The sequence below is a fragment of the Methylobacterium nodulans ORS 2060 genome, from assembly GCF_000022085.1.
Lineage (GTDB): Bacteria > Pseudomonadota > Alphaproteobacteria > Rhizobiales > Beijerinckiaceae > Methylobacterium > Methylobacterium nodulans.
The window spans coordinates 4,332,249-4,446,312 of record NC_011894.1 but is presented as its reverse complement, the minus strand read 5'-3'; the positions used below and the strand labels follow the sequence as shown (position 1 = coordinate 4,446,312).

Here is a 114,064-nt window from a genome sequence, read left to right as displayed (position 1 = left end):
GCCGGTCCGCTGGCCCCGGTGCTGGCGGCAGGCGCCGCGCTGGCAGGCGCTGCGATCGCGGCGGCAGCCCTCGCCGCCCTGCGCGGCGGTGCTCAACCCACCCCCATTCCGATTCCCGTGCGCGCCCGTCGCCGGCGCGGCTAGCGCCGATCCAGACGGAGAAGCCTTACGCCAAGGCGGGCGGCAATGCGCCGGCCCGCGCGATCCACTCCGCCACGCGGCGGCGCGTGGGCGTCACGGCGCAGAACCCGCCCTCGGTATTCAGGGCCGTCAGGGTATCGACGAGGCTGTCCGCATTCTGCCTCGCGAGATCGGCGACCGTGCAGATGCCGGCCGCCTCGAGCAGTTCCGTCATCGGGCGCGCCAGGCCGTGGATGCGAAACAGGTCGCACCGCCCCACCCAGCGCAGGAGCAGCGCCGCGTCGATGCCCGTCGCCTGCGCCAGCTGCCGCCGACCGTCCGGATCGCCCGCCCGGGTGAGCAATGCCTCCGTGGTGGCGATCCCGGCCTCCCGCAGGCGGTCTGCGAGAAACGGGCCGATGCAGCCGACGGACTCGATCAGATAGGCCATGACGTTTTCCGCGGGGGAGGACGTCGGACGGCGGAACCTAGCGTGATCGCCGCGGGTGGTCCAGATCGCCGCATGGCGGGGCCGCTCGACAGGCACCCTGCCCGCCGCTAACCCGTGTCCCGGGATCGCGCGAGGAGGCATCCGGTTGAACCAGTCCGAAGAGCCGGTCTTCACCCGCGAGGCGCCCCAGAGCGGCCGGATCGAGGTGCTCTCCCCCCTGGTGCGGCGGCTCGTCTGCCCGAACGGAGGGCCCTTCACGCAGACCGGGACCTGCACCTACATCGTCGGGCGCGGCCACGTCGCGGTCATCGATCCGGGGCCGGATGATCCGGACCATGCGAAGGCGCTCCTCGCCGCGCTCGACGGGGAGACCGTGGCGGCGATCGTCATCACGCACACGCACCGCGATCACTCGCCCGGCGCCCGCGCCCTCAAGGCCGCAACGGGGGCTCCGATCGTCGGCTGCGGGCCTCATCGGCCCGCGCGGGCGCTGCGGGGCGGCGAGCTGAACCTTCTCGACGCGGCCGGTGATCGCGACCACCGCCCGGACCGGGAGATGCGCGACGGCGATGTGATCGACGGGCCGGGCTGGACGCTTCAGGCCCTCGAGACGCCCGGCCACACCATGAACCACCTCGCCTTCGCGCTGCCGGAGGAGGAGGCGCTGTTCTCCGGCGACCACGTGATGGCGTGGTCGACGAGCATCGTGGCGCCGCCGGACGGGGCGATGGGCGCCTACATGGCCTCCCTCGACCGGCTGAGGGGCCGCTCCGAGCAGGTCTATTGGCCGGGCCACGGCGGCCCGGTGCGCGAGCCGCAGCGCTTCGTGCGGGCCCTGTCCCATCACCGCCGCGCCCGCGAGGCGGCCATCCTCGAGCGGCTGGCGGCCGGAGACAGGACGATCCCGGCCCTGGTGGCGCAGATCTACCAGGGGCTCGATCCCCGTCTCACGGGTGCGGCGGCCCTGTCGGTCTTCGCCCATCTCGAGGATCTCGTCGGCCGCGGCCGGGCCGTCACCGACGGGGAGCCCACGCTGGAGGGCGAGTACCGGAGCGCGTGAGGCGGGCTCAATCGAAACTGGCGTGCGTGGAAGCCGCCCCGCTCCTCATGCTGAGGTGCTCCGAAGGAGCCTCGAAGCACGCCGGACCGGTGCTCCCATCCACCACAGCCTCGGACCAGCGGTCAGGCGTGCTTCGAGGCAGCCTTCGGCTGCACCTCAGCATGAGGGTCGGTGGGGCTGCCCCAGAAGGGAGCGCTCAGTCAGCCGGTTTCATCCGTCAGGGTCGGCCCGGCCGGTGGTGAATTCATACCAGCAGTCCGCTGCGTCGGCAGCCTGGACCGTCGGCATCATTTCACGGCGAGCGCGAGGTTCGACAGCTCATCCAGATAGGAGCGGATGTGGTCGGCGTTCTGGCCGAAATCACGGTCGCCGTAGCGTGAGGCGGCCCGCACGTCGATGCGGGAGCCGTCGGCCCGGGGCCTCACCCGCACGGTGACGTCGTAGGGCAGGCCGAGCAGGCGCGAACGCACCACAGCCTCGATGCGCCCGTTCCCGATCCGCCCCCCCGGACGGGAGGATTCGATCACCTGCCACTTGCGGTTCGCCGCCGCCTTGAGGGCGAGCTGGTATGCCTCGTCGGCGCTGAGGTCGAGCGTGAGCGGTGCGATCTGCGGATAGGCCTCCCGCTGCAGCGCGCGGGCGGCCGGCGAGACGTCGGGCGGCAGGCGACCGGCCCTCGCCGCATAGGCGGCGCGCGAGCGCGAGAAGGCGGGCGGGTCGGCGATATCCGTCGCGATGTCGGTGAGCCGCGGCAGCATCAGCCCCCGCGCCGCCATGTAGCCCGGATAGGCGAGGACGAGCGCGGCGAGGAAGAGGGCGCCGACGGCGGTGCGCAGTCCCCGTGCGCCCTCGTTCCAGATCCGCACGAAGGCGCCGAGCGCGAGGAGCACCGCTAGGATCGCCACGACGACGCCCGCGCCGAGCGCCGCGAGGGCCGCGCCAGTCTCGGCCCGGGGATCGCGCACCAGCAGCAGGGAGATCCCCACGACGGCGAGCGCGAACCACGCGAAGCGAAGCGACCACGGCGCGGCCCGGGTGACGGGCTCCTCGATGATCAGGCGGCGCATGCGGGACGGGGCGGGGTCTGTGCGGTCATGCTCCGGTTAGTAGAGGCCGGCCTGCGCACAGGAAACCCCTCCCGGCTCCGCGCTGGAAGACGGCCTCATGCCACTCTGGGCAGCCGATAATCGCGGAATCGCTCCCGCAGCGCCGTCTTCTGGATCTTGCCCGTCGCCGTATGGGGGATCTCCTCCACCAGCACCACGTCGTCGGGCAGCCACCATTTTGCAATGCGCGGGCGCATGAAGTCGAGGATGTCGGCCTTGTCCGGCGTGCGGCCAGCCTTCGGCACCACCACGAGGAGGGGCCGCTCGTCCCATTTCGGGTGCGCGATGCCGATCACCGCCGCCTCGGCCACGTCCGGATGGCCGATGGCGAGGTTTTCCAGCTCGATCGAGGAGATCCACTCGCCCCCCGACTTGATCACGTCCTTCGAGCGGTCCGTGACCATCATGTAGCCGTTCGGATCGATCGTCGCGATGTCGCCGGTATCGAAGAAGCCGCGATCGTCGAGGATGGGCGTGTCGTCGCGAAAATAGGCCCTGGCCACCGCCGGGCCCGCAACCTTGAGCCGCCCGAACGTGGTGCCGTCCCAGGGCAGGTCGCGGCCGTCGTCGCCGGTCAGCCGGAACTCGACCCCGAAGGGCGGATAGCCCTGCCTCATCTTCAGGTCGAGGCGCGCCTCGCCCTCGAGATTCTCGACCTCGGGCTTGAGCGAGCAGAAGGAGCCGATCGGGCTCATCTCGGTCATGCCCCAGGCATGCACGACGCTGACGCCGAATTCGCGCTCGAAGCGTTCGGTCATCGCCCGCGGGCAGGCGGAGCCGCCGATGACCACGCGCCGCAGGCGGGAGAGGCGGCCGCCCGTCGCGTCGAGGTGCTGGAGCAGGCCGAGCCACACCGTCGGAACCGCCGCCGTGACGGTGACGCCGGTCGATTCCAGCAGGTCGTGGATCGAGGCGCCGTCGAGCTTCGGCCCCGGCAGGACCAGCGAGGCGCCCGCCATCGGTCCCGCGAAGGCGAGCGACCAGCTGTTGGCGTGGAAGAGCGGCACCACCGGCATCGCGATGTCGCGGCTGGCGAGCCCGATATAGTCGGGGCCGTTATTCGCCAGCGCGTGCAGCAGGTTCGAGCGGTGGGAGTAGAGCACGCCCTTCGGGTTGCCGGTGGTGCCGGAGGTGTAGCAGAGGCCGGCCGCCGTGTTCTCGTCGAAGGAGGCCCAGGCGAAATCCGCATCCGCTTCGGCGATCCAATCCTCGTACGCGACGGCGTTGCGCAGGCTCGTCTGCGGCATGTGGGCGCCGTCCGTGAGCACGACGTAGCGCTCGATCGTCGGCAGCTGATCGGCGAGGCGCTCCACCAGCGGCACGAAGGTCAGGTCGAGGAGGAGGATCCGGTCCTCCGCGTGATTGATGATGTAGGCGATCTGCTCGGTGAACAGACGGGGGTTCACGGTGTGGTAGACGGCCCCGATTCCGGTGATGCCGTACCACGCTTCCAGGTGGCGCCAGGTGTTCCAGGCGAGCGTCGCGACGCGGTCGCCGAGCCGGATGCCGTCCCGCTCCAGCCGCTTGGCGAGGCGCAGCGCCCGCAGGCGCACCGCCCCGTAGGTCGTCCGATGCATCGGTCCCTCGACCGAGCGGGAGATCACCGCCCGGTCCCGGTGCTGGGAGGCCGCATAGTCGATGACACGGTGGATCAGCAGAGGCCAGTCCTGCATCAGGCCGAGCATGGCGTGTCGTTCCTTCCCTTTTGCGGCGCGCCCGGCGCCTTCTCGCGCCGGCCGTCGCGGCCGGCGGACGGGCGGCGAGGCCCGACGGGCCCCACTCTAGCGGATTTTCCGCCACGGCAGGACATGGGCGTCCGGACGGCCGCCGCACCCGCGAGCAGCGGCAGCATCGGGCCAACTCCGACGACGATGCGAGCCCGAGGGATCCCGGGCGCAGCACCCTCTCGGGCCGGCCCTTTCGGGCCGGCGCGGCTCATTCGATCGGAGGACGCCTGCCGCAACGGAATGCGCTTCAAGAATGCTCCACGCGGCGCATCGGGCGCTGCCCCGCGGAAAGGCCGGATGGCTGACGTATCGACCCTCCCCTCGCTGCTTGGATCCCTCGCCATCTCCTACGCGCTCGTCCTGGCCGTCCCCGGGCCGAACTTCCTCGTGGTGATGCGCGCAAGCCTGCTCGCCTCGGCGCGGGACACGGACCTGACAGCGCTCGGCATCGCCTGCGGCGCGGCCCCGGCGACGGCGCTTGCGGCCGGCTGCGCCTCCCTGCTGTCGGCGGGACCGCTCGGACGCATCCTCGGCACGGCCATCTTCGCCGTGCTGATGGCCCGCGCGGGGCTCCAGATGCTCTCCGGCGCCGCCGGCGCGGCGGTCGACCCGCGCCGAGCCGCGGCGCGGCGACCTTCGCCCTCGGTTTCGTCGCGGCGGCTTCGAACCCGGTGACGATTTCCTTCTTCGCCGGCTTCTTCGCGGGCGAGGCGCAGGAATTGCTGCCGGAAGCGGCGCCCCTCGCCTGCCTCATCGTCTTCGCGATGGCGGCGACGTGGTTCACCCTGGTCGGGTTCCTGGTCTCGCATCCGGCCTTTCGGCGACTCCTGTCGGCAGGCGGACGCTGGATCCGCTTCGGCGTCGCGGGCGGGCTCCTCGGCATGGCTGCGCTCGCGGTCTGGCGCGCCGCCGTCTGAGAAGCGACTTCGCAGAAGCGGCCTGGCAGAAGCGAGCTGGCGCGCTCCGCGCCCCGGCCGGTGCGCTCAACCGGAGGCCGCGCTCTCCGCAGCCCGCTCGGCAAGGTCGTCGAGGTTCCGCCGCATCTGGTCGAGCGAGAAGGCGATCCAGAAGATCCGCCCGACCACGTCGGAGGACAGCGTACGCGTGAGATGCTGGCGGCGCATGTCGTCGATGGCGGCCCGATAGGCGTCGATCGCCGCCGGGAAGACCGTGTCGTCCCCGGGCGGCGCAGTGCCCGCCTCGAGGCCGTCGGCGATGGCGCGCAGGCGCCGAGCCGCCGCCGCCGCGGCCTCGGCCCAGGGCGTGGCGAGGTCCGGGCCGAGATCCGCCTCCCGCGCCGCCCGCCGCAGCATGACCGCGTCATGGCGCAGGCGCATGAGCGTGCGGGCGAGCGGCTCGGCATCCGGTGCGGCGGCGAGCCGGCTGCGCCGCTCGCGGGCGGCCTCGGCCACCAGCGTCTCGAGCCGGTCGAGGCTGCGGCGCGTCGCGAGCGGCAGGCCCTGCGCGTCGATCGCCGCATCGTCGCGCCGCCCGAGCGCATCGAGCTGCTCGGCAAGCAGCCGGGCCGTGCGGGCCGCCTGCCCGCGCACCGCCCGCGAGGCATGGGCCGGCACCACGAGGAGCGACACCGCGAGCCCGACCGCGCAGCCGAGACCGACCTCCAGGATGCGGTCGAGGGCGAAGGCGACGGGCCCGAGCGTGCTGCCGGTGGTGCTGAGCAGCACGATGACGGCGGTGATCGGGGCGACGCGAAAGCCCGCCGACCGGGCTGCCGCCACCGAGAGGGGCGCGACGGCGACAACGAGGGCGATCGCGCTCGCCACGCCGCCCTGATGCGGGATCGCAAGCGCCACGGCCCCTCCGTACACGGCCCCGAGGACCGAGCCGAGGAAGCGGTCGAGCGCGGCCTTGAGCGAGGAGCCGAGGCTGCTCTGGGTGACGATGAGCGCCGTGATCACCGCCCAGAATGACTGCGGCAGGTTCATGCCGGCGGCGAGCGCGAAGGTGAGGAGGCTCGAGACCGTCATGCGGCCGGCCTGGATCAGCTTGGCGCGGTTCCGGGACAGCCAGGTGCTGAGGCGCGTGGCGACGTGGGAGCGGATGGTCATCGTGCGGCTTCTCCACGCCAGCGAAGCGGCCTCCTGTCAACCGCCGCAGCAACGCCGTGGACAGGCCGGACCGACATCCGCTAGCCAGAGCCTGGCACGACGGGGGTGAGCGATGGACGCATGCAGGTGGATCGGGATCGCCACGATGGCGGCCGGGATCCTGGCGGCTGGACCGGCGGCGGCCCGGCCGCTCGCCGCGATCAAGGAGAGCGGCACGCTCCGGGTGGGGCTGACCGGCGACTATGCCCCCTATTCGCTCAAGCGCGAGGACGGCACGCTGAAGGGCGCCGACGTCACCATGGCGGAGGATCTCGCCCGCACCCTCGGCGTCTCGCTCACCATCGTGCCGACGACCTGGAAGTCCCTCAAGGACGACCTGCTCGCCGACCGCTACGACATCGCCATGGGGGGCGTCAGCGTCACCGCGGATCGGGCCGCCGTGGCGGATTTCTCGGTGCCGGTGATGTCGGACGGCAAGCGTCCGATCGTGCGCTGCGCCGACGCCAGGACCTACACCTCGATCGGCGCCATCGACCGGCCGGAGGTGCGGGTCGTGGTCAATCCCGGCGGCACCAACGAGCGCTTCGCAGCTGCCCATTTCCCCCACGCGACCGTGCGGGTGCATCCCGACAACCGCACGATCTTCCGGGAGGTGGCGGAGGGCCGCGCGGACCTGATGGTCACGGACGGCGCCGAGGTGGATTACCAGTCCCGGCGCCACCGGGGCGTGCTCTGCCCCGCCGCGGTGCCGGATTCCTTCGACCACGCGGACAAGGGCTACTGGATGACCCGCGATCCCGCCTTCAAGGCCGCGGTGGATGCCTGGCTCCAAGCCGCCCTGAAGTCGGGCGCCTACGACAAGGCCCTGGAAGCGGCTGCGGAGTAGCGGTCATCCGACATCCGGCTGCTTGCTTCGCCGTGCGGATTTCGGCTGCGCTCAGGCCAGCGCGGAGCTCTGCTCCGCCCCTTACCGCCCCTTTCCCGGACGACTGCAGCGTCAGCGGAAGGAGATCCGGGAACCAGCCCAAGGACCTGCCGCGAAGCGGCTCAATGCCAGACGGATCTCGGCTTCGCTCCAGCGGGCGCGGATCAGAGCCGCGCCCTGGCCTCCCGCACCACCGCATCCGCAGTGATGCCGAAATGGCGGAAGAGTTCCTCGCCCGGGCCCGAGGCGCCGAAGCCCGTCATGCCGACGAAGCCGCCGTTCTCCCCGATCCAGCGGTCCCAGCCGAGACGCACCGCCGCCTCGACGGCGACCCGGACGGTGCCGGGCGGGATCACCTCCGCACGGTAGGAGTCGGGTTGCGCCGCGAAGGCGTCCCAGGACGGCATCGACACCACGGAAGTCGGGATGCCCTCCGCCTGGAGCTGCGCACGGGCATCGAGCGCCACCGCCACCTCCGATCCGGTACCGATCAGCGTGACCTTCTGGCGCCCGCCCGCGGCCTGGGCGAGCACGTAGGCGCCCCGCGCGCTGAGATTCTCCCCGCCCGGGCTGCGCCGCAGGGGCGGCAGCGGCTGGCGCGAGCAGATCAGCGAGGTCGGCCCGTGCCGGTTCGCGAGCGCCATCTCCCAGGCTTCGACGGTCTCGACCGCATCGGCCGGGCGCAGCACCAGCATGTTGGGAATCGCGCGCAGCGAGGCCAGGAACTCCACCGGCTGGTGGGTCGGGCCGTTGCGGCCGATGCCGATCGAATCGTGGCTGTAGACCGTGATGACCGGCAGCTCCATCAGCGCGGCCATGCGCAGGGCCGGGCGAAGATAATCGGAGAAGACCAGATAGGTGGCACCGACCGGGATCAGGCCGCGATGGGCGGCCATGCCGTTCATCATCGCCCCCATGGCGTGCTCGCGGATGCCGTAATGGAGGTAGCGCCCGCCGCGATTCTGCGCCGTGAAGGCGGGCAGCGCCTGCTTGTGCTTCGTCGGCCCCTCGAGGTCGGGGGCGCCGCTGAACAGGTCGGGGATCGTCTCGGTGAGCGCGGCCAGGATGTCGGCCGCCACCTCGATCGTCGGGCGCTCGGGCGCGGTCTCGGTCCAGTGGCGCTTGAGGCCGACGAGGGTCTCGCGCCACGCGTCGGGCAGGCGCCCCTCCGCGCGGCGGTCGAACTCCGTGCGGATCGCGGCAGGCGACGCCGCCCGGCGCTCCTGCCACGCCGCATAGGCGGCGCGGTTGCGCGCACCCGCGCCGTCGCGCCAGGCCGCGAGCACGTCCTCCGGCACCGTGAAGGCGGGATGGTCCCAGAAGCGGGCCGCCCGTGCCTCCGCGCAATCGCTGTCGAAGACCCGCCCGCCATGGGCGCCGCGCTGCCCTTCGAGACGCGGCAGGCCGCGCCCGATGATCGTGCGGCAGGCGATGAGGCTCGGGCGCGGGTCCCCCTTGGCGAGGAGGAGCGCCGCCGAGACCGCCTCCACGTCGTGGCCGTCGCAGTCGATCACCTGCCAATCGGCCGCCCGGAAGCGGGCGCGCACATCCTCCGAGATCGACAGGTCGGTGCTGCCGTCGTCGGTGATGCGGTTGTCGTCCCACAGGAAGGTGAGCTTGCCGAGCCGCAGGTGGCCGGCGAGCGAGATCACCTCGTGGGCGATGCCTTCCATCAGACAGCCGTCGCCGACGAGGGCGTAGGTGCGGTGGTCGACGAGGTCGGGACCGAACTCGGCGGCGAGCCTGGCTTCCGCCACCGCCATGCCGACCGCATTGGCGATGCCCTGGCCGAGGGGCCCGGTCGTCGCCTCGATGCCGTGATGCGGCGCGAATTCCGGGTGCCCGTGGCAGGGCGAGCCGAGTTCCCGAAAGGACTTGATGGCGTCGAGGGAGATGCCCGCATAGCCGGCGAGATGGAGCGCTGCGTAGAGCAGCATCGAGCCGTGGCCGTTCGAGAGCACGAAGCGGTCGCGGTTCGGCCATTCCGGATCGTCGGGGTTGCAGACGAGGTGGCGCGTGAACAGCGCGGTCGCGATCTCGGCGCAGCCGAGCGGGGCGCCTGGGTGGCCGTCGCCGGCGCGGGCAATGGCGTCGAGGGCGAGGAAGCGGATGGCATCGGCCATGCGGCGGGGGTCGGCGGCGGCCATGGCGGGGTCCTGCGGGCAAAAAGGGATCGTTCGGAGCCCAAGGCTCCGTTTCCCCTCTCCCGGAGGAGAGGGGACGGCGGGGGATGGGTTGAGGATCGGGCGGCGTGGAGCCGCCCGCGAACCCGCTACGGCGCGGTGAGGAAGCCGATCGAGATCCAGGGCACCAGGATGACGACCACGAGGCCGGCGAGCAGCGCCAGGATGTAGCCGATGATAGGCCGTATGCCGGCATCCGGATGGATCCGGCTGATGGCGCAGGCCGCGTAGTAGCCCACCCCGAAGGGCGGCGCGAACAGGCCGACGCCCATGGCGAGGATCACCACCATGGCGTAGTGCACCTCGTGCACGCCGACCTGACGAGCGATCGGGAACAGCAGCGGCCCGAACAGCACGATCGCCGGGATGCCCTCCAGCACCGAGCCCAGCACGATGAAGGCCAGCGCCGACACGATCAGGAAGCCGAGCGCCCCGCCGGGCAGGCCCTTCATGATGACGGCGAGGCTCTGCGAGAAGCCCGACTGGGTGAGCGCCCAGGCCATGCCGGTGGCCGCCCCGATGATCAGCAGGATCGCCCCCGACAGCGAGGCGGTCGAGACCAGCATCGGGTAGAGCCGCTTCCAGTCGAACTGGCGGTAGATCAGGAGGCCGGCCAGCACCGCGTAGACGATGCCGATGGTCGAGACCTCGGTCGCCGTCGCCACGCCCTCGACCACCGCCGCCCGGATCACGAAGGGCAGCGCCAGCGCCGGGATGGCGATCACGAAGGCACGGCCGATCTCGCCCCAGCTCGCGCGGCGCACATGGCTCAGGTCTTCGTTGCGATAGCGCCACCAGACGAGCAGGCAGAGCGTGACCCCGAGCACCAGCCCGGGCAGCAGGCCGCCGGTGAACAAGGCGGTGATCGACACGCCGGTCACCGAGCCGATGGTGATCAGCACCAGCGAGGGCGGGATGGTCTCGGTCTGCGCGCCGGTGGCGGCGAGCAGCGCCACCAGGTCGCCCTCCTTGGCGCCGCGCGCCTTCATCTCGGGGAAGAGCACCGGCGCCACCGCCGCCATGTCGGCGGCCTTCGAGCCGGAGATGCCCGAGACGAGGTACATGGCTCCGACCAGCACGTAGTGCAGGCCGCCGCGCACGTGGCCGAGCAGGGCGGCGAGGAAGCCCACCATGGCGCGGGCCATGCCGGTCATCTCGATGAGGAGCCCCAGGAAGACGAAGAGCGGCACCGCGAGCAGGATCAGGTGGCTCATGCCCTCGTCCATCCGCCCCACCACGACCATGGACGGCGCCCGCGTGGTGAAGGTGAGATAGCCGAAGGTGGCGAGCCCGAACGCGAAGGCGATCGGCACGCCCGAGAAGACCAGCGCCCCGACCCCGAGCACGAAGAAGATCAGCAGGTTCCAGTTGCCAAGCGTGCGCAGGGTCGGCTCGGCCAGCACGAGGCCGCCGACCACCAGGCCCGCGAGCAGCAGGGCGCCGAGCGACGCCTTCCAGTCGGCGCTCTCGACGAGGCGCAGCACCGCGATGGCGAGCATCAGCACGAAGCCGACCGGCAGGGCGGCGGCCCGCCAAGCATTGGTGATCTCGAGCGCCGGCGTCTGGACGAACAGCTCCTCGCTGGCGAACTCGTAGGCGGGTTCGAGCAGGAGACCGATGAAGACGAGGCCTGCGGCGAGCGAGACCGCGTCGAGGAAGGCGCGGGCCTTCGGCGAGGCGAGGCTGACCATGGCGGTCATGCGCATGTGCTCGGCGCGCCGGTAGGCGACGACGGCGCCGAGCATGGCGAGCCACAGGAACAGGATCGAGGCGAGTTCGTCCGCCCACACGATCGGCTGGTGGAAGACGTAGCGGCTCACCACGCCGGAGAGCAGCACCACGATCTCCAGCACCACGAGGAGCGCAGCCGGCACCTCGATCGCTACGCCCAACGCATCGTCGAGCCATTTCAACCGGGCCCGGCGGCCGGTGAGCGCCGGTGCAGCCGGCGTCTCGTCCGCGAGTTCGAGATGCATGCGGTCCTCCCTCAGGCCAGCTTACCGGACACGGCTTCCAGGTGGCCCCAGGCCGCGTCACCGAACTTGGCGCGCCAGTCCTTGTAAAAGGTCGTGCGGCCGAGCGCATCGCGGAAAGGATCGCGATTGACCTCGATGAAGGTGATCCCCTTGGCGGTCAGCTCCTGGCGCAGGGAGGCGCTCAGGCGGACGATATCGGCCCGCTGGTCGTCGGCCGAGCGGTCGAGCTCGCGGGTGACGAGCGCGCGCAGATCCTCCGGCAGGCGCTGGAAGGCGCGCTTGTTGCCGAGGATCCAGTAGCCGTCCCAGACATGGCCGGTGAGGCTGCAGGACTTCTGCACCTCGTAGAGCCGCGTCGTGGCCGTGATGGCGAGCGGATTCTCCTGGCCCTCGAAGATCTTGGTCTGCAGCGCGGAGTAGAGCTCGTTGAAGTTGAGCGGCGCCGCCCCGGCCTCGAGAGCCTTGAACAGGGAGGTCAGCATCGGGGCCGGAGGCACCCGGATCTTGAAGCCCTTGAGGTCCTCGGGCGTGCGGATCTCGCGGGTCGACGAGGTGATGTGGCGGAAACCGTTGTCCCAGGCCTTCGAGACGGTCTGGATGGGCGTCTTGGCGATCTGCTCGCGGATATAGTTGCCGAGCCCGCCGTCCATCGCCGCCCAGACGGCGTCGTAGTCCTTGAAGGCGAAGCCGGTATTGGGGAGGCTCGCGGCGGGAATGAAGGTCGCGAGGATCGAGGTCGAGAGGTTGAAGAACTCGACGCTGCCGTTGCGCACCTGCGAGAGCAGGTCGGTGTCGGAGCCGAGCTGGTTGGCCGGGAAGAGCTTGATGTCGAGCCGGCCGCCCGACGCCTCGCGGATGCGGTTGAGGGCTTCCTGGGCGCGGAGATTGACCGGGTGGGTCGGGTCCTGTCCGGTGGCGAGCTTGTACTCGAACTCGGCCGCGTTGGCGGGGCGGCGCAGGATGGTGACGAGGGGCAGGCTGGCCGCGCCGGCAAGGAGCGTGCGGCGGCTGAGGGTCGGTGTCGACATGGCGTTCTCCCTGGACTTCAGTTCGATTCGGCGGGCCGGTTGATCCGGCGATGACGGGTCCGCGCGGGATCCCCTCTCCCGAGTGGGAGACGGGACCAGCTTGCGGCTCATCCGTGTCCGTTGAGGACCCGGTAGGACCGGATCACCTGGCTGTCGTCGGCGGCGCCCTCCCCGCGGCCGGAGGCGGCGAGGAAGAGCTGGTGGGCGAGGCTCGCGAGCGGCAGGGCCGCCTTCTGGTCGCGCCCGGCCTCCAGCACGATGCCGAGATCCTTCACGAAGATGTCGACCGCGCTGGTGACGCGGGGCATCTCCTCCAGCATGCGGGGCCCGCGGTCACGCAGCATCCAGCTCGCGGCCGAGGATCCCGACAGGATCTCCAGCACCACGGCCAAGTCGACGCCGACCTTCTCCGCCAGCGACAGAGCCTCGGCGGCGGCCGCGATGTGCACGCCGCAGAGGAGCTGGTTGACCGCCTTCACGGTGGCGCCCTGCCCGGGCTTGGTGCCGACATGGAAGATGCGCTCCCCCACCGCATCGAGCAGCGGCCGCACCCGCGCAAAGGTCTCCGCGGGGGCGGCAGCCATCACCGTGAGCGTGCCGCCCTCGGCCCCGACCACGCCGCCCGAGACCGGCGCGTCGACGAAGACGCGTCCCGCCGCCTCCACCCGCTCGGCGATCCGCGCCACCGCCTCGGGCGGGCAGGTCGCCATCAGGATCACAGCGGCACCTGGCGCGAGCGCGTCGAGGGCGCCCTCCGCGAACAGCACGGTCTCGGCCTGGGCGGCGTTCACCACCATCAGGACGAGGGCACCGGCGCCGGAGGCCGCCTGCCGCAGGTCGTCCGCCGGGACGCCGCCCGCCTTCGCGAAGGCGGCGCGGCTCTCGGCCCGCACGTCGTAGCCGCGGACCTCGAAGCCCTTGGCGACGAGGTTCGACGCCATGGGCAGGCCCATGGAGCCGAGCCCCACGAAAACCAAGGGGGGCTGGGCCAAGGGGGGCTGGGCGACGGGCGTCACAGCCATTCGCGGATCCTCCGCACGACCGCCTGGGTCGAAAGGCCGTACCGGTCGTGGAGGGTCGGCAGCGCGCCCGCATCCAGGAACTCGTCGGGCAGGCCGATATGGCGAAAACCCTTCTCGGGGAGCGTGCCGCTGCGCATCAGCACACCCGCCACCGCCTCGCCGAGGCCGCCGATCACCGTATGGTTCTCGGCCACCACCACGAGCCGCCCGCCCCGGCGCGCCTCGCGCAGGATCGTCTCCTCGTCGAGGGGCTTGATCGTCGGGACGTGCAGCACGCCGACATCGATGCTGTCGTCGGCCAGAGCCTCGGCCGCTTCGAGCGCCCGCATGGTCATCAGGCCGGTCGAGACGATCAGCACGTCGCGCCCGTCGCGGATCGTCTTCGCCTTGCCGAGCTCGAACCGGTAGCCGTATTCGTCGAGGACGAGGGGCACGTTGCCGCGCAGCAGCCGCAGGTAGACCGGCCCCTGATGGGCCGCCATGGCGGGCACGATCTGCTCGATCTCGTGCGCGTCGCACGGATCGATGATGGTCAGGTTCGGCAGGCCGCGGAAGATCGCCAGATCCTCCGTGGCCTGGTGGCTCGGCCCGTAGCCGGTGGTCAGGCCCGGCAGCGCGCAGGCGATCTTGACGTTCAGGTTCTCCTCGGCGATCGCGAGGCAGATGAAGTCGTAGGCCCGCCGCGCGGCGAAGACCGCGTAGGTGGTGGCAAACGGCGTGAAGCCCTCGCGGGCCAGGCCCGCCGCCGCGCTGAACAGCAGCTGCTCGGCCATCCCCATCTGGTAGAAGCGGTCGGGATGGGCCTGCGCGAAGATGTGCAGGTCGGTGTACTTGCTCAGATCCGCGCTGAGACCCACGATGTCGGGGCGCTCGGCCGCGAGTTGCGCGAGCGCGTGGCCGAAGGGCGCCGCCTTGGTGCGCTGGCCGGGAGCGGCGAGCGAGGCGATCATCGCCGAGGTGGTGAGCCTCGTCCCGCCCTGCTGCAGCTGGGTCGGCCGTTCGTATTTCGAGCGCCTCATTCCGCCCTCCCCTCGGCCAGGACCGCCAGAGCCTGCTGCCATTCCGCCGGCTCGACGCGCAGGAAGTGGTTGCGCTCGCGCGCTTCCAGGAACGGCACGCCCTTGGCCATGGTCGTGTCGCAGATGATGATCCGGGGCTTGGGCTCCGGATGCGCCTTGGCGGCGTCGAAGGCCCGCACCAGCGCGTCGATGTCGTTGCCGTCGACCCGCTGCACGAACCAGCCGAAGGCCTCGAATTTCGGCGCCAGCGGCTCGAAGTTCAGGACGCCCCGCGACGGGCCGTCCGCCTGCATGCCGTTCACGTCGACGATGCCGATCAGGTTGTCGAGCCGGAAGGACGCGGCCGACATCGCCGCCTCCCAGGTCGAGCCCTCGTCGAGCTCGCCGTCCGAGAACAGGTTGTAGACGAAGGACTTGGAGCCCTTGCGCTTGAGCCCGAGGGCGAAGCCGACCGCTATTCCGAGCCCGTGGCCGAGCGACCCGCCGGTGATCTCCATGCCGGGCGTGTAGGCGGCCATGGCGGACATGGGCAGCCGGCTGTCGTCGCAGCCATAGGTCTCGAGTTCGTCCTCCGGCAGGATGCCGGCCTCGATCAGCGCCGCGTAGAGCGCGATGGCGTAATGGCCGATCGAGAGCAGGAAGCGGTCGCGGCCCTCCCATTCGGGATCCTCGGGCCGGTAGGTCATGGCGTGGAAATAGGCGACCGCGAGCACGTCCGCGATGCCGAGCGCCTGGGCGATGTAGCCCTGGCCCTGGACCTCGCCCATCCGCAGGGCGTTGCGGCGGATGCGGTAGGCCCGATCAGAGAGCGAGACGTTCGACCGCTCCCGGGTCTGGATGTCAGCCGGCGACATGGTCTCCTCCCCTAGTGGATCAGCATGCCGCCGTTGACGTCGATGACCGCGCCGGTGGTGTAGGCGGAGAGGTCGGAGGCCAGGAACAGGCAGGCCTTGGCGACGTCATCCGCGACGCCGAGGCGGCCGAGCGGGATGCCCTTGAGGATCTCGGCCTTGAGGTCGGCCGTGAGCTTGCCGCCGGTGATGTCGGTCTGGATCAGGCCCGGCGTCACCGCGTTGGCCCGGATGCCGTCCGGGCCGAGTTCGCGGGCCATGGCCTTGCAGAGGCCGAGCACGCCGCCCTTGGCGGCGCTGTAATGCGGCCCGCCGAAGATGCCGCCGCCGCGCTGCGCCGAGACCGACGACATGCAGACGATGGAGCCCGACTTCTGCGCCCGCATCTGCGGGATCACCGCCTGCGACATGTAGAGCGTGCCGCGCAGGTTCACGTCGGTGACCGCGTCGTAGTTCTCCGGCGCGATGTCCATGATCTTGAGCGGCTGGGTGATGCCGGCATTGTTCACGAGGACGTCGATGCGCCCGAAGCGCGCGAGCGTCTCGTCGGCCGCCGCCTGGCAGGCCGCCCGGTCGGTGACGTTGCAGGCAAGGCCGAGATGCCCGGCGCCGAGGTCGCTGGCCGCCGCCTCCGCCTGCCCGGCATCGAGGTCGAGGATGACGACGCGGCCGCCATGCTCGGCGAAGAGACGGGCCGTGGCGCGGCCGATGCCGCGCAGCGATGCGGCCCCGGTGATCAGGCACACTTTGTCGGACAGAAGCAAATTACCCTCCCTCATCGGCCATGCGGTCCTGGCGACCGGCGTTGCGGTCGCGCGACCATCCGGGCCATGCCTTCGGTCTCGATCCGCGAGAGGGAGCGGCGCGTCGCAACGCCGCCGGGCGGGATCCCATCCCGCCGGAGCACCGAAATCCGGGCGCTTCCTCTCGCTGTCGTTGGGCTTATCCCTGCCAGGAGGCCGGCCGGTGCACAAACGCACAGTTTGCAACGGGAGATGAATGCGATTCATCTGACCGGGCGGCTCTGCCTCTCGGTCGCCCCGGTTTGGTCTTGCCGCTGCCCCGCGCAGGGTCCAATGTCGCGCCCGATTGCGCGCCGCGGCCGCGGCCGGCGCGCCGATGGAGCCGTCGCTTGGTGCCCACGACCCGTATTCTCTCGTCCCGCCTGCGCGGCGGCGCCGCTCTCCTGGCGCTGCTCCTCGCGGCGCCGTCCCCCGTCCTCGCCGCCCGGCTGACGCCCCGCGAGGTGACCGCGCCCTCCGCCTACGAGCCGGCCGACTCCCTCGAAGGCAACTTCCTGGCGGCCTACATCGCGGGCGCCTCCCGCGACACGGCGGCGGCGGCCTCCTATTACCGGGAGGCGGTGAAGGGCGATCCACGCAATGCCGAACTCCTGGAGCGCTCCTTCGTCGCGCTCCTGGCCGACGGCGCCCTGCAGGAGGCGTTCCGGGCCGCCGAGAAGCTCACGGCCCGCGACACCTCGAACGGCCTCGCCCAGCTTGCTCTCGGCGTGCAGAAGCTGAAGGCCAGGCAATGGGGCGCCGCGCGCCAGAACCTGCAGCGCGGCGGCCGGGGGGCCGCCGCCGACCTGACCTCCACCCTTCTCACCGCATGGTCCTATGCGGGCGAGGGCCAGGGCCGGAAGGCTTTCGACACCGTCAACAAGCTCAAGGGCGAGCGCTACTACAACGTCTTCCGCGACTATCACGCGGGCCTCATCGCCGTGGTGGTGGGCGACAAGCTGGAGGCGGAGCGGCGCCTGAAGGCGGCCTACGATGCCGATCGCAATACGCTTCGCATCGTCGACGCCTATGCGCGGTTCGAGGCGGATTCCGGCCGGCCCGACCTTGCGGTCGCAGCCTATCAGGCGTTCGACGCCGTGCTGCCGCGCCATCCGATCGTGCGCGACGCCCTGGAGAAGCTGAAGGCCGGCAAGTCCCTCGGGCCGCTCATCGCCAATGCGCAGGAGGGCGCCGCCGAGGTGCTGTACGGCCTCGGCTCGGCCGGCACCTCCCAGGGCGACGAGCTTCCCGCCGTGGTCTATCTGCGGCTCGCCCTCTACCTCGCCCCCGAGCACCCGCTGGCGCTCCTGACGCTCGCGGACACGCTCGAGCGGATGAAGATGCTGGACCGCGCCAACGAGATCTTCGCGCGCATGCCGGCCGGCTCGCCCCTCAAGCTCAATGCCGACATCCAGATCGGCCTCAACCTGGAGCAGATGGGCAAGGGCGACGAGGCGCTGGCCCATCTCGATCAGGTCGCCAAGACCTATCCCAACGACGTCGACGTGATCTCGGCGCTCGGCAGCGTGCAGCGCTCACGCAAGAAATACGCCGAGGCGGCGGAGACCTACGGGAAGGCGATCGCGCTGATCGGCTCCGAGCCGGCGCAGAACTACTGGACGCTCTACTACTATCGCGGCACCGCCTACGAGCGGGCCAAGCAATGGCCGAAGGCCGAGGCCGACCTGAAGAGGGCGCTGGAGCTGGTGCCCCAGACGCAGCCGAACGGGCGGGCGCAGGTGCTCAACTACCTCGCCTATTCCTGGGTCGACCAGAACATGAACATCGACGAGGCCTTCCGCATGCTCAAGCAGGCGGTCGACCTGCAGCCCCGCGACGGGATGATCATCGACAGCCTCGGCTGGGCCTATTTCCGGCTCGGCCGCTGGGACGATGCGGTGCGGGAGCTGGAGAAGGCCGTCGACCTGAAGCCGGGTGACCCGACCATCAACGACCACCTGGGCGACGCCTATTGGCGCAGCGGCCGCCGGCTGGAGGCCAAGTTCCAGTGGCAGCACGCCAAGGACCTGAATCCCGAGCCCGAGGATCTCGTCAAGATCGACCAGAAGCTGAAGGAGGGCCTGCCCGAGCCGGACAAGCCCGCCGCCACCGCTGAGGGCCAACCGACCCCGGACCAGCCCGCGATGCCCAAGGGCGCGCCCGCGCCGAGCGATCCGCCCGCCATGGGCAGCGAGCCGAAGGGCGGGGGTTAGTCTCCCCTTCCGGCAATACTGGCTTCCACGACTGGCGCGGGATCCCCTCTCCCGGACGGGAGAGGGGGTTCTTCGTTGTGACTCAGGTGTTTTCGGTGTCTCCCCTCACCACCCGCGCTCCCGCCAAGATCAACCTGACCCTGCACGTGCTCGGCCGCCGGGCCGGGGACGGCTATCACGCCCTGGAGAGTCTCGTGGTGTTCGCGGGCGTCGGCGACACGCTGAGCCTGGAGCCCGGGCCCGACCTCGCGCTCGCCGTCTCGGGTCCGACGGCGGGACCGGCGGGGCCCACCGCCGACAACCTCGTGCTACGCGCAGCGACCCGGCTCGCGGGTCTCGTTCCGGGGCTTGCGGTCGGGCGGTTTTCGCTCGTGAAGCGTCTGCCGGTGGCGGCCGGCATCGGGGGCGGATCGTCGGATGCGGCGGCGGCTTTGCGCCTGCTCGCGCGCCTCAACGGGCTTTCCCTCGCTCATCCGGCGCTCGCCGAGGCGGCCCGCGCCACCGGGGCCGATGTCCCGGTCTGTCTCGAGCCGCGGGCCAGGATGATGCGCGGGGCGGGCGAGGCGATCGGGCCGGCGCTCTCCCTGCCGAGCCTGCCCGCGGTGCTGATCAACCCCGGCGTGCCGGTCGAGACCGCGCCGGTCTTCCGGGCGCTCGGCCTTGCGGTCGGCGAGGCGAATCCGGCGGCCGCGGTGCCGCATCCCGAGATTGCCGCGGGGCTCGCCCCCGAGGACCTCCTCTGCCGGATCGGTCCCGCCCGCAACGACCTCGAAGCCCCGGCGCTCACGGTGGCGCCCGTCATCGGCGACACGCTTAGCGCGCTGCGCGACCAGCCGGGCTGCCGGCTCGCCCGCATGTCGGGCTCCGGCGCCACCGTCTTCGGCCTGTTCACGCATCGCTGGCGGGCCGCACAGGCGGCCCGCGCCATCGCGGCCCGCCATCCGGGCTGGTGGGTGCGCGCGACGATGCTGCGCTGAGCAGACTGGCATCTGTCGGGCGCTTCTGGAAGCACCGACAACCCTAAATAGAACCTGACCTGCGTGGCAGCCACCCCGCTCCTCATGCTGAGGTGCTGGGCGATCGAAGATCGCGCAGCCTCGAAGCACGCCAGAGCGCTGGTCCGAGGCTCTGGTGGCTGGGAGCACCGGTCCGGGGTGCTTCGAGGCTCCTTCGGAGCACCTCAGCATGAGGAGCGGGGTGGCTGTCATCAGGGGCCTTGCGGCCGGATCTGCCCGATCACCGCGCCCGGGAGATGCAGAAATCCACCGCCTGGAGCAGCGCCCGCTTCATCGGCGCATCCGGGAAGAGCGCGAGGGCGTCGCGGGCGATCGCGCCGTAGTGGCGGGCGCGCTCGATCGTGTCCTCCAGCGCCCGGTGACGCCGCATGATGCCGATCGCCGTATCGAGGTCGCGGCTCTCGTCGATCTCGCCCTGCTCCAGGGTGCGGCGCCAGAAGGCCCGCTCCTCGGCATTCCCGCGGCGGAACGAGAGCACGATCGGCAGCGTGATCTTGCCCTCGCGAAAATCGTCGCCGACGTTCTTGCCCAGAGCCGCGCTGGTGCCGCCGTAATCGAGGGCGTCGTCCACGAGCTGGAAGGCGATGCCGAGATTCATGCCGTAGCTGCGGCACGCGGCGGCCTCGGATTTCGGGCGCTCGGCCAGGACCGGACCGACCTCGCAGGCGGCGGCGAAGAGCTCGGCCGTCTTGGCGCGGATCACCGCGAGATACTCGTCCTCGGTGGTCTCGGTGTTCTTGGCCGCGCCGAGCTGCATCACCTCGCCTTCCGCGATCACCGCGGCGGCGGAGGAGAGGATGTCGAGGGCGCGCAGGGAGCCCACCTCGACCATCATCTTGAAGGCCTGCCCGAGCAGGAAGTCGCCCACGAGGACGCTCGCCTGATTGCCCCACTTGATGCGGGCAGCGACCCGGCCGCGGCGCATGTCGCTCTCGTCCACCACGTCGTCGTGGAGGAGCGTCGCCGTGTGCATGAACTCGACGCTCGCCGCGAGCTTCACGTCGCCGTCGCGGCCGCCCTCGGCGGAGCGGTAGCCGCAGAGCTGGGCGGTGGCAAGCGTCAGGATCGGCCGCAGCCGCTTGCCGCCCGACGCGATGAGGTGATTGGCGACCTCGGGGATCATCGCGACGTCGGAGCCGGTGCGCGACAGGATCATCGCGTTCACCCGCTCCATGCCGGTTTCGACCAGCGCGACGAGATCGTTGAGGCTCGCCTCCGGATCGGAGGATTTCTCTTCGAAGGGGAGGACGACGCCCACGCGCGGAAGATCTCCGAGGTTCGAGAGGCCGCCCGGCGCGCCCGGCGCGCCCGAACAACCCGTAGGTCTTCATCGGCCGCGAGCCCCTTAAGCCGGACCCGCGCTCGCCGCGCCGCCTGACGGTCTCGCGGTCGGCGTCTCGCCCGCGGCGCATCAGCCCCTTTGCACGCGATCAGCCCCGGCGGCAACATGCAGCTTGCCGCAAGGCACAGCCGCTCTCAGCGCGCCCGCAGGCCCGCGAGCAGGAAGTCGAGCATCTCGTCGAGGGTCGGGCCGACCTCGTCGGCGCATTGCGCGATCAGCGCCGGATGGCAGAAGCGCACGAAGGCCGTGTGGACGCAGCGCGCCGCTGCCATCGGATCCGCGACGTCGAACTCGCCGGCCTTCGCACCCTCGGCCACGAGGCGGCAGAGCATCTCGTCGACGTGGGTAATATGGCAGTGGACCACGTCCCAGCTCTCCGCCATGGCCACCTCGACCATCTCGTGCATGCGCCGGTTCGCGGTGAATTGCCGGGTGCTGAGGCGGTGGAGGGTGGCCAGGAACTCGCGCAGGCGCTGCGGCGCCGGGACGCCTGCCTGCGTCGCGATGCGCTCCAGCTCCGCCTCGATATCGGCGAGCAGGCGCGCCGCCACGGCCTCGTTGAGCGCCTTCTTGGAAGGGAAGAAGCGATAGACGTTGCCCGGGCTCATGCGCAGAACCGCGGCGATGTCCGCCACCGTGGTCTTGCGATAGCCGAGATCGCGGAAGAGCCGCTCCGCGATCGAGAGGATCCGGCACCGGAGGTCGCCGGAACCCGGATTGTCCGGCTCCCGGATGAGGTTCTGTGTCGTCATGCGGGGCTACGCTCCGAGGCCGAAACGCGGCCCAGTTCGTCCGGGTCCTGTCATTCCGCGGCCATGGCCAGCGGAACGACAGTCTGCCGCACTTCGCCGGGTTGTCCACCCTCGTCGAGACGGCGGCGATACCAGAGCGCGTAGAGGGCGGGGAAGAAGAACAAAGTCAGGAAGGTCGCCACGAACAATCCGCCCATGATGGTGATCGCCATCGGCCCCCAGAAGGCGCTGCGCGAGAGCGGGATCATCGCCAGGATGGCGGCGAGCGCGGTCAGCACCACGGGCCGCGCCCGGCGCACCGTCGCCTCGACGATCGCCTCGCCGCGGCGGTGACGGCCCGCCGCCACATCCGCCTCGATCTGGTCGACCAGGATGACGGCGTTGCGCATGATCATCCCGGCGAGCGCGATCAGGCCGAGCAGAGCCACGAAGCCGAAGGGCTTGGCCGCGAGGTTGAGCCCCAGGGAGGCGCCGATCAGCCCGAGCGGCGCGGTGAGGAAGACGAGGATCAGCCGCGAGAAGCTCTGCAGCTGGATCATCAGCAGGGTCAGCATCGCCAGGATCATCACCGGGAAGAGGATGAACAGCGAGGCATTGGCCTTCGCGGATTCCTCGACGGCGCCGCCGATCTCCAGCCGGTAGCCCGGCTGCAGCGAATCGCGGATCGGCTTCAGGGTCGGCCAGATCGCGTTGGTCACGTCGGGCGGCTGCACGCCGTCGACCACGTCCGCCCGCACGGTGATCGCCATGTCGCGGTTGCGCCGCCACAGGATCGGCTCCTCGTGCGTGAAATCGAGCCGGGCCACCTGCGCCACCGGCACCGCCACCCCGTTGCGGGACACGACCGTGAGGTCGCCGATGCGGCCGAGATCGAGGCGCTCGGCCGGCACCGCGCGGGCGACGACCCCCACCTGCTCGATCCCTTCGCGTATCGTGGTGACGGTGAAGCCGGAGAGCAGCGTCTGGAGCGTCTGCGACACGTCCTGCACGTTGAGCCCGAGCGCACGGGCGCGCTCCTGGTCCACGACGAGGCGCAGCGACGGCGTCATCTCGTTCCAGTCGAGCTGGGGCTCCACGACCTTGTCGTTCCGGCGAACCGTGTCGCGGACCTGGGAGGCGATCTCGCGCACCGTCATGGGGTCCGGGCCGACCACCCGGAACTGCACGGGGAAACCGACCGGCGGACCGAAATTGAAGCGGTCGACCCGCACCCGCGCCCCTGCCAGCGCGCCCTCTGCCACCGCCTTCTCGATGCGCACCTTGATCCGCTCGCGCGCCGCGACCCCGCGGGCCACGATGACGATCTCCGCATAGGCCTCGTTCGGCAGTTCCGGGTTGAGGCCGAGCCAGAAGCGCGGGCTGCCCTGGCCCAGATAGGCCGTGTAGGTGGCGATGTCGGGGTCGTCCCGGCCGAGGAGCTTCTCCGCCTCCTGCACCGCGGCCGTGGTCGCGCCGATGGCGCTGCCCTGCGGCAGGCGCATCTGCAGGAAGAGCTCGGGCCGCTCCGACAGCGGGAAGAATTGCTGCTGCACGTGGCCGAACCCCACCAAAGCCGCCGCGAAGAGGCCGAGTGTCGCCGCGACCGTCGCGATGCGCCGGCGGGTGCAGGCCCGGATCGCCCCGCGCAGGGCTCGGTAGAGCCGGGTATCGTAGAGCGCGTCCGGATCGCCATGCGCCCGCCCCTTGCCGTGATGGGCCGGCAGCAGCAGCACGCCGAGATAGGGGGTGAACAGCACCGCCACGAACCAGGAGGCGACCAGGGCGATGGCGACCACCCAGAAGATGCCCCCCGCATATTCGCCCACCGAGGAATTGGCGAAGCCGACGGGCAGGAAGCCCGCCACCGTGACGAGGGTGCCGGTGAGCATCGGGAAGGCAGTCGAGTCCCAGGCGAAGGCCGCCGCACGCAGGCGGTCCCAGCCCTGCTCCATCTTCACCACCATCATCTCGACCGCGATGATGGCGTCGTCGACGAGAAGCCCGAGCGCGATGATGAGGGCGCCGAGCGTGATGCGATGCAGGTCGATGCCGAGCGCCTGCATCACCACGAAGGTCAGGGCCAGGACGAGCGGCACCGAGAGCGCCACCACGATGCCGGTGCGCCAGCCGAGCGACAGGAAGCTCACGGCGAGCACGATCACCAGCGCCTCCACGAAGGAGCGCTCGAACTCAGCGAGCGCCTCGTCGACCACCTTCGGCTGATCGGCCACCATGGCGAGATCGATGCCCTGCGGCACCGCCTCCATGAAGGACCGCGCGGCCGCCTCGACGCCCTCGCCGAAGGCCATGATGTTGGCCCCCCGCGCCATCACCACGCCGATGCCGAGGGCGGGCCGGCCCATCTGGCGCACGAGGTTGTCGGGCGGATCGACGAAGCCGCGCGTCACCGTCGCGACATCCCCGAGCCGGAAGGTCCGTCCCCCCGCCTCGACCGGGGTCTCGGCCACGGCGCGCACGCCGTCGAGCGCGCCCGTCACCCTGAGCGGGATGCGCTGCGCCGCGGTCTCGACCGTGCCGGCCGGCGTCACCGCGTTCTGGCGCCCGAGCGAATCGAACAGGGTCTGGGGCGTGATGCCGAGCGTCGCGAGCTTGGCATGGCTGAACTCGACGAAGATGCGCTCGTCCTGCACCCCGTAGAGGTTCACCTTCACGACGCTGTCGACCTTGAGCAGGCGCTGGCGCAGCCCCTCCGCCACCCTCTTGAGCTGCGCGTAATTGGCTCCGTCGCCGGTCAGCATGTAGAGGATCGAATCGACGTCGCCGTACTCGTCGTTGACGTTCGGGCCGATGATGCCGGCCGGGAGTTCGCCGCGGACGTCGTCCAGCTTCTTGCGGATCTGGTAGAACAGAGCCGGGACTTGGCCTGCGGGCGTGTTGTCCCGGAAGGTGACCTGCATCGCCGCGAAGGAGGGCTTCGAGAAGGTCACGACCTTCTCGAAATAGGGCAGCGTCTGCAGCTTCTTCTCGATACGGTCGGCAACCTGGTCCTGCATCTCGCGGGCGGTGGCGCCGGGCCAGAGGACCGTGACCACCGCGACCTTGATGGTGAAGTTCGGGTCCTCCGCTCGGCCGAGGCGCAGGAACGCGAAGCTGCCGCTCGCGGCGACCGCGAGGATCAGGAACAGCACCACCGCCCGGTGGTGAACCGCCCATGCGGAGAGGTTGAGGCGCTTCATCGGCTCTCCTCCCCGCTCAGAACCGGAGCGCGTCGACCACGCGCACGCGCAGCGCGGCATCGAGCTTCTGCACGCCGAGGCGGACGATGCGCTCGCCCTCGGCGAGGCCCGCGGTGACCAGGGCGTCCTGCGCCTCGTAGGCCGCGACCGTCACCGGCCTGAGACGCAGCCTGCCCTCGTCGTCGACGGCCCAGACGGAGGGTCCGGTGCCCTGATTGAACAGGGCGGCGAGCGGGATGCGCATGATCCGCTCCGCGGTGGCGCCCGTCAGGGTCACGGTCGCGGTCATGCCGAGTTGCACGCGCTCGTCCGCATCGGGCAGGGAGAAGCGCGCCAGATAGGTGCGGGTCGCGGCGTCGGCGGTGGGCGCGAGCTCGCGCAGCCTTGCCCGAAGCCGAGCCTTCGGGTCCGACCACAGGCCGACGGTCGCAGCACCCGCCCGCGCTTGCCCGACGAGGGATTCCGGAATGGCGATCACCGCCTCCTTCTCGGCGGTACGGGCGAGGCGGATCGCCGCCTGGCCGGGCGCCACGACCTGCCCGGGCTCGATCATCGTCGCCGTGACGACGCCGTCCGCATCGGCTGCGAGCACCGCGTAGGAGGCGGCATTCCGCGCGAGCATCAGGGCGCGCTCGGCCCGCAGCAGCCGGCCCCGCGCCTCCTCGGCGGCCGCCTTCTGCCGGTCGAGCGTCGAAGCGGCGGTCCAGCCCTGGCCGGCAAGGGTCGCGGCCCGCCTGAGGTCGGCCTCCGCCTGCGCGAGGGACGCGGTCGCGGCCGCGCGCTCCGCTTCGGCCTGCTCCGTCTGGAGCCTGAGGTCGATCTCGTCGAGGCTGGCGAGTGGCTGGCCGGCCTTCACGACGTCGCCGACATTGACGAGCCGCTTCTCGATCTTGCCCTGGACCCGAAAGCCGAGATCGCTCTCGATCCGCGGCCGGACGGTGCCCACGAAGGTGCGGCTCGGCACCCTTTCCTCGAAGGCGACGCGCTGGACGAGGACCGGCCGGGCGGCCGTGGCACCGGGCGCGGCGGGCGCGGCGGGCGCCGCCTCCTCGATGCAGCCTGCGGCGAGCAGCCCGGCCGTGGCGGCAACGACGAGTTCAACCGGCAACAAGGATTGGCGTGCCATCGTGGCGGCTCCGGCCGAGAAGAGTACCGCAGCCGGGCGGGTCACCCCGGACGAGGGGGCGGGGGCCCGGGGCAGAGACCCGGCCCGGCTGCAGCACCGGCACGCTATCCCAAAATTGACGATTGTCAACAATCGTCAATTTTGATGCCTCGCATCGGCCTTGCGGCACCTGTGCCCGTACCTGTCGCGGCCGCGATCAGGCACGGCTTGCCTGCACTCAAATCGCACCTGAACCTGCGTGGCAGCCGCCCCGCTCCTCATGCTGAGGTGCTCCGAAGGAGCCTCGAAGCACCCCGGACCGGTGCTCCCAGCCACCACAGCCTCGGACCAGCGTTCTGGTGTGCTTCGAGGCTGCTACGCAGCACCTCAGCATGAGGGCCGGGGTTGGCTGCCATGGGGGGCGCCCTTGCGGCCGGTTTCATCCGTCAGGGTCGCCCCAGCCGGTGGTGAACTCATGCACCGGTCGGGGACGGAGTCCGGGTCTCCAGCAGAGGCTGTGCGGCGACACCGGTGCACTGTCCGCCGTGAGGCTGGCGCCGGGGAGCCGGCCGGGGCAAGACAGGGGCATGGTCGAGATCCTGCGAACGAACGACATCGTGCTGATCGGCTTCGCGCAGTCGATCCTGGAGGGCGCCGCCATCCCGGTCCTCGTTGCCGACAGCCACATCAGCGCGCTCGAAGGCATGATCGGGGCCTTCCCGCGCCGGCTGCTCGTGCCCGCCGACCACGCGGCCCAGGCTCGGCGCCTCCTTACCGATGCGGGGCTTGCCCACGAACTGCGCGATGCCGCCGCCCGCTGATCCCCAGCCCTGGCTCGGCGGAAGGCTGCGCCTGCTGCAGCCGCCGCGCGGCGCTCATCGGGCCGGCACGGATGCGGTGCTGCTGGCCGCCGCCGCCGGAACGCCTGCCGGAACCGTCTATGACCTCGGTGCCGGCACGGGCGCGGCCGGCCTCGCGGTGGCTCTCCGCGCCCCCGCCTGCCGGGTCGTGCTGGTGGAGCGCGAGGCGGAGGCCGCTTCCCTGGCCCGGGCGAATATCGCGCTCAACGGGCTGTCGGAGCGCGCCACCCTTCTCGAAGCGGACGTCACCGCGCCGGCCTCTGTCCGCCGGGCGGCGGGGCTGCTGCCGGATTCGGGCGACCTCGTGCTGACGAATCCGCCCTTCTTCGCGGGCGGGCACCGCCCGTCCCCGGTTGCCGCGAAGGCGGTGGCGCACGCCATGCCGGAGGGCAGCCTCGATGCGTGGCTGCGCACCTGCGCCGACCTGCTGCGACCGGGCGGAAGACTCGTGCTGATCCACCGGGCCGATGCCCTGCCGGCCTGCCTGCGCGCCCTGGCCGGGCGGTTCGGCAGCCTCGCCGTGCGGCCCATCCAGGCGCGGGCGGAGGAACCGGCGATTCGCGTGCTGATCTCAGGGATCCGCGGCAGCCGCGCGGCTTTCGCGCTGCGGCCCGCGCTGATCCTGCACGGGCCGGACGGCCGCTTCACCCCGCAGGCCGAGGCGCTCCACCGCGGCGAGACCGTGCTGCCCTGATGCGGGTCAGGTCTTTGCGGCCGACATCCGCCTCCGGTGGAGGGATGCCGGCCGAGGCCGCTGTGCCGCATTGCAGCGACGGGCCGGGATTCACCCGGCCGGACGCGGCCCGAGAGGCATCGCCGACGCTCCCGCTGAGTCAGTAGCCGACATAAAACCGCGGCCGGTAGTAACGGCGATAGTACGGCCGGTAGTAGTAGCGCCGATACGGCCGATAATAGTAGTAGCGCCGATAGGGGCGGTAGTAGTAGCGGCGATAGGGCCGATAGCGGTAGTAGCGCCGGTAGTAGTACTGCGCCTTCTCGACAAGCGGCGCAGCCCGGGCGCTCTCCCCCGCCGCGATCGCTCCGGCCGTCGGCAGGGCCGCCGCCTCGCTCCGTCCGGCCGTGAGCCCCAGGCCCGCGACGATCATGGTGAGGACGACCGTCGCCCAACGAAGGACACGCATCCACGCTCTCCCTTTCATCATCCTGGCGGGCCGCCTGGCCTGCCGCAGGACGAGAGACCACGATTGAGGGCGCCCGCGCGGGAGCGCCCGACCCCATGCGCGGCCGCGGGCACCCGCGACGATGCGGTCGACCGGAGAGCCGCAGCCGCTGAACCTAAGGCTGTGGCGGAAAGGTTCAATCGAGAGATGCGACAAACCTGTGGCTCGACTGTCCGTACAGATCGCTGACGGGCGCCAGCTTGCGGGCGGACACGGCCGAGCCTACCTCCGGCCGGATTCATCGGAGTGACCAGGTCCCCATGCCGTTCGCGTTCTGGAGCGCACTGCGCGCCCTCCTTCCCGCGTCGCTGCGCCGCGATCGTCCGGTCGTGCCGGTGGTGCGCCTGAGCGGGCCGATCGGGGCGGTCTCCCCCCTTCGCCAGGGCCTCTCCCTCGGCGCCTGCGCGCCGGCGCTGGAGCGCGCCTTCGGCCTGCCCGACATCAAGGCGGTGGCCATCGTGGTCAACTCGCCCGGCGGTTCGGCGGCCCAGTCCCACCTCATCCATCGCCGCATCCGGGTGCTCGCGGCTGAGGCCAAGGTACCGGTACTGGCCTTCGTGGAGGATGTCGCGGCTTCGGGCGGCTACATGATCGCCTGCGCGGCCGACGAGATCATCGCGGATCCCTCCTCCCTGGTCGGGTCGATCGGCGTGGTCTCGGCAGGCTTCGGCTTCCAGGGCCTGCTCGAGCGGCTCGGCGTCGAGCGGCGCGTGCACACCACCGGCCCGTCGAAGGCGATGCTCGACCCCTTCCGGCCCGAGGACCCGGCCGACGTCGCCCGGCTCAAGGGCATCCAGGCGGACATTCAGGCGATGTTCACCGAGCTCGTGCGCAGCCGTCGGCCCCGGCTCTCGGGCGATCCGGACGAACTTTTTTCCGGCGCCGTCTGGAGCGGGCGGCAGGGGCTCGCGCTCGGCCTCGTCGATGCGCTCGGCGACGTGCGCACGGTGCTGCGCGAGCGCTACGGCGAGACGGTCCAGATCCGCCTCGTGGAGCAGGTGCGCGGCGGCCTTCTCGGCCGGCTGCTGCGCCGCCGCGAGCCGGGCACCGAGGCGCTCGCCGCATTCGAGGGGGCGCTGGCCCTGCTGGAGGAGCGGGCCGCCTATGCGCGGTTCGGATTGTGACGGAGCGCCCCCCGGGTTGACTTGAGGGGGCTCCCCCGTAAACGGGCCGAGCCTTTCCGCGAGACGCCCGATGAAAGCCACCGACGACGCCCTGAAACCGACGCGCTCGTTCCAGGGCCTGATCCTGACGCTGCAGCGCTTCTGGGCCGCGCAGGGCTGCGTGATCCTGCAGCCCTACGACATGGAGGTCGGAGCCGGCACCTTCCATCCGGCGACGACGCTGCGCGCGCTCGGCCCCCGGCCCTGGAAGGCGGCCTATGTGCAGCCCTCCCGCCGCCCGAAGGACGGGCGCTACGGCGAGAACCCGAACCGGCTCCAGCACTATTACCAGTTCCAGGTCGTCCTGAAGCCGAACCCGCCGAACCTGCAGGAGCTCTACCTCGCCTCCCTGCAGGCGATCGGCGTCGACCTCAAGCTGCACGACATCCGCTTCGTGGAGGACGATTGGGAAAGCCCGACCCTGGGCGCCTGGGGCCTCGGCTGGGAATGCTGGTGCGACGGGATGGAGGTGAGCCAGTTCACCTATTTCCAGCAGGTCGCGGGGTTCGAATGCGCGCCGGTCTCCGGCGAGCTGACCTATGGGCTCGAGCGCCTCGCCATGTATGTGCAGGGCGTGGAGAACGTCTACGACCTCAACTTCAACGGGCTCGACGGCCCCGACCGGGTCACCTACGGCGACGTTTTTCTGCAGGCCGAGCAGGAATACTCGCGGCACAATTTCGAGACGGCCGACACCGAGATGCTGTTCCGGCAGTTCCGCGACGCAGAGGCGGCCTGCCGCCAGTACCTGGAGGCGGGCGATGCCGGGCCCGAGGCCCAGCACCGGATGGCGCAGCCGGCTTACGACCAGTGCATCAAGGCGAGCCACGTCTTCAACCTGCTGGACGCGCGCGGCGTGATCTCGGTGACGGAGCGCCAGAGCTACATCCTGCGGGTGCGCGATCTCGCCAAGGCCTGCGGCGCCGCGTGGCTGCGGACCGAGGCCGGCGGCCTCGCCGTCCCGGCCGGCGGATAGGCGGGTCTCCTCGACACCGCCCCCTCCCCGCTCTACGCAAGCCCCGACCGCGAGGCCCCGCCTCCCCCGCCCCCCGGTGCCCGATGCCCGATCTCCTGCTCGAACTCTTCTCCGAGGAAATCCCGGCCCGCATGCAGCGGCGGGCCGCGGAGGACCTGCGCAAGCTCGTCACCGACGCACTCGTGGAGCGCGGCTTCCTGTACGAGGGCGCCAAGGCCTTCGCGACGCCGCGGCGCCTCGCGCTCCACATCGCCGGCCTGCCGACCCGCGGCAAGGACGTGCGCGAGGAGCGCAAAGGTCCCCGCGTCGGCGCGCCGGAGGCGGCGATCCAGGGCTTCCTCAAGAGCGCCGGCCTGACGAGCCTCGCCGACGCCACGGTCGTCGCCGACCCGAAGAAGGGCGAGTTCTACGTCGCGGTGATCGAGCGGCCCGGGCGCGACACCATCGACGTGCTGGCCGAGATCCTGCCGGCGGTGATCCGCAATTTCCCCTGGCCGAAATCCATGCGCTGGGGCGCGGCCTCGACCGAGCCCGGCTCGCTGCGCTGGGTGCGCCCGCTGCATTCCATCGTGGCGAGCTTCGGCCCCGAGACCGAGACGCCCGAGCGGGTGCCCTTCGCGATCGACGGGATCGAGGCGGGCTTCACCACCTATGGCCACCGCTTCCTGGCGCCCGGCCCGATCGAGGTGCGCCGCTTCGCGGATTACCTGCCGGCCCTGGAGCGGGCGCGCGTGGTGCTGGACGCGGACAGGCGCCGCGACATCATCCTGCACGACGCCCGCGACCTCGCCTTCGCACGCGGGCTCGACCTCGTCGAGGACGAGGGCCTGCTGGAGGAGGTGGCGGGGCTCGTCGAATGGCCCGTGACCCTGATGGGCTCCTTCGACGAGAGCTTCCTCGACATCCCGCCGGAGGTGATCCGCGCCACCATCCGGGCGAATCAGAAATGCTTCGTGCTGCGCGCGCCCTCGCAGGACGGCCGCGAGCGGCTCGCCAATGCCTTCATCCTGGTCTCGAACCTCGCCGCCTCGGACGGGGGCGCGGCGATCGTCGCGGGCAACGAGCGCGTGGTCCGCGCCCGGCTCTCCGACGCCAAGTTCTTCTGGGAGACGGACAAGAAGGTTCCGCTGGAAAGCCGGCTGCCGAAGCTTAAGGACATCGTGTTCCACGAGAAGCTCGGCACGCAGGGAGCGCGGGTGGAGCGCATCGCGGCGCTGGCGCGGAATCTTGCGCCGCTCGTGGGTGCCGATGCAGGCTTGGCCGGGCGCGCCGCGCGCCTCGCCAAGGCCGACCTCGTCACCGAGATGGTGGGCGAGTTTCCGGAGCTGCAGGGCCTGATGGGCCGCTACTACGCGGAGCTCCAGGGCGAGCCGGCCGCAATCGCGACCGCCATCGAGGAGCACTACAAGCCGCTCGGCCCGAGCGACCGCGTGCCGACCGAGCCGGTCTCGGTGGCGGTGGCGCTCGCCGACAAGCTCGACACGCTGGTCGGCTTCTGGGCCATCGACGAGAAGCCGACCGGAAGCAAGGACCCGTTCGCACTGCGCCGTGCGGCGCTCGGCGTGATCCGCCTCGTCCTGGCGGGCGACGTGCGCCTGCCGCTTCTGGGAGCCTTCGCGCAGGCGGTCGCGGGACACGCGGCGGTGGGACCTGAGAGCTTCGCCGCCGATCTCCTCGGCTTCTTCGCCGACCGCCTGAAGGTGCATCTGCGCGACCAGGGCGCCCGGCACGACCTGATCGATGCCGTCTTCGCCATCCCCGGCCAGGACGACCTCCTGATGATCGTGCGCCGGGTCGAGGCGCTGGGCCGCTTCCTCGACACGGAGGATGGCCGGAATCTGCTCGCCGGCTTCCGGCGCGCGGCGAACATCCTGCGGATCGAGGAGAAGAGGGACGGCCGCGCCTACGACGCCGCGCCCGATCCCGCGCTCTTCTCCCTGCCCGAGGAATCCGCGCTCGCGAATGCCCTCGACGCGGCACGGGCCCGGGCGGCAGAGGCGGTGGCGGCGGAGGATTTCGAGGGCGCGATGCGGGCGCTCGCAACGCTCCGCCCTCCGGTCGATGCCTTCTTCGACAAGGTGACGGTCAACGCCGAGGACGCGGCTTTGCGCGCCAACCGCCTCGCTCTGCTCAACGCGCTGCGGGAAGCGACCCGCGCCGTAGCGGATTTCGCCCGCATCGAGGGCTGAGGCGCGGCTGCGCCGGCCGATGATCGACGGAACCAACGGGTATTTTCAATGCCCGTTGGGATCACGCCGCATCCGGCAGACGGGCCTCTTCAGGATGGAACATCCGCTCGCAGCCCCACGCATGGAACAGGTAGTACCCGTTCCAGCGCGCCGCCTGCCGCGCCGCGGCAGGAAGGAATCCGCGCGGCATCTCGGCGGGGGCGCGAACGGCGGCCGCGTACCGCCAGACCGGCATGCGGATGAACGAAGGGACTGGCATCCATGTGGGCACTGCACAATAAAGCTCTCGCTTCTGTGCATTGCGAAATAAATTGTACTGAACCAGCTCGCCGTCCATGAGCCTCTTCCCCCCTTTGACCGCTTCGTACTTTGGTCCAAGCCGCAATGTCAAGACAAATGACGGCAAAGGAGCCGGCGTGATCTGATAGAGTTCTGTTTTTCCGATCACCAGGGACGGCAGCTTAACAGTACGGTATTGGCAGGAGCGACAAATCCGACCCGTTCTCTGCCCCGCTCTCGGCATCCGGCCGGCCGTGGCGAACAAAACCTGCGAATCGCCCGAGGTGCCGCGACCCGGCCTCGAGACGGTGCGGTCGATCGGGAGATCCGCGCGAACTTGCCCTCCGGGTCGGGGACGCCGCAGCCCTCGCGTCGATCGACGCGTTACCGGTGCATGTCGAACCGAATCGCTGCCGCAAAGGTACGGACGTGCAGGCGACGTGGCGGGGCTGCCGGAGCGAAGGGAAAAATCGGCCGCGGCTGTCGAACCCGCGCTACCCTCAAGACTTGATCCGGCATGCAGGGCAAGAGCCCTTCCCGTTGAGAAGGTTTGTCATGATGAGGTTCGCTGCCGCCGCGCTCCTGCTCGGCAGGCCGGGCCATGCCGCGGCTCAGATCGTTGAGACCCCGGCCCAGACACCTGCGGGACCGCCTGCCGTGGCACCGGTTGATCCGGGCGCCACCGGCACCCTCGGTGCTCCGGCCAAGAGCGGCCCGGGCGGCGTCCATTCCGCCCCTCGTCGTGGCCCCGCCGTGCGATCGATCAGGGTCGGTCCGGCGATGCAGGGCCGCCCTGTCTCATAGGGAACTGAGCATCGGCGGCTGCCGCCGGCGAGCAGCCGGCCGATTCGACGACATCAGCCCGGCTCGCGCCTCGGATCGGCCTCGGCCACGGCGGTCCTGCCGGGCTTCACGGCACGGCGTCGCCGACGACGGACCTGGACCGGCGGCGAGTCGCGATCCCGCCCGCCGCTTCCATGGCGCTCACGCGGGATCCCGTGCCGATGTGCCCGCCTGGCCGCCCATGCGGCAGCGACATGGCTCCTATCTGGTATCTGGCATACCAAATATCAGTGTGCGGTGCGATATATGTTGCGTCGCACAACACATCAGGACGCCTTCCATGACCGCTCTCTTCCTTCTCGGCTTCGTCGCGATCGCCGCCAATGCGCTGCTCGCCGTCTTCGCTGCGGACCGGCTGACCCCGGAGGTGGCCGCCCTGCCGCTGGTCGCCGGCAATGAGAACGAGGTCGCGGCTGCGAGGCTTGCGGCGTAGCCCATCCGAAGCCGGCGCGTGACGTGCCGGCCGGGGCCGCGGTCACTCGCCTCCGAAGTGCGCGGCGTATCCGGGTCCTTCGTACCCGGGTCCCTGGATCGCATCGGCGACGCTGAGCGCCGTTCCGATCACCAGCAACAGCAACCCAGCCCCGATCAGGCCCATGGCTTCGAGGGGCCGCCACCCGTTCCGGGTTCTGCGTCCCCGCGTGTGCTCGGCCTGTGTGGGACGAGCGATGACACGGGACATGGGTGATCGCGCCTTTACCGTCAGTCGTCGAGCCTGGGGGAAACCCGTCGTGAGGATGCAAGCCTAGGCGGCTGTGGTTAACGATCCATTACGGTCGCGTCTTCGACGCGTTCGCTTCCCCCGGCCGCTGGGCTGTGCCGGCTCTCCGTCTGTTCAGCCGTCCCAGACGCTGGAGAGCGACTGCGGCAATCCGGCCTCCGCCCGGACAGGGACGAGGCCGATCGACGACGTGCGGTCGGGCGCCGACAGGCGCGCCCGGCGACTGCTCGTCCTCCAGCCAAGCTTCGCTCTCCAGCCAAGGCATCCGCCTGCCGGCCGGCGGGCGATTGCGCCTGGCCAGTCCGGCGCCGGAGCGGATGCACGTCACCCGATGCTGTAGGTCCGTTCGATCGCAACGCCGCAACTCTCGGCGAGGCTGAAAGCCAATTCGCGGGTGAGGCCGAAGATGAGCGGGCGGTCCCCACGCAGGAGCGTGTAGCTGCCATCCGGCTTGACCGTGATGCGAATCGGCTCCGACATCGGCGTCTCCCTGTGATCGGCTGGCTCGTGCGGAGCGGCCAGCGTCTGGTGACGCTACGCTAGGCTGATTCGCCGTCGAACAGAAGGCTGGGCCGCCATCACGCGCATCCGGTGATCCACGGCGCGGCTCATCGGCGGCGCCTCATGTGCCGCGCTGAGCGACAATGTCGGTCATCGATCCCTGGGAAGCGTTTCGCAGCACGGCGTCGGCCGGAATCCCGGCTGTCCCGAAGCGGAGCGCGTCTCGTGCTGCATGGCACAGGCCGGTCTGCGGGATTCTCCGTCGAGAGCGATCGTCTTCAGAGATAATACTGAACAGGTAGGAAAATCGTCTCGTTGTGAGACGAAACCGGGTGGCATGAGGCTCGCTCAATTCGGAGCATCTGTGATGTGCCGCATGAGCAAGCCAGGATGCCGACCCGCCTACCGACGGCCAGGACCTCCAAACCGGATGATCGGGCGACGCGAGCGCTGATCAGCCCGACGGGACGGAGCCCCGCCCGCACCATGCTGCTCGTGGCCGGGAGCCGGATGCCGTGACGCCCCGGATTCTCATCGTCCACAACCGCTACCAGATCCGCGGCGGCGAGGATGCCGTGGTCGAATGCGAGGCGGCGGCGCTCGCACGGGCCGGATGCGCGGTCGACACGGTCTTCGTCAGCAACGACGACATCCGCGGACCGGTCGACCGCCTGCGGGCCGCGATCGAGGCGCCGCGCGCGCCGCGCGGCATCACCCGCGTCCTGGAGGCGGTCCGCCGCTTCCGGCCCGACATCGTGCATGCGCACAACACCTTCCCGCTGATCTCGCCTGCCGTGCACGCGGCCGTGCGCGCCGCCGGCCCGGCGACGGTCCAAACCCTGCACAACTTCCGGGTGGCCTGCGCGGGCGCCATGCTGCTGCGCGACGGCACGCCCTGCGAGACCTGCCTCACGGGCTCCCCCTACGCCGCCGTCCGCCACGGCTGCTACCGCGGTTCCCGCGTCGGCTCCCTCGCGGTGGCGCGGATGATCGATTGGCATCGCCGCGCGGGAACCTGGTCGCACAGCGTCGATGCCTTCGTGGCCCTCACCGAGTTCGCCCGGCGCCGGTTCATCGCGGCGGGCCTGCCGGCGGATCGCATTGCGGTCAAGCCGAACGGCCTGGCGGATCCGGGGCCGCCCACGGACGCCCCGCGCGAGGGCCTCCTCTTCGCCGGCCGCCTGAGCCGCGAGAAGGGGCTCGAAACGCTCGCCGCGGCCGCCGCCCGGATGCGCGCGCCGGTCGAGGTCGCCGGCGACGGCCCGCTCCGCGCGGATCTCGCCGGCGCCGCCGGGCTTCGGCTCCTCGGGAACCTGACGCCCGCCGAGGTTCAGCACCGGATGGCGCGGGCCGCTGCGCTCGTGGTGCCGTCCCTCTGGTACGAGGGCCTGCCGATGGTCGTCGTCGAAGCCTACGCGGCCGGCACGCCCGTCATCGCCTCCCGGATCGGGGCACTCGCCGACCTCGTCGAGGACGGCATCACCGGATTCCTCGTCACTCCGGGCGATCCCGATGACCTCGCCCGCGCCCTCGACCGGGTCCTCGCCGATCCGGCGGCCGCCCGCCGAATGGGGGCCGCCGCCCGCACTGCCTATGCCCGGTCCTGGACCGAGGAAGCCACCACCGCCTCGCTCCTCTCCATCTACCGGCGGGCGCTCGCCTCCCGGTCACTCGCAGGTCTGCAGAGCGCGTCATGAGTCACGATCCGGCCGTTCCGCGCTTCCGCTTCGCCGGCATCGGCATCTCCGTCATCGATATGCCGGGGCTCGTGCGCACGATCGCGCGGCGCCTCGACGGTGCCCATACGGTGCCGGGGAGCTTCGTCGTCTTCCGCGATGCGCATGGCATCGTGCGGGCGACCGAGGATCCGCGGCTCCGGGCGGCGCACGAGGCGGCGCTGCTCGTCTGCCCGGACGGGCGACCGCTCTACTGGCTCGGGCGCCTGCGGGGTGCGGCGGGCATCGGGCAGGTGCCGGGCATCGAGGCGGTGGAGGCGGTCTGCCGCGCCGGCGTCGCCCGGGGCTGGCGGCACTACTTCCTGGGCGGCGGCGAGGGCGTCGCCGCCCAGCTCGCCGCGACCCTCTCGGCGCGCATTCCCGGGCTGGTCGTGGCTGGGGTCGAGACGCCGCCCTTCCGCCCCCTCGACGCCGCGGAGGTCGCCGCGATGCACGAGCGCATCCGGCGATCGAGCGCGCAGATCATCTGGATCGGCCTCGGGACGCCCAAGCAGGAACTGTTCATGGCCGAGCATGCCCCGTTCCTGCCCGGCACGGTGGCGATGGGGGTGGGTGCAGCCTTCGACGTGCTCACCGGACGGGTCCCGCGCGCGCCGCGGGCGCTGCAGGTGCTCGGGCTCGAATGGGCCTATCGCCTCGCGCGCGAGCCGCGGCGGCTGGCAGCCCGCTACGGGCACACGATCCCCCGCTTCCTCGTCCTGGCGCTCCGGGAGAGCTGGCGGGGGCGGCGGACGACCGTCCTGGCGAGCGCGGCATCCGAGTGACGTCGAGGCGGAGCGAGGCCGTCGAGGCGCTCCTCTCCTGACGGGCGAATATCGGCGAAGATGAAAGATCCACCGGCAATGGTCCGGAACCCCGGCGGATGCGGGAAGGCCGATGCGAGCCCGCAGGCCGCGAGCCGGCCTAACCGTGGTTGAGCTGCCACGGTTCAACTGCCAAGACACGCCGAAACGGTCGCTGACCCAAGCGAAGAACCTGCTGAAGCCGTCATGTGCGGCCGGCATCATCTCGCTCCCGCTCGCACCCAGGACCTTGCCGAGCCGCCTCACCTCGTCCTCGGAACCGCACTCGACGAAAAACGAGGAGGGGGTGAAGGAAAAGGCATGCCGCCCGATGCTGTCGGTGCGCAGCACTGCCTGCTCGCCGATCCAGAAGGGGCTCGTTTGATCGAGCCTTCAGCCCCAGCCTCGCCCGGCCCCTATCGCTCCATCGCCTCGATCCGCCCATCCGGAAAGGCGGACAGGTAGAAGTCGAGCGCTGCGGAGCCCTCGCCCTGGAACAGGAGGAACGGCAGGACCGATGGCCTCTGCATGCCATGGTCTCCTTCGCGGCACTGGCTCCCCCACTCGAGCGTCCAGGGGTTGGACGCGGTCCTGCATCGGGCGGGGTCGATCGCATTCCGCCTCCGGGCGCGGCCTCACGGGGAGGCTTCCGGCCCCCGCGACTGGCGCCGAGGACCGGCCCCCCGGCGCATGGCGACGACGAGGTAGACCAGCGAGGCCACATGCCCGGCCGTCACCGCCGTCACCGCGCCGGTCACGCCGCCATAGGCGATCAGCGGCACGACGGCCACCAGGGAGACGATCATGCTGACGCCGAGCGCGCTGAAGATCACGCGCGTGTTCTGCTTGGCGCGGAAGTAATGCGCCGTCAGGTCGCGCAGCAGGATCGCCACGACGCCCGCCGCCAGGATCTGCAGACAATGGGCGTAGTCGGCAAAATCCGGCCCGAAGATCAGCCGGAGCCAGAACGCGGCGGGTCCCGCGAGGAGGAGCAGGATCGCCATGATCGGAAGCCCGAGCCGGAGGCCCGCCCGCAGCAGGTAGCGCTTGAGCGCCGCCTCGCCTCCGTCGGCATAGGCGCGCGCCGCGGCCACGGGCAGGACGTTCTCGGTGGCGGCCAGCAGCAGGAGCACGGTGCCGATCAGATACTGCGCCGCCCGCAGGCCGCCCAGCGCGTCGAGACCGAGAGAGGAGCCCGCCGCGATCCAGACGAGCTGCTCCTGGGCGAAGGTGACGAACACGATCGGCAGGAGCCAGCGGGCGATCGGGGTGTGGCGCCGCGCCAGGGCGATGAGGTGCAGGCAGCGGGTCGAGCGCAGGGCCGGCCTCGCGACCCTGATCACGATGGGCAGCGTCGTGGCGAAGGAGGTGGCGGCCAGCAGCCACACGAAGCCGCGGCAGCCGAGGGTGCCGTGCTCCAGCCAGACGATCCCGGCGGCGAGCGGGAAACCCGCCGCGCGGGCGAGGTCCATGCCGAGCGCCTGCATCCCCTCGCCCTGGGCGAACAGCAGGCGGCGCAGCGTGAACTGGATGTTCTGCGCCAGCATCAAGGCCGATGCCGCTACCAGAGCTTCGACCGAGGGCGAGCCGCTGAGGAGCAGCGCCACCACCACGAAGGCGGCCCCCGGAAGCGAGAGCAGGAGGGCGCTCGCCAGGATGCTCGCCGCATAGGCGCGCGAGACCTGACCGTGCATGCCGGCCAGCGTCATCATCGGCGCCGTGATGAGCGCATTGTGCAGGCCCTGCGCGAAGGACAGGACGATCAGCACCAGCGCGAAATGCCCGAACTCGACGATGCCGAGGAGCCGGGCGGCCGCGATCCCGCTGAGGAACCCGAACCCGCTGACGACGCCCTGGTCCGCGAGCGAGACGAGGGCGGCCGGAATGCGCCTTACGCGCCGCACCAGGGCGAGGTGGATCCGCTCCAAAGTCGAGGCGGGGAGGAGAGCATCGTACATCGGGCGATCCTCCTCAGCGCCGGGCCAGGAAGGCCGCCGCGGCGTCGCGGACCAGCCGGCTACGGCCATAGAGCCAGAGGGGAGTGCTCTGGACGACGTCGCGGCACAGGCCGCGCTTGAACTCGAAGACGCCGCGATTCGCCGCCGGGTCGATGCCGCCGAAGTCGAAGATGCGGCAGCCATCCTGCCTGGCGCGCTCGATGCAGCGCCAGACCGCGAGCGCCGCCGCATGGGTCGCCCGGGCGCGGTCGTTCGAGGCCGTGAAGAAGTCCGTCCAGCGCTCCGGCGCGGTGTGGGCGATCCGGATCAGGACCGGCTCTCCCTTCTCCCGGACCTCCAGGAACGCCAGGCGCGGATCGGCGGCCGCCACGTCCCGATAGGCCTGCGTGTCGAGGCTGCTGGTGAAGCCCTTGCGGACCTTGAGCGCCGCATACATCCGGCTGAACGTGTCGAAGGCCCGGAGGCGTTCGGCCGGATCGGCGAGGAAGACGGTGGTCAGATCCGGGTTGCGCTCCGCCTTGCCGAGCGCCTTGCGCCAGCGCGGCTCCATGCGCGCCCGGATCGTGTCCGCGTCCTGCGTGAGGTCGAGCTCCAGCGTGTGATTCCTGGCCGAAACCACCGGCGTGAAGCCATGCGCGAGCAGCGCCAGCACCGCCTCCCGGCTCTGGAACTGGTGGTAGTTCACGCCGAGGAGGTCGCTCCGGCGCAGATCCAGATGCGCGAGAAAGGCCTGGATCACCGCCTCCGCCCGGGCCTCGCCCTGCGGTGTCAGGATCGGGCAGCCCTGGGCCAGAACGAACCGCCCCGGCCCGCGGCGCCGCTGCTGATACTGGATGAAGGCGAGGTCCTCGCCCCCCTCGTTGCGGATCGCGATCCGCTTCACCGCCCAGCCCAGGCGGGTCTTGTAGGCTCCCCACGGGTGCGACGCATAGATGTTGGCACCGGGCTGCCGCCAGATCGCGCTGTCCCAATCCGAGGCGTCCGCGAGGTCGAGAACCGCGAGGTGACCCGCCATGAACACGCATCCTTTGCTTGCTGCCCCGCCGCGGGACATCGGCCGTGTCGATGCGGCCCTCATCGCAAGGGATGCGCCGGACTGCCTCTGCAGGCTCAACTGTTGTGCAATGGGGTAACCATAACCTCGCGCGCACTGACTTCCACCATAGCTTGAAGGCGCAGCGTGTTGTAACGACGCATACAGTTCAGGGCCGCTCATGCACCATTGGGTCAAGACCGCCCTTCGCGACACGCCGGGACTGCGCGACCTCGCCCTGCGCGGGGGCGCCATGCTGCGCTCGGTGGCCTGCGCGGAGCCGGGCCTCTACACGCTCTGCTATCATCACGTACCGGTCGCGCTTCAGGACCGGTTCGCCGCGCAGCTGCGATTCCTCCGGCAGCACGGCGAGTTCATCGACGCCGATACGGCGGTCGAGCGTCTCGCCGCCGGCTGGCCGCGCTCCGATCGCGCCTTCCTGATCAGCTTCGACGACGGCTATGCGGACAATGTCGACGTCGCCCTGCCGGTGCTGCAGGCGCTCAAAGCCCCGGCGATCGTCTTCCTGGTGAGCGCCTGGATCGACGCGCCGCCGCTTCAGGGCCGCGAGCGCGTCTACATGAACCGGGCCGACGTCGCGGCGTGGTGCGCCGCCGGGCTGCAGGTGGGCTCCCATGGCGTCACGCATGCGCGGCTCAGCCGGATCGGGTCCGAGGCGGTCGCCGCCGAGTTGAGCCAATCGCGCCATCGGCTCGCCGCGCTGACCGGCCAGGACATCGTGCATTTCGCCTGCCCCTGGGGCGTGGCCGAGCACGATTTCGACCCGACGCGCGATCCCGGCCTGGCCCAGGCCTGCGGCTATCGCACCTTCTTCACGACGCGGCGCGGCCACGCAAGCGGGCCGGAGGATTTCCTGCTGATGCCGCGCCACGTGGTCGAGCCGCATTGGGCGCTCTTCGAGTTCGAGGCGCTTCTCGGGGGGCGCAAGCGTGGATGGTGGTCCCGTGGCGCGGCCTGACCGCGGGGCGGCGCCCCGCCCGCTCGTCGTGGTGACCGGCGCGCTCGCTCCCTACACCCATCGCCTCTACGAGCATCTGGCGCAGCGTCTCGACCGCCCGCTGCACGTCCTGTCGTGCACGCCACGGGAGACGGCCCGGCAATGGGTCGTCGAGGCGCCGCGGCACTTCCGGCACGAGGTGCTGCCCGGCCTGCGCTGGCATCGCGACGCGATTCGGAACCTGTACCTGAACCCCGCGGTGGTGCCGCGGCTCGCCTCCCTGCGGCCGGCCGCCCTCGTCCTCAACGACTTCTCGCCGACCATGCTGCTCGCCGCCTCGGCGGCCCGCCTGCGGCGCATCCCTTACGCCATCCGGACCGACGGCGTGCCGGAGACCGATCCGGGCGGGCGCTCCGCCCCCCACCGCCTGCTGCGGCGCGCCATCGTGTCGGGCGCCGCTTTCGGGATCGGGCCGAGCGCCGGCAGCGCGCGGCTCCTCGCGCAATACGGGCTCTCCCCGCAGCGTTTCGCGCTCAGTCCCCTCTTCCCGGCCTGGAGCCCGGCCGCCGCACCGCCTCCGGATGCGGAGCGTCCCTACGACGTCCTGTTCTGCGGCATGCTGAACGAGGAGGTGAAGGGCGCCCGGTTCTTCACGGAGGTGGTTCTCGGCTGCCTGGCACGGGGACGCCGCCTCTCCGTGCGGGTCGCGGGCGATGGGCCGCTCCGGGCCGAGATGGAGCGGCGTTTGGCCGAGGCCGGCATCCCGGCGCGGTTCGATGGGTTCCTGTCCCAGCATGCGCTGGCGGAGACCTACGCCTCCGCCCGCCTGTTCCTGTTCCCGAGCCGCGGCGACGTCTGGGGCATCGTGGTGCAGGAGGCGCTTCAGAGCGGGACGGCCGTGCTGGCCTCGCCCCATTCGGGCGTGGCGCGCGAACTCCTGGAGGCGGAGGGCTGTGGAATCGTGCGCGCTCTCGACCGGGACGCCTGGATCGACGCCACCCTCGAACTCCTCGACGATGCGACGCAGCGGCACGGCTTGCGTGCTGCAGCCGAGGCGGCCCTGCACCGCTACACGCCCGACGGCGCGGCGCGCGGCTATCTCGACGCCCTCGATCGGATGCTGTTGGCAGCTTGATAATACGGCTTCCGACTGAAGCCTTCCGAGACGAGTGCGCGCGGGGATCCCCTCTCCCGTGTGGGAGAGGGGATCCCCGCGCCCTCTTGTCTCCGAACGGATCAATCGGAAGCCGTATGACGCGCCGCTTCGCCCGTCAGCGGGAGATGGCCCGGAACGGGGATTCCGGAAGAATGTCCCGGCGCATCCCCGCGAGATCCATCCGCAGCGGGACCTTGCGGTCGGCGAAAAGCCGGGCGAGCGTCTCGGGCTCACGCCCGGCCGGCAGCACGAGGCCCGGCACACTCAGGATGGTGTTGAACAGGATGATCTGCCGGCGCGGATCGCCCGCCTGCTCGAAGACCAACTCCCGACTGTTCAGACAGATATTGTCGACGATCGTGTTGTTCCGGGCCACCTTGGGCTCGCCGGAGAGGAGCGTCGCCAAGCCGGGATAGCGCTCGCGCCATCGCGCCGAGGCCACCGGAACGGCCGCGTAGGCGGCGCGGATCTCCGAATGGGGGTCCGTCACCGCCTCTGCCATCCAGGTTTCCCCCCGCGAGTCGAGGCTCACGGCCGGGCTTGAGGACACGAAGACGTTCTCGGAAACGGTGTTGTCGCTGCCCCCACCGATGAAGACGGGCTTCTGCACGGCGACGAACAGGTTGCGCTTGACGCTAAGTCCGCTCGCCATGTCGTCGAGATACACGCCTTTCACCTCGAAGCCAGGCGCGGGCTCGATGTCGTGGATGTAGTTCTCCTGGATCGCGGAACCGCGGGCGGTCCAGTCGCGTCCGGCATAGATCGCACCGGAATCGCTGACGCCCCGCAGGAGACGGGCGACTTCGTTCCGGCTGACGAGGTGATCGTTGCCCCGCAGGTGAACGGCGTAGCCGATCGCGTCGTGGATGTAGTTACCGACGACCTGCACTCCGACCCCGTCGACATCGACGGCGGGATTCTGCGTCGGCGACAAGCGGGCGAAGCGGGTCACGCGGCTATCCCGCAGGAACAGGCCGCCGGGCAAGAGGTCGACGCGATCGCCGCCCGCCAGGCGGACGGCCGTCGCCCCGATGTCGTGGATCGTGCAACCCTCTAGGCCGCCGCCCGCGACGTCCTCGAACACGGCCGCGCGGCCGGCCGCCCATCCGAGGTCGCTGTGCCGGATGACGACGTCCTCGCCGCCCTTCACGACGACGAGATCGCCGCGCGCCCGGTCGAGCCGGAGGGTCTCGATCCGCACATGCCGCGCCCGGTCGGCCAGGATCAGGGATTCGGCCACGCTCGCTTCGAGCTCGGGCGCCCCGGCGGGCGGCCAGGCGAGCAGGAGGCCGCGCTGCCGGTCCCGCCACCATTCGCCGGCCTCGTCGAGTTCGCTCAAGGCATGGACCAGCGCGGCGCGGGCGCCCGCCTTCACGCCCTCGTAGGGCGCCTTGGCGAGGGCGAGCACGCCGCGCCGCGGTTCCACCTGGCCCACGGGAATCGTCTCCTGAAGCCAGTCCCAGCGCCAGAAGCCCTCGGCCCAGAGGTCGGGCTCGTGCTCCCAGGGCCGACCGGGTGCATCCTCGAAGACGAAGGCCGGGAGGCCGAACCGCTCCACCGGCTGCACCTTGGCGTAGCCGTCGTTCGGCCAGCGGGCGGGCCGCAGGGCGCCGGTCCGGTCGAACACCTCCATGACGTGCGGCGAGCGGTCGCCGAGCCTGTTCGGCTGCCGGAAGCGGGGCTCCCGCGCCAGGGTCTCGGGCAGCCGATAGGCGCGGACGGCTTCTCGCGCCACCTCCGGAACCCGGTCGCGCAGATCCGCCGGAACTGGCACCGACTGCAGGGGCAAGCTGCCGGTCAGCCGCGAGGTCCCGTCGGCAGCCCCGCGGATCACGAGCGGGCCGTCGCGCGTCCCGCTGTGCTCGGGACCGATCCTGACCGCCCGCGCGACCCGGTGCAGACCCGGCTCGAGCGCGATGACGATCGGCCCGGCCTCCCCGCGCCGCCGCAGCTCGGCCGCGCGGGCGAGAGCGTCCTCAAGCGTCGCGAAGCGATCCTGCGCGCTCAGGCCGGGCGTGGCGCCGGTGGGCGCGACCCGCAGGAATGCGGGCTGGAGCTCCCGTGCCTCGCCGGCTCCGGCCAGCAATCCGATCAGGGCCGCGCTGCGGCAGAGCGCCGACAGGCGCGACCGGTGCGCCACCCGCGACCGTCCGCTTGCGCCGCATGCCGGGATGCCCTCCATGCGTCAGGACTCCGAGGTCACGTCCGTGGCGACCAGACGAATCCGTGCATCCTGCCCGATGGCCTCGAGCGCGCTCCGGATGGGCGCGAGCGCACTGCGAGCGGTGCTGACCGTGAAGAGCACGGCCGAGAAACGGTCGTCCCGCGCGAGCTGCTCGGCCGTCATCGCGCCGCCGATGAGGCCGGCATCAACGACGATGAGGTCGTAGTCTTCGCCGGTCCCGAAGAGCGCCGCCGCGAGCGCAGCCGTACCGCCTCGCAGCGCCTCGTCATCGACGGGCAGGAAGGCGATGCCGGACGGCAGCCTCACCAGCGCGTCGCCGAGGAGGGCCCGGCCGCGAAGCACGTCGCTGACGGTCCGCTCGGCATGCTGGTCGAGGTCGCGGCTGAGAGCCGCCTCCGGGTCGGCGTCGACCAGGAGAACGCGCTGGCCCTCGGCGGCCGCGCAGGACGCGATCCCGAGTGCGAGCGCCGACTTGCCGCAGGAATCGTCCGCCGAGGTCGCGACCACGGCGAGCGGCCGCTTGGCCGGCCATTCGCGCTGCAGCCGGCCGCCCACCCGGGCGACGGCGAGGTCGAAGGCCCGGCTCGCCGGGCCGCTCCGCCTCGGCAGAGCCCCGATCACCGGCAGTCCCGTCACCTGTTCGAGCCGCCGCCTGGACCCGACCCGTCCGGTGACCGGCACGGCGACGAGGGCTGCGAGGATGCCGACGCCCAGGCCGCCCGCGAGCGCGGCCGCGAGAATGGCCATCGGAGACGGTCCCTGCCGGCGCGCCGGCGGCGAGGCCGGCGAGATGATGCGCGACGAGGAGGTGTCGAGGCGCTGCTGCTCCTGCAGCTCGCGCGCCCGCACCAGGAAGGTCTCGTACACGGCCCGGCTGGCCTCGACCTGCCGCTCGAGCTCGCGCAGCCGCACGAAGCTCTCGCCCACCGTCAGCGCCTCCCGCTTGCGGGTGTCGAGGGTCGCCGAGAGGGCCGCTTCATTGGCAAGCGCTGCCTTGTACTCGTTGCGCGCCGCCGCGGCGATGCGTCTGATCTCGGCATCGATCTGGCTGCGCAGGCTGCGCACCTGGACCTCGCTGGTGCGTAAGGCCGGATGGCGCGGTCCGAGATTGACGATCATGTCCGCACGCACGGCTTCGAGCTGCGCGAGCTGGGTGCGCAGCTGCCCGATCGTCGCCGATTGCACCACCTCGGTAACCGCGTCGAAGCCGATCCTGCCTTCTGCCAGGGCCTCGATCTGCTTGAGGCGGCCGCGCTGCTCGGCGACCTTGGCGCGGGCGGCGCCGAGCTGGTCGCTGAGCTGCGTGAGCTGCTGCTCGCTCACGAGCTGGACGCGCGTGCCCACGATGTTGTTGGCGGCGCGGAACTCCTGCGCGCGATCCTCGGCCTGGCGGAGCGCCTCCTGCAGCTCGCTGAGGCGGCCGGACAGGGCCGCGCCGGCTCTCCGGGTGAGCTGCGCCCGCGTCTCGGCATCGGCGGCCAGATAGGTCTCGGTGACGGCCTGGGCGAGCCGGGCGGATTTCTCCCGGTCCTCCGTGGTGACGCCGAGCTCGACCACGAAGCTCCGCTCCAGGCGGCGGGCGCCGGTCCGCTCGCGCAGCGCGCGCAGCGCCGTGAGTTTGGGATCGGCCGCGACCGGGCGTTGGCCGAGCGCGGCGGCGATGCGGGCGCGCAAAGTGTCGAGGAGAGAGGTGGCGCCGCCGAACTCAGGATCGTGTTCCAGATCGAAACGCTCGACGACCCGCGTCAGCACGTCGTCGGAGGTGAGCACCCGGATCTGGCTGTCCACCAGGAGCAGGCTGGCATCGCTGGCCTGGTCGGCCGGCGTCACGCCGTCCTTGATCACCTGAAGTCCGCGCGGGTCGATCAGGATCTGGGTCGAGGCCGGGAATTTCGGTGGGACGCAGAGGATCCAGACGAGCGCCGCGGCGGCCAGACCGAGGACCGGGCAGAGGACGATCGCCCACCGGGGCCGGAGAGCCTGAACGATCTCCCGCGGATCGAGAAACCAGGGCTCCGACGATGAGGCGGGCTTCCCGCTCGGCTCGGCGTCGAACAGCACCGCCGACGGGACGCGCTCGATCATGGTCATCGTAGACTCTTCCAATCTTCGAGCCGGTTCCGGCCGCTGCGTTAAGTCCCGGCCTCGGGGATCGCCGTCCGGATCCGTGCTTTCCGAGCGGCAATCGATCGACTTTGGGACATCAATGGCCGTTCGACTGCTCACGGAGTTTCTTGCTTCAAGAGGCGTGCCATGCCTGCGCAACCCGGAGCGGCCCGCCCCCCGTCCGGACCATGGCGAGCCCGGCCTCGCGGCCCCGCCTCAGGGCGCCGATGCGGCAATAGGCCAGCATCGCCACGAAACCGAGGACGTTGACGTTCCAGTCCTGGAAGATGCCGGGCGTCGTCATGCCGTTGAGGGCGAGGAAGATCACCATGGTGACGATGAAGCGGCGGTGGCGAAGGTGCAGCACCATGCCCCACCGGATCGCGGTGCCCAGCACCACGGCCGCAAAGCCGATCCCCACGATGCCGGTTCCCGCCCAGGCGCTGAGGAACATGTTGTGCGAGCTCGTGATGAAGACCGCGTCGCGCCCCAGTTCCTCGGCGAGCTCCGTGGTCGAGGTGAGGAGCTGGACGAAGCGATCCCCCGCCGAGAAACCCGACCCGACAAGATGGTCCTGCGTCGCCTTGATGAAGGTCGGCCAGAAGGTGCCGCGCCCGGTCGCGTTCGCGAGTTCGTCCGGCGGCTTCTGCAGCAGGGCCGAGAGCAGGTCGAGGAGAGCCGGGAAGGCCGAGAGGCCGAGCATCAGGACGAGAAAGGCGGCCACGACCAGGGCGGCCGTGACGCCTCCGAGGATGCGGATGCGTCGGTGCGGCGACGCGATCATCAGGCCCGGTACGACCGCGACGAGCGCCCCCGTGCTCGCGGCCGAACCCGCGATGATGAAACCGATGAGGGCGAGCAGCAGGTAGGCCGCCCGGCGCGGCGCGCGGGGATCGAACGCCACGAGGAGCCCGAGAGCCGCGCAGACGAGAGGCATCATGTTGTTCTTGGCCGCCGAGAACACGATGCCGCTGGCGAGGCTCTCGGCGATGATGGGCGCGACGGCCACCAGCCAGACCACCACGAAGATCGCGAGCAGGTCGGCCAGGCGGCGCTCGATATCGCTGCGATCGAAGATCAGGATGCTGGCGAGATAGAAGATGCCGAGCTCAACCGTGCGATAGGCCGTGTAGGCGGGCACGATCGACCAGAGCGTGCTGAGGCCGTTGACCGCGATCATCAGCGTGAAAGGCAGGTAGGGCATGGAGAACGGCACGAGCAGGATGCGCCGGTCCATGACGACCTTGACCGCGAGATAAAGGCCGGTCAGCCCGGTGAGCACCAGCGTGACGATGTTGGAGGCGGTCAGCCCCTCCTCCAGGACGGCATTGCCGTCCGTGCGCGGCACGACGAAGACGAGCGGCATGAAGGCGAAGACCGCGACCAGCGTCATCGGCACGGGCAGCGGCACGTTCTGCGGCGCAGTGACGGTCGCGAGATGATGTCTCGCCATCGGGTAGGCGAGCAGGAACCACACCACGATCGCGAGGGACAGCAGCATGTTGTGCATGGTGGTCCACTCCTCCGATGTCTCGCGGCCGTGCGTGATGCTCGTCGCCGCGCGGGCTTGGTGATCCGGTCTTCGAACGATCGTTCGGAAACCGGATCACGCCCCGAACAGCACGATCTCCGTGTAGGAGAGGTCGCCCGGATCCGGCGGGTTCGGCCCGCGATAGACCTTCGGGGCGCGTCCGGCGAAGTAGCGCCCGAAGGCGCCCCTCACCGGGCCGTCGGCATCGATCACGAACCACGGCATCGCATGATGGCGCAGGAGATGGCGCCCAATGGCGCCGAGCCAGGTGGACAGGTCCAGGTTCGGCGAGCGGTAGACGACCTGGAAGCAGGGCAGCCGCGGCCATGCCCTTCGCCCGGGGACGAGGTTCAGGCTCCGCCGCTGGAAGATGATGGCCCCGGCCCGCTCGCCCTCGGCACAGACCAGGCTGATGCAGCCGTAAGAATGGTGGTCGCTGACGAGGCGTGCTTCGGAGGCCGGCAGCACGCGAAGGGCCTCGGCCGAGCATCCCCGCACGGATTGCCCGTTCGGCGCGCGGCTCAGGGCCGGGAGGACGAGCATCTGCCCCTGGCAGAAGCGCCGGAAGCCGCGCACCTCGTGCATCGCCCAGGTGTGGGGTGCGGGCGAGACGTTCACGTAGGTCATCGTCCTGTCGCGCATCGCGTAGCCGTCGAGGAGGACCCCGAGCGCGCGGAAGCGCGGCTCCATGTACCAGCTCGACAGGTTGCAGCGCAGGTGGGAGCCTGCCTCCCGCTCGACCACCTGGCAGAGGGCAAGTAGGACGCCCACGGGCTCGCCCTCGTGCTCCAGGAGAAAGCCGTAGCGCGGGACGCCGGGCGGAAGGGGCCGCGCCCGATGCCGTGTCAGGCCCCTGCGCCAATACGCCTCCGACCGGTCTGGGAAGCCCTTGCGGAGCAAACGAAGCACCGCGTCGAGGTCGGGCTCGTCGATGGTCCGGCAGCGGATATTCAGTGAGCGCACCGCAGCGCCGGGCGCGCCTGCGCCGGCCTTGCCGTCCGGGTCGGCCTTGGCTGCCGCGACGGCCATGTCGGCCCTGCTCGGCGCATGCATCGGTGCTCTCCCGCGCGTTGTCCCGATTTCGGGACAGCCCCGCCCGTCGGAGCGAAGCGCGCGCCAAGCCATGCCGGCGCAGCCGGGCTTTTCGCGAGCTTGCTTAACGCGGGCCGGCCTCCGAGAGGCCCGCGCGGCCGGCCCCGCAGCGGGACTTGCCGATCGCGCGCCGACGCCTCGCTCGTCCGGTGTGCCAATCCGGCACGAGGTTCCTGCCATCGTCTCTGAATGACCGATGCAGGCCCTTTGGTGCGCGACCCGTCGCTGCCCGGTCCGGAGCTTTCGGATGCACCGCTCCGCCGGCTCACCCGAAGGCGATCACCGCCCCGGGTTCAACAGGCGGCGAACCTCGCTGAAGAAGTCGACGGCGGCGTCCTTCTCGGCATCCGCCCTGTCGCCCTTCGACGCCACGGTCATGATCTGGGCGTCCAGCTTGGCGTTCACATGGGCCCGGAAATTCGGGTCCTTGTCGTGCAGATACTTGGCGATCATCATCAGCGCGGTCTCGATCACGCGCGCGCGGGTCTCGACTTCCATCACTGACGCGTCCCTTTTGGGCAGAGTGTTCGGGAGCGCGACGGGCCCGATTGGCCAGCAGTCCGGCCGGCGCCATCTGCGGACCGCGACTTCTCCTCGGCTCTGGAACAAACTCACCTCGTCGTCTTAAGGAATTGTGCAGCGGACCGCCTGACCGGGGCGGAGCCTCGCGTCTGCCGTCATGCGGAGTTTTCCCGCACTCGATGGCGACGAGGGGGCCCGGCTCGACGCGGTCAGGCCGGCGCTCTCTCGGGACGCTCCGGGTGATCGCGAACCGTCCGGATGGGAGGGACACGAGTTCATGAGCCAAGGATCTCCCGATGACGACCGTCAGCGTCTGCGAAGCGTGCTAGCGCTCGGCCTCGTCCTGGCGCTGGTGTTCGGAGGCGTCTGGCTGTTCACAGTCCTGCGGCACGAGGCGCAGCTCGAAGACTGCCTTGCCAGCGGCCGCAGGGATTGTGATCGGCTTGTGAACAGCCGCTAGCCAACGAATTTGCGCTGACGACGACGTCCGGTGCCACCTCGGCAAGCCACCGCAGCGGTGGGCCGCAGCAACAGATCGAGGGACAATTTCGGGAAGGTCATGGCCAGCACACCAGCCACATGCGTGGACTTGCTGGCGCGCCCTACGGGACTCGAACCCGTGTTTTCGCCGTGAAAGGGCGAACTTCATATCCCGACCATCATCCACCGACGTCCATACAAGTCCATATTTATCAAGGCGATAGGCGGATGTTCATCCACCGTTGTCCATCGCCGTCCACCTCCGTATATTTGACGGATATTCGACGGGTTCGGGGCGAGCGACATGGCGAAGGTTCTTAAGGAGGCGGCGATCACAACGCGGCAAGCTCGCCAGCGCTTGCCTGCCGGCCTGCACTGGCGTGGCATCGACCCGGACGTGCACCTTGGCTACCGCAAGGGGAAGCGCGGCGGCGTGTGGCTGGTACGCTGGCGACACGGGAAGGGATACCGGCAAACCCCTCTCGGCACAGCGGACGATGCACTGGGAGAAGGCACGCTGGACTTCAACGCCGCCGTGCGCGCCGGGCGCGATGCTGTCGAGGCAGCGCGAGCCGAAACCAAGGCCGCAGCGGACGGCCCCACTCTGACGGTTCGGCTCGCAGTTGAGGTCTATATCGCAGAGCGGAACGCCCGCGACAGCCGGCGCAAGGGGCGCGATGTGCAGTCGGATGCCGGCTACCGGCTCACTCGGTACATCGTCGGTCAGGAGGCGAAGGGGAAGCGCAAGGCGATCCCGGCCACTCCGCTGGCGAGTGTGGCCCTCCACGCGATGCAGGAATCCGACCTCGCGGCATGGCGGGCCGGCCTTCCGGCGTCACTTAAGGCGACAACGTTGCAACGGCTCATCAATGACTTGAAGGCTGCACTCAACGGGGCCTATGCCGCAAACCGCAATCGGCTCAATCCGACATTTCCGGCCGTAGTCAAGAACGGGCTGCGCGCTGAGGCTGGTGACGGCGACGAGGCGGTCCCATTGGCGCGCGATAACCAGATCTTGTCAGACACACAGGTGGCCTGCCTGCTGAAAGCTGCGCGTGAGATCGATGTGGAAGACCATTGGGAAGGCGATCTGTTCCGCCTCGTGGTCGTGCTTGCAGCGACAGGCGCACGGTTCTCCCAGGTCGCACGGATGCGCGTTCGTGATGTTCAGCGGACTCATGGCCGCCTGATGGTTCCCGTCTCTCGGAAGGGTAAGGGCAAGAGCGGAAGCGTTCCGGTGCCGGTCGGTGCGGACGTGCTCGAAGCTCTCCTGCCGGCCGGGACCGGGCGACAGGGTGAAGCGCCTCTGCTGGAAAGGTGGCGCAACAAGCAGGTGCCCGGCAGCATTCGGTGGGAGCGTGTCGGGCGTGGGCCTTGGAAGGCAGCGGCGGAGATGGTGCGACCGTGGCAGCTCATCCGCGACCGGGCCGAGATGCCCGACGTGATCCCGTATGCCCTGCGACACTCCAGCATCGTGCGGGGTATCCGGGCGAATCTCCCGATCCGGCTTGTCGCGGCGCTGCACGATACGTCAGTCCAGATGATCGAGCGGCACTACGGGCGCTGGATTGCTGACGGCCTGGAGGAGCTTGCGGCGAGGGCCGTGATTCCGCTGGTGCCAAGCGAGGGCGGCAACGTCGTGCGGCTCGCCAAACGTCAGTGATCAGCGCCGCCGAGAACCGTTAGATGCCGCAGGCTCACCCGCGGATAGCGTCCCGCCGGTCCGATTCACCCACTTTCGCCCCCTCCCCCACCGTCCTCGAATGGAGCTGTGGGCTCGCTGGGCAGCCTCTGGGCGCCTTGCTCGGCAGATCGCCTGTAGGTTCATTGTCGCGGAGGTCGCCGTCCCCGTGGTCGTAGCGGCCGAGACGGCCCAACACGGGCGCGGCACCCTGGCCCATGGGCACCTCGCCGCCATCGCGGGCGTCTCTGTCTCCACGGTGAAGCGGGCGATCCGCGCGGCCCGGGATCTCGGGCTCCTAAGTGTCGAGGAGCGCCGCGTCTCCGCCTTCCGCAACCTGCCTGCCGTGACGATCGTGAGCCGCGAGTAGCTGTCCTGGTCCCGCCGGATGAGCCCAGGGGCGGAGGTCAGTTTGGAATAGGAACGCATACTCAAAGAGATAACCCGGTACCGTGGAGGCCGGTGGAACCGTCGCAATGGCTGGTGGGATGGCCGGATGGCAGTGATGGCGGCTTGCTAGGTTCGAACAGGGCCGCAGAGATGGCTAATTCCTGCTTATAGCCGCCCAAACTAGCCTAACTCGTATGGGCTACGCCAAACGGATTAGGCAATCAACATGCTTGTCTGAACGGTTTCCAGCTCTGACTAACTAGCTCTGCAGCGGAGTAAAATCCTACTCTGGAGGTGCAACCTAAATGTACCGAGGTGGCGTTAAAGTCCGTGTCTTCTCTCAAGTGGAACACAATCAGATGACACGTAACGTAGTTCACAGCTTGAGACTGATCCGAGAAAGTGGTTGGCGCCCCAATATGTCTATCAACTCCTACAGTAAAGCATATAACTACAGCACAGGCCAATTAATGACTATCGTTTATGGCTCATATCACGATCCCCATATACTGGCAGAGACATCTACCTGAGAGCAGAGCTGTCTTGAATCCGTATATGTGGAGAAAATCTCCGAGTGGTGCTGGCTGTCTTCTAATCATACGGTTCAAGATTCACGATTTGAAACCAAGACGATCTATGATGGCAACCTTCGTGACAGCCGCATCTTCCATGATTTCCGGGACGTTATTTCTGGCTACGTTTGGTAAGTGGCAGATCGGGCGTTCCTAATGCACCGCAAATTGCAGAATGGGGAAGCGTTCATGAGCGCGGAAATAGAACTGTGCCCAGCTGAAGTTCTTGGCTTGATGCACCTCGGGCAGGATCGTAGCGTCGATGCCATCAAAATAACCATCATATCTTTCATTGTGCAAGGGCTTATGAAAATTGAGGAAAATATACAGAAGGGATTTGCCAATATCAAGAGACGATCGGTTTTGCTAAAACTTACAGAGAACACCCCTGCGGCCATATCTGGCCCAGACGGCGCAGTCCTCGAGACGCTTGCTCCCATCGGCACGACCGGCGAGGCTATGCCGAAAGTAGTATCGCGGCTAAAAAAGCAATTTGGTTCAACTCTATCTTCATTCAATAGCCAACATATCGTTCCTTCACTTATGAATCGAGGCTTGATTGAAGCAAGACGCGAAAAGCTGATGTGGATCATACCAGTTACTCGATACCGCACCACGTCCTCCGGCGAAATTGAACGCAACAGATTGCTTGGCCTTGTGCAGAAAGCAAAGGAGATACTTAAATACCTTGACAATGATCCAGCTCAAGCTGCGGCTCTAGTTTCGACCTTGGGAGTATCTATACTCGCCGTAGAAGAAATAAGGCCATATATCGCCCAGCTTTCTTCGCTTATGAGAGCATACCAAGGAGTAGACGATTTTTCTGATAGCACCGATTTTGGATCAGTGTTTAGTTTGGAGAATTTCGATTATTCGGCACTGGATACACTAAGCGCAGATCTCGCTGTGCTTGACGCTAGTTTTGACAACAGTGCTGATAGCAGTGGGGGTGATAGTAGCAGCGGGGACACCGGAGGCGGCGGCGGGGACTAATCACCACGATCGTGTTGCGACCTGCGCGGCGGGCTTGAGAGGGGCAGCACCGGCCTCATTCTCACGCTCGCAGCCAGGAGCCCAGAGGAGCCCCAAAAGGCTAGCAGAGAGATCCAGCCGCATGCTGGCCAACAAGACTGCCGGCTCTCTCCGTTTGTAGCGGGCGCGCATAACCGCCGCTTCGTGGACGACTTCGGGCCTGAGGCTGACCGGCTCGGCTGGGACACGATCACCCTGTTCGGGGTCCACCCTCAATCCGGCGTGATCCGAGTGACTGGACTGGCATTTTGACGCCCTGCCTCTAACGGGCGCCGACAGCGTGCTTCCGCTCCCGGACGATCGACGGCTGGGCCACTGCACCGCCGCCCGCCGATCTTGACAATATGCAAGCCTTGGAAGTTAGGCGGTGTGCGATGCAACAAATGTGAGTCTGCGGGATTTCATGGTGTCGGATCGATCGTTCTCGGATACGGGCGATGGCCCACCAAGCTTGCGACTTGTCATCGATGGCCGCGAGGACGAGCAAGGCCGTGCCCTCTTCCTGATCTCGGCGCTGCACCTATGCGGCCCCCGCCTCCGCGAAGTGTCCGTGGATGTCGTTGGGGCGACGGATCCGGTCGTACCCGTCGCGGCCAGAGCTCTCAGCTACGACACCGGCGCTGCCGTGCGCTTCTTTATCGACGAGGAGGGCCGGAGCGTGCTCGATGGAGCGAGGCTCTATGCTTCCATCCGCTTCAATTGCGCCGATCATCCCTTGCTGACTGCCGCCGAGCAGATTGGCATTCCGACGGTCGTCGCGGTCCAGTTTCCTCGACCGACCCCTGGAAGGCCGCAGACGCTCAGGTCGGTGAGGGCTGCGCACGACACCCGTCGCCTGGCCAACCTCTTAGCCGCCTGCCTCTGGGACTGACGCGGATGCCTGTGAAAAGCGAGTCCTCTCCCGTCATCGCGATCGTTGCGATGGTCAACAGCATCCACGTCGCCCGCTGGCTCGGGATGGTTCGCGACTGCGACCTGCGTTTCGTGGTGATACCGGTGATGAGGGCGCCCCCGATTGGAGAGCTGGCGCCGTTCCGCCTGGTCAGTAAGGCGGACGATCTGTGCGACCTTAAGCGCGGCGAGTTGGGAGTCTTTGATCACGGCTCCGTCTCATGGGCGGAGGCCGAGGCAGTCGATTTTGGTGCCGGCTTCAAGCGCGAGGAGCATCCGGCCTTCCAGAGCTCGACGCACGTTGTCACCGCCCACCACGTCACGTCGGCGATACGGGCACTCGATCCAGACCTGGTGCACAGCATGGAAGTGCAGGTCGCCGGCTATCTCACGCTCGAAGCGAAGCGGCGGATGGGCGCGGCCTTCCCGAGGTGGCTGCTGTCGAACTGGGGAAGCGACATCCAACTCTTCGTGAAGCTGCCCGCGCATCGTCCCATCATCCACCGCCTCTTCGGCCAGATCGATGCGTATTGGGCAGAATGCGGCCGCGATGTCGCGCTGGCGCGGAGGCTCGGCTACGAGGGCGTGGCCTTCGATCCGATTCCCGCCTCAGGCGGCATGCGCGTCGACGGCGCCCTCGCCGTGCTGCCGCCGTCCCAGCGCCGATCAATTCTGGTGAAGGGCTATCACGGCTGGTCAGGACGTGGGCTGCACATCCTGTCGGCGATCTACTTGGCGGCCCCACAGCTCCGATCCAACCCGATCAGGGTGCTGTTCACGGGACCGCAGGCGAGTGGGTCCATTGCCGAGATTCGGCAGGCCGCAGGTCTGGACATCGAGGCGGCGCCTCACCTGGAACAGCACGCGGACGCCATGCGCCGGCTGGCGGAGGCCCGCGTCGTTGTTGGCACGGGCATCTCGGACGGGATCGGGACCACGCTCCTGGAGGCGATGAGCGTCGGGACTTTCCCGATCGTGGCCAATACGTCCTGTGCGTCGGAATGGGTCAGGAATGGCCGCGATGCCTTCATCGTCGACCCGCACGACACGGCCGCGATGGCGGAGGCGCTGGTCCGTGCTGTGCAGGACGACGAACTCGTGGATGCGGCCGCTCTGCGCAATCGCGACGAGGTTTCACAGCGCTGGGATCCTGGGATCAACCGCGAGTCTGTTCTTGCCGCTTACGCCTCCCTCATCGAGGCCGCCCGCGCCTCGCGCGCATCCTGACGAGGTCGCCCGTGCCCGACAAACACGAGGTCGCCCATGCCCGACAAACGTGACGTGTATTCGGCCCCGCAGCTGGGGGAGGAGGGGCCGCTCGTCTCCGTCATCATCCCGGTCTTCAACGGCGGCAATTGGCTCGCCGAGGCCATCGACAGCGTGCTGGCGCAGACTTGGCAAAACCTTGAGGTGCTCGTCGTAGACGACGGATCTACAGACGGCGGCGAGACCCAGGCAGTGGCGGCCTCATACGGCGACCAGATCCGCTACATCCACAAGCCGAATGGGGGAGTCGCGTCAGCCCTCAACGTCGGCATCCGCGAGATGAAGGGCGAGTATTTCAGTTGGCTCAGCCACGACGACCTGTACAGGTCCGAGAAGGTTGCCGCTCAGGTCGAGGCACTGCGAGGCCTCTCGCGACCCGCGATTGCGTTCAGCGATTTCGTCCTCATCGACAGGTTCGGCCAGCTCCTGCATGAGGTACCCGTCACGAACCAGATCGCGCCGAGCGACAACCCGGTCTGGCACGTGATGGAGGGCATGCTCAATGGCTGTGCCCTTCTGATCCCCCGCATCTGCTTTGAGGTGGCCGGTACCTTCGACGAGAGCCTGCCGACGACGCAGGACTATCAGCTCTGGTTCCGCATGTCGCGGCACTTCCGCTTCGTTCCGGTGCCAGGCTACCTCGTCCAAAGCCGGCAGCATCCGGACCAGGGCTCCCGCGACGGGCGGCACCTCGATGAGGCCAACGTGCTCTGGATGGAGATGCTGGCCGAGATCACGGGCGACCGGCGCGACCGCATCGCGGCCTCCGACACGCGGCTCCTGGCCCGGCTACGGCGGACTGCCTCATACATGGCGCCGATGCGGGGCGCCGCAAATTGGCTGGAGAGCTGGGCCTGCGAGATTCGCGCGCGGCAGCGGCTGACGGTCGTCGTCTCTGGCTCGCGCCTGGAGGATGGGCTGACCCTGCGGGCTCGCCTTGAGGCGGAGGGCTATGGCGCAGTGAGCCTCCTCTTTGCCCTGAAGGCCGGCGATGCTGGGCCGACAGCCATTGCCCGCGAGATCGCCACGATGGGGCGCCTCGGAGCGGTCCTGCCCTTGTCCGACGGCTTTAGCTGGGTCGACGTCCTCCGGCGGCTCGGCGATGCGCTGGACGACTCGGATCTCGTGCTCCTCTGGGAAGGTGCGGCGCCGCCCTGCGGGTCTGTCTTGGCTGCGCGGATCGACCCTGTGCTTTCCGGCGAAGTCGAAGTGGCCCTGTCGAGCAACACGTTCGGCACCGTCTTTGGCCCGTTCGCTGGAGCAGTAGCCCGGATCGGGCTCATGCGGTCCGCGCTGGAGCGGGGAGTCGACGCCGAGGGCTGGGGTTGGGTCCAGCAGATCGCTTTTTGTGGCGACGTGTTGGTTCTGCCGTCTGACGGCATGTCGGTCGAGGAGCAGGTAGTCGCGGCCGGCGACGAAAGGCCTGCTCGATCGGGGCCGCAGCCCCTTTCGGCGGCGGAGGCGCGAAACCGGCCGCACTTCCCGATGGGCGCGCCCTGCCTGGCGCTGGTCACGGACAGCAGCCGGGAGGCTAGGCTCTACGCGCGCCTTCTCGCTGAGCAGGTGAGCCGGTCCGTTCGCGTCCTAATAGTCTCCCGCATGCAGGATGGCCGCCTCAACGTCGAAGGCCACGGTAGGGGTGTGAAGCCGGATCCGCTGCAGGTCATCGGTATTGACCCAGTCGAGCTCGGCTCGATGCTGCGAGATTGGGGTGTCGCGCGGGTCGACCTGATCGGGCTTTCCTGGCCGACCGGAACCCTGGAGCCGTTACTGGATGCGCTGTCCCTGCCGTTCGACGTGACGCTGCTAGCCAGCGAGGGCATCACGCGGACGAGCCGCCACGGCCCGCGGCTCGCGGAGGCGCTCGGGCGCGCCGAGCGGGTCCTGGTGCCTGCGCCGGAGTTGGCCGAGACGCTTCGCTCCAAATGCCCATCCCTGCATTTCGAGGAAGTGCCGTTGCCCGGGTTGCCGAGCCCGCGCCATGTTGCGGCACGCTCGTTCCGGAACGGCCCCGATGGGCGCTGCCGCATCCTGACCTTCGCGAACGCGATCGGACCGGAACAACTCCGTTTGATCGACGAAGTTTGCCGCCTCATCGACGAGCGAGAACTGCCCTTCAGCGTGACGGCGCTCGGCTGTGTGCCTCATCTCCTGCCGGGCTGCCTCCGGCGGCGCTCCCTCCTCCTGGCCGAGCCCCCGGCCGAAGGAGCGCTCATGGATTATGTCGGTGCGACCCGAGCGCAGCTGCTGTGGCTCCCCTCTGAGGACCCTGTCTCCGCCGCTCTCCTGGCGCGGCAGGCGACACGGACGGCGCTGCCCGTCCTGGCCACGGGCTGTGGCTCGCCCGCTCGCGAGCTCGCCCGGCATCTCCGTGCCCTGGTGCTCGTGGACCCTGCGGCCGAGGAGGTCATCAGCGCCCTCACTCACCTTGCGAACGAGACGGCTGCCGCCGACGGCGATGATGCGGCGCCCGGGCCGGATACATCGTCTTTCGATCCACGCCGCTACCTGAATTGGCTGGAGACCGATGGGGCAGCTTAACCGAACTCTTCTCGTCGCCGGCGTTCCGCCCTGCACGAACTACAGTGGGGGCCTGTTCTTGGACCGTATCCTAGCGGCGGCAGGCGACCCTGCTGGCATCTTCGTGCTCCAGAACCCGCACCTCACTCCCCACGTGCCGCCTCACTACGCGGAGCGCGTGCCGATCAAGGTTATCGCTAAGCCGAACGAGCTCTATTACCCGCCTGATGACGAGGTGCGACAAAAGGAGCGCGCTGTCGCCGACACGGTAATTCCCGAGCTCACCTCTGAGTTGATCGCCTTTGCGTATGAGGTGGGCGCGGAGGAGATCTGGATTGTCCTCGAGGGCCAGACCCTGATCCGGGTTGCCCACCGGCTCCTCGCCACCTCCGACTTCCCGCTCCGCGTCCAGGTCATGGATCCTCCAGGCTGGTGGCTTCGGGCCCACAATGTCGACCCGGAGACCTCCACCGAGGCGGTCGGGCAATTCAATGATGTGCTGCGTGGCGCGCGAAGCTGCGCCGCCACCTCATGGGCGATGTGCGCCGCCTATCATCGGGAGTTCGGGGTGCGGGCGGTGCCGGTCGTGCCAGCCGTGGATCCGGCGCTCGCACTGCCGCCGGCCGAGGCGCCGCAGCCGAGGAGCATCCGCATCGGCTTCGCCGGCCAACCCTATGCCTGGGAGGAGTTCAACGCTCTGGTCCGAGCCATGGCGAAGCTCCGCTGGAACACGTGGTGGTCGGCCGTTGAGCTTCACGTCTTCGCCGATAGGCTGCCTCCGGTCGAGAGTGGACAGGAGGTGATCGTCAAGCGGCCCTGGCTGCCGCAGGCACAGCTGATCTCGGAATTGGCGCAGCTCGATCTCCTCTACTGCCCCTATTGGTTCTCCGAGGAGTATCGGGAGGAGGCGAACCTCTGCTTTCCGTCCAAGCTGAGCACTTATCTTGCGACGGGCCGGCCGGTCCTGCTCCACAGCCGGGCCGACTCGTCGCCTGGCCGCTTCCTGCGCGCAGGATCGGCGGCTTTCTTTTGCTTCCGGACTGAGAGCGGCGCGATGCACGACCTCATCGAGCAAGCCGTTGGTCATAGCGATCGCTATGCTGAGATCGCCCACAACGGGCGGGCGTTGTTCGATCAGTACCTGTCGATGCCTCAGTTGAGGAAGACGTTCCAAGAATTTCTGCTATGAGGCCGAGTCAAGTCGCGCCAGTCTCGGCTCTGGCGCTCGCTGCTGGTGGCGCGCCGCACCCTGCTCAATCAGATGCGGACCATCGAGAACGTGGTGCGGGCTATCTGTGGGGATGAGTTGGCGCGCACGGCGCTCGACGAAGCCGCGCAGACCCTCCTGGTGCGCTCTCGCCAGTGGTCGAGCCTGCGGGCCTGGGGGATGAAGATCGCCAGGCGTCGCGGCATGGCCCGCGCCCGCGTCGCGGTCGCCCGCAAGCTCGCCGTCGTGCTCCACCGCATGTGGCGCGATGGCAGCCCGTTCCGCTTCGGTCAGGAGCCGGCCGTGACGGCGGCCGCTTGAGAGAGACCCCCTGGCAGGAGCAGGTGAGCCTGCCTCTGCCGGAGTGAGCCGGATCGTTCCCGCGGGGACGAGGGGCGAGGTGATCGCGATGAGAGTCCAGAACCGGTCGGCGCAAGCCGGCCAGGTCGTCGAACCGATTGAGACACCTTGCTCGCCTGACCCCATGCTGCGGCGGCCCTCTGCGCCGACCGCGAAGAGAAGCGCGTGACCCGCGGGAGCGACACGGCCAGCCCGAAAACCGGCAGAACCTCGTCAGGAGCTGCTCGCGCCTGACCTGACCGGTATTTTGGACCGGGCCGATTGAGAGGCTACTGCATGGCGGCAACCATGGGTAGCCGGAAGGCCAGATCCGGAAAGGTGACGGGCGCGGGCGGCCGGTAGCCCAGCGACGAATGCGGCCGGACGCGGTTGTAGGTGGCTTGCCAAAGAGCGCTCACAGTCTGGGCTTCCTTGAGCGAGTAGAAGATCTCCTGCCTCAGGCATTCGTCGCGAAGTTTGCCATTGAAGCTCTCGCAATACCCGTTCTCCCACGGTAAGCGTCTTCCTCAGGCCACATCCCTGAGCGTGGGCGTGACCGGGTAGGCCCAGGGCAGCAGCTCGTCGATGCGGCTGTTGGGATGGCCCTCGATGATGCGGGTGATCACGTCGGCAAGATAGGCCTGCGGTCCGACGCCCGTGAGCTTGCAGGTCTCGATCAGCGAGGCGATCACCGCCCAGTGCGCGGCCCCGCCATCCGAGCCGGCGAAGAGAGCATTCTTTCTCGTCAGGGCCAGGGGACGGATCGCGCGCTCGACCACGTTGGTGTCGAGTTCGACCCGCCCGTCATCGAGGAACAGGCTCAGGCCAGCCCAGCGGCTCAGCGCGTAGCGGATCGCTTCGGCCAGCTTGCTCTTCTGGCTGATGAGGGCGAGCTTCTCCCGCAGCCAGGGCTCTAGGGCCTCCAGGATGGGACGGCTGCGCGCCTGACGTGCGGTGCGGCGCTCCTCGGCAGGACGGCCGCGGATCTCGGCCTCGATCCGGTAAAGGCCCGCGATGCGCGTGAGCACCTCGGCCGCGATCGGCCCATCAAGATCGTAGAACGCCCGCCGTACATGGCTCCAGCAGTAGGCGAGCCGGACCTCGCCTTGCCTGGCCAGCGCCTTGTAGCCGTCATAGCCATCGACCTGCAGCACGCCCCGGAAGCCGGCAAGATGCGCGATGGGCTGCTTGGCCGTGCGGTCGGGTGCGTAGACGTAGGCAACGCCCGGCGGATCGGTGCCGCCCCAGGGCCGGTCGTCGCGGGCATACGCCCAGAGCTGGCCTGTCTTGGTGCGGCCGCGTCCGGGATCGAGCACCGGCGCGCTGGTCTCGTCGGCAAACAGCTTGCCCGAAGCCTTCAGCCTCCCCAGCAGCCGCGCGTGGACCGGCCGCAGCAGGAACGCAGCACGGCCGACCCAATCCGCGAGCGTCGAGCGGTCGAGAGCTATGCCCTGACGCGCGAAGATCTGTGCCTGACGATAGAGTGGCAGGTGGTCGGCGTACTTGGCGACGAGCACGTGCGCGACGAGGTCGTCGGTGGGCAACCCGCCCTCGATCAGCCGCGCCGGCGCGGACGCCTGCAGCACAATAGCCTCGCAGGCACGGCACGCGTAACGCGGGCGCCGGATCACAATGACCCGGACTTGGGCCGGTACGATGTCGAGGCGCTCGGACACGTCCTCGCCGATCCGGTGCAGGCTGCCCGAGCAGCAGGGGCAGACGGGGCTCTCGATGTCGACCACGCGCTCGACGCGCGGCAGATGGGCGGGCAGGGCCCCGCGATTGTTGCGCCGGCGCGCTGTACGCTCGGCCCTCACCGCCGGCGCGGTTTCCTCGGCCGCAAGACCCTCGGCTTCGACCTGCTCGGCCTCCTCCAGCCCGAGCAGGAGCTGGTCCTCGGGCAGGCTCTCGGCGCGACGGCCGAAGCGATGACGCTGCATCGCCTTGATGATCTGGCGCAGCCGCTCGTTCTCGGCCCGCTCCTCGGCGAGCAGCGCCTTGAGCGTCTCGGGATCGTCGGGCGAGGGTGAAGCAGGCGCAGCCACAAAGCGGATTAGATCAGATCACTCAGCCACTTACCAGTACGACGTCCCCTCGCGCCGTTCTTTTTGCTCAGCCTGCCACCGCTGGCGCGCTCACCTGACGAGCCTCGTGGACACGCTTCCAGTCCAGCCCTTCGAGCAGGGCCGAGAGCTGCGCAGCCGTGAGGCGCACGACGCCGTCCTGAGCCTTCGGCCAGCAGAATTGACCGTCCTCCAGACGCTTGGCCGCGAGAACCACCCCGCTTCCATCCCAGAACAAAAGCTTGGTCCGATCTGCCCGCTTCGAGCGGAACACATAGACCGTGCCGGAGAACGGATCCGCGCCCATCGCCTCGCGCACCAGCGCGGCCAGCCCGTCGATACCTTTGCGGAAGTCCACCGGCCGCGTCGCCAGCATCACGCGCACTGTCCCAGCCGGCCCGATCATGCCGAGACCTTCAGCGCCCGGATCACCGCCGCAATCTGAGCCTCGCTCGCCTCCCCGCCGATGCGGACCGTGGCGCCAGCTACTTCGACCTCAATGCCGTGACAGCCGTGGCGCCAACGCGGCTTGGGGCTCGTCTCTGCACACGCCGGCTCCTGCGGTTCCGAGATCAGCACGGCCGGCACGAACCGCAGCTCGGCCTGCTGATCATCCATCGCCGCTTGGCGCGCCAAGCGCCGCCACGTGAACAGCTGCGAGGCGCTCAGGCCATGCCGGCGCGCTACCGCGCTGATCGAGGTGTTCGGCGCCTCGCTCTCGGCGACAATGGCCGCCTTCTCATCCTCCGACCACGTCCGCCGCCGGCCGGCCCCGGTGAACAGCTCCAGGCGCCGGACCGGCTCCGACATAGCCATACGCTCTGACATCGACATAGGACGGAGCTCCTGACCCGCTCCGTATCCCATGCTCAGCCGAGCTCCCGAAAGGTGCCTCCAAAACGACGCTTACCTCCCACGGCGATCCCGGTGCGATGTACTGGATCTGCGGGCCCGTCTTGGCGACCCATTTGCGCAGCGCCTGCGAGATCATCTCGGGGCCATTGTCGCAGCGGATGTGCTCGGGAATGCCGTGCAGGCACATCGCGTCGGCCAACGCCTCGATCACGCCCACGCTGTTGATGCGCCGGGCCACCTTCAGCGCGAGGCAGGTCCGGCTGTGCTCGTCGATCAGCGTCAGGATGCGCAGGCTTCGTCCATCGTGAGTCTGGGCCTGCACGAAGTCGAAGCTCCAGACGTGGTTACGGTGGAGCGGGCGCAGCCGCACGCAAGAGCCGTCCCAACCACAGACGGCTGCGCGGCCGGTGCTTCTGCGGGACCTTGAGCCCCTCACGACGCCAGATGCGCTGGACCCGGTCCTTGCCCACCTGCCAGCCGTCTGCCTGCAGCAGCGCGGTGATGCGGCGGGATCCGTAGCGCCCGTACTCGGACGCCAGGGCAATGATGGCGCGGGTCAGCGCATCCTCGTCGGCCGGCATGGTGGGCACGTAGCGTTGCGGGCCGCGGTGCTGGCCGACGATCCGGCAGGCATGACGCTCCGAGAGGCCGTACTTCTCTCGGATGCCATCCACCGCCTGCCGGCGTCGCTCAGGGGCTACAAGTTTCCCGCTGCGACGTCCGCCAGCACCTGCTTTTCCAGGGAGAGATCCGCCACGAGCCGCCGCAACCGAGCGTTCTCGCGCTCCAATTCCTTCATCTTCTTGGCCTGATCGACTTGGAGGCCGCCGTACTCCTTGCGCCAGCGGTAATAGCTCTGCTCGGAGATCTCCGCTTCCTTGCATGCAAGCGCCAAGCTCTTGCCCTGAGCTGTCTGCACCTCGATCTGCCGCAGCTTGAGAACGACCTGCTCCGCGCTCGTCTTCTGACCCCGCTTCATCCTCGGCTCCTCTGGTCCTGGCTGATCCTCTCAATCAGCCCGGTCCAAAGCCAGCCGGTCAGGTCACAGTCGGTCAGGTCAGCCCTGCGCAGCTTATCGACTCGATCTTATCACCCAGGCTCGACTTCCCTCATGAGCCGCTGGGCCAAATGGCGCGGAGCGTAGGGCGGAACAGGACATTGCACCGCGTTGACCTCACTGGTCGGCAGCACGTTTCCGATCACGGAAGAAGCGTCTCGCACGACAGCCGCCAGCCGCTCGGCGATTTCGTCCGCGCTCAATCGTTCGACCGACACGATGTTGGCAGACCGAAGCGACAGGTTTTTGCCGTCGAACGCATTCGTGATCGTGCGAACACCAGCACAGGCCATCTCCAGCGGAGGATAGCTTGGATGCGGTGACGCCATCAGCGAGATGCCGACGGAGGCCCTACTCAGTAGGCCGCCGTACTCGGCAAGTGACAATTTACCCCGGACCTCGAGGTTTCTGACCTGGGACACGGCGAATGGGTCATAATCCTCCCCGGCAGATACAATCTTCCACTGCGCTGCTTGCACCGGGTCGGAGCGTTGCCAAAGCTTCAATGCCTGCATTGCGATACCGAAGCAGTTTCTTGCAGTGCCCGGTCGACCATACACAAGGATGATACGCTCCTTGGGGGCCGAGGTTAAGCTCGCAGCGATTGCCGGATTGAGTTGGAAAGGAATAGCAAATGCTTCACCGAATTGATATTTTTGCATATGAAAGCTGGCAAGCTCCTCAGAATTCAGCAGCGTAATTGTTTCATGCGGTCGCAGATAGGTATCTTGAGCCTGTGCGTATTGAGATGACCAGCCGTAGAAATCGGGTTCATGATCCTGCACGAGATACACGACCGGCAATCTCTTGCCATAGAGCGAGTGCTGCCTGTCCTGAAGGTGATAGGCAACCTGCGCCGTCCACCATGCTGTTGCGATGAAGATGTCGTTGCGCCGCAAAGACAGGTAGCCCCGCTGCCGCTCACTCGCGTCGACGACCACCTTCGGAAAGCCATCATCCGGCGAAGCTAGGGGAACAAGGCGGTAATCAGGAAACCGCAACATGCTCATCATGTCAATGCGCTCGGATACAGTTATGAGTCGCAGATCAAAAGCGTCACGAACTTCCACCGCAAGATCCTCGAAGATCTTGATCGCTGTCGTCAGACCTCCGAATATCTTCGCAGGCTGCAATGTCGGAACCAGGAGGTTAAGTCGCGGACGAGCATTTGTGTCGTCTCGCACGAGCGGCAAATTGATCTCCGATACCAGATGAGCCTCTTTCGGATGCGCAATGCGATTGTGCAACAACGGCCGATACACTCTTGCGATAGCAGGCCGAACATCCTCTTGCCCCTGAACCGGGACCAAAAGTTCGACAGGCAACTTGCTCCTGTGGCCGACTTTTGCCCATCGAAATCCAGATTTCTCCACAATGTACAGCACCGACCGTTCGATGGCATGCGCCAATGTGCCATCGATCTGGCCTGCTTCGGCAGCGAAGTCCGACCAATCCAGATTGAGATCAAGCAGCGGCTTGAGGGCAGAGCTTCTTCCCCAGAAAAATGAACTCGACGGGAACTCCAAAACCAGATCATTCGAGATTTTGATGCCACACCGGCCGAGCAAGCCCTTCATCGTCTCGAAATTGTATCCAAAATTGAGCAGGTGCCGTACCGGCTCGAAGTGTTGCGAGAATACAATGCCGGTCTTATGTGCATGAAGCAAATAGAGGATCGACCTTATGATATCTTCTGATCCGAGCAGGTTTTCAAGCAGAAACTCCCTCCACGATCCGAAGGCTGGATCGTGAGGAGATTTTTTAGAATGTATATGCAAGAAATATTCATAACTATTAAATACATCATCAAAACCAACAAGCATCGGCGCGATATCGCGACCAATATTAGGCATAACCCGAACTGTCAGCTTTCCCATGTTATATGATTGGAGGGCGAATGCGATTTGCTGCCTCTTGTCCTCAGTGTCCGTGGATATGAAAAGATCAGCCTGGGTTGGAATCCGAGCGAGATAGGCCGAAAGCTCCGAACAGAAATCGGTGTAAAAGACATGCGCAATGACTGCTACACGCTCCGGCAGCTCCAGACCGACATCACCAATTGAGGAAAAAGGCACTTCGAGAGCAAGGTCGACCTCATCAGCGGGCCTCACGCTTGTTACGGCCCCGTAATAGGTCATGAGTGCACCATTCTGCACGAAGCGCTGCTTGGGGCTCGGCACCGGCCGCCAGCGCGCCGGTTCGCCTCGTCCTCGCTCAAGGTGCGCCTTGATCTCAGGAAGCAGGGTTGCGTTCCGACTGAACGCGGCCTCCCACCCGGTCGGATCAACCCGGTCGAATTGGCCGCGAAGCAGCTGAACCTTGGTGTATGGAAACCCTCTCGAGATCAGGTCGCGCCATTCGTGCAAGGTTGGGTTTGTTACGAAGCTGTCGGTTTGCGGCGCCCTGGCCGGGAATAGCACGTCATAAGTGACACCTGCACGCTCAAGGCGCTCGATCGACCGGATCTCATATTCGTTGATGACGGTCTGCTTGTCGCGGTTGCTGCGGACTCCATTCCAGAATGAACGGATTTCATCGTTCTTGAGACCCGACGGCTTCAGCGCCGTAAAGAAGCTCATCAGGTGATGCTTGGCTTGATAGCTGTCGCAGAGTGCAACGACGTCTTTATCGTTCTCACGAATGGCCTTGAATACCGCCGAGAGCAGAGCCTGATCGGTTGGGCCATAGATGCTGTCATTCACAAGGTAGAGGAGGCGTGCCCTCCACGCGTCAGGGAACGTAGCAAGAGCGGTCGCCCATGCAGCGAAATCCCAACCATGATTGATTCTCACCAAGGCACCGTCAACACGGTCTAAGATCGGCGAGACGGATCTGCTCAATCCTTCCGTAACAATGACCAGAATGACAAGAATGCCATTGTCGCGAAATGATTTCACATGACTTAAGACGTGACCACTGATTTGTCCGTCGCCCGCATAGGTTACGAACAGGCAGACCTCCTTATCAATCAGAGAGGCTGGATTCTTGATCACCTCAAAAGGAATGTCGAGAGCGTCACAATCATGCGTGATGCGATCAACCGGCCGGCCGATGTAACCGGCCTGGAGGCCCATCGTCAGATAGTGCTCAAGAGGGTCGATATCCGACCGATTCGTCTCCGGATATCTCGCCTGGTACCAGGAGCTATCGAATAACGGGCCGGGGTCGCGCCCCTCGCGCCATCCCGACATTATATAGTGGACCAGCGGATTGAGCTTCGCTGCAGCGACATCGCCATTGTGAAGCATGTACCAATTGCTGTTGAAAACGAAGTTCGGATTTCGCCCCGCCTCCGCACCGCCGCACAGATAGTCGACGACCGGATTCAGCTGAGCGGTTGCTCCATCGAGGTAGTGCGCGGCATACCACGATGTGTGGAACAGCGCGCACGGCTTGCGCCCCTCCGAGAAACCGGATTGCACAAAGTGGCGAAGCGGATTGAGGCCGTGATTTGCAACATCTGCATTCTGCGCCAGGTACCAGCTGCTATTGAAGAGCGGATGGGGCGACTTATTCCAGTTGCTACGATTGTATAGGTAGTCAACAAGCGGGTTGTCGATTTCTGCGATGTCTGAGCCAAACTGATCCAGATAATAGGCGGTGTCGAACAAAGGATGAGGGTCATAACGCCTTTTTGCGCCCAACAGGATATAATGCACAAAAGGAGGAAAGCCTGACGTCAAGACATCTGGATATTTTTTTGTGTACCAGCTGGCATCAAATAAGGGATGAAGTTTGCGCGAATTGCTGTTCACCGCATCAAGAAAATCGAGGAAAGGGTGAATATCAGCGCCGCGATCTTGTTCTTCGTTGGCAGAAAACCAGGCGAGGTCGCAAAGTGGATGAGGATTCCGCCCGAGGCGAGCACCTTCATGCATGAAATCGACGAAGGGAAGCCTGTGATTGCGCGCGGATTCAGGGTAAGCTCGCAGATACCACTCGGGATCAAACAGCGGCGTGGGCAGGCGCCCTTCAGCAGCACCATATTCGAGGTAATGATGGATCGGATCTACGCCTGCGGCAGCGACATCTTCATAGCTTGAAAGATACCAAAACTTATCGAACCCAGACTCTATTATAGAACAGTCAAAGCTTTTCCTCTTGACAATGGTCGACGAGAAATACTTTTTCATTTCTGTCCCCGTAAACCTCTGGTTTAACCTACCATGCTGCGTGTTTCTAACTGCAACGCTGTTGCGCGGCGCCGCCGAGGATGAGGATGGCTCGGGTCATGCCGCCCCCGCTCAGCCGGTCAGCCCGAGGCGCTCGCCGGTGTAGCGGCCCTCCCGGATCGGCTGCCACCAATCCTTGTTGTCGAGGTACCACCGCACCGTGTCCTCCAGGGCCTGCTCGAAGCTGCGCGTCGGGCGCCAGCCCAGCTCGCGCTCGGCCTTGCCCGGATCAATGGCGTAGCGCCGGTCATGGCCCGGCCGGTCGGTCACGAAGGTGATCAGCCGCTCGTGCGGGCCGGCCTCCGGCCGCAGCCGGTCGAAGATCGCGCACAGCGTCTTCACCACCTCCAGGTTGCTGCGCACCGCGCGCCCGCCCAGCAGGTAGGTCTCGCCGATCCGGCCCCCCTCCAGCACGGCGACGAGGCCGCGGGCGTGGTCCTCCACATGGATCCAGTCGCGCTCGTTCTGGCCGTCGCCGTAGACCGGCAGCGGCTTGCCCTCGAGCGCGTTGAGGATCATCAGCGGGATCAGCTTCTCGGGGAAGTGGCGCGGCCCGTAATTGTTCGAGCAGTTGGTGACCAGCACCGGCAGGCCGTAGGTCTCGTGCCAGGCCCGCGCCAGGTGGTCGGAGGCGGCCTTCGAGGCCGAGTAGGGCGAGCGCGGATCGTAGCGGCTCTCCTCGGTGAAGAAGCCGCCCGGCGGCAGCGAGCCGTAGACCTCGTCGGTGGAGATGTGCAGGAAGCGGAAGGCCTGCTTCGCCCCGTCCGACAGGCGGGTGGAGTGGGCGCGGGCGGCTTCCAGCATCACCTGGGTGCCGACCACGTTGGTGCGGATGAAGGCAGCCGGCCCGGTGATCGAGCGGTCGACATGGCTCTCGGCCGCCAGATGCATCACCGCCTGCGGTTGGAACTCCTCGAACAGGGCATTCACCCGCTCAGAGTCGCAGATGTCGGCCTCGGCGAAGCGGTGGCGCGGGTCGTCCCGCAGCGGCTGCAGCGAGAGGGGGTTGGCCGCATAGGTGAGCGCGTCGAGGGTGAGGACGTCATGGCCGCGCTCCTGGACCAGATGCAGGACCAGGGCCGAGCCGATGAAGCCGCAGCCGCCCGTGACGAGGATGCGCATGACGAGAGGATCTCCGGTGAGGCGTCAGAACAGGGCCGGCAGGTCGGACAGGCGCGGCGCCGCCCGGTCCTTGTCGGACAGGACCGCCGCCTCGGCGGAGACGGGCCAGTCGATGCCGAGGGCGGGATCGTTCCAGAGCAGGTTGCCGTCATGCTCGCGGCTGTAATAGCCGCCGGCGACCTTGTAGGCGACCATGGTGTTCGGCTCCAGCGTGCAGAAGGCATGGCCGAAGCCGATGGGAATGTAGAGCTGGTGGCCGGCCTCGGCATCGAGGCGCACGGCGACGTGGCGGCCATAGCTGGGGGAGGCGCGGCGGAGATCCACGGCGACGTCGAGGATGGCGCCGGCGAGCACGCGCACCAGCTTGGCCTGGGCGTGCGGATGGGTCTGGAAGTGGATGCCGCGCACGGTGCCCGGATGGGCGGAGAAGGACTGGTTGTCCTGGATGAACGGAGCGGTGATGCCGGCCTGGGCCAGGATGTCGGCCCGGAAGGTCTCGGAGAACCAGCCGCGCTCGTCGCCGAACCGCTTCGGGATGACGAGCTTCACCTCCGGGATGGCCTGATCCACCACCTGCATGCACTATACCCTCTTCCTGCTTCGAACCATCCATCTCACGGATTTGCACAACCGAGGCTGCTAGGAGACGATCGTGGCGTAATTACCCACGCCCCTTGCGCGGGGCGGGTTTCGCTGTTTCCCTCGCGGGATGGGCCGCAGCGAGCTTGAGCGCTTGAGCAAGGAGGAGCTGATCGAGCTGGTGCTGCGGCTACAGCGCCCCGAGCAGACCTCGCGCACCTCCTCCAAGCCGCCCTCGAGGGATCGCAAGGAGCGGCATGAGCAGGCCAAGCCCGGGGGCGCCAAGCCGGGCCACGAAGGTCATCGTTGGGTGATCAGCGAGACGCCCGACACGGTCCTAGCGCACCGCTCGAAGGGCTGCGGCGACTGCGGCGCAGACCTCCCTGTCGATTTGGCCGCCGATCGCGTCAGCCTCAGCGAGCACATCGATCTGCCGGTGGTGGTTGCGTAGCCCGCTTCGCGGCACTGGGTCCGGACTGCCACGACGGAGACCCAGCTCCGCCGAGCGCCAAGCCTTGCGCCCGATGGCACGCCACGGCAGCACAGCCAAGTCCGAGCGAATTTGGCTTTGTTCCGCGAAAATGTCCGGCCGAGCGACGCTCCGACTGCCCCCGAATGCACGAGGCTGGAATCCGCCGGTCTGCCGACGGGTCGTCGTGCTCCACCGCATGTGGCGCGATGGCAGCACGTTCCGCTTCGGCAAGGAGCCGGTCGTGGATTGGGATACTATCCCCATCCTGCGGCGGCCCTGCGCACCGACCGCGAAGAGAGAAGCACGTGACCCGCGGGGGCGACAGGGCCAGCCCGAAAACCGTCAGAACCTCGTCGGGAGCAGCTTGCGCCAACAACCCCGATCAGAAATCCTGCCTGCTCATCACATGTCTTGTTCCGGTTCCAGCTCACCGAACTCACGGTCTGGAACTCACGACATCACACCGTCTCAAGCGCGCGCTGATAGAAGACGACAACGCCGGGATCACGCTTGCGTCCCCGCATTGCCGCCGTCCATCTATAATCGGTCAAAGCCAGAAATATCGACGCATTTCTTCTGGCGTTTCGACTCTTGAAGTTGATATTATGTTGGCCTCCTCAATGAGTCTACTGAAACCATAGTCGGAAAGTTCGGTTGATCTCCATGTGCGCCAGATCTCCCCGTACATGCCGTCAAGTATTGTGTTGCCATGATCAAGGTTTGTACAGCATACCAGTCCAGTCGGATGAGCATCAAAAACAAAAATCGAGATATCTGGTCTATATTCTTTGAGTATGGGAACCACTTTCCACACATCTCCGGTCCAAAGACCGCCATTGTTAATTCTTGTTGTTTGTCCCACGTCCATTGGAATGCAATCGTGAATTGCAATAACTGAATTGCTCCTGCAATGCTTCTCAAGGTTCGCAAAGTCACGAAGAAGCGTCTCAGCCTCGTGCAAGCCATCTAAAAACCCGAGATCGACGGGGCCATTAAGGAGTGCTGACGGGCTATGATCTTGAAAGAAGCGATCACTCGTCTTTTGATAAAAAAGAGTTACTTCCCTGTTGGCGGCACTGGACACATCTAGCTGAAATTCAGGATCAATGCAAATAGTTGGGCATGATGCCAAGCGAAGAGTTCCGCCTTTAAGTGTGCCTATCTCAAGATAAGTTCTCGGATTGAGCCACCTATGCAGCCGTTCCAGAAACTCATAATGGCTAACCCCTTTATGATCATAGCGATTCATTACGCCCACTCCTTTGGTATTTTATCAGCTTCTCCGCACTGATATCTGTAGAAGAGTGCATCCGCCGGACGCAACCCTGTTTAGGTGTACGGCCCCGGTCAGACGGTGTGCTGGTGGATCCGCCGCTTCGTGCGTCTCCTGTTGCTCCACACACCGCGCGGTCTGGCCGTGACGCTGGATCGGCGCGGGCAGAGCGCGAGGCGAGCGCATTGGCCAGGGTAATCGATAGTCAGGGCCTCAAGGCACTTGGCGCGCTAGGTGGAGGCGGCTACGACGCGGGCAAGCGGAATCAGGGGCGCAAGCGCCACGTGGCCGTCGATACGGACGGGCGCCTGCCGATGGTCCAGCTGACGCCCGCCAACGTGCAAGACGCAGCCGGTGCCCAGGCGATAGCCACCCGTACCAATTCTCAATCGGGCTCTGAGTAGGCAACCGCATAGGTTACTAGTGCACAGACGCCGATGGTTCATTCACAGGAAGGTGCGCTAAGCTGCTGATAAAACATAGGAAAGCGCGGCATCTTATGTACCTTTTGAAATCGTCCAAGCACTAGGACCGATTCATGCCCGCTGGCGAATTTACTCGCAAACACCCGGAGTACTTCATTATGAATTAATCAACGTGATAGCCTCGCGAAGCTTGCTCATATCAACATGCTCCCTTTCATTTCTCTGGTCATCCGGCTTGATATAGATAATTTTCTGCCTTCGAAGGCCCGCAATGGTGCCCTGCAATTGGTTGACAGGATTGATGCAAATGACACGCGTGCCGAAATCAGAAAAAATTGCGTTGTGAAGACCTGAACCCGCCTCCCCAATAATAGATTCAGCATTTGCAAATATATGTATCTGCTCCGGCCACTCGAACTGCTCTGGGTAGATAATATCGTAGCCGTACGTACGAACCAGATCGATAACTTCCTCCTCGTTTGCTATCTGGCGATTATAACTGCTGGATTGGCTTCTGAACATTTGCCGTGAAACAAATATCCTACGGGGCGTCCGCCGTTGAACAGGACTTCGAATGCGTGCGGCACGAGCAATAAGATACGAAACGAACAGATTCATTGCGGGATGGAAGCAATGATCAACGTGAAGTAGAGATGGCATAATCAGATTTTCGGCTTTTATATCCAAGGTATCGACCCGGTAATGTACAATGTCCTCTCGCGAAAAATCAAAGTAATTTACAAGACGATCAATGGCATAGTCAGGTGTATCTACCGGGAGAGCGACCTTGGTTCCCGGCAGCGGTTCGCCAAAGCACTGTTTATAAAGCCATGCTCGAGGGAATATATCCACAAGCCAATGCCCATAGACCTTGTGGCTATCCCCCGATAGCACGAGGACCGGAGTCTCTAGCGCAATCGGAGGATTGCGGTCACCAACAAGATCCCAGCGATTTTGTTGGCTTATCTGATCGCGCACATAGCTCGGGATCAGATCGCAAGCATCTATAATGGTACCATTTTGGATGGCAAATCCAGACCCCCTTAGAATGGCATCTCGCACAAAATAAAAACCAACATCAGTTGTTTGCGCAGTTAATTGGCACAAGGCGGAGTAGTGTCTTTCGGCTGAATTGCTGTTAGAAAGACTGATCGCACAGCCATGACGCGCATATTGCCGCTCAAATACAATGGATTTGCAAATCTTTTCAGATAAATATTTGGAATTCCGCGTTCCGCTATGATCAAACAATTTCATATGATCCGCCCATAGCACGAACACATCATGCTTCTGATCTAAGATATTTGCAATCTGCCTTTTGCATGCTCCGCCCGCTCCCTTTGATCGACGACAGCAGATGCTGAACGCCTCATATCGTTTAGCCCGACCGGAAACCAGAGCAAGCCCCGAACCGAGAAACGCCCCACCGCACGACGATTCCTTCTGGAAGAAACTCGGTCGCGGCTCCCGCACCGCGACGGTCCGGCTTCGAGCGAAGCAGGTACTGTGCGCAGGAGGCGCATCCCGGCCGCGGGCTTCGCCTCTGCGGGAACAAGCGCGGGGGTATGATACCGGGCGTTCAAAAGGCTGCTCACTCCCGAGATGGGAGCGCAGCGCCATGTCCGGCAATCCGGCGCGAAGCCGGATAGAGTATGGGCGCTTTGGCTCGGGCGAGCCCCGAGCGACCGGTCTCAGAACAGCCGCGGGAGCCTACAATGCGCTTGAGCGTGCCTCTTCTCTATGCCCTCCTCGTATCCACCGCTCTCGGACAACCGGTGCCTCTGCTCGATCCTGAACGAGGGCCGGCGATCGACAACCAATCTGGCATCGGCAGACGACATGGCTCGCCGGCGCAGGGGCAGACGAAAATCACCGTTGCACCTCCGAACTGGTCGACTTGGCGCGGCGCCTACTCCGGCATTTCAGTTGAGATCGGCAACCCGCCTGCCAAAATTATGCCAGGGGGCAATGATTACGGTGTTGTATCTGCGATCACCGGTGCCATCGAAATTCCTTCGAGCGCTAATGCCAACGTCATTAATCGCGTCACTCCCGGTCTGATTATCACCTCGGGAGTTCTCGGCGTTGCAAGCTCAGCGTCGAGAATTGCTCCCGCTGTGGGTGTCTACGGTGGCGCACATATCGGCGCACCAAATGGCCAAGCGTGGGGAGCAAATTTTACCTCAAAAAATTATGACACCTCGGGCGCTCCGCCCAAGCATGGGTACAACGGCCAAGTTTACGGCCTGGAAGTCGATGTCAATCTTGTTCCACCAGCAGCTGGCTGGGGAGGATCAAACGTCGACGGAATCTGGATCACGGGCGAGTGGTCGGCCAAAGCTGATGGACAAATGAACGCAGTCCATATTGGCGCGCAAGGTCAATCAGGATGGAAGAACGCGATCAAAACTGAGCACGGATCAGCAATCGAATTCGCCGAGATTGGTAAACTTGTGAAAATCGGTGCATCTCCATCGCAGATCATCCATCTCATATCGAGCGATGGCAAATCCGATTATCACACCTTAATTCAATCGGAGGCTGACGGATCCTTGAGTGTCAAGCCAAATTACTACGGGGCGCCGAAAAGCCTGATGGTGAGCAGCGCCGACCCGAACCGGTATGTTCGCCTCCATCCAATCGAAGGGGTTTCGACCCCAGCCGTCACCACACGATCGCTCCTGGTCGATCTCGATGGCAAGGGTGCAAAGCCGGTATACGTCGGACCGGCGAACAGCTGCGGTGCCGGCCACCGATGCTTGATGGTTCCGAACTGAGAGCGAGCAAGCCTGTTCCGCCGCGGTGCGCATCATCCCGAACGGCGCGACGGCGGCGTGCCGGCCACCGTCCAGCACGAGAAAAGCCTTCGATCGGAACGGATCCGGCTCTGGACGCCAATTCAAGATCAACCGCCTGGGCGGAAGCAGACCGGGCGCCCGGAGAAGAGCCTGGCAGGCCCATATGGCTTCGCCCGGGAATGCGCGCCATCAGCCAGATCCCGCATCGTCGCGGAGGCCGGCTCCCTGTTCCCGATCGTCGGACTCGTCCATGCGACCGTGACCGTCGCTCTCCTCGGCCAACTCTCGATGCTCCGGCCTCTCATCCGGCCTCTCACTCGTGTAAAAATCGCCTCGGCGCACCACCTCGCCGCCCGTGACCATCATGCTCAGATACGTGTTCAGCGTTCCCGGCGCGACGTCGGACAGCGGCCGCGTGATCTGAGCATGCGAGAGACCCTGCGGACCTGCGCTCTCCAGGAGCGCTTTCAATCGGCCTTTGGCAGAATTCGCGCGCGGTCCGCGGCTCCCACGCCCTGAGGCACGCGGGGCGCCTCGCGTCCCAGTGCTTGGCTACCGGCGAGACCCGATCGGTGCGGACCTTCGTCGAGGCAGCCTTCGCAAAGGTCGGTTGCACCATCGTGTGGAGCGGCCAAGGCGTCGATGAAATCGGGCGCGATGCACTAACGGGTGCGGTCCTGGTGCGCATCGATCCGCGCTTCTTTCGGCCGACCGAGGTCGACCTGCTGATCGGCGATGGAGCGAAGGCCCGAGCTGCCGACGCTACTTGACCGGCGCAGCCCGGTCCGCCTCCAGGATTGCTTCGATGACAGGCAGCAACGGCCCGAGCTTCGGCTTCTCGACCGGCTTCGTGCGCGTGTAGCCCGGCGGTAGAGAGAACCGGCACATCTTGGCCACCGTCTCGCGGCTCAGCCCAAACACCCGCGCTGCCTCGCGCCGAGAGTTGCCCTCGTTGAACACGAATTGCCGAACGGCCGCATAGACTTCCCCGGCAAACATCCTCGGCTCCTCTCGACAGAGAAGCCTTCCCACTGGCCGGATTTTACTCCGCCCGCATCAGCACGCCGCCGACGCTCCCGTGGATGGTTTTGTCACCGCCGTGCACATCTGACGCTAACGATTAAGTCATACGGCTTTTGAAAATCCGACAACTGCACCTTAGCTCCCCGAGACACATCGAGTGAAGACAGAGAGCCAGCAATCCTTTCAGCGAGGACGCATTCCTGACGACCTAGTCCATCATGGATACACGAGCGATTTGAATTAGCAATGATAAATCCACTAGTGGGCGAAGGTCCTCAGCGGGGTGTGACTATCGCAACACAGGTTTGAGAGTGACCTGCTAAGCCGCGAAAGCTCAGGCCATTCACGCTGCTCGCGGGCTGCGCGCGCCCAGCCGCACGATCTGTGGGCCCCGGATCTGCACCTAGTCGGCCGGAACGTGCCGCGGCCGGACGAGGAAGCCTAAAGCGAGAAATCCCGGCGTCGGCATGTCGCCGCTTGCCCTTCTGGGCATTTTACCCTTTAAGCACTCGCACTCTCTAAGGACCCTAAGATGCCAAACGATACATTAGCTCCTCCGGTCAAGCCATATCCGTCCTTTATTTGGCATTGCCACTATAAATTGGATAGAAATGTTGGGGAACTTGCGCGGCTAACCGGGCTCAAAAATCATGCCAGGAACGAGAAATCATTCAAAATAATCGCTACTTTATTAAGGCCGTGCAGCAGACTGCGCTCGGCGATGTCCTGACCGGCGTTATGTTGGCGCAGCTCTTCGGGCAGTTTCACGGCGGCTGCGGGCCACTATGAGCAGCTCACCCACTGGCATGTTCCGCTCGCTGCGGACATACAACTTCCGAATCTGGTCGGCTGGTACGTTCGTGTCCAACATTGGAACCTGGATGCAGCGCACGGCCCAAGATTGGCTCGTGCTCGCTGAGCTGACGCACCAGGACGCTTTGGCCGTCGGTGTGATCATGGGCCTGCAGTACGGACCTCAGCTCCTCCTACTGCCCTGGACCGGATATGCGGCCGACCACGTCGATCGGCGAAGGCTTCTCATGATCACGCAAGCGGTGATGGGAGGTCTCGCCCTGGGCCTGGGCATCCTGACCGTCTCGGGGCTTGTCCAGCTTTGGCACGTCTACGTGTTCGCGGTCCTTTTAGGCTGCACGACGGCCTTCGACGCACCGGCACGTCAGACCTTCGTATCGGATCTGGTCGACGACGCCGACTTGTCAAACGCGGTGGCACTAAACTCCACCTCATTCAATGCTGCGCAAATGATCGGGCCGGCCGTGGCCGGTGTTACCATCGCGGCTCTGGGATCAGGCTGGGCGTTCCTGATCAACGGCGCCTCGTTCATCGCCGTGCTGCTCTCGCTGTGCCTGCTCCGAATAGCGGACCTTCGCCGATGCAGCAGGGTAGCCTGTGCGCACGGCAAGCTGACTGATGGCTTCCGCTATGTGTGGACGCGCCCGGACCTTAAGGCGATTCTGTTCATGCTGTTCCTAATGGGAACGTTCGGGCTGAACTTCCCCATTTTCATTTCGACCATGGCGGTTGGTGTGTTCCATGCTGGAGCCGGCCAGTACGGGCTGCTGACCTCGGCCATGGCGGTCGGGACGCTCGCGGGTGCGTTGCTCGGGGCGCGGCGCCCTCAGCCTCGCTTCGTGCACCTGCTCAGCGGCGCTGCCGTTTTCGGCATCGGTTGCGCCCTAGCCGCGGCGATGCCCAACACATGGTTATTCGGCGGTGCCTTATGCCTGATCGGCATCTCGGCTCTCACCTTCACCACCGTATGCAACAGCCTGATACAGCTCTCGACCGATCCGGGCATGCGGGGAAGGATAATGGCGATTCGCCTTGCCATTGGGCTTGGTGGCATGCCGGTTGGCGCGCCGCTCGTCGGCTGGGTCGCGGATCAGTTCGGCCCACGCTGGGCGCTCGTCGTCGGGGCGGCTTCAGGATTTTCCGCTGCGTTGATCGCTTGGCTTCATCTCGCCGGAAGTCGGCAGCGAAGAATTCGGGACAACTCTTGATGGTTCCGGCGTTCATCTGTGCCTGATCAGCTGGTTGCTCTCAATAATTACGTGATATACTTAGGATCTGACCCATACGGCTTGACACAGAACTCCCGAGATAGAGGTCCCCGCGGCGGTGTGCCAGGCGGTCTCGCGAAACCCGTGCGCGAGGGCACAATTCGATGATGCCGCAGAGCAGAAGTGTTGCAGGATGCTGCCGCTCCGGCCCTACCTGGGTATATGAGCACTTCTGATTCGGTCTCTCCCTCTCCGAACGTTCTCGATGGAACCGCGAGCCCGTGAGCCTCTCGCCGGGCCCGCCGCCGTGCCCCGACTTCGGGCCCGAGGTCTAGATCGAGACCCTCGCCAACGCTCTTCGGCTCGCGACCGATCGCATGCATATCTGCGCAAGAGGCTGATCAAGAACCGACTGAACGATGGACATCGTTTGCGTTTGGCCACCGGTTTGCTACTGACTGCGGATGTCACTACGAACCATCCCCGCCTGCCTCAATCCACTCCGCGTCGCGAGTAGGCTCTGTGTCGCCCTACGCGGCTGTATGGCGTGAATCAGACGTGATTGGGAGGTCCGCACGAGCCTCGGAGGCCGGTTTGAACACGTTATCGCGTACTGTGCTGTGGGGCGGCCGCTATCACGGCCTTCGCCTACCAGAAGCCTCGGCACTGGAAGCTTATCGCCGGGTACGTTGCGCTCGCGGGCATGCTTGAGATCGCTCAAACCTGGGCTCCCGGGCGCACCTCTCAGCTCACTGACTTCCCCGCCAGCAGCACCGGTGCGGTTATAGTTGTCCTACTTGGGCGCGCGGCAATCAAGATCCTGACAGGATGGGCAGCAGGTCGAAAAGCCTGATTGCTCTCGGTAGTCGGCTGGCTCGGCTGGGACACTATCAAGCTGTTCAGGGTCCACCCTAGGAGCACAATTGATGCCTATGACGCTTTTCTATGCGCCACGCTCGCCCTTCGCCGCGAAGGTGCGTGTCTGCCTGGCTGAAATGGCCGGCGCGAAGGACGAAGTCGAAGAAGTGCCCGCCGATCCGTGGACAGATGAGACACTCCGCGCGCTGAACCCGCTCTGCAAGGTCCCGACGCTACGCCTCGACGCCGCCGCGGGCGGGGGTAACCTCTACGGATCGTCAGTGATCGTCCAGTACCTCGATGCTCGGTTCGATGGGAAGCTGGTCCCCACGGAGGGGCCAACTCGGTGGGACGCCCTGAGGCGGGAGGCGCTGGGAGACGGGCTGGCGGAGGCGGTGATCCGGCGCTTCGTAGAGGGGCTTGACCCCGATAACGCGCGCAGGGACAAGGTAATAGCGCGGCAGGAGGCTGCGATCACCGCGGTGCTGGACCACCTCGACGCAGAGGCCGCCTGGACAGAGAGTGCTCTCGATCTGGGTGCCGTTGCGGTGGGCACCGCGCTCCGCTATCTCACTGGCCGCTCTCCCGAGATCACCTGGCAGGCGGAACGCCCACGTCTCGCAGGCTGGTTCGGCCGCTTCATCACGCGCCCATCGGTAGCCACGCTCGGGTACTGAGGCGGGTTGCTAAGGTGAACGACCCGACGCCCGGCATGCGGCTGACCGCGGAGGACGCCGCCCTCGACCGTGCTGCTGTTCATGCTCGCTAACCCCTACGCCCGTGAGGCGCCCGCACAGGAGAATGCGCCCGAGGCGCAGCGGCGGACCGCAGTGACGATCGCGTAGGTCTTGTAGTCGCTCACCGAGGCGAAACAGCGGCGCGCGCACAGGTGGGCCCAGGAGAAGGCGGGGAGCATCGGGTCAGGCCTTCCGCGCTAGGATCGAGCAGATGAGGTCGTTGGGACCCGCGAGCTCGGATCGGACGGCGCCACCCGTCGCCTGGAGTCCTAAACGAAGAAGCCCACCGGAAGGTGTGCATGGTGTCGTCGGTCATCAGGCGCTCTCCCGGGTCAGGTTTGGTCCTTCGCAAGCTCAAGCTTGACCGTAAGAACCCCGGCGACCACCTTCGCAGCCGTGCGCCGGCGCGCTGCGTTATGCCAGGGCTCCACGCGCCGACTCGCTCAACGAATCTCCACCACGCCAGCGGATGCAAACTTGACCGGTGTGGGCGCAGCTCCACAGTCCGATACTCGTGATGGTGTTGATTAGCGTCAGCATCTTTGTTTAGGCCCCGCAAGCGGCATCGACGATCTCCCCAGCGAATTCAGCGCTCCCGCAACAACCCGGCTCTGACCTATCCAAAATATCGGTCGCTCCTCCCCTTGTGGATACGCCTAACGTGAGCCAAGCTTAGTTGATGAGGTATCCGCTGCATTCCCTGTAGGGCGGAACCGACTCGGCGGATGGACCGTTATTCTGAAACTGCGAGCTAGGCAGGAGTGAGTCTCGAGGGCGAACGGATGGTCCAGCTAAGTCGGATCGGCAGCTGTTGGTTGCATTGCGCGGCCTGACACTTGTTGCCTTTGCCAGGCTCGGGTTGATGCTTTGTGGTCGATAGGTCTTAGTATCCGTGTGGTTGGCTAGCGAGCACATTGGGACAGACGCTAGGAGTATAATGTGATGCGATATCAGATCAGTGACGCCCAGACTGGTATCCTCCTGTGGGAAGGAGATGCTCAGGGCGAAGAAGAGGCCTTCGAGGAGATGGCCCACGAGGCTGGTTTCCAGCGGTTCTCGGCCTTCAAGGACGTGGCTGGGAATACTGAATTCCTGATACGCAGGGTGTGAAGACGCCCTGCACACTTCTCCTGGCTCATGCTGTCCGAACGGCGTGCGTGTAGTAGGTCCAAGAGGAAGCCGGCAGCACTCTGCGCGGTTCGCCCGTAGGACTTCGCTCTGCTTGTCGACGATTGCGAACATAACTGGAACTGGCCTTGCAGGGCCGTATCCGTTACAGAACTATTATCTCCGTCCTGTCTCAATCCGGCGGTAGGAAGAGGTTCGGCTCCGCTGCAAAGCGCTCCTGTGCCCGGCCATAATCGTTTGGCTTACCGATATCGATCCAGTTGCAGGTTTCGTTGTAGCTCAAGACAGGCTGGTCGGCCTCGATCAGGCTCTTGATCAGATCTGGCATGTCAAAAAACGTGTTGACCGGCAGGTGGGGCCGGACCGCCTTTTTGGAGAGGACATAAAGTCCCATCGAGGCCTCAAAGCTAAAGATAGGCTTCTCGCGATACTCACGGATCAGATTGTCCTTGTCCACTGTCAGGGCGCCGTAGTCCGCCTGCATCGCCCGGCTCTGGGTCGCAATCGTCGCCGCTACTTGGCGCGCGATGTGCTGGCGCATCATCGCCCCGAAATCGAGGTTGGTCAGGAGGTCGCCATTTGAGACCAGGAAGTCGTCAGACAGGGCGTCGAGGTTGGCAGTAATTGGACCACTGGTACCGAGTGCCTTGTCCTCTACACTGTAGGTAATCTTGAGGCCCAGGCTTGACCCATCCCCAAAGAACGAGCGAATGAGGTGATGCAAGTGGTTTACCGCCAGGATGACTTCGCTAATACCGTGATGTTTCATCTGCCGGAGCAGTAGCTCCAGAATCGGCATCTCGCCGATCGGCATGAGGGGCTTCGGGATCAGAGCCGAGTAGGGCATGAGCCGCGTGCCCTTGCCGCCTGCCAGTACAATGGCTTTCATTGGTGCGTCCCGCCCTCACACGACGTAGGTGTCTGCGTCACGTCGATTCGGGTTTCGTCGGAAGAAGTCGATCGTCCGCGCGAGCCCCTCCTCCAGCTTGATAGCCGGCGCCCAACCAGAGGCGGCGAAGAACCGCCGATTATCCGAGACTAGGCGGCCGACTTCGCTCTTCTCCGGCCGCAGACGCTGTATGTCGGTAACGATCCGGGCGCTGGATCCCATGAGCCGCAAGATCATCTCGGCGACCTCCCCCACTGACTGGCCGGATCCGACGCCGAGGTTGTAGGTCCCGCCCTCCAGCCCGGGGGTGGTAGCGGCCGCCAGAAAGCCCGCTGCTGTGTCAGCGACGAAGGTCAGGTCGCGCACCGGGCTCGTTGCCCCGAGCTTGATCTCGCCGCCGCGAAGCGCCTGCCCGATCACCGTCGGGATGAAGGCCCGGGCCGACTGCCGGGGGCCGTAGGTGTTGAAAGGACGCACCGTCACAACCGGCACGTCAAAGGAGCGGTAGTAGCTCTCGGCGACCTTGTCAGCGCCGATCTTGGAGGCGGAGTACGGCGACTGACCCTGGAGCGGGTGGACCTCGTCGATAGGTACATACTGCGCCGTCCCGTAGACCTCGGAGGTGCTGGTGTGAACCACACGCTCGACGCCGACGCGCCGTGCTGCCTCCAGCACGTTCAGGGTGCCCTCAATGTTCGTCCTCACGTAGCTGCGCGGCGCCGTGTAGGAATAGGGGATTGCGATCAGCGCCGCGAGGTGCAGCACAATTTCCTGGCCCTCGACGAGGCTAAGCACAAACTCGGGGTCGTTCACGTCGCCGAACACAATCCGCATTCCAGCGGTGAGATCTGGGTCGGCATCGGCCAAGTTGGCGAGGTCGCGGGCGGCATTGTAGTGCAGGAGTGCCGTCACCTCGGCCCCGCGCCGGACCGCCTCCTCCGCGAGGTGGCTGCCGATGAAGCCGCCGGCTCCGGTGATGAGTATGCGCTTGTTCTTCATGCGGCTTCAGTTTCCTGAGCGGTGTCGGGGGTGGCTCTGGCCCAGTCAGCGCGGAACGTCTGTGCGAGGCCGTCTGAGAGTGTGACGGCGGGCCGCCAGCTGAGGGCAGCGGCGGCTAAGTCATTGGCGCAGACCAAACGGTCCGCCTGTGCCGGGAGGCCGGAGCGAGCGCTAAGCGTCACCGGCGTGCCGTTCCGCACCGCCCGGATAGCGGCCTCGGCAAGCTGCCGGATCGAGACGCCCTCGCCAGAGCTGATGTTGATAGCGCAGCCCGAAGGCGGCGCCTCGGCCGCGGCGGCGGCCAGGATAGCCTGTACGACATCGTCTACGAAGACGAAGTCTCGGACCGGGTCCAGGGTCTGAAGCGTAATCGCGTCGCCGGCCGCGAGCTGCGCCAGGATCGCCGTGACGACAGTAGCGGCCTGCTGGCCGGGGCCGTAGATGTTAGAGGGCCGCAAGCTGACGGCGGAGAACCCATCCTCAGCGTAGGCCCGCACCAGACCCTCGGCCGCGATCTTTGAGGCGGCATAGACCGTGCGCCCATCTACCGGGTGGGTCTCGTCAACCAGCAGACTGTCGGACCGGCCGTAGACCTGGGCCGTGCTCAGGTGCACGACGCGCCGCACCCGCCCGCGGGCGCAGGCGGTGAGCAGGTTGAGCGTTCCAGCGACGTTGCAAGCAAAGTAGTCTGGCGCCTCGTTGAACCGGCCGCCAGCTTGGGCCTTGGCGGCGAGGTGGAGCACGGTGTCAGCCCCCGCAAGCGCAGCCTCAACGGAGCCGGGGTCGCGCAGGTCGCCTGTGCGCACCGCGACGGAGGGGTAGCGGGCCCGCAGGTCGGCTCCGCACGCCACGTCGGGATCCCGCAGCAGAACAACGATCTCCGCCCCCGCCCGGTCGAGCGCCGGTAGAACACGCCGACCCAAAAAGCCGGTCGCACCCGTCACCAATACGCGCCGGCCGGTCAGGCCTTGGCATGCCGCTTTCATGGCGTCGCTCCTGGCAGGTGACAAGGGCCACCACCTGCCACTCGCAATGGCGAGGCAGCCGCCTCGCGTCTCGGGAGCCTCGTTGCAAGTGATGTCGGCCCGCCGACGAATGTCGCTTCGACCAAAGGCAATCCCGTTCTCCTCCGGAGCGTTGCCTCGTGCTTCTGAGCATTGAGCACGTTGTTAATCTCGGTTATTCCACGTCTTGGGGTTACGGCGTTTGCGGTCTTCACGGACAGACTCCGCCTGAAACAGGAATGGTGAGCACCATCTTGCGCAGGAATGCCGCGTAGGTTTCGTCATCGACGGCCGTCCGGATGGATCCGCCGTCCCGCCAGCACCAGGCCGTGCGGGTGGCGTCGACGAGCACGGAGCCGGTGCGGGCGAGTCTGCCCCAGAGGTCGGCAAGGACGAGGGTTCCGAGGGACGTGTCGAGCGGCGGCATCGCCGCTCGCCGCAGGAGATGACCAGGGCCCAAGCTCCCGGCGGGATCGGCCGCCAGGGTCCGGTGGTCGGCCGCCCGGCCCGGGTTCTCCAGGATGGGACGTCCCGTCTCGTCCACCTGCCACCACTCGCCGAGAGCCGCCACTGCCATAGGTTCGGCGTCAAGCCGCGCCCGGAGCCGTAGGATCGCCTCGGTGTCGAGACACTCTCCCTCGTTGAGGAAGCACACATAATCGCCGGACGCGGCAGCAAGTCCCCGGGCGAAGGCCACGGCGGCGTCCCCGCCTTGCGTAATGAGCCGTGCTGCGGGGTAGTAGGACTTCACGGCGGCGGCAATCTCCGAGCGGGCCACAATGTCGTCGTTGACCACAATTACCCCTAGGGGAGCAGAGCCACCGCGAAGTGACAGGAGCGTCAGGGCAAGCGACCGCCCGCCCCGCGTCGCCCGGACGACCACATCGACACTCGAGGTCGGCGCCCGCGGTGGCAGTGTGCGCCAGATCCGGGCCGGCGCCTGGTCGAGCGGGGATAGGGCACGCATCCGCTCCACTTGGCCCGCGTCAACCGTGGGCGACGAGGCGGGCGCAGCGGCGAGGAGATCGGCAAGGAAGTTGTCGCGTGGCCGTGGCCAGGGCTTCTCCAGGAGGGCAGCCCGCAGGCGCCCCGTCGCGCCCTCGTAGTCCTCCAGGATTGTGCGGAGCTTTTCCACCGCATCGTCCAAGTCATCCGGGCTCATGATCGGCGGGGCGATTTCAGGGTGGTGCTCGCGCAAGAACTCGGCTGCCCCGGCACGATCGGTGAGCACGATCGGGCACCCGGCTGTCAGCGCCTCCACGGCCACGTAGTTGAAGGCGTCCGAGCGGGACGGGATTACTACAACCGAGCGTCCGCGATAAGCGCGCGACCAGAGATCGCCAATGGGTATCTCGCCAAGATACTGGACATCAACGCTGCGCTCGCGGGCGAGCGCGAGGAGGGTCTCCGACCAGCGCGGCCCACTCGTAGCCCAGGTGTTGTCTGGGCCGCATAGGTAGCATTTCCCATAGAGGTGCCGGGGAATCCGGGCCACCATCTCGATGAATAGGTCGGGCCCCTTGTTGCGGTCGAGCCGCCCCACACACCAGAGGTCGGGCGGCCCCGCTCCGGGAGGCGCCGGGTCTGGAGGCGGCAGAGCGTCAAGGGCGTCGTGCATCTCGACGATGCCGGAGGGCACTGTGCCCATGTTCTCTGCGGCATGAAGGTTCGAGATCGTGTAGCTGGCGTCGGCTGCCGCAATACAGCGCCGCTCGATTGCCTCCAGGCGCGCGACCACTTCAGCGCCGGTCTCCGACGCGTATGCGTTCCGGTTGCTCACACTCACCCAGCCGACCATCCCGAGCGAAATCCTGCGGACCACAATCCCGAAGGCCGAAAAGATTGGCCGCACGAGATGGCAGACTGGGAAGAACGACGGAACCTCGACGAGGTCCAGGAGCTGGCCCTGGAGCGGCACGGCAATCTGCGCCAGGAGCATGGCGAAGTGCCGTTCCTCGCCGGATTCGAGCTGCAGCGCATCGAGGAGGTCGACCGGGTACCAGAATCGGTCAAAACCAAACGGATGCGCATTGGTCGGCAGGTGGCAGCGGAACTCGGCCTTCAGATCTGGCCCCCGGGACGGGTAGAGGCACGTCCAAGAGGGATGTCGCTCAACCATCCGACGATAGAAGGTCTGCCCGCCTCCGAGGGCGGAGAAGAAGTCGAAATCGGCGATGAGGACCCGCATGTCGGCGCTCGGTATCAATGGGCCTGGTCGTTTGTTCAGGGCGCGGGCTGGAGGTCGAGAGGTGCCTGGGTCACGAGGCGACCCGTTCCGGCTCGTTCTTCGAGCGTGCCCAGGAGAGATACTCAACGGGGTAGAAGGCGGGTGGCTCCGGCGCACTGCTCGTGGACGGCAACGCCAATCGTGTCTCATGCAGACGCAGCATGATGGCGAGCCAATCCTCGCCCGAGCTGCTCTCTGGCAGGAGCCAAGTGAAGGCCCGACCAGAGAGGCGCTCGGGATAGGCGCCCGCTGTCGTTGCCAGAAGCGGCAGGCCCTGGAGCATCGCCTGTGAGATAAGAAAGTCGTAGGGCTCTCGCGCGGGCTCGGGGAACCAGCCGAGATGTGGCCTCAGCGCGCAGATCATCCGGTTGAGGTTGATGCCCTCAGGAGGGCCGAGCCAGATCAGATCGGCACTGTCTGCCGGGCTCTCGTCGCCGAGCCGGTAAAACTGGATTGGATGCCCCCCGGAACGCGCGAGCCGAGCTGTCCGGACTACCGTCGCTCGAGCAACGGAATCCAGGAAGCCCCAGACGAGGACGCGCAGTGGGTCTCCATCGAAGATCCGAGCCGGATGCACCCGGAACGCCTCCGGGCGCGTTGCTTCCGGGGTCAGGCCGAGATGGACCTCGCGCCCCGGCCGCATCGCCTGCAACCGTTCCGCGACGGCTCGGCTGCAGGCGACGAGCCGGTCGGCGGCCTGGACAGTGGTGGACAGTCCGGTCGCCGGAACACTCTCGACCAGGCAGGTCACGTCGTGCGGGCAGCCAAAGGCGGTGAGCGCCGCTGGCGCGACCTCCCACTCGAGCGTGGTTGCCAGGACGTCGATCCGCGCGATCGCAAGCTGCCGGAGTGCCTCAAGGATTGGGTCTACGGCTGGAAGCGTGACGGCGACCGCGTCAGTGAGATCCGGGCTGCGCGTCATGAGCAGGCGGTCACCGGATGTCCAACCGATCAGCGCGTTAACCCGCCTGGCCGCCATGCGCTGCAGCTGGCCGGCATAGGCCGCCGCGAAGGGCGTCGGTTGGTCGAGCAATAGGAGAAGCGTCGGGCGGCTCGGATTGAGTGACCGCGCCAGCTCGCCCAGCTCGTGCACTTCAAACCGCTGTCGCTCCGTGCGGGACGCGCCGAGCCTGCCCCCGAGAGGAATTGCGTCGATCTCGTCCCTTGGAAGCGTACGGATCCGGTCATGCCGGAACCGGAAGGCGCGGAGATGGTCGAAGTCGACGAGATGGTGGCGCAGCGCCGTCCCGTCCGTCGATCGGGCCAGGAGGTAGATTGCGCCGTCATCCGCCCGGATTAGGCCACTGCCGGGTCCGAGGTCGGGGCCGACAGGGATGGCCGCCAGATCGACGTCGGCGATGCCTTCGCTCTCATCGAATAGCGTCTCGTAGACCTCGGGGGCTGTGATGTGGTGGCGGCTGCTACCGTATACGAGCCAGATCTCGGGGCGGCCCGCGGCCCTGACTCTGCGGCCGTCAAAGTCTGGAGGAGTGACGTTCATCGCGAACCCTATCGGCTGCTCCCGACCCACGCCGCAGCGCCGGGGTCGGGGTCGAACGCGCTCACCATCCCGAGCGCATGCGCGAAAGCGCCGCGGCCGCTCTCGCAACGCGCGACGGCGCGTGAGAGCGCGCCCCTGCGGATCATCAGGCCGTCCAGTGCGCGGAAGGCTGTCGGAGCTCCACCCGGGGAATGAATCGCGGTCACGTCGAGGTTGGGTCGCCTGGCCAGCCGCGCGGCAGCCCGCAGCAGGTCCCCTTCCCTCGCCCCCGACGACACGAAGGCGATTGGGTCGGCGTCAATCGAAGAGAGAATCTCCTCGACCATCGACCGGAGATCGCCGGCGAGCTCGATGACCGGGAAGCCCGCTTTGCGGCCGAAGTCCGGCGCAAACGCAGCAAAGCGGTCGAACTGCGGCTCCAACACACCGACGACCACGGCGCGGATATCAAGCCCCGACGCCCGGACCTCGGCCAACGTCACGAGCGCGTCGCGTGAATTGGACGCGAGGACCGCTACGCCGACGGTCACGTCGGCGGCGAAGCGCGCAACGAGGCGCGGCACTCCGGCTTTGGCGCCCTCGTAGCCGGTCGTCTGCACGAAATTGGCGGCCCGATCCAGGAAGGCGAGGGTCGAGCCGCCCTGGTCCCGCATGGTCTCCGGCGCCAAGCTTTCCAGCATGCTCATCCAGAGAAGGCTTGCCTCCTCAAGGTGGCGGGACGTCCGCGACCCCTGGCCCTCGTGGACGCGATGCCGGACGAGGTATCCCGGCACGTGCACGAAGCGGTGATGCTGCGCAAATCGGAACCACAGCTCGTAGTCCTGCGTGGTCGGCAACCCCTCGTCGAACGTGCCGTGGCGTGCGAAGCACTCCCGCGGAACGATGACCGCACAACCATTGATACGTCCCTCCAGCGTCGACCAGAGCGAGGCGCGGTCGGAATACCCCTCCCCGACCCTGACCTCGGTAAGAAGTGAACCGTCCCCGCGGATCACCGCGTAATCGCCGAACACGATGACCGTGTCCGGCTCGGCCAGGAGCGCGCCCATCTGGATCTCGACCTTCCGAGGATCGTAGAGGTCGTCGTGGCTGAGCCAGCTGATATAGCGCCCTCGCGCCCCCGCAATGCCCCTGTTCAGAGCCGAAGCGACACCGCCGTTCTCCTTCCAGATATAGCGGATCCGGTCGCCAAAGGAGCGGCAGGTCCGGGCGGTCTCGCCATCGTCGGTGGAGCCATCGTCGACGACGAGGACCTCGACATGCGGCCAGGTTTGAGCGAGCGCGCTCTCAATCGCCTGCGACAGGAAGTATCCGCCGTTGTAAACCGGTATGATGATCGTCACGAGATTGGGATTCGGCATCACGCGCCCTCCCACGCCGGGGTGGCACTGGCCAGCATCTCGCGGTAGTACGCGACGGCCCGGGCGCCATTGCGGGCAGCGCACCAACGCTCCTCCACCACCCGCCGGTTGCGCGACGCCGCGGCGTCGACGAGGCTGTCGTCGGTCGCGGCGCGGGCGATCGCATCGGCCAGCCCCCGCACGTCGTGGGGGCTGACGAGTATGCCGTCGATTCCGTTCCGTACCCACTCGCAGGCGCAGGAGGTAGTTCCCTGAATCGGGAAAGCGCCTAGGGTCATGGCCTCGAGCAGCGTCGTGCTGATTCCGTCCGAGATGCCCATGCCGACGACCACCCGTGCCTCGCCGATGCGGCGCAGGGCTTCTGCGTGATCTGCCGCGTAAGGCAGAATTTCGATGTCGAGCCCGTCCTGGGCCGCGAGCGCCTCCGCCATCTGCCTGACGGGCGGTGTGGCGAAGAGGATTCGGATCCGGAGATGCCGGACCGCAGGGGCGACGAGGTGCAGCGCCGAGAGGATGTGGAGGCCGCGCCCCGCCCAGCCATGATAGCCTTTGACCAGGAGCGTGGTGCGGCGCGACGGCGGCGCGACATCGCTCAGGGACGTCATCCGGCCGAAGTCGACTCCCCCCGAGGCCGGAAGGGGTTCGAACGCGCGTCCGACGAGCCCCAGGCTTATCGCCAGGGAGACATCCCGTCGGCACTCGGCCAAGTAGCCGTCGAGATTACGCATGACCTCAACCAGCACCGGCCGGTGCTCGGGCAGCCGCTCGTAGAGGTAGAGATCGCTGCCCCAGTTGGAGAGCAGCCACGGCGGCATATTGGCGCCAAGGCGGCGCTTCGCTGCGAGGGCGAGATAGCCTGCCCGCTGGACCTCTAGCGTATGCAAGATGTCTGGGTGGAAGGTCCGGATCGCCGCGACCAGTTCACCGGGCATTGTCATCCCGGGATGCCACGGCATGTGCAGCGGGCTAGGCATCCGCTCGACTGCCGGTGTGTCGGCGTCCCAGGTCCGATGACGAGCCGACCCGTCCAGCATCGCCGGAGCTACAACGCCGACCACCCCCGGGGCCAGAGCGTCGAGATCCTCCCGCTTCGACACGTGCGACCAGGGTGCAAGGCCCGCTTCGAGCGATTCAAGATCGACCGGGACCACAACAATCCTCGCCCAGCCGCCACGGACCGCGGAGACCCAGCGCGAAACGTGGACGCTGTTCTGCATGCCGACGATCATGATCACCGGCAGCTGCCGCCCGGCGCGGGCGGAGGTGGGTCTCGGGCTCGTCATCTGACTGCCCTCACAATGTGACGCGCGAGGATTGCTGGGTCGTGCGCGGCCTGGAGCAGACGAAGGCGATCCGGGTCAATCGCAGCCTCGTCGGGGAACTGCAGTGCAACCAAAAGCGGCACATCGAAGAAACGAGCTTCTGCCAGATGAAGCCCCGTCGTGGCGCGAAAGCGAACCGCCGCATACAGGCGAGCTCCCCGAAAGATCGATGTGTTCTGCACAACGTCGCGTTCTGATACTGGGGCGACGTCCAGACCTGTATCCCACCGCAGCAGGGCGATTGCCGCTATCACAGCGGGCTGAGACGCATCGAGGACTCGGATAGTGCAATTCAGGAGGTCAACAGAGCAGTGATATAGAGCGGAAATCAAGAACAATGCACGGCCTTCGCCGTCCTCTACACCATCAAGAAGGACCAACTTTTTGCGCTCCACGATACAACACTCAATTCTTATTAATGAAAAGACTTGCCAAAAGACCTAGCGATCGGCAGGTCAAAATCGTGGCACATCGTCTAGCAAAAGGTCGCACTGCTGCCAAGGTGAAATGTACAGTTGCACGATGGCGCGGCGTGAGAGTGCCAGCCCAACCGCCACGCGGGCCGCGCCGGGTCCATATGCCGCTTCCGGGCTAGAGCGCGCTCCCCGCCGAAGTGGACACCGATTTGGCGCAAGGGAGCACGAAAAATCAAAGACTTGAGAGCCGTGGCTGGCTCAACCGAAACGGCCACGGCTCTAAGCATCAGCACCCTCCTGGAATCACCGCCATCCCGACCACTCATACCGGCGCGCGATTGGGGTGACTCGGTGAGGTGTTCCCTCGGCACGGCACGGCTGATTCAGTTGGCTCCTGCTTGGGCGGGAGGTCGGAATTGGACGCGGTTTGCTGATTCGGGAGGACGTCGCGACGCCGGCTGTGCTGAGACGGCTGGCGAGGAGGGAGCCGCGCCAGTCGACAGCGCAGCGGAGGCTCGCGGTCGCCCATGCGCTGGAAGGCCTGAGCCGGGCCAGGGCGGATGGGATGGTGCGCCAAGCCCTGCGCGACGCGGTGATCCGGTTCAACGCCGAGGGGCTTGCGAGGCTGGGTGATCGTCCGCGCGGCCACAGGCGGGAGATCCTGAGTGCGGGCGAGCCAGCGGGGCTGGTGCATCGGATCCGGGTCGGGCCGGACCCGGAGCGGGGCGAGCCGTCGCGCTGGACACGGCCGGGTCTCTGCCGCTTCATCGAGACACGGTTCGGCAAGACCATGGGCCCGCAATCCATGTCGCGGGTGGTGCACCGGCTCGGCCTGTCAAAGCAGAAGGCCAGGCCCGTTCACCCGAAGTGCGATGCCCAGGCCGCGCAGGCCTTCGCCAAAGGGGGCTACGCACCGCCATAGCGGCGGCGGCCCAAGCCCATCCGGACAAGACGATCACGCTCTGAGTCATGGACGAGGCCCGCGTCGGTGAGACGAGGCCGGACCGGCCATCGCGGGTGGGTGCGCGGCCAGCGCTTGCCAGGGCTGTGCGACAAGCGCTTCGCCTGAGCCTACATCTTCGCGGCCGTGCGGCCCGCCACAGGTGAGGACTTCGCGCTCGTGCTGCCGCGCGTCTGCACTCAGGCCATGGACCGCTTCCTTGCCGACTTTGCTGCGAGCATCCCGGCCGACACCCACGCTGGCATGGTGCTGGACGGTGCCGGCTGGCACGACCCGCGTTCGGGAACAGTCCCGCCCAACCTCACCCTCGTGCCGCTGCCGCCCTACAGACCCGAGCTGGACCCGGTCGAGCGCGTCTGGCTCTCCCATCGGCTCCTGACCGACTACGAACCCGTGGTCGACGCTTGTTGCCGGGCCTGGACCGCCATCACCAAAGAAACCGGTCGCATCAAGTCCCTATACGCCTACCCATACCTGGAACAGATCAGTTCATAAGCGCGGCGGTATCAACCCCTCTCGCGCCCTTTATAGGACGGGCTCTGAGGGTCCGGTGTCTGCTGCAGCATCACAGCCTCGGACCGCGCCGGCCGATCAGGTCGAGACAGAATCCCGTGGGCCAGCAACGATGAGGCGACCATCCAGCAACTGGCTGAGCAATTCGGTGCCCATCTCCAGACCGTCTACGGCTGGCCCCGCCGGGGCCGGATCACCGGCCGTCAGGCCAAGGTAGGCACCAGCGCATCTGGCTCATCGGCCGCGCCAGGTCTCAACACGAACCGGCGATCGAAGCGCGTCACAACACTTAATCAAGGTCGCCCTTGCCAAGCTGAAGGCGCTGCTGTGTGCGAGTGCGGCCGAACACGCGAGCCCCTGTGACAGAGCACATAGGCAAATTTTGCTTACCTCACGCCAGAGGAGTGTGTCAACCATTCCGGAATTGCAGCGGCGATGCAACATAAACCAAATTTATACCAGACATAAAAATGCAATTTTGGTCATAAGCAGCATCCATGGCGCCATGATCCATTTTTATAGCTAACATATCAAATTATTACTGAGATAAATAGAAGAAATTTTAATGAAAACCCTGTTATGTCGTTGTATCTTCTCTCATCTTGAGCTAAAATCCTCCAGAATAGCAAAATAGATGTGGATGTATTCAGGTGGGATCGGCGCTCGACATGGCGGCGTAGGATGGCTATAGGGCAGCACGAATCCAAACGAGTGACCAATGCGCATTCTGGTTCTCGGTGCTAGGGGCATGCTCGGCCGGGCCTGCCTAAGTATCCTCGCTCCGTCTCCTGGCTTTGAGGTCCACGGGTCCGTACGCGGAGCCGCCCCGCACGATGTGCCGCCCGGTGCAGGAATCATCGCGGGCATCGACGTCCTCAACACCGATCACCTCGCTGGCGCGATCCGGCGGGTCAGGCCGCAGGTAGTGATCAACGCCGTCGGCGTCATCAAGCAGTTGAGCGCGGCTCACGACCCGCTCGAGGCCGTGCCGATCAACACCCTGCTACCGCACCGACTTGCCGATCTTTGCGAACTCGCGGGGGCGCGCCTGGTCACGGTCAGCACGGACTGCGTCTTCGATGGCAAGAAGGGCCAGTACACCGAGGCAGACCGCGTCACGGCGACGGATCTCTACGGCCTGTCGAAGCATCTCGGCGAGATCACCGGCCGTCAGCACGTCCTGACGCTGCGCACCTCCATCATTGGCCGCGAGCACAGTTCGGCGAACGGCCTCCTCGAGTGGTTCCTCAGGTCCGGACCTGTAGTGAGCGGCTATCGTCACGCGGTATTCTCAGGCTTCCCAACCGTTGTTCTTGCAGAGATCATCCGTGACTACGTCCTGCCGCGACCTGATTTGCACGGACTCTATCATGTGTCGTCGGACGCGATCAGCAAGTTTGACCTTCTGAAGCTGATCGCCGGAGTCTACGAGATCCGGAAGACGATCGAACCGGTAGCAGAGCCGCAGATCGACCGCTCGCTCAACTCCGACCGATTCCGGAGCGAGACTGGCTTCGCGCCAGCGGCGTGGAAAGACATGCTCGTGCACATGCGGGCGCTGCAAGGATGAAGGGTGGACGAACGGGATGCTCTCGGGAAAGACGCTACTGATCACGGGCGGCACGGGCTCCTTCGGGAATGCCGTGCTGGCCCGCTTCATGAAGACTGACGTCCGCGAGATCCGGATCTTCAGCCGTGACGAGAAAAAGCAGGAAGACCTGCGGCACCTCTACAACGACCCGCGGATGAAGTCTTACATAGGCGACGTCCGTCAGCCGGGCAGCCTCGATGACGCGATGCGAGGCGTCGACCTGGTATTTCACGCCGCGGCGCTCAAGCAGGTGCCGTCATGCGAGTTCTACCCGATGGAGGCCGTGCGCACGAACGTTCTGGGCACCGACAACGTGCTCAACGCGGCTGTCCGGAGTGGCGTGCAGCGGGTCGTCCTGCTGAGCACCGACAAGGCGGTCTACCCGATCAACGCCATGGGCCTGAGCAAGGGCATGATGGAGCGGATCGCGATCGCCAAGGCCCGGACCCTGCTGCCGGGCGAGACGGTGCTGTGCATCACCCGCTACGGCAACGTGATGGCCTCCCGCGGCTCAGTCATCCCGCTCTTCGTCCGTCAGATCAAGGAGGGGCGCGACCTCACCGTGACGGACCCAACGATGACGCGGTTCATGATGTCGTTGCCCGACTCGGTCGACCTTGTGCTCCATGCCTACGAGCACGGCCAGCAGGGCGACATCTTCGTGCAGAAGGCCCCGGCCAGCACCGTCGGTGACATCGCGATGGCCCTGCAGCGGATCTTCGAGGTCAGACGGCCCATCCAGATCATCGGGACGCGCCACGGCGAAAAGCTCTACGAGAGCTTGGTCTCGCGCGAGGAGATGGTGCGCTCCGTCGACACGGGCGACTTCTATCGCATCCCGGCCGACGCCCGCGACCTGAACTATTTGCTGTTCACCTCGCAGGGCGAAGCCGACATTAGCAACACGCAGGATTTCACGTCCCACAACACCCGCCGTCTAACACTTGATGAGACAGTGGAACTGCTGCTCAAGCTTGACTACATCCGGGGCGAGCTCGGCAGCAAAACCGTCCGTTCAGAGGGGTTTTGATCTTGCGCCGGATCATGACCATCCTTGGAACTCGTCCCGAGCTGATCAAGATGAGCCGGGTTCTCGCGGTGCTCGATGCCACTTTCGATCACATCCTGGTGCATACGGGTCAGAACTACGATTACGAGTTAAACCAGATTTTCTTCGACGATCTCAAGATCCGCAAGCCAGACTTCTTTCTGGACGCGGCGGGCGAGAACGCGATGGTGACAATCGCCAACGTGCTCGTGCGCGCTCACGCGCTCTTGGAGCAGGAGCGGCCTGAGGCGGTGCTGATCTACGGCGACACTAACTCGGGGCTTGCCTGCTTGCCGGCCAAGCGCCTCAAGATCCCGATCTTCCACTTCGAGGCCGGGAACCGCTGCTTCGACGCCCGGGTCCCCGAGGAAATCAACAGGAAGATCATTGATCACACCAGCGACGTGAACTTCGTGCTTACGGAGCACGCAAGGCGCTATCTGCTGGCAGAGGGGCTGCCAGCCGACCGGGTAATCAAGTCCGGTTCTCATATGCCGGAGGTGCTTGATCACGCCAGGGCCGGCATCGCGGCCTCCACCGTAAGGGAGCGGCTGGGACTGGAGGAGGGACGATACGTCCTGGTCAGCGCGCATCGCGAGGAGAACGTCGATCAGCCTGCCAAGCTCGCGGCCCTTGTGGAGGCCCTAGGCCGGATCGCGGCGGAGTACAGAGTGCCCGTCATCGTATCGACACATCCCCGCACCCGGGTCCGCATCAAGGCGGCGGGCCTGAGCAACTCTGCAGAGGATGTGCGGCTGCTGCCGCCGTTCGGCTTCTTCGACTACGTGCGGCTTCAGCAGGATGCCCTCTGCGTGATTTCGGATAGCGGCACGATCAGTGAGGAGGCAGCCCTGCTCGGCTTCCCGGCCGTAACCCTGCGGGACGCCCACGAGCGCCCGGAGGGGCAGGATGCCGGCGCCGTCACGGTGGTATCCCGGCTCTCGGTCGACGTGATTCTCGACGCGATTCGGGTGACGCTCGCGACCCATGGCGACCGGAATACGGGTGCGCGGAGGGTTCTGGACTACGAGGCCGGCCGCGTCTCTCAAACTATCGCTCGGGTGATCTCGGGCTACATCGACATGGTCAATCGCGTAGTCTGGTCAAAGCCACAGTAGGTCACCCCGCTCGCGCTCAGGTCAGCGGCGCCCCTCGCTCGATCTGCGCGACTACATCGTCCGCGACGCCATAGACTTTCCGCCAATCGAACTTGAGGCGGCGGAAGGCCTCCTCGGATGTGAACCAGTGGCGAATCGCCATTCCGCCCGGGTCCACAGCCAGCAGGTAGATAGCATGGTCGCCGTCCGCACGGATCAGGCCCGTGCCCGGACCGAGTGGCGGTCCGACGGGGAGGTTCATCGCGGCCTCGTCGACGGCAATCCCGTTCGTGTCGGCGAAGAGGCCGTCATAGACGTCCTGGTCGACGATGTGACGGCGTTCGCTGAGAAGCACGAGCCAGATTCCCGAGCCGTCGGGCGCGGCAAACCGGCGGCCTTCCAGATCTGGCTGTTCCAACATGATTGTTCGGCTGTTGCAGTGCTGAAGCGGCTCTCGGGCAGGTTCACCGATGCGCGTCGCCTCATTGAGCTCCGGTCGAGCTGCGGTCGATCCCGCCCGGCGGCTGTGGAGCGGATCGGCAACGACGAAGGCAGCGACCTGCGCGGCCTCCTCTTCCGAGGGCGGGCCGGCGGGAGCCGCCGGCGGCAAATCGACTGCTAAGATGTCACAGCTGGCGGCGATCCCAATCCAGAACAGCCAGTCGGAGGCTGGCCCCGGAGGGAAGCGGTGACCCGCCGCGACGAGGGAGCGATGGATCATCGCGCCCGTCGTGGTCACGAGAGGCCGGTCGAGGATGGCGGGGTAGAGGCGCGGCCGGGATGGGTCTGCGACCGGCGAAGCGTGGCTCGCGACGACGCCTGCTTCCTGCATCGCGTCCACCTGCTGAGTGATGCGATCGCTTGCCCAAACCTGCCGTGCATCCGCGAAGACGATGTATTCGCCCTTCGCCGCGTCGAGCACCCGATTGCGGCCGCCGGCAATGCACCGCACCCGCGGGTCGAGGAGGAAGTCGTGGAATTCCCGCGAGGCGCTGCCGGTTTCCTCTGCAGCGATGATCACATCCAGGCGGCGATGCGTCTGCCGCAGGAGACCCTCGATTCCGCGCGACTCCAGGTCGGCGGAGTCGATCCCGGTGACGACGACCGAGACCAGCGTGTCCTCGACCGCCGCCGCAGCCCGCTCGGCGGCATAGAGCGCCGCTTGCCGGTACGGCGTGTGCCCGAGGTGACGCGCCATCGCGGTGAAAAACTGCCGGGTACTACCGAACAGCTGCGTGCGCTCGACTGCGCTCCGCGCATCGACAAGATCCATCCAGAGGCGGTTGCTCTCCTGCGTCGCTGCCGGCAGGTGGCTCTCCTGGCCCGGATGGATCCGATAGCGGACGAGGCGCTCGGGCTGCAGGAAGAAGTCAGTGACCCGCACGACGCGATTCCACATCTCGTAATCCTGCGTGTAGCGCAGGCGGGTGTCGAACGGACCGCAGGCCCGCATTACCTCGGCCGGGATCATCACTGTGCAGCCGTTGATGTAGCCGGTCATGAGCGCCAGCAGAGGCGCCCGACGCAGCGGCGCCGGGTCGAGCTCCACCTCCCGGATTAGATTTCCGCTGGGACCGATCAGGCTGTAGCCCGAGCAGAGCGCCGCATCGGGACGCGCTAGGGCGGTGTGAAAGGCGAGCTGCGCCTCGATCTTGTGCGGCTCGTAGAGGTCGTCATGGCTGAGCCAGCAGAAGAAGTCGCCCTCCATGTGCCGCAGGGCGGTATTGAGAGCGCTCGCGACACCGCCATTCGGCTGCTGGAAGAGCCGCACCTTCGGCGACCCGAAGGCCGCGACGGTGCCGGCCACCTCCTGGGGGTCTGCTGAGCCGTCGTCCACCACAAGGATCTCGATGCCCGGATAGGTCTGCGCGAGGGCACTGGCGAGAGCAAGGCGGAAGTACTCGCCACCGTTGCGGACCGGCATGGCGATGGAGACGCGGGGCGTGGGTCCGGGGCTGGTCATGTCGCTTCCCCGAGCGCAGTGGGCCCGACCGCCTTAGGCGGAAGCCAAGCCAAGTAGTCTCTCGCGTAGAAACCGGACGGCGCGGCGGATCGCGGCGGCGGGCAGGGCGGGGGCGAGTTGGGGATGAAGTGCCGGTGTCGAATCTCTAAGAGGAGGTCGACCCAGGCCCGGGCGTCTGAAGTCCAGGGCGCCAGCCAGGTCCAGGCCCGCCCCGCGAGCCGCTCGGGCAGTGCGCCGAGATCCGCTGCGGCGACCGGGAGCCCCGCCGCCAGCGCCGCGGACACTGTGTAGCTGTAGGTCTCAGGGCAACTCACCGGAAACCAGATCAGGTCCGGGGCCGCCCGCGCGATGAGGCCGGGCAGACCGCTCTCCTCGTAGGCGCCGAGCACCTCCGCGCCCGCCCCCTGCACCGCGGCGTCGTTGGTCGTGCTTCCGACGACGCTGAAACGCAGAGGTAGTCCCTCCCGCGCGCAGAGCCGTGCCGCGTCCGCCAGGACAGGTCCGCCTTTAATCTCGGAAACGTATCCGAGAAGTGCGATCCGCAGCGGGTCATCGCGGCCGAGGCGCCGGGGTGGAGTGGTCGGGGCCGGCTCCCGGTCGGGGTGGGCGGCGACGATCGGGCGAAGGTCTGGGTAGCGCCGGCCGATCCGGCGTGCCACGTCGACGGACGGCGCGATCACACGCTCGGACTCCGTGAGGAGCCAGCGCTGCCCGCGCTGCCACGTGCGCAGGCTCACCGGCGTCTCGGGGCAGATCGCCCCCGCGCACAGGACGTCGCCCACCGCCTCCAGATCCTCTCCGACGAAGCGCCCGGCGCCGTCGACGAGGTGCGGCTGCGGTGAGAGGCAGTAGTAATCGTGCACGGTGTAGTCGAAAGGAAGTCCCAGTGCCCGCAGTAGGGCTCGCAGGTCGTCGAAGCCGAGGTTGTGGTGGACGTGGATCCGTGCGGCGCCGCAGGCCCGCAGCAATGCCGTGAGGCGCGGCAGCTCGTCCCGCGCGTGAAAGGTCAGCTCCTGGCCGCCGGCTGGCCGGCCGATGCTCAGGCGGTTGTCGGCCCAGGTCCGCAAGGACACCACGTTGACGTGCTCCGCGCAGAGCGCCGCAACATCGGCGACGTGCCGTGCGATACCGCCACTGTACTGGTGGACCACCATGACGAGCGTAGGCATGCCCGGGTCGAGGGAGGCGGCGAAGGCCGCATCCGCCGTCGCGCCGCAGCCTCCACGAGCCGGCGCCCGCGACACGTCGCTGTCGCCGGCCGGCCAGCGGCCCTCCCGCTGACCCGAGGACGCGTAATGGGAGAGGGGCTCGGTGCCGCTCTCCCGGACGTCCGCATAGGTGGCGAGGTACCAGCGAGGATCGAAGGCGGGGTTGGGCCGGAAGCCAAGGCGCCAGCCGACCGACAGGTAGTGCTCCAGCGGCTTAATCGGTGGGAGACCGTCCCGCGAGAGATAGGTCCGGGTGTAGAACGCGGCGTCGAAGAGCGGATGCGGGTCGAGGAGGCAGGGCAGCGCGGCCCGATGATAGTGCAGCAGCGGGTTCTCTCCCGCGGCGAGGCCGGCCTTGTCGGCATAGTGGGCCGGATCAAACAGCGGGTTCGGCCAGCGCCCCTCCGCCGCGCCAGACCCGAGATAGTGCTCCAGAGGGTCGAGACCGGCCGCCTTCACGTCGCCGTTGACGCGCAGGTACCATTCCGCGTCGAACAGGCGGTAGGCCGTCAGCGCTTCGCGAAACTCCTCCCGCGCAGAGTTGCGCGGCAGGTCCGCGGTTACACGGCCGGTGGCGGGCATGGAGCCGACGAGGCCGCCTCAGACTGGGAGTCCTGCAGCTCGGAGAGGCGCCTCTCAGCCGTCTCGGCCCGGGCGCGCCAGCGGATCAGGTCCTCCTCAGACTCGGCCAAGTCGCGTCGCAGGCCGGCAACTTTCGCCTCGAGCGCATCCAGGTTTCCCCGCATCACCTCAAGCGCGTAGGCCTTGGCGTCGGAGCGCGCCACCGCCCGGTTGAGGTCGCTCTGGAGGACGTAGAGCCGCGTCTCTAGCGCCTCCACCGCCGGATTCCCAGGAGAGGCTGGCGCACTTCGTCGGATATGCGTCTGGGAGGACGCGACCAGACGCACGCAGACGCGAGCGAGGCGGGCAGCCTCAGAATCCGTCAATGCTGACGCTCCGTTGCAGATCGCTCCGCGGTGCCATGCCCCTCTCCTCCCCGGTCTCGACCGCTTTCGAGGGCTCGAAATACGGGGTCGGTCCCGTCCGATCAAGGTCGCGGCTGTCCCGGGGCTGGACCGGATCCAGGCGCTAAGCTGGGTGACATAGCCTTCCCTACGAATAGCCGCTGTGGTTCGCTTAACCTGTGTCGGTGTTAGGGCGGGTCATGGCAGGCCGATCTCGGTTAGTGGCCTCGGAGGGTCAGAAGGCTTTGATGTCGACGGTGCCCGGTGGCTTGGGTCGGGCGCAGGCGGATCGGGCCAGCGCGACCCTGCTGACGCTGCCGGGTTGGACCAGCGGGCGGATCGCCGAGGCGTTCGGGGTTCGGAAGGACACGATGCGCCAATGGCGCACTGGCTTCCGGACGGGCGGGGTGCAGGCGCTGGAGACCCGGGTCGCGGCCGGCTTCGCCGCAGTGGAGGGCGAGGCGGCCTTGCGCGTTGCGGTCACGCTGCTCGCCTTGCCGGTCGCCGACCGCACCAACTGGACCACCGTGCGTCGCGGGTTCAATGGACCGCACAGTAGAGTACCGTTTCTCCATCGCTGATCGTGTAATTATGTAAGAAGAACCTGTATCCGAGATCGAGGCCAGCGATGAAATCCGGAATCTCGAAATAGTCGCTCCAGCGATGATACAGCGAGATGGCGAGCTTCGGTCGAAAGGTGCGGATCATGCGTTCGGCACCGCGCAGGGCCGAGAGCTCGTGGCCCTCAATGTCCATCTTGATGAAGTCGACTCGGGGGAGCGTCCCCTCGGCCATTAATCCGTCCAGAGAGCGGAAGGGCACAGCCCCCGTGCCCGCGAAGCCGGGGTCGATGCAGTCTGGCGCGAGCGAGCCATCCTGGTCATGGTCGCTGAGCCCAGTTGGAAAGACCAAGACATTGGACAGGCCGTTGCGGGCGATATTGCGGTTGAGAATGCGCAGGTGCATCTCGACTGGATCGAAGCAGTGGACGCGGCCTGCCTCGCCGACTGTCTGGGCGAAGTCGACCGCCGTGTCGCCGAAACAGGCGCCCGCATCCACCACGTAATCGCCTACCTCCGGCCGCACCGTCACGCCGTCGCGCGTGAAGTGATACTGCCGCAGCAGGAACGTGAAGAAGATGTTAGCGCGAAGGCAGTCCAATGTGAGGGTTCGGTCTTCGCCCGGCACAGCGAAGCGCAGGAGATGGATCCCGCCCGGCTTGGTCGCGAACTCCGACGGCTCGGCCGGCATCGCCTCTGAGCGCCACCGCGCCTCCCAATAGGCCGGCACGTTGGATGCAAGGCGGACGCGCCGGTGCCCGAGAGCCCTGAACAGCAGCAGATCTACGAGGAGCTGCCGCGAGGCGGCATCCTCCAGCCGTCCGAAGGTCCGAGCCATTCCCTCCCAGTTGGAAGTCAGGAAGGCAAGGAAGCGGGCACAGGTCTCGGCGAACGCGCTCTTGCTCACTGTGACCCCGATGGGCGGGTAGGCCTTGTCGACGTTACCGCTCTCACGACGGTTCAGTGCGTCGATGAGGCGTTGGCAGACGTGCAGTCGGAAATTCTCAATGTCATCGAGAGTATCGATAGGTTCCGGCAACGCGCCCTCCAGAGGCGTAGCGACGAACTCGCCCGAAGTGCAGCGCGGCCCCGTTCGTCGACTTACGCCGGCCTGTGGGCGCTGCAGGTGTCCGAATGGATGCGCCGCCTCCGAGAGTGGCGCAGGTTAGCCGGTCCACTGCGCGGCCGCCACAGCATCACGACGAGAGCACGCTATAAACTCGGACGTGGGCTGCGGAATGGGCCAAGTCGAGCTCGATTTCACGTTTTGTTGGCTGTAGGAACTCCGAAGCAGGCAGTCAGCAGTTGGTTCCACTCACGCACGGTCCACACGTCAGCAAAAGCCTGCTGCTCACGGCAGATGGTCGCGATGCGCGACACGTTGGGGATCTACGCCCGAGCCAAGACTGAAAGCGGCTGGGGCATGGGACCGAGCGGCTCGCTGCCGGCGCACTACAGGGTGGTCTGCCGGGACGTGCCGCGGCCGGATGAGAAGGCCTCAAACGAAACAGCCCGCCGCGGCGGGGCCGAGCGGCCTTGCTGACTCTGGACGTGGGACGCATCAGGGTCGAGACCCAATCACCTTGGCTATGGAAGGGCTGCGATGGGTGGACAGCAGCTCTCCACGCCTTCCTGCCATGGCCGGGGCTGACCCAAAGCGGCCCCTCGTGGCGGATGTCGGGAATGTCCGGAAGCGAGGGTTTTCCCGACATTTGATTTCCTGACAGGGTTTCCTGACACGGGCGGCTTGGGAGCTGGAGCGCCGGGCGGAACCAATCGGCGTGTAAGGTTTCCCGTCGGATACTGTTGGCGAATTCCGATGGCCCTTCGGCCGGACGTTTGGCGCAGCCGTTGCACGGGCGTGAGGCTGGTCCCATCCCGGGGTCCGCGGCGGGCCTGAACCGCGCCGGCTTTGCGCAAAAGACGGTGAGGATCGGGACCGTCCACTTGTTCGCGCGGTGCTCCAGAATCGGGCGCATCCTGCATGCGTCGATCAGGGCTGCGTGGGTTACGTCGGCTGAGGCGATCTACTCCTCGATATCTACGCTAAACATAGTGCGTGATTGAGCGTAAACATACGAAAGGTATCGTCGTGGTCCACACCGGAGTGGCGCTTCATGGGCCGACTGAAGAACAAGGTCGCGCTGGTCATTGGCGGAGCGAGCGGCATCGGCCTCGCCATCGCCAAGCGGTTCAGCCAGGAAGGCGCCGACGTCTTCATCACGGGGCGCCGCGAAGCGGATCTACAAGAGGTGCAGCAGGAGGACGGCAGGGTCCGCGCTATCCGCGCCGACGCAGCCGACCTTCACGATCTGGAGCGCGTTTTCGCGACCGTTCGATCCGAGCGAAGCCGCCTTGATATTCTCGTGGTCAACGCAGGCCTGTCGGAGCATGCGACGCTCGACCAGGTCACGCAGGAGCACTTCGATCGCACCTTCGGCCTGAACGTTCGGTCGCTCCTGTTTGCGTCGCGGGCCGGGGCCGGCATGATGGGCGCCGGCGGAGCCATCGTCCTGATCGGCTCGATCGCCGGCATGATCGGCACGGCCGGTTACGGCGTCTACGGGGCCAGCAAGGCGGCTGTCCGCTCCTTCACGCGGACGTGGGCCAACGAACTTGCGCCGAAGGGCATCCGGGTCAACGTCGTCAGCCCCGGGCCCGTGGACACGGCCATGTTCGCCTCAGTCTCCGCGGACGTGCGCGATGGGTTGACGAAGCTGATCCCGCTGGGCCGCCTGGGACGCCCGGAGGAGGTCGCCGCGGCGGCCCTGTTCCTTGCCGGCGAAGAGAGCAGCTTCGTGACGGGCGCCGAGTTGTGCGTGGATGGCGGCATGGCGCAGGTGTAGTCATGCCGGACGCTTCCCGCCAACTTGGCTCGCGCAGCCAGCGCCTCCTTCGCCATCACCACGCGCATGCGCTGCCCTTATGCGGATGGGACGAAGGCCGAGGTGCGATCCGCGCGCTGTCGAGAGGTCCGGTGTCGGGTGACGAGCGGCCATTCCGGCGGCCCTGATCGAAGGTCCGGAACTGGCGCAATGCAGTCGTCGGCTCAGCGTCCGCAGAGGGTCGAGATCGGACCGCATGGCAGGTTCCACGCAATAGAATAGCCCGCCGCGGCGGGGCCGGGCGGGCTCAGAACATCGGGAACAGGCAGATCAGGCGAGCGCCGGAGGCCTATGGCCGGATCACGGTCGGGCAGCCCTGGACTGCCGGCCGTGCGCCTCCAGATAGCGGCGCGTCAGCTCGGCGACCGCCCGCTGCAGCCATTCTGAATTCAGCACCACCGGAGTGCCCATCTCGGCGGCCGTGCGATCGACCTCGTCCAGAGCCACCCGGATGAGATCGCAAGCCAAGCGCCGATGCTGGTGCTCGGCCCGAGCCAGCCGCAGGCGGATGCCCCGGGATGGCTCGATCCGGGGCTCATCCTGCTGCTGCCACAGCCAGCGGAACGGGTTCACTTGCCCACCTCCCGCCGGAGGTCGTCGATGCGCTCCAGGATGGTCTCGATGCGCGCCACCGCCATGTCGAGCTTCTCCCGCGTCCACTGGTCGTTGGTCACCCCGTGCGTCTTCAGGTCGGTGATCAGGGTGCGCGTTTCCGCCTTGGCCTGCTCCACCGCCTCGTGCAGGCGCTCGAAGATGCCGGTCCGGCTTTCCAGCGCTGCCGTAACGGCGGCATTCGTGACATTGTTCCGCTCGACCGTGACGGCGAGCTTCTCGACCAGCGCCTCCAGGTTGCGCTGGTACTTCTCGGTCACGGCATCGTAGCGTCGCTGCAGGTAGGAGATCGCCAGGAGCGCGAGCGCGAGCAGCCCCCACGGACCGTAGTCCTTGAGCAGACCGGCGAGTTCGAGGGCCGTCACGGCTCAGCGCTTCGCCACGACCGTGGGAAGGATGGCGCTGATCTGCGCGTCCTTCTGCTGGCTGGAGCGCGAGGAGCCGAGCCAGAAGGCGATGGCGGTGCCCAGCGCCAGATTGGCCGCGCCATAGGCTTGGCTCAAGAGCTGGTAGACCCGCTCGGGGATCTCGCCCGGGATGAAGTAGAGCGCGCTGGTCAGCAGCGCCCAGGCGGTGAGGATCGCCAGCGTGACGATCGCCGGCATGGAAGCGGTCCAGTGGGTGGCCTGCGCCAGCCCGACCTGCATCTGGCGGGCGTTGGCGAGGTCGCCCAGCTCGGCCATCTGCAGCTTTGCGGCGGCCTCGATCTCGGCGAGCTTGATCTGCGCGCCGGAGGGATCGGCCTGCACCGCCTGGCTGATCGCCTGCGGGGTGGCCGGCACGCCGAGAGCCGCACCGATCGCCGCGGCCGCGCCCTTGCCGACGGCAGCGCCGATGCCGCCGCCGATCGGACCGCCCAGCGTGGTGCCGAGGAGCGTGCCGAGAGAGGGCAGCCCGACCTGCGCGAGCTGCCCGGCGAGTTGAAGCCAATCCATGGGAGGAGGTCTCCACCCCTCTCCTGTTCCAGAGAGGGGGCGTGCGCGCGGCGGGCCCGGCCGGCTCGGGGGGAACGGTCCGGAATTTCCGGAGGGTTCGGTCAGGCGACCTTGCCGCGCCACAGGTTCTTGAGCGCCGCGAGCAGGCCGCCGGTCTGCACCATACCCGCCTTCGGCGGCGCCCCGCCTTCAGGCCGCGCCCCGGCGGTCGAGGTCACGACGACCGGCGCCTTGACCAGGGCGAGCGCTTCCGTCCGGACGCCGGCCACCCGCTTGGTCCAGCCCTTCCCGAAGGTGGGCCAGCTCTTCAACGAGCGCAGGAAGACCAACCGGCTGTCGCACAGCGCGGTGACGAGCCAGCGCTGATCCGTCCGCGCGACCGCCGCCAGGGTCACCGCTCCGATCACGCCGTCATCCGCCACGCCGACCAGGTGCTGCAGCGCGATCGCCGCCCGGGCCGGCCCGCTGTTCACCGCGAAATCGAACACGGCGTAGTCGACGCCGGCCGGCAGCTCGTCGCCGCGCACCGCGTCCCAGTAGCGGGTGCGGTAGATCGGGGCGACTTTGGCGGGCGTGAGCGCCTTCACCTCGGCGCGGGTCGCCGGGCGCCCGAGCACCGCCGAGAGCGTGCCGAGGGTCACCCCGAGGTTGGTGGGCCCGCCGGGATCGTCGGGATGGTCGACGTAGCCGCCCTCATGCGCCAGGACGAGCGACAGCGCCCGGTCGAAAGTCGACGCGGCCATGGGGGATCTCCGATGTGGGGAACGGGTGCGGTCAGCCCAGGCCGGCTTCGAGCGCGGCCAGGCGGGCCTCCTGGCCGCGGGCGATGAACAGCGCGAGCTGATCCGGCCGGAAGCCGTAGCGGTCGCCGGCCGGCCGGGCGGGCGACAGCACGCGGGTCTCGCCGCTCGGCTCTCCGTCCTCGCCGAGGATCGGCTCGGAGACCTCGGGCTCGGCGTCCCACTTGTCGTAGCAGATGAAGGCGTAGCGGAACGGGTCGAGGCCGCGCGCCTGCCCCAGCGCGATCGCCCGCTGCACCGTCAGGCCGATGTGGTGCCGCGCCCCCTCCGCGCCCTTCTCGGCAATTGCGGAGAGGAACCGGAAGGTGCCGATCTCCTTGGCGAGATCGCTCGCCCACGCGAGTTCCGCCTCGGTCAGCGGCGCGACCCCGGTCTTCTCGCGGGCATCCGAGGTGTTGATCGAGCCGGTCGCGGCGTAGACGGTGCTCCACCGGTTCGGGGCGAGCCCGCTGGCTTTGGCGTTGTCGGCAGACGGATGGAACCCGGCCTCGGTGAACCAGAACAGGTCGCCGGTGTCGTCCCGGTACACCCGCAGCGGGCCGCCGGCCGCGTACACCACCCAGCGCGCGGCGCCGCTCCAGCGGTCCGCCCACGCCACCTCGCCGGCAAGGCCGCTGACGGCCACGGCGCCGGGGACGGTGATGCCCGCCGTGAAGCTGCCGCCCGCCTTGTCCATCTTGGTGGTCGGATCGAAGCTGGCCGAGGTCCAGAGGCGATCCCAGCTGCTCCAGCGGCCGGCGACCCGGACGCGCTGCCAGGTCTCCCGCGCATTGGCGTCGTTCAGCCGCGTCGCCCGCTGCAGGGCGTAGAGGCTGCTGTTCGAGTGGGTCTGGACCTCGATGTACCACCACTCGGCCGTGGGCGCGTTCGTGAGACCGGCCCCGTCGTAGAAGCCCGCGGTCGTGAGCGTGTCGAGGTTCGTCGCGGCGGGGAGCCGGGTCGCCTTGCCATACGTCAACGCGCCCGCGGCGAGCGGGCCGGCGACGAGCCCGCCGGTGCTGCGGTCGATCCGCAGCGCCTCGATCCAGGCGCTGCCGTCGGCCGAGACCTTCAGGTGCAGGTCGTCGTCGCCGGTCAGCCCGATCTCGGCCCGGCCGGACCAGCCGGATTGGAACAGCAGCGAGAGCGTGTGGGCGGGCGCGTCCTTGTTGAGGGTGTAGCGCAGGTCGCCCGTGCCGCCCTCGCCGGTGCCCCGCGCGGTCCACAGCGCCGCGTTGAGCTTGGCCGCGAAGGGATTGGCGGCATCCGCCGTGGTGCCGATCCCGAGGCGGGCGAGGTTCTGCAGGGCCGTGAGCGTGGCGCGGAAGCTCGTCCAGGCGCCTCCCGCGTAGGTGTAGAGGTCGCCCTCGTCGAGCACGAACACGACCCAGCCGGGCTTGGGCACGAAGGAGAGCCACTGCCCGTCCTGGTAGCGCACGATCCGCCCGGCCCAGCCGCTCCAGGCGCCGCTCGGGCTCGCCCCGGCGATCAGGTAGCGGTCGCCCTCGGCGGCGGCGGCCGGGGGTTCGAGCCGGTCCTTGTCGAGCACGGCGAGCTGGACCAGCGTGTCGAGGGCGGTCAGCGCCTCGTTGTGCGTCACGTGTTTCTGCGCCTGCGCCGCCTGCAGGAGCGGCAGCGCGAGCAGCGGCGTTGCGTCAGACATGGAGCGTCGTCCTCAGGGCCGCGCCGCGGCCGTAGGTTGCGGAGAGCTGGTGGATGGCGACGGACAGGCGCAGCACCGGCCCGCCGAAATCCGCCGCCTGCTCGGCCGCCGTGTAGGTCAGGCTTGGGCGTGAGACCTGGAGCGTGCGGAGCACGGCACCCGCCGGGTCGCGGATCTCGACCGCATAGGCTTCGCTCTCCTCGGCGAGCGGCACCTCGGTCTGCTCCCAGGCATCGCCGTTGAGCCGGGTGCGGCGGATCCAGGTCAGCACGAGATCGCCGTTGGCCTGGCGCCGCAGCCGGGCCTGCACCGGGGCGTAGGGGCGCAGGCCCGCCCCCGCGATGGTCAGCGTGGCGCCCGCATAGCTCGCATCCTCCGGCGGCAGTGCCGCCGGCCCCCAGCGAAAGGCCTGCGGCAGGGCCCGCGTGGCCAGGGGCATGCCCGACTGCACCAGGGCCTCCGAGAGCACCACGAACGGCGCCCCGGCCGGGGTCGGGTCGCCCAGGGCGAACTCGGTCCCGCGCTGCCCGCGCAGCAAGGTGGTCAGCCGACAGCGGCCCGGCCCCAGCAGGGTGGCGGTGGCCCATTGCAGGATCTCCCACTCGCCCGAGGGGGTGAGCAGCGCCGCCGCGTTGGCGCCGTTGAGCACCTCCATCTCCGCCGCGGAGGTGAGCTCGGCCCCGGCCGGCACCTGCACGTCGAGCGCCGAGACCCGATCCCAGCGCTGGGTGGGGCCGCTGGAGAGCGGGGCCGTGAGCTGGCCGATGATCGAGCGGGCGGCCACCACCGCATCCGCCGCGAACGGCCCGCCGCCGAGCGCCCGCAGCACCGCGATCGGCGACCACGGCGCGGTGTAGCCGGCGAAGTACGGCGCATGCGCCACCGCGTCCGCGCGCAGCAGCGGCAGGTCCAGGACCTGGAACAGCCCCACCCCGATCGTCGCCGGCGGGGCCGGCGCGCGCCCGCTGGCACTGCCGTCCCGGTAGGCATAGATGCCGCTGTCCGCCCGCACCGCGCTCACCGGCCGGCCCGCCTCCAGGCCCAGCCGGGTCAGGCGGTAGTCGGTGCGGCTGCCGGCCAGCGTCAGGCTGACGACGTCGCCCGCCTCCAGGGCCAGGGCCGAGGGCGGCAGCACCGCGCCGACCGCCTCGCGCTCCACCACCGCCTGATACAGCAGCGCCTGGGCCAGGCCGCGGGCGGCGCCCTCCTCCAGGCACAGCGGCAGCGCGGTGCGGGAGACCGCGGTCGAGCGGCCGGCGGCGCGGCGCGCCTCGACGGCCGCGCTCTGGTAGGCGCGGGCCGGATCGAGGTAGCTCAGCGCCACCGCGGCCGGCAGCGCGGTCTCGTCCGTGCGGGTGCGCCGGTAGTCCGGCCCGGCGCCGGAAGCGACCAGATCCGCCTCGGTGAAGTGGGCCACCGGAGGCTGCGCGAGCGGCCGGAAGTGGATGGCCCCGCCGCTCTCGACCCCGTCGAAGAAGTAGGCGGTGCGCAAAGGCGCGAGGCTGTCGCGCGGGGCCTGCACCTCGGCCACGGTGTAGCCGTGCACGATCCCATGCAAGGCTGAGACATCGACCGGCGCGCCGCTGCCGGCGCAGAGATCGGCGACGACGTCGGGCAGCAGGCCGAGGTTGAGCCGGCCGGTGAGCCAGTGCCCGAGGCTGTAGTTCGGGCTGTCGCTCCAGACCGCCGCCTGGCGCGGGAACTCGGGGAAGGGCCGCGCATCCCAGGTCCACACGAACAGCCGCTGCGGATCGACCATGCGGCCGCCGTAGACCGTCGAGACCGGATTGCCGTCCGGGCTCTGCCAGTAGCGCAGCGTCGCCTCCAGGTAGGCGCGCTGCATCATCAGGTCCTGCCGGCCGGAGGAGTAATGGGGCAGGAAGCTCTCGGAGGATTTCGGATCGACGAAGACGTTGGGCTGGTTGGCGCCCTTGTCGACGGCCGGGCAGCCCACCTCGGTGAAGCGGATCGGCTTGGACTGCGGCCGCCAGGCGGTGGCGGTGGCCTGCCGGACGCCGCCGGGCCGGTCGTGGTGCGGGTTGAGCCACCAGGCGCGCAGATCCTTGATCCGGAACACCCACGGCTCGGCATGAGCGGTGTCGGTGATCGGCACCCGGTTCTGCGCGTCGCGGTCGGCGAGCGTCGGATAGTACCAGTCGAACAGCTCGCCGCCGGCGATGTTCTGCGTCAGATATTCCGGATCGTAGATCGCATTGTGATCCTGCGCGTCCAGATGATCGAAGCCGTCGCGCCAGTCTGAGAGCGGCATGTAGTTGTCGATGCCGATGAAGTCGATGTTCGCATCGGCCCAGAGCGGATCGAGGTGGAAGTAGACGTCGCCGGTGCCGTCGGCCGGGCGATAATTGGCGTACTCGCTCCAGTCGGCGCCATAGCTGATCTCTACCCTCGGGCCGAGGATGGCGCGGGCGTCGGCCGCCAGCGCCCGCAGCTGCGCCACGGCCGGGAAGGTGGCGGCATCCGAGCGCACGGAGGTCAGCCCGACCATCTCCGAGCCGATCAGGAAGCTGTCCACCCCGCCCGCCGCCTCGGCGAGCCGCGCGCAGTGCAGGATGAAGCGGCGGAAGCTCCACTCGGCCTTGGCGCAGCTGACGGTCGCGCCGGTCCAGGCCAGATCGGCCGGGCTCACCGTGCCGAAGAAGGCCGCCACCTGCGCGGCGGCCGCCGCGGTCTTGTCCGGGCTGCCCGGGCGGCCGATCGCCGGATCGCAGCTGAGGCGCCCGCGCCAGGGAAACGCCGCCTGCTCGGGCCCGCCATACGGGTCGGGCAGGCCGTTCCCGGCCGGGATGTCCATCATCAGGAACGGGTAGAGCGTGACCGACAAGCCCCGCCGCTTCAGCTCGCCGATCGCCTGCACCACCGAAAGATCCGAGGGCGCCCCGCCGAGCAGCGGGGCGCCGTCCGCGTCCCGGCTCACCACCGACGCTTGCGCCCGGATGAGGCCGCCGGCCCGCCAGGGCACATCCGTGCTCTTGGCGGCCGTCTCGACCTTCGGCAGGATCCGGCAGGCGGACAGCCGCAGGTCGGTGCCGTGCCACGCCACCACCAGCGCGACGTGCCGGCAGCGCGGCGCCTCGGCCTGGAGCTGATCGAGCGCCTTCAGCAGATCGACCCCGCCCGAGACGGTGTTCTGCCCGGCAATGGCGCCGAACTCGCTCGCCTTCACCGGGGCGGTGGCATAGACGAACTCGCCCATGCCCGGGATCAGGGTCACGGCGGTGATCAGCTCCTCCAGCGCGGGCCGTGCACTGGCGGCGGGCGGGCGGCGGATGATCTCGGCGGTGATCACCGGGACGCGGTTGCCGAAGGCGGCCAACGGCAGATCCTCGAACACGAGATAAGCCACGCCCCGGTAGGCCGGGGCCGCGCCCTCGATCGCCTCGATCTTGGGATCCGGCAGCTGATCCTCCGTGCCGAGATAGAGCCGGGCCTGGTAGTCGGCGAGCCGGATGCGCTTGCCGTCCGCGTAGACCTCGCCGAGGGCCTGGATCGGCCCCTCGCAGAAGGCCACCGCCATGCTGACGCTGTAGCTGTACGTCACGTTGTAGGTCTTCGGCTGCGGCATCCCCTTGCCGCCGCGGGTCTTCACCGTCTCGACGGCCTGGGTCTCCTTGAGCCTGGTGGCCCAGATGATCTGGCCGGCGACGCGGGTGCGGCCGTAGACGCGGGCGATCGCCGCGCCCTCGCTGGACGCGGTGACGTAGAGCTCGGACAGGCGCGGCCCGGTGGCGATCTGCGGCTTGGGCCGGTGGCTGAACAGGGCGCGGTCGGCCACCCCGCCGAGGGCGGCGCCGGCGATCCCGCCGAGGACGCCGCCGAGCGGCCCGCCGAGCGCGGTGCCGACCGCCTTGCCGGCATAGGACAGCACCAGCGTGCTCATCGGGCGATCTCCGGGAAGCGGAAGGCATGCGCGATGCGCCGGCTCCAGGCCGGCGGGATCCAGCTCTCCAGGACGGCATGGCCGTCATAGGCGTGGATCATGCGGCTCTGGCCGGTGAGGATGGCGCAGTGCTTGGCCGGCAGCCCGTCCCGCCAGCGGAACAGCAGCACGTCGCCGGCTTCCGCCTGCGGGATCGGGATCTCGTCGAGGTGGCGGCGGGCGGCCTCGCGCAGCGTCTCGCCGCCGTGGTCTTCCGCCCAGCTCGGGCTGTAGGGCGGCGGCTCTTCGGGCGCGCAGCCGTACAGCTCGGCATAGACGCCGCGCAGCAGGCCGAGGCAGTCGCAGCCCACCCCCTTGAGCGCGGCCTGATGATGGTAGGGGGTGGCCAGCCACGTCCGGGCGAGCGCGACGACCCGCGCGCGGATGCGATCAGAGGCGTCCGCCGTCATTCTGCGCTCCCGCCTGGGGGGCCGACACCGCGTAGTCGTTGCCCGGCAGATCCGGGAAGCCGCGGAAGTTGATCGCGTTGCCGAACTTGGTGCGGCAGCTGCTGAAGGATTTGTCGCAACCGGCCGTCACCGTGAAGCTGTCGCCGGCCGCCATCGGGGCGGGCATCGGCTCCCACAGCTCGAGCAAGGCGCTCGCTCCGGAGCGCAGGTGGGCGCGCACCTCGACGGCCGCCCCGGCGTTGGCGCCGGAGGCCCAGACCAGGCGGCCGGCGGTGAACCAGTCGGTGCGGTAGGCCTCGAGGCCCGCGGCGACGAGCGCGCGGGCGGAGCGCACGGCGGTGACGCGGCCGCTGCCCCGGTAGGTGGCCGATGTGGCGTCGATCCCGCAGCGGGGATCGCCGAACAGGGTATCGCAGGAGCGCTGGTAGAGCCGGCCGCGGGGCTGAGCCAGGCGATCGGCCAGACCGCGCACCTCGGCGGTGAAGCCGCTGCGGCCGCGCGAGACCTCGCCGATGGTGCCGGACAGGATGAGCACCGCCTCGGCCGGGGCGGCCCAGTCCAGCCACCACACCGCGACCGCCGCGCCGTCGTAGAGGCCGCGGGCGAGCTCGGCCTCGGCCAGCCGCCCGCTGCTCAGCGCGCCCATGATCTCCAGGCTGTCGACGGCCAGCCCGGCGCTCTGCTCGAGGGCGCTGCCGGTGGCGCCGCTCTCGGCCGAGCAGAGCACGCCGTCGCAGGTCACGTCCTCGTCGTGATCGGTGAAGCCGAGGCGCCGGCCGTCGCTGCGGGTGAGGATCCAGCAGCGGCACAGGGTGGTGACGCCGCTGGCGAGGCTGGCGGCGAGGCCGGGCGGGAGCGTCTTCATCGGCGCAGCTCGATCACCGGAATGTCGGCGACCACGCCGGCCAGCACGGCCTGGTGGTCGATCTCGAGGCGGTCGGTGGCAAAGCGCACCGGCACGTCGAACAGGAAGCCGGCGGTGACGGCAGCACCCGGCGCCGGCGCCGCGGCCAGGGTGACGCGCCCGGTGGTGGGATCGACCTGGAAGGCGGAGGCCGGCAGCTCGGTGCCGGCGACCGCGATGCGCACGGAGCCGGCGACCGGCTTGAGGATGGGGCGGACATAGGGAGCGAAGGCGCCGCCATAGGTCTTGGCGAGCGGGAACACGGTGGTGGTGCCGTCGCCGGTGCCGAGCGGCTGGTCGGTGGCGGCCGGCTGCTGGCCAAGCGCACAGGAGGCATGGTCGAAGGTGTCGCGCCAGCGGAAGCCGTAGAGCGGCCCGCGGCGCTCCTCGAAGAAGGCCAGCAGCAGGGCGATGTCCTCGGCCCGGCGCAGGGCCGGGCCGGCATTGTAGGAGCGGCGGGAGTGGCGCCAGAGGCTGTTGCGCTCCTCGTCGCCCGAGCCCAGCGTGACGATCTCGGTGCGCCGCTCGGGCCCGCCGCGCGAGCCGTAGGAGAGGCTCAGGGGAAAGCGCACCTCGTGGAAGGGCGCGGCCATCAGCCCGACCGCATGCCCCGCTGCACCGCCCGGTAGAGGGCGGCGGTGATCTGCGCCTCGGAGCGCGCGAAGCTCGATGCATCGGGCGTCTGCACCACCATGCTGACCTGGATCGGAGGACGCGCAGCTTGAGGGGGAGCCCCCGAATGGGCTGCAACCCGGAAGCCGGACCTGGGCTGAGCGCCGACGAAGCCGCCACCCTGATAGCCGCGCACACCTCGGCGGATGGCCTCCAGATTGGCGGGGCCGATGCGGGCGGTCGAGGCCGCGTCGAACACGAATTCCTTGCCGTGAACCACGCCCGCGATCTGGCCGACACCACCGTTTCCGGTATAGCCGCCGCCCGCGAAGCCGATCAGCTTGCCGAGGGAGCCGAAGAGGTCGCTGCCGCCCGGGCTCGCCGTGCTGAACAGCGAGTTGAACAGACGGTCGATCGCCTTGTCACCCAGCCGGCCGACCAAGCTCACCAGAGAACCGCCGAGCGCGTCAGCGAAGCTCTTGCCGTTGCGCAGATCGCTCACAAGGTCTTTGACGAAGCCGCTTCCGGTCAACTTGGCCTCTGCAACGGAGCGCAGTTGCTGCAGGCTGTCGTAGGCTTGCTGGAACTCTGGCGTGCCTTCCCCGAAGCGGCTTCTGGCAATCAGATAGTCTTGCTGCTCGCCCGGCGTGCGGCCGAGCGCGGCGTAGGCGTCGCTGAGGTCGAGGGCGAGCGCCTTCCGCTGCCCTGCCGCCGTCACCGCCGCGCGCGCCGCGGCATTGCGCTGCAACTCCTCGGTCTGGGTCTTCAGCTCACCCGTGAGGGTGCTGGTGTTGGCGGCCAGAGCCTCTTCCGCGGTCTTGAACCGGTTCGCGATCTCGTCGCCACGCTCGCGAGCCGCCCGCAGGTAATCTTCGGCGGCGGCAAGGCGCTCCTTGGCGACGGCATCCTTGCCGGCCGCGGCCGTCTCGGCCTCGATCTGGCGCACCCGCTCGGCCTGGGCGAGGTTCTGAGGCGAGAACCGCCGCGCGCGCCCGGCCGACTCGTCAAGGACGCCCTGGACCGTGTTGCGCGCCACGGCCGGGTTT

Annotated in this window: 94 protein-coding genes and 7 pseudogenes (2 of these 101 only partly in view); 40 read left to right on the top strand and 61 right to left on the bottom strand. The window is 67.6% G+C overall.

What is annotated here, in order from left to right:
- On the top strand, positions 1-144 hold the 3' portion of the coding sequence (locus MNOD_RS20690) for a hypothetical protein (protein WP_015930908.1). 72 nt of this gene lie to the left of the window's left edge; only the last 144 of its 216 coding nucleotides appear in the window; the start codon falls outside the window, past its left edge; the stop codon is at positions 142-144.
- A gap of 22 nt (positions 145-166) precedes the next feature.
- On the opposite strand, the gene MNOD_RS20685 is transcribed toward MNOD_RS20690, so the two are convergent.
- Positions 167-571 carry a DUF4332 domain-containing protein gene (locus MNOD_RS20685; protein WP_015930907.1) on the bottom strand — a complete coding sequence of 135 codons (405 nt, stop codon included), beginning with the start codon at positions 569-571 and terminating at the stop codon, positions 167-169.
- Between the two features lie 145 nt (positions 572-716).
- Between MNOD_RS20685 and MNOD_RS20680 the strand changes: the two genes are divergently transcribed.
- Positions 717-1,631: an MBL fold metallo-hydrolase gene (locus MNOD_RS20680; RefSeq protein ID WP_015930906.1), complete on the top strand. Its 915-nt coding sequence runs from the start codon at positions 717-719 to the stop codon at positions 1,629-1,631.
- A 287-nt stretch (positions 1,632-1,918) separates the two neighbouring features.
- On the opposite strand, the gene MNOD_RS20675 is transcribed toward MNOD_RS20680, so the two are convergent.
- Both MNOD_RS20675 and MNOD_RS20670 read right to left on the bottom strand, forming a co-directional pair.
- Positions 1,919-2,698, bottom strand: coding sequence for a DUF1499 domain-containing protein (locus tag MNOD_RS20675; protein ID WP_015930905.1), 780 nt, complete (start codon positions 2,696-2,698; stop codon positions 1,919-1,921).
- Positions 2,699-2,793: 95 nt separating this feature from the next.
- Positions 2,794-4,422, bottom strand: coding sequence for a long-chain-fatty-acid--CoA ligase (locus MNOD_RS20670; protein WP_015930904.1), 1,629 nt, complete (start codon positions 4,420-4,422; stop codon positions 2,794-2,796).
- Between the two features lie 339 nt (positions 4,423-4,761).
- Here MNOD_RS20670 and MNOD_RS49280 point away from each other — a divergent pair, with 339 nt between their 5' ends.
- Complete coding sequence (locus MNOD_RS49280) at positions 4,762-5,139, top strand: LysE family transporter (RefSeq protein ID WP_015930903.1); 378 nt, start codon at positions 4,762-4,764, stop codon at positions 5,137-5,139.
- Positions 5,136-5,381, top strand: a complete 246-nt coding sequence (locus MNOD_RS49275; protein WP_015930902.1) for a hypothetical protein — start codon at positions 5,136-5,138, stop codon at positions 5,379-5,381. The genes MNOD_RS49280 and MNOD_RS49275 overlap by 4 nt, the downstream gene beginning before the upstream one ends.
- A 66-nt stretch (positions 5,382-5,447) precedes the next feature.
- Here the strand turns inward: MNOD_RS49275 and MNOD_RS20655 are convergent, their stop codons facing one another.
- Positions 5,448-6,533 (bottom strand): FUSC family protein, encoded by a 1,086-nt coding sequence (locus tag MNOD_RS20655; RefSeq protein ID WP_015930901.1) that lies wholly within the window; start codon positions 6,531-6,533, stop codon positions 5,448-5,450.
- A gap of 112 nt (positions 6,534-6,645) precedes the next feature.
- On the opposite strand from MNOD_RS20655, the gene MNOD_RS20650 reads away from it, so the two are divergent.
- Entirely contained in the window at positions 6,646-7,419 is a 774-nt protein-coding gene (locus MNOD_RS20650; protein ID WP_043749148.1) for a transporter substrate-binding domain-containing protein, read from the top strand.
- A gap of 203 nt (positions 7,420-7,622) precedes the next feature.
- Here the strand turns inward: MNOD_RS20650 and tkt are convergent, their stop codons facing one another.
- The 7 genes from tkt to MNOD_RS20615 form a co-directional block, all read right to left on the bottom strand.
- A complete protein-coding gene (tkt, locus tag MNOD_RS20645) occupies positions 7,623-9,605 on the bottom strand; it encodes a transketolase (RefSeq protein ID WP_015930899.1) in 1,983 nt (660 codons plus the stop codon).
- 125 nt (positions 9,606-9,730) lie between these two features.
- A complete protein-coding gene (locus MNOD_RS20640; RefSeq protein WP_015930898.1) occupies positions 9,731-11,617 on the bottom strand; it encodes a TRAP transporter large permease in 1,887 nt (628 codons plus the stop codon).
- An 11-nt stretch (positions 11,618-11,628) separates the two neighbouring features.
- Positions 11,629-12,645, bottom strand: a complete 1,017-nt coding sequence (locus MNOD_RS20635; RefSeq protein ID WP_015930897.1) for a TRAP transporter substrate-binding protein — start codon at positions 12,643-12,645, stop codon at positions 11,629-11,631.
- 107 nt (positions 12,646-12,752) lie between these two features.
- Positions 12,753-13,667, bottom strand: a complete 915-nt coding sequence (locus MNOD_RS20630; RefSeq protein WP_015930896.1) for an NAD(P)-dependent oxidoreductase — start codon at positions 13,665-13,667, stop codon at positions 12,753-12,755.
- The gene (locus tag MNOD_RS20625) at positions 13,658-14,686 is read right to left on the bottom strand and encodes a transketolase family protein (protein ID WP_015930895.1); all 1,029 of its coding nucleotides are present in this window, start codon (positions 14,684-14,686) and stop codon (positions 13,658-13,660) included. Before MNOD_RS20625 ends, MNOD_RS20630 begins: the two co-directional genes overlap by 10 nt.
- The gene (locus tag MNOD_RS20620; RefSeq protein ID WP_015930894.1) at positions 14,683-15,540 is read right to left on the bottom strand and encodes a transketolase; all 858 of its coding nucleotides are present in this window, start codon (positions 15,538-15,540) and stop codon (positions 14,683-14,685) included. Before MNOD_RS20620 ends, MNOD_RS20625 begins: the two co-directional genes overlap by 4 nt.
- Positions 15,541-15,551: 11 nt before the next feature.
- A complete protein-coding gene (locus MNOD_RS20615) occupies positions 15,552-16,301 on the bottom strand; it encodes an SDR family NAD(P)-dependent oxidoreductase (RefSeq protein ID WP_043749146.1) in 750 nt (249 codons plus the stop codon).
- A 371-nt stretch (positions 16,302-16,672) separates the two neighbouring features.
- Here MNOD_RS20615 and MNOD_RS20610 point away from each other — a divergent pair, with 371 nt between their 5' ends.
- Entirely contained in the window at positions 16,673-18,532 is a 1,860-nt protein-coding gene (locus MNOD_RS20610) for a tetratricopeptide repeat protein (protein ID WP_015930892.1), read from the top strand.
- A gap of 95 nt (positions 18,533-18,627) precedes the next feature.
- Entirely contained in the window at positions 18,628-19,509 is an 882-nt protein-coding gene (locus MNOD_RS20605) for a 4-(cytidine 5'-diphospho)-2-C-methyl-D-erythritol kinase (protein ID WP_043749144.1), read from the top strand.
- A 259-nt stretch (positions 19,510-19,768) separates the two neighbouring features.
- On the opposite strand, the gene MNOD_RS20600 is transcribed toward MNOD_RS20605, so the two are convergent.
- From MNOD_RS20600 to MNOD_RS20585, 4 genes are all read right to left on the bottom strand, one after another.
- Positions 19,769-20,806, bottom strand: coding sequence for a polyprenyl synthetase family protein (locus MNOD_RS20600; RefSeq protein ID WP_015930890.1), 1,038 nt, complete (start codon positions 20,804-20,806; stop codon positions 19,769-19,771).
- Between the two features lie 218 nt (positions 20,807-21,024).
- A complete protein-coding gene (locus tag MNOD_RS20595; RefSeq protein ID WP_015930889.1) occupies positions 21,025-21,642 on the bottom strand; it encodes a TetR/AcrR family transcriptional regulator in 618 nt (205 codons plus the stop codon).
- 50 nt (positions 21,643-21,692) lie between these two features.
- Positions 21,693-24,818: an efflux RND transporter permease subunit gene (locus MNOD_RS20590; protein ID WP_015930888.1), complete on the bottom strand. Its 3,126-nt coding sequence runs from the start codon at positions 24,816-24,818 to the stop codon at positions 21,693-21,695.
- A gap of 16 nt (positions 24,819-24,834) precedes the next feature.
- Positions 24,835-25,944: an efflux RND transporter periplasmic adaptor subunit gene (locus MNOD_RS20585; protein WP_015930887.1), complete on the bottom strand. Its 1,110-nt coding sequence runs from the start codon at positions 25,942-25,944 to the stop codon at positions 24,835-24,837.
- A 566-nt stretch (positions 25,945-26,510) separates the two neighbouring features.
- Here MNOD_RS20585 and MNOD_RS20580 point away from each other — a divergent pair.
- Together MNOD_RS20580 and MNOD_RS20575 are read left to right on the top strand one after the other, a co-directional pair.
- Positions 26,511-26,744 (top strand): putative signal transducing protein, encoded by a 234-nt coding sequence (locus tag MNOD_RS20580; RefSeq protein WP_015930886.1) that lies wholly within the window; start codon positions 26,511-26,513, stop codon positions 26,742-26,744.
- Positions 26,728-27,477 carry a tRNA1(Val) (adenine(37)-N6)-methyltransferase gene (locus MNOD_RS20575; RefSeq protein WP_015930885.1) on the top strand — a complete coding sequence of 250 codons (750 nt, stop codon included), beginning with the start codon at positions 26,728-26,730 and terminating at the stop codon, positions 27,475-27,477. Before MNOD_RS20580 ends, MNOD_RS20575 begins: the two co-directional genes overlap by 17 nt.
- Before the next feature lie 139 nt (positions 27,478-27,616).
- Here the strand turns inward: MNOD_RS20575 and MNOD_RS20570 are convergent, their stop codons facing one another.
- Positions 27,617-27,925, bottom strand: coding sequence for a hypothetical protein (locus MNOD_RS20570; RefSeq protein ID WP_015930884.1), 309 nt, complete (start codon positions 27,923-27,925; stop codon positions 27,617-27,619).
- 299 nt (positions 27,926-28,224) lie between these two features.
- Between MNOD_RS20570 and MNOD_RS20565 the strand changes: the two genes are divergently transcribed.
- The 3 genes from MNOD_RS20565 to glyS all read left to right on the top strand — a co-directional run bounded on the left by MNOD_RS20565 (position 28,225) and on the right by glyS (position 32,292).
- Positions 28,225-29,088 (top strand): S49 family peptidase, encoded by an 864-nt coding sequence (locus MNOD_RS20565; protein ID WP_015930883.1) that lies wholly within the window; start codon positions 28,225-28,227, stop codon positions 29,086-29,088.
- A 70-nt stretch (positions 29,089-29,158) separates the two neighbouring features.
- A complete protein-coding gene (locus tag MNOD_RS20560) occupies positions 29,159-30,103 on the top strand; it encodes a glycine--tRNA ligase subunit alpha (protein ID WP_015930882.1) in 945 nt (314 codons plus the stop codon).
- 83 nt (positions 30,104-30,186) lie between these two features.
- The gene (gene glyS, locus MNOD_RS20555; RefSeq protein ID WP_015930881.1) at positions 30,187-32,292 is read left to right on the top strand and encodes a glycine--tRNA ligase subunit beta; all 2,106 of its coding nucleotides are present in this window, start codon (positions 30,187-30,189) and stop codon (positions 32,290-32,292) included.
- A 61-nt stretch (positions 32,293-32,353) separates the two neighbouring features.
- On the opposite strand, the gene MNOD_RS42395 is transcribed toward glyS, so the two are convergent.
- Positions 32,354-32,629 (bottom strand): hypothetical protein, encoded by a 276-nt coding sequence (locus MNOD_RS42395; RefSeq protein ID WP_015930880.1) that lies wholly within the window; start codon positions 32,627-32,629, stop codon positions 32,354-32,356.
- A gap of 1,065 nt (positions 32,630-33,694) precedes the next feature.
- Between MNOD_RS42395 and MNOD_RS48180 the strand changes: the two genes are divergently transcribed.
- Positions 33,695-33,847, top strand: a complete 153-nt coding sequence (locus tag MNOD_RS48180) for a hypothetical protein (protein WP_015930879.1) — start codon at positions 33,695-33,697, stop codon at positions 33,845-33,847.
- A gap of 612 nt (positions 33,848-34,459) precedes the next feature.
- Here MNOD_RS48180 and MNOD_RS48175 read toward each other — a convergent pair.
- A complete protein-coding gene (locus MNOD_RS48175) occupies positions 34,460-34,615 on the bottom strand; it encodes a hypothetical protein (protein ID WP_015930877.1) in 156 nt (51 codons plus the stop codon).
- Between the two features lie 536 nt (positions 34,616-35,151).
- On the opposite strand from MNOD_RS48175, the gene MNOD_RS20540 reads away from it, so the two are divergent.
- Together MNOD_RS20540 and MNOD_RS20535 are read left to right on the top strand one after the other, a co-directional pair.
- Positions 35,152-36,333 (top strand): glycosyltransferase, encoded by a 1,182-nt coding sequence (locus MNOD_RS20540; RefSeq protein ID WP_015930876.1) that lies wholly within the window; start codon positions 35,152-35,154, stop codon positions 36,331-36,333.
- The gene (locus tag MNOD_RS20535) at positions 36,330-37,136 is read left to right on the top strand and encodes a WecB/TagA/CpsF family glycosyltransferase (RefSeq protein ID WP_015930875.1); all 807 of its coding nucleotides are present in this window, start codon (positions 36,330-36,332) and stop codon (positions 37,134-37,136) included. Before MNOD_RS20540 ends, MNOD_RS20535 begins: the two co-directional genes overlap by 4 nt.
- Before the next feature lie 225 nt (positions 37,137-37,361).
- Here the strand turns inward: MNOD_RS20535 and MNOD_RS49270 are convergent.
- The 3 genes and pseudogenes from MNOD_RS49270 to MNOD_RS20525 form a co-directional block, all read right to left on the bottom strand.
- Positions 37,362-37,505 (bottom strand): annotated as a pseudogene (locus tag MNOD_RS49270) (VOC family protein); the annotation flags it as partial.
- A 284-nt stretch (positions 37,506-37,789) separates the two neighbouring features.
- Positions 37,790-39,112, bottom strand: coding sequence for a lipopolysaccharide biosynthesis protein (locus MNOD_RS20530; RefSeq protein WP_015930872.1), 1,323 nt, complete (start codon positions 39,110-39,112; stop codon positions 37,790-37,792).
- A 13-nt stretch (positions 39,113-39,125) separates the two neighbouring features.
- Complete coding sequence (locus MNOD_RS20525) at positions 39,126-40,127, bottom strand: lipid II:glycine glycyltransferase FemX (RefSeq protein ID WP_015930871.1); 1,002 nt, start codon at positions 40,125-40,127, stop codon at positions 39,126-39,128.
- Positions 40,128-40,326: 199 nt separating this feature from the next.
- On the opposite strand from MNOD_RS20525, the gene MNOD_RS20520 reads away from it, so the two are divergent.
- Together MNOD_RS20520 and MNOD_RS20515 are read left to right on the top strand one after the other, a co-directional pair.
- Positions 40,327-41,124, top strand: a complete 798-nt coding sequence (locus tag MNOD_RS20520; RefSeq protein ID WP_015930870.1) for a polysaccharide deacetylase family protein — start codon at positions 40,327-40,329, stop codon at positions 41,122-41,124.
- Positions 41,111-42,238, top strand: coding sequence for a glycosyltransferase family 4 protein (locus MNOD_RS20515; protein ID WP_015930869.1), 1,128 nt, complete (start codon positions 41,111-41,113; stop codon positions 42,236-42,238). The genes MNOD_RS20520 and MNOD_RS20515 overlap by 14 nt, the downstream gene beginning before the upstream one ends.
- Positions 42,239-42,374: 136 nt before the next feature.
- Here the strand turns inward: MNOD_RS20515 and MNOD_RS20510 are convergent, their stop codons facing one another.
- The 5 genes from MNOD_RS20510 to MNOD_RS20490 form a co-directional block, all read right to left on the bottom strand.
- Positions 42,375-44,441: a right-handed parallel beta-helix repeat-containing protein gene (locus MNOD_RS20510; RefSeq protein ID WP_015930868.1), complete on the bottom strand. Its 2,067-nt coding sequence runs from the start codon at positions 44,439-44,441 to the stop codon at positions 42,375-42,377.
- A 3-nt stretch (positions 44,442-44,444) separates the two neighbouring features.
- Positions 44,445-46,535, bottom strand: a complete 2,091-nt coding sequence (locus tag MNOD_RS20505) for a GumC family protein (protein WP_015930867.1) — start codon at positions 46,533-46,535, stop codon at positions 44,445-44,447.
- A gap of 148 nt (positions 46,536-46,683) precedes the next feature.
- Positions 46,684-48,060, bottom strand: a complete 1,377-nt coding sequence (locus MNOD_RS20500; protein ID WP_015930866.1) for an O-antigen ligase family protein — start codon at positions 48,058-48,060, stop codon at positions 46,684-46,686.
- A 96-nt stretch (positions 48,061-48,156) separates the two neighbouring features.
- Complete coding sequence (locus tag MNOD_RS20495) at positions 48,157-49,134, bottom strand: hypothetical protein (protein ID WP_015930865.1); 978 nt, start codon at positions 49,132-49,134, stop codon at positions 48,157-48,159.
- A gap of 318 nt (positions 49,135-49,452) precedes the next feature.
- On the bottom strand, positions 49,453-49,671 hold the full coding sequence (locus MNOD_RS20490; protein ID WP_015930864.1) for a hypothetical protein: 219 nt from the start codon (positions 49,669-49,671) through the stop codon (positions 49,453-49,455).
- A 301-nt stretch (positions 49,672-49,972) separates the two neighbouring features.
- Between MNOD_RS20490 and MNOD_RS20485 the strand changes: the two genes are divergently transcribed.
- The 9 genes and pseudogenes from MNOD_RS20485 to MNOD_RS20450 all read left to right on the top strand — a co-directional run.
- Positions 49,973-50,155, top strand: a complete 183-nt coding sequence (locus MNOD_RS20485; RefSeq protein WP_015930863.1) for a hypothetical protein — start codon at positions 49,973-49,975, stop codon at positions 50,153-50,155.
- Between the two features lie 324 nt (positions 50,156-50,479).
- Positions 50,480-51,838 (top strand): tyrosine-type recombinase/integrase, encoded by a 1,359-nt coding sequence (locus MNOD_RS20480; RefSeq protein WP_015930862.1) that lies wholly within the window; start codon positions 50,480-50,482, stop codon positions 51,836-51,838.
- A 187-nt stretch (positions 51,839-52,025) separates the two neighbouring features.
- A complete protein-coding gene (locus MNOD_RS20475) occupies positions 52,026-52,226 on the top strand; it encodes a helix-turn-helix domain-containing protein (RefSeq protein WP_157091526.1) in 201 nt (66 codons plus the stop codon).
- A gap of 781 nt (positions 52,227-53,007) precedes the next feature.
- The gene (locus MNOD_RS46975) at positions 53,008-53,811 is read left to right on the top strand and encodes a hypothetical protein (RefSeq protein ID WP_015930860.1); all 804 of its coding nucleotides are present in this window, start codon (positions 53,008-53,010) and stop codon (positions 53,809-53,811) included.
- 424 nt (positions 53,812-54,235) lie between these two features.
- On the top strand, positions 54,236-54,721 hold the full coding sequence (locus MNOD_RS48170; RefSeq protein ID WP_198157530.1) for a hypothetical protein: 486 nt from the start codon (positions 54,236-54,238) through the stop codon (positions 54,719-54,721).
- A gap of 50 nt (positions 54,722-54,771) precedes the next feature.
- A complete protein-coding gene (locus MNOD_RS20465) occupies positions 54,772-55,968 on the top strand; it encodes a glycosyltransferase (protein ID WP_198157529.1) in 1,197 nt (398 codons plus the stop codon).
- Positions 55,969-56,121: 153 nt separating this feature from the next.
- Positions 56,122-58,548, top strand: coding sequence for a glycosyltransferase (locus MNOD_RS41660; protein WP_244424539.1), 2,427 nt, complete (start codon positions 56,122-56,124; stop codon positions 58,546-58,548).
- A 58-nt stretch (positions 58,549-58,606) separates the two neighbouring features.
- Positions 58,607-59,716, top strand: a complete 1,110-nt coding sequence (locus tag MNOD_RS20455; protein ID WP_157091525.1) for a glycosyltransferase family protein — start codon at positions 58,607-58,609, stop codon at positions 59,714-59,716.
- A gap of 105 nt (positions 59,717-59,821) precedes the next feature.
- Positions 59,822-60,055 (top strand): annotated as a pseudogene (locus MNOD_RS20450) (IS110 family transposase); the annotation flags it as partial.
- A 308-nt stretch (positions 60,056-60,363) separates the two neighbouring features.
- Here MNOD_RS20450 and MNOD_RS43765 read toward each other — a convergent pair.
- From MNOD_RS43765 to rfbC, 8 genes and pseudogenes are all read right to left on the bottom strand, one after another.
- Positions 60,364-60,588, bottom strand: a pseudogene (locus tag MNOD_RS43765) (integrase core domain-containing protein); the annotation flags it as partial.
- Positions 60,589-60,600: 12 nt separating this feature from the next.
- On the bottom strand, positions 60,601-62,118 hold the full coding sequence (locus tag MNOD_RS20445) for an IS66-like element ISMno13 family transposase (RefSeq protein ID WP_015930855.1): 1,518 nt from the start codon (positions 62,116-62,118) through the stop codon (positions 60,601-60,603).
- Positions 62,119-62,185: 67 nt separating this feature from the next.
- Positions 62,186-62,542, bottom strand: coding sequence for an IS66 family insertion sequence element accessory protein TnpB (gene tnpB, locus MNOD_RS20440; protein ID WP_015930854.1), 357 nt, complete (start codon positions 62,540-62,542; stop codon positions 62,186-62,188).
- Entirely contained in the window at positions 62,539-62,946 is a 408-nt protein-coding gene (gene tnpA, locus MNOD_RS20435; RefSeq protein WP_244424538.1) for an IS66-like element accessory protein TnpA, read from the bottom strand. The genes tnpB and tnpA overlap by 4 nt, the downstream gene beginning before the upstream one ends.
- A 100-nt stretch (positions 62,947-63,046) precedes the next feature.
- A pseudogene (locus MNOD_RS43760) lies at positions 63,047-63,970 on the bottom strand (IS3 family transposase); the annotation flags it as partial.
- A 110-nt stretch (positions 63,971-64,080) separates the two neighbouring features.
- Positions 64,081-68,181 (bottom strand): Lipopolysaccharide biosynthesis protein-like protein, encoded by a 4,101-nt coding sequence (locus MNOD_RS41655; RefSeq protein WP_015930851.1) that lies wholly within the window; start codon positions 68,179-68,181, stop codon positions 64,081-64,083.
- 111 nt (positions 68,182-68,292) lie between these two features.
- Complete coding sequence (gene rfbB / locus MNOD_RS20410) at positions 68,293-69,342, bottom strand: dTDP-glucose 4,6-dehydratase (RefSeq protein ID WP_015930850.1); 1,050 nt, start codon at positions 69,340-69,342, stop codon at positions 68,293-68,295.
- 24 nt (positions 69,343-69,366) lie between these two features.
- Positions 69,367-69,921: a dTDP-4-dehydrorhamnose 3,5-epimerase gene (gene rfbC, locus MNOD_RS20405; protein WP_015930849.1), complete on the bottom strand. Its 555-nt coding sequence runs from the start codon at positions 69,919-69,921 to the stop codon at positions 69,367-69,369.
- A gap of 130 nt (positions 69,922-70,051) precedes the next feature.
- Here rfbC and MNOD_RS20400 point away from each other — a divergent pair.
- Positions 70,052-70,363 (top strand): annotated as a pseudogene (locus MNOD_RS20400) (IS66 family transposase); the annotation flags it as partial.
- 577 nt (positions 70,364-70,940) lie between these two features.
- Here MNOD_RS20400 and MNOD_RS43755 read toward each other — a convergent pair.
- On the bottom strand, positions 70,941-71,642 hold the full coding sequence (locus tag MNOD_RS43755; RefSeq protein ID WP_015930847.1) for a class I SAM-dependent methyltransferase: 702 nt from the start codon (positions 71,640-71,642) through the stop codon (positions 70,941-70,943).
- Positions 71,643-71,749: 107 nt separating this feature from the next.
- On the opposite strand from MNOD_RS43755, the gene MNOD_RS48165 reads away from it, so the two are divergent.
- Entirely contained in the window at positions 71,750-72,070 is a 321-nt protein-coding gene (locus MNOD_RS48165; RefSeq protein ID WP_425277483.1) for a transposase, read from the top strand.
- Positions 72,071-72,247: 177 nt separating this feature from the next.
- Here the strand turns inward: MNOD_RS48165 and MNOD_RS43745 are convergent, their stop codons facing one another.
- Positions 72,248-73,711, bottom strand: a complete 1,464-nt coding sequence (locus tag MNOD_RS43745) for a glycosyltransferase family 61 protein (protein ID WP_015930846.1) — start codon at positions 73,709-73,711, stop codon at positions 72,248-72,250.
- Positions 73,712-73,806: 95 nt separating this feature from the next.
- Here MNOD_RS43745 and MNOD_RS46970 point away from each other — a divergent pair, with 95 nt between their 5' ends.
- Entirely contained in the window at positions 73,807-74,868 is a 1,062-nt protein-coding gene (locus MNOD_RS46970; RefSeq protein WP_015930845.1) for a hypothetical protein, read from the top strand.
- A gap of 210 nt (positions 74,869-75,078) precedes the next feature.
- On the opposite strand, the pseudogene MNOD_RS49260 reads toward MNOD_RS46970, so the two are convergent.
- Positions 75,079-75,426: pseudogene (locus MNOD_RS49260) on the bottom strand (hypothetical protein); the annotation flags it as partial.
- A gap of 35 nt (positions 75,427-75,461) precedes the next feature.
- Here MNOD_RS49260 and MNOD_RS49255 point away from each other — a divergent pair.
- The gene (locus tag MNOD_RS49255; RefSeq protein WP_015930844.1) at positions 75,462-75,659 is read left to right on the top strand and encodes a GDP-mannose 4,6-dehydratase; all 198 of its coding nucleotides are present in this window, start codon (positions 75,462-75,464) and stop codon (positions 75,657-75,659) included.
- Here the strand turns inward: MNOD_RS49255 and MNOD_RS20380 are convergent.
- Positions 75,655-75,888, bottom strand: a pseudogene (locus MNOD_RS20380) (IS21 family transposase); the annotation flags it as partial. The gene MNOD_RS49255 and the pseudogene MNOD_RS20380 sit on opposite strands and share 5 nt — an antisense overlap.
- Before the next feature lie 830 nt (positions 75,889-76,718).
- On the opposite strand from MNOD_RS20380, the gene MNOD_RS20375 reads away from it, so the two are divergent.
- Positions 76,719-77,933 carry an MFS transporter gene (locus MNOD_RS20375; RefSeq protein ID WP_015930842.1) on the top strand — a complete coding sequence of 405 codons (1,215 nt, stop codon included), beginning with the start codon at positions 76,719-76,721 and terminating at the stop codon, positions 77,931-77,933.
- A 932-nt stretch (positions 77,934-78,865) separates the two neighbouring features.
- Positions 78,866-79,468, top strand: coding sequence for a glutathione S-transferase family protein (locus MNOD_RS20370; protein WP_043751698.1), 603 nt, complete (start codon positions 78,866-78,868; stop codon positions 79,466-79,468).
- A gap of 95 nt (positions 79,469-79,563) precedes the next feature.
- Here the strand turns inward: MNOD_RS20370 and MNOD_RS46965 are convergent, their stop codons facing one another.
- Positions 79,564-79,707 (bottom strand): hypothetical protein, encoded by a 144-nt coding sequence (locus tag MNOD_RS46965; RefSeq protein ID WP_015930840.1) that lies wholly within the window; start codon positions 79,705-79,707, stop codon positions 79,564-79,566.
- Between the two features lie 763 nt (positions 79,708-80,470).
- On the opposite strand from MNOD_RS46965, the gene MNOD_RS46960 reads away from it, so the two are divergent.
- A complete protein-coding gene (locus MNOD_RS46960) occupies positions 80,471-80,638 on the top strand; it encodes a hypothetical protein (protein ID WP_015930839.1) in 168 nt (55 codons plus the stop codon).
- 190 nt (positions 80,639-80,828) lie between these two features.
- On the opposite strand, the gene MNOD_RS20365 is transcribed toward MNOD_RS46960, so the two are convergent.
- From MNOD_RS20365 to MNOD_RS46950, 8 genes are all read right to left on the bottom strand, one after another.
- Positions 80,829-81,545, bottom strand: coding sequence for a nucleotidyltransferase family protein (locus MNOD_RS20365; RefSeq protein ID WP_015930838.1), 717 nt, complete (start codon positions 81,543-81,545; stop codon positions 80,829-80,831).
- A gap of 15 nt (positions 81,546-81,560) precedes the next feature.
- On the bottom strand, positions 81,561-82,544 hold the full coding sequence (locus MNOD_RS20360; protein ID WP_015930837.1) for a GDP-mannose 4,6-dehydratase: 984 nt from the start codon (positions 82,542-82,544) through the stop codon (positions 81,561-81,563).
- The gene (locus MNOD_RS20355; protein WP_015930836.1) at positions 82,541-83,530 is read right to left on the bottom strand and encodes an NAD-dependent epimerase/dehydratase family protein; all 990 of its coding nucleotides are present in this window, start codon (positions 83,528-83,530) and stop codon (positions 82,541-82,543) included. The genes MNOD_RS20360 and MNOD_RS20355 overlap by 4 nt, the downstream gene beginning before the upstream one ends.
- 229 nt (positions 83,531-83,759) lie before the next feature.
- Positions 83,760-85,736, bottom strand: coding sequence for a glycosyltransferase (locus MNOD_RS20350; protein ID WP_015930835.1), 1,977 nt, complete (start codon positions 85,734-85,736; stop codon positions 83,760-83,762).
- A 70-nt stretch (positions 85,737-85,806) separates the two neighbouring features.
- Positions 85,807-87,276, bottom strand: coding sequence for a hypothetical protein (locus MNOD_RS46955; protein WP_015930834.1), 1,470 nt, complete (start codon positions 87,274-87,276; stop codon positions 85,807-85,809).
- A gap of 8 nt (positions 87,277-87,284) precedes the next feature.
- A complete protein-coding gene (locus MNOD_RS41645; RefSeq protein WP_015930833.1) occupies positions 87,285-88,637 on the bottom strand; it encodes a glycosyltransferase in 1,353 nt (450 codons plus the stop codon).
- Positions 88,637-89,866: a glycosyltransferase gene (locus tag MNOD_RS20335; RefSeq protein WP_244424803.1), complete on the bottom strand. Its 1,230-nt coding sequence runs from the start codon at positions 89,864-89,866 to the stop codon at positions 88,637-88,639. Before MNOD_RS20335 ends, MNOD_RS41645 begins: the two co-directional genes overlap by 1 nt.
- Positions 89,867-89,916: 50 nt before the next feature.
- A complete protein-coding gene (locus tag MNOD_RS46950) occupies positions 89,917-90,354 on the bottom strand; it encodes a hypothetical protein (RefSeq protein WP_157091523.1) in 438 nt (145 codons plus the stop codon).
- A gap of 586 nt (positions 90,355-90,940) precedes the next feature.
- Between MNOD_RS46950 and MNOD_RS20330 the strand changes: the two genes are divergently transcribed.
- The 5 genes from MNOD_RS20330 (at position 90,941) to wecB (ending at position 95,606) form a co-directional block, all read left to right on the top strand.
- Positions 90,941-91,297 carry a winged helix-turn-helix domain-containing protein gene (locus MNOD_RS20330; protein ID WP_157091522.1) on the top strand — a complete coding sequence of 119 codons (357 nt, stop codon included), beginning with the start codon at positions 90,941-90,943 and terminating at the stop codon, positions 91,295-91,297.
- A 198-nt stretch (positions 91,298-91,495) separates the two neighbouring features.
- Complete coding sequence (locus MNOD_RS20325) at positions 91,496-91,831, top strand: transposase (protein WP_015930829.1); 336 nt, start codon at positions 91,496-91,498, stop codon at positions 91,829-91,831.
- Positions 91,832-92,567: 736 nt separating this feature from the next.
- Positions 92,568-93,419 carry a dTDP-4-dehydrorhamnose reductase family protein gene (locus MNOD_RS20320; protein WP_015930828.1) on the top strand — a complete coding sequence of 284 codons (852 nt, stop codon included), beginning with the start codon at positions 92,568-92,570 and terminating at the stop codon, positions 93,417-93,419.
- Between the two features lie 16 nt (positions 93,420-93,435).
- On the top strand, positions 93,436-94,470 hold the full coding sequence (locus tag MNOD_RS20315; protein WP_015930827.1) for a polysaccharide biosynthesis protein: 1,035 nt from the start codon (positions 93,436-93,438) through the stop codon (positions 94,468-94,470).
- Positions 94,471-94,472: 2 nt separating this feature from the next.
- On the top strand, positions 94,473-95,606 hold the full coding sequence (gene wecB, locus MNOD_RS20310) for a non-hydrolyzing UDP-N-acetylglucosamine 2-epimerase (protein WP_015930826.1): 1,134 nt from the start codon (positions 94,473-94,475) through the stop codon (positions 95,604-95,606).
- A gap of 16 nt (positions 95,607-95,622) precedes the next feature.
- On the opposite strand, the gene MNOD_RS20305 is transcribed toward wecB, so the two are convergent.
- The 3 genes from MNOD_RS20305 to MNOD_RS20295 are packed head-to-tail and all read right to left on the bottom strand — an operon-like array spanning position 95,623 to position 99,595.
- Positions 95,623-97,548: a glycosyltransferase gene (locus MNOD_RS20305; protein ID WP_015930825.1), complete on the bottom strand. Its 1,926-nt coding sequence runs from the start codon at positions 97,546-97,548 to the stop codon at positions 95,623-95,625.
- Positions 97,545-99,338, bottom strand: coding sequence for a glycosyltransferase family protein (locus MNOD_RS20300; protein ID WP_015930824.1), 1,794 nt, complete (start codon positions 99,336-99,338; stop codon positions 97,545-97,547). The genes MNOD_RS20305 and MNOD_RS20300 overlap by 4 nt, the downstream gene beginning before the upstream one ends.
- Positions 99,317-99,595 (bottom strand): hypothetical protein, encoded by a 279-nt coding sequence (locus tag MNOD_RS20295; RefSeq protein ID WP_015930823.1) that lies wholly within the window; start codon positions 99,593-99,595, stop codon positions 99,317-99,319. Before MNOD_RS20295 ends, MNOD_RS20300 begins: the two co-directional genes overlap by 22 nt.
- A gap of 374 nt (positions 99,596-99,969) precedes the next feature.
- Between MNOD_RS20295 and MNOD_RS46945 the strand changes: the two genes are divergently transcribed.
- On the top strand, positions 99,970-100,302 hold the full coding sequence (locus MNOD_RS46945) for a transposase (RefSeq protein ID WP_015930822.1): 333 nt from the start codon (positions 99,970-99,972) through the stop codon (positions 100,300-100,302).
- On the opposite strand, the gene MNOD_RS41635 is transcribed toward MNOD_RS46945, so the two are convergent.
- Complete coding sequence (locus tag MNOD_RS41635) at positions 100,262-101,320, bottom strand: FkbM family methyltransferase (protein WP_015930821.1); 1,059 nt, start codon at positions 101,318-101,320, stop codon at positions 100,262-100,264. The genes MNOD_RS46945 and MNOD_RS41635 overlap by 41 nt on opposite strands.
- Before the next feature lie 1,078 nt (positions 101,321-102,398).
- On the opposite strand from MNOD_RS41635, the gene MNOD_RS20275 reads away from it, so the two are divergent.
- A complete protein-coding gene (locus MNOD_RS20275; protein ID WP_015930819.1) occupies positions 102,399-103,127 on the top strand; it encodes an SDR family NAD(P)-dependent oxidoreductase in 729 nt (242 codons plus the stop codon).
- A 339-nt stretch (positions 103,128-103,466) separates the two neighbouring features.
- Here the strand turns inward: MNOD_RS20275 and MNOD_RS20270 are convergent, their stop codons facing one another.
- From MNOD_RS20270 to MNOD_RS20225, 10 genes are all read right to left on the bottom strand, one after another.
- A complete protein-coding gene (locus MNOD_RS20270; protein WP_015930818.1) occupies positions 103,467-103,739 on the bottom strand; it encodes a hypothetical protein in 273 nt (90 codons plus the stop codon).
- Positions 103,736-104,143: a hypothetical protein gene (locus MNOD_RS20265; protein WP_015930817.1), complete on the bottom strand. Its 408-nt coding sequence runs from the start codon at positions 104,141-104,143 to the stop codon at positions 103,736-103,738. Before MNOD_RS20265 ends, MNOD_RS20270 begins: the two co-directional genes overlap by 4 nt.
- A 3-nt stretch (positions 104,144-104,146) precedes the next feature.
- The gene (locus tag MNOD_RS20260) at positions 104,147-104,713 is read right to left on the bottom strand and encodes a hypothetical protein (RefSeq protein WP_015930816.1); all 567 of its coding nucleotides are present in this window, start codon (positions 104,711-104,713) and stop codon (positions 104,147-104,149) included.
- Between the two features lie 101 nt (positions 104,714-104,814).
- A complete protein-coding gene (locus MNOD_RS20255) occupies positions 104,815-105,456 on the bottom strand; it encodes a glycoside hydrolase family 108 protein (protein WP_015930815.1) in 642 nt (213 codons plus the stop codon).
- Positions 105,457-105,487: 31 nt separating this feature from the next.
- Positions 105,488-107,155 carry a DUF2793 domain-containing protein gene (locus MNOD_RS41630; protein WP_015930814.1) on the bottom strand — a complete coding sequence of 556 codons (1,668 nt, stop codon included), beginning with the start codon at positions 107,153-107,155 and terminating at the stop codon, positions 105,488-105,490.
- Complete coding sequence (locus MNOD_RS20245; RefSeq protein WP_015930813.1) at positions 107,148-111,053, bottom strand: baseplate multidomain protein megatron; 3,906 nt, start codon at positions 111,051-111,053, stop codon at positions 107,148-107,150. Before MNOD_RS20245 ends, MNOD_RS41630 begins: the two co-directional genes overlap by 8 nt.
- Positions 111,050-111,502, bottom strand: coding sequence for an NlpC/P60 family protein (locus MNOD_RS20240; RefSeq protein ID WP_015930812.1), 453 nt, complete (start codon positions 111,500-111,502; stop codon positions 111,050-111,052). Before MNOD_RS20240 ends, MNOD_RS20245 begins: the two co-directional genes overlap by 4 nt.
- Entirely contained in the window at positions 111,483-112,367 is an 885-nt protein-coding gene (locus MNOD_RS20235; protein ID WP_015930811.1) for a DUF2163 domain-containing protein, read from the bottom strand. The genes MNOD_RS20240 and MNOD_RS20235 overlap by 20 nt, the downstream gene beginning before the upstream one ends.
- Positions 112,364-112,999: a DUF2460 domain-containing protein gene (locus MNOD_RS20230; RefSeq protein WP_015930810.1), complete on the bottom strand. Its 636-nt coding sequence runs from the start codon at positions 112,997-112,999 to the stop codon at positions 112,364-112,366. Before MNOD_RS20230 ends, MNOD_RS20235 begins: the two co-directional genes overlap by 4 nt.
- Positions 112,999-114,064, bottom strand: partial view of a phage tail length tape measure family protein gene (locus tag MNOD_RS20225; protein ID WP_015930809.1) — the 3' portion only. 2,033 nt of this gene lie beyond the right edge of the window; only the last 1,066 of its 3,099 coding nucleotides appear in the window; its start codon lies beyond the right edge, outside the window — the gene reads right to left on this strand; the stop codon is at positions 112,999-113,001. Before MNOD_RS20225 ends, MNOD_RS20230 begins: the two co-directional genes overlap by 1 nt.

Coding starts and splice junctions, on each gene's coding strand:
- MNOD_RS20640 (WP_015930898.1), bottom strand. CDS start 11,617: ATGCATCTCGAACTCGCGGACGAGACGCCGGCTGCACCGGCGCTCACC.
- MNOD_RS20585 (WP_015930887.1), bottom strand. CDS start 25,944: ATGGCACGCCAATCCTTGTTGCCGGTTGAACTCGTCGTTGCCGCCACG.
- MNOD_RS20365 (WP_015930838.1), bottom strand. CDS start 81,545: ATGAAAGCCATTGTACTGGCAGGCGGCAAGGGCACGCGGCTCATGCCC.
- MNOD_RS49280 (WP_015930903.1), top strand. CDS start 4,762: ATGGCTGACGTATCGACCCTCCCCTCGCTGCTTGGATCCCTCGCCATC.
- rfbB (WP_015930850.1), bottom strand. CDS start 69,342: ATGCGCATCCTCGTCACGGGCGGCTGCGGCTTCATCGGCTCGGCCCTG.
- MNOD_RS46975 (WP_015930860.1), top strand. CDS start 53,008: ATGAGCGCGGAAATAGAACTGTGCCCAGCTGAAGTTCTTGGCTTGATG.
- MNOD_RS20275 (WP_015930819.1), top strand. CDS start 102,399: ATGGGCCGACTGAAGAACAAGGTCGCGCTGGTCATTGGCGGAGCGAGC.
- MNOD_RS20330 (WP_157091522.1), top strand. CDS start 90,941: ATGGTGCGCCAAGCCCTGCGCGACGCGGTGATCCGGTTCAACGCCGAG.
- MNOD_RS20625 (WP_015930895.1), bottom strand. CDS start 14,686: ATGAGGCGCTCGAAATACGAACGGCCGACCCAGCTGCAGCAGGGCGGG.
- MNOD_RS20375 (WP_015930842.1), top strand. CDS start 76,719: ATGTTCCGCTCGCTGCGGACATACAACTTCCGAATCTGGTCGGCTGGT.
- MNOD_RS46960 (WP_015930839.1), top strand. CDS start 80,471: ATGCGATATCAGATCAGTGACGCCCAGACTGGTATCCTCCTGTGGGAA.
- MNOD_RS20465 (WP_198157529.1), top strand. CDS start 54,772: ATGGTCAACAGCATCCACGTCGCCCGCTGGCTCGGGATGGTTCGCGAC.
- tnpB (WP_015930854.1), bottom strand. CDS start 62,542: ATGATCGGGCCGGCTGGGACAGTGCGCGTGATGCTGGCGACGCGGCCG.
- MNOD_RS20560 (WP_015930882.1), top strand. CDS start 29,159: ATGAAAGCCACCGACGACGCCCTGAAACCGACGCGCTCGTTCCAGGGC.
- MNOD_RS20575 (WP_015930885.1), top strand. CDS start 26,728: ATGCCGCCGCCCGCTGATCCCCAGCCCTGGCTCGGCGGAAGGCTGCGC.
- MNOD_RS42395 (WP_015930880.1), bottom strand. CDS start 32,629: ATGGACGGCGAGCTGGTTCAGTACAATTTATTTCGCAATGCACAGAAG.
- MNOD_RS20320 (WP_015930828.1), top strand. CDS start 92,568: ATGCGCATTCTGGTTCTCGGTGCTAGGGGCATGCTCGGCCGGGCCTGC.
- MNOD_RS20355 (WP_015930836.1), bottom strand. CDS start 83,530: ATGAAAGCGGCATGCCAAGGCCTGACCGGCCGGCGCGTATTGGTGACG.
- MNOD_RS20630 (WP_015930896.1), bottom strand. CDS start 13,667: ATGGCTGTGACGCCCGTCGCCCAGCCCCCCTTGGCCCAGCCCCCCTTG.
- MNOD_RS20490 (WP_015930864.1), bottom strand. CDS start 49,671: ATGGAAGTCGAGACCCGCGCGCGCGTGATCGAGACCGCGCTGATGATG.
- MNOD_RS20245 (WP_015930813.1), bottom strand. CDS start 111,053: ATGAGCACGCTGGTGCTGTCCTATGCCGGCAAGGCGGTCGGCACCGCG.
- MNOD_RS46945 (WP_015930822.1), top strand. CDS start 99,970: ATGTCGACGGTGCCCGGTGGCTTGGGTCGGGCGCAGGCGGATCGGGCC.
- MNOD_RS20580 (WP_015930886.1), top strand. CDS start 26,511: ATGGTCGAGATCCTGCGAACGAACGACATCGTGCTGATCGGCTTCGCG.
- MNOD_RS20655 (WP_015930901.1), bottom strand. CDS start 6,533: ATGACCATCCGCTCCCACGTCGCCACGCGCCTCAGCACCTGGCTGTCC.
- MNOD_RS20595 (WP_015930889.1), bottom strand. CDS start 21,642: ATGACGACACAGAACCTCATCCGGGAGCCGGACAATCCGGGTTCCGGC.
- MNOD_RS20520 (WP_015930870.1), top strand. CDS start 40,327: ATGCACCATTGGGTCAAGACCGCCCTTCGCGACACGCCGGGACTGCGC.
- MNOD_RS20530 (WP_015930872.1), bottom strand. CDS start 39,112: ATGTACGATGCTCTCCTCCCCGCCTCGACTTTGGAGCGGATCCACCTC.
- rfbC (WP_015930849.1), bottom strand. CDS start 69,921: ATGCAGGTGGTGGATCAGGCCATCCCGGAGGTGAAGCTCGTCATCCCG.
- MNOD_RS20335 (WP_244424803.1), bottom strand. CDS start 89,866: ATGATCGTCGGCATGCAGAACAGCGTCCACGTTTCGCGCTGGGTCTCC.
- MNOD_RS20685 (WP_015930907.1), bottom strand. CDS start 571: ATGGCCTATCTGATCGAGTCCGTCGGCTGCATCGGCCCGTTTCTCGCA.
- MNOD_RS20370 (WP_043751698.1), top strand. CDS start 78,866: ATGACGCTTTTCTATGCGCCACGCTCGCCCTTCGCCGCGAAGGTGCGT.
- MNOD_RS20480 (WP_015930862.1), top strand. CDS start 50,480: ATGGCGAAGGTTCTTAAGGAGGCGGCGATCACAACGCGGCAAGCTCGC.
- MNOD_RS20315 (WP_015930827.1), top strand. CDS start 93,436: ATGCTCTCGGGAAAGACGCTACTGATCACGGGCGGCACGGGCTCCTTC.
- MNOD_RS46955 (WP_015930834.1), bottom strand. CDS start 87,276: ATGAACGTCACTCCTCCAGACTTTGACGGCCGCAGAGTCAGGGCCGCG.
- MNOD_RS48180 (WP_015930879.1), top strand. CDS start 33,695: ATGACCGCTCTCTTCCTTCTCGGCTTCGTCGCGATCGCCGCCAATGCG.
- MNOD_RS20670 (WP_015930904.1), bottom strand. CDS start 4,422: ATGCTCGGCCTGATGCAGGACTGGCCTCTGCTGATCCACCGTGTCATC.
- MNOD_RS20535 (WP_015930875.1), top strand. CDS start 36,330: ATGAGTCACGATCCGGCCGTTCCGCGCTTCCGCTTCGCCGGCATCGGC.
- MNOD_RS46965 (WP_015930840.1), bottom strand. CDS start 79,707: ATGCTCCCCGCCTTCTCCTGGGCCCACCTGTGCGCGCGCCGCTGTTTC.
- MNOD_RS20510 (WP_015930868.1), bottom strand. CDS start 44,441: ATGGAGGGCATCCCGGCATGCGGCGCAAGCGGACGGTCGCGGGTGGCG.
- MNOD_RS41645 (WP_015930833.1), bottom strand. CDS start 88,637: ATGCCGAATCCCAATCTCGTGACGATCATCATACCGGTTTACAACGGC.
- MNOD_RS48175 (WP_015930877.1), bottom strand. CDS start 34,615: ATGTCGGAGCCGATTCGCATCACGGTCAAGCCGGATGGCAGCTACACG.
- MNOD_RS20235 (WP_015930811.1), bottom strand. CDS start 112,367: ATGAAGACGCTCCCGCCCGGCCTCGCCGCCAGCCTCGCCAGCGGCGTC.
- MNOD_RS20525 (WP_015930871.1), bottom strand. CDS start 40,127: ATGGCGGGTCACCTCGCGGTTCTCGACCTCGCGGACGCCTCGGATTGG.
- MNOD_RS20485 (WP_015930863.1), top strand. CDS start 49,973: ATGAGCCAAGGATCTCCCGATGACGACCGTCAGCGTCTGCGAAGCGTG.
- MNOD_RS20230 (WP_015930810.1), bottom strand. CDS start 112,999: ATGGCCGCGCCCTTCCACGAGGTGCGCTTTCCCCTGAGCCTCTCCTAC.
- MNOD_RS20350 (WP_015930835.1), bottom strand. CDS start 85,736: ATGCGGGTCCTCATCGCCGATTTCGACTTCTTCTCCGCCCTCGGAGGC.
- MNOD_RS20495 (WP_015930865.1), bottom strand. CDS start 49,134: ATGCATGCGCCGAGCAGGGCCGACATGGCCGTCGCGGCAGCCAAGGCC.
- MNOD_RS41630 (WP_015930814.1), bottom strand. CDS start 107,155: ATGTCTGACGCAACGCCGCTGCTCGCGCTGCCGCTCCTGCAGGCGGCG.
- MNOD_RS43755 (WP_015930847.1), bottom strand. CDS start 71,642: ATGAATCGCTATGATCATAAAGGGGTTAGCCATTATGAGTTTCTGGAA.
- tkt (WP_015930899.1), bottom strand. CDS start 9,605: ATGGCCGCCGCCGACCCCCGCCGCATGGCCGATGCCATCCGCTTCCTC.
- glyS (WP_015930881.1), top strand. CDS start 30,187: ATGCCCGATCTCCTGCTCGAACTCTTCTCCGAGGAAATCCCGGCCCGC.
- MNOD_RS20255 (WP_015930815.1), bottom strand. CDS start 105,456: ATGGCCGCGTCGACTTTCGACCGGGCGCTGTCGCTCGTCCTGGCGCAT.
- MNOD_RS20505 (WP_015930867.1), bottom strand. CDS start 46,535: ATGACCATGATCGAGCGCGTCCCGTCGGCGGTGCTGTTCGACGCCGAG.
- MNOD_RS41655 (WP_015930851.1), bottom strand. CDS start 68,181: ATGAAAAAGTATTTCTCGTCGACCATTGTCAAGAGGAAAAGCTTTGAC.
- MNOD_RS20590 (WP_015930888.1), bottom strand. CDS start 24,818: ATGAAGCGCCTCAACCTCTCCGCATGGGCGGTTCACCACCGGGCGGTG.
- MNOD_RS20620 (WP_015930894.1), bottom strand. CDS start 15,540: ATGTCGCCGGCTGACATCCAGACCCGGGAGCGGTCGAACGTCTCGCTC.
- MNOD_RS20260 (WP_015930816.1), bottom strand. CDS start 104,713: ATGGATTGGCTTCAACTCGCCGGGCAGCTCGCGCAGGTCGGGCTGCCC.
- MNOD_RS20360 (WP_015930837.1), bottom strand. CDS start 82,544: ATGAAGAACAAGCGCATACTCATCACCGGAGCCGGCGGCTTCATCGGC.
- MNOD_RS20565 (WP_015930883.1), top strand. CDS start 28,225: ATGCCGTTCGCGTTCTGGAGCGCACTGCGCGCCCTCCTTCCCGCGTCG.
- MNOD_RS20650 (WP_043749148.1), top strand. CDS start 6,646: ATGGACGCATGCAGGTGGATCGGGATCGCCACGATGGCGGCCGGGATC.
- MNOD_RS20300 (WP_015930824.1), bottom strand. CDS start 99,338: ATGCCCGCCACCGGCCGTGTAACCGCGGACCTGCCGCGCAACTCTGCG.
- tnpA (WP_244424538.1), bottom strand. CDS start 62,946: ATGTCGGAGCCGGTCCGGCGCCTGGAGCTGTTCACCGGGGCCGGCCGG.
- MNOD_RS20635 (WP_015930897.1), bottom strand. CDS start 12,645: ATGTCGACACCGACCCTCAGCCGCCGCACGCTCCTTGCCGGCGCGGCC.
- MNOD_RS46970 (WP_015930845.1), top strand. CDS start 73,807: ATGCGCTTGAGCGTGCCTCTTCTCTATGCCCTCCTCGTATCCACCGCT.
- MNOD_RS20500 (WP_015930866.1), bottom strand. CDS start 48,060: ATGCACAACATGCTGCTGTCCCTCGCGATCGTGGTGTGGTTCCTGCTC.
- MNOD_RS43745 (WP_015930846.1), bottom strand. CDS start 73,711: ATGGCGCTGCGCTCCCATCTCGGGAGTGAGCAGCCTTTTGAACGCCCG.
- MNOD_RS20240 (WP_015930812.1), bottom strand. CDS start 111,502: ATGACGGCGGACGCCTCTGATCGCATCCGCGCGCGGGTCGTCGCGCTC.
- MNOD_RS20305 (WP_015930825.1), bottom strand. CDS start 97,548: ATGACCAGCCCCGGACCCACGCCCCGCGTCTCCATCGCCATGCCGGTC.
- MNOD_RS20570 (WP_015930884.1), bottom strand. CDS start 27,925: ATGCGTGTCCTTCGTTGGGCGACGGTCGTCCTCACCATGATCGTCGCG.
- MNOD_RS20675 (WP_015930905.1), bottom strand. CDS start 2,698: ATGCGCCGCCTGATCATCGAGGAGCCCGTCACCCGGGCCGCGCCGTGG.